Source organism: Enterobacter sp. I4, from assembly GCF_022669095.1.
Lineage (GTDB): Bacteria > Pseudomonadota > Gammaproteobacteria > Enterobacterales > Enterobacteriaceae > Enterobacter > Enterobacter pasteurii.
The window spans coordinates 744,075-855,574 of the sequence record NZ_JALBUO010000002.1; the positions used below are offsets into that span (position 1 = coordinate 744,075).

Consider the following 111,500-nt stretch of genomic DNA (forward strand, 5'->3'; position numbering starts at 1 on the left):
CGGCGAGAGCAGCGAAGGCAATACAGACCTTCCGTTCTCAGCGCTTTGGGCCTTACTGATTGGCATTGGCATCGCCTTTACCCCCTGCGTGCTGCCGATGTACCCGCTTATCTCTGGCATCGTGCTGGGCGGCAAACAACGTCTTTCCACCGCCCGCGCGCTGCTTTTGGCCTTTATCTACGTGCAGGGCATGGCATTAACCTATACGGCGCTTGGCCTGGTGGTCGCCGCTGCCGGGTTGCAGTTCCAGGCTGCGCTTCAGCATCCTTATGTGCTTATTGGGCTGTCAGCGGTATTTGTCCTGCTGGCGCTGTCGATGTTTGGTCTGTTCACCCTGCAGCTGCCCTCTTCCCTGCAAACCCGCCTGACGCTGATGAGCAATCGCCAGCAGGGCGGCTCTGCGGGCGGGGTATTCGCCATGGGGGCTATCGCAGGGCTGATTTGCTCTCCCTGCACCACCGCGCCGCTGAGCGCCATCCTGCTGTACATTGCGCAGAGCGGCAACATGTGGCTCGGCGGCGGAACGCTGTACCTCTACGCGCTGGGCATGGGCCTGCCGCTGATTCTGGTGACGGTGTTTGGCAATCGCCTGCTGCCGAAGAGCGGCCCGTGGATGGAGACGGTGAAAACTGCATTCGGTTTTGTCATTCTGGCGCTGCCGGTGTTCCTGCTGGAGCGTATCATCGGTGACGCCTGGGGCATTCGCCTGTGGGCGATGCTTGGCGTGGCCTTCTTCAACTGGGCGTTCATCGTCAGCCTGGGGGCGAAAAAACCGTGGATGCGTCTGGTGCAAATTCTTCTGCTGGCCGCCGCGCTGGTGAGCGTTCGTCCTTTGCAGGACTGGGCGTTCGGCACCCCGAGTGCCCAGGCGCAGGCGCATCTGAATTTCACCCCGGTTAAAAACGTGGATGACCTCAACCACGCACTGGCACAGGCGAAAGGTAAACCGGTCATGCTCGACCTCTATGCCGACTGGTGCGTGGCCTGCAAGGAGTTTGAAAAATACACCTTCAGCGATCCGCAGGTACAACGCGCCCTGAACGACACCGTTCTGCTTCAGGCAAACGTAACCGCCAACAGCGCGCAGGATAAAGCCCTGCTGAAGCAGCTTAACGTGCTCGGCCTGCCTACCATCCTTTTCTTCGATGAAGAGGGGAATGAGCAGCCAGCGCAGCGCATAACCGGGTTTATGGACGCAACGGCTTTCAGCGCGCATTTGCGCAATCGCCAACCGTAAACAACACTTTAGACGGGACAAACCGTTGGGAATAGCGGAGGAGATAACCGTGCAACGCGAAGACGTACTGGGACAAGCCCTGCAATTACTTGAGATTCAAGGGATCGCCAGCACCACGCTTGAGATGGTCGCCGACCGTATCGATTACCCTCTGGATGAACTTAAGCGCTTCTGGCCGGATAAAGAGGCGCTGCTTTACGATGCCCTGCGCTATCTCAGCCAGCAGGTAGATATCTGGCGCAGGCAGCTATTGTTGAATGAAGAGCTGAGCACAGAGCAAAAGCTGCTGGCGCGCTATACCGCGCTGACGGAGTGTGTAAGCAACAACCGCTATCCCGGCTGCCTGTTTATCGCCGCCTGCACCTACTTTCCCGCTCCTGGACACCCTGTTCATCAGCTGGCCGATCGGCAAAAACGGGCAGCGTACGAATTCACGCACGAGCTGCTGACCACGCTTGAAGTGGATGACCCGGCAATGGTGGCGAAGCAGATGGAGCTGGTCCTGGAAGGTTGCCTGAGCCGTATGCTGGTGAACCGTAGTCAGGCGGACGTGGATACGGCGCACCGTCTGGCGGAAGATATCCTGCGGTTTGCTCAGTGTCGTGCGGGTGGGGCGTTAACGTAAGCGTAGTTTGGCTTTTTTGCACCAAAAGCCAGCACATTGCCGTAAAGTTGAGCAGTTGAACCGCTTTTCCCGAAATAGTGTTGACGATCTCACGTGATTGCGGTTTAATGCGCTCCGTTGCCCGGATAGCTCAGTCGGTAGAGCAGGGGATTGAAAATCCCCGTGTCCTTGGTTCGATTCCGAGTCCGGGCACCACTATTCTAAGAACCCAGCCTATGGCTGGGTTTTTGCTTTTCTGCATATACTCCGCATTAAGTTCCTGTCCTGCCAGGCCGGTTTGAATTTTATCTACCCGCTTCTACCCGCCATTATCAGGCCGATATCTTTATCCTCTTCTTCTTCTCGTGCATGAGCGCACAGGCTTTACGAGAGGCGCTACGACGCGGTAAGTTCTTAAGCATAGACGTGGGGAGGGATCGTTCGATCGACATTGCCGGGTGGCGTTTTCACCTTTCCCGGCCTGCCATACGCACAGCACTTTTTTGCGTTTAAAACGCACAAAGCAAAAAACCCCGCACCTTACGGTACGGGGTTCTTCTTGATTGATGCCTGGCAGTTCCCTACTCTCACATGGGGAGACCCCACACTACCATCGGCGCTACGGCGTTTCACTTCTGAGTTCGGCATGGGGTCAGGTGGGACCACCGCGCTAAAGCCGCCAGGCAAATTCTGTTAATCTGTATCAGGCTGAAAATCTGTCTCTTCGCCAAAACATCTTCGGCGTTGTAAGGTTAAGCCTCACGGTTCATTAGTATCGGTTAGCTCAACGCATCGCTGCGCTTACACACCCGACCTATCAACGTCGTCGTCTTCAACGTTCCTTCAGGACTCTCAAGGAGTCAGGGAGAACTCATCTCGGGGCAAGTTTCGTGCTTAGATGCTTTCAGCACTTATCTCTTCCGCATTTAGCTACCGGGCAGTGCCATTGGCATGACAACCCGAACACCAGTGATGCGTCCACTCCGGTCCTCTCGTACTAGGAGCAGCCCCCCTCAATTCTCCAGCGCCCACGGCAGATAGGGACCGAACTGTCTCACGACGTTCTAAACCCAGCTCGCGTACCACTTTAAATGGCGAACAGCCATACCCTTGGGACCTACTTCAGCCCCAGGATGTGATGAGCCGACATCGAGGTGCCAAACACCGCCGTCGATATGAACTCTTGGGCGGTATCAGCCTGTTATCCCCGGAGTACCTTTTATCCGTTGAGCGATGGCCCTTCCATTCAGAACCACCGGATCACTATGACCTGCTTTCGCACCTGCTCGCGCCGTCACGCTCGCAGTCAAGCTGGCTTATGCCATTGCACTAACCTCCTGATGTCCGACCAGGATTAGCCAACCTTCGTGCTCCTCCGTTACTCTTTGGGAGGAGACCGCCCCAGTCAAACTACCCACCAGACACTGTCCGCAACCCGGATTACGGGTCTACGTTAGAACACCAGCCATTAAAGGGTGGTATTTCAAGGGCGGCTCCACGCAGACTGGCGTCCACGCTTCAAAGCCTCCCACCTATCCTACACATCAAGGACCAGTGTTCAGTGTCAAGCTATAGTAAAGGTTCACGGGGTCTTTCCGTCTTGCCGCGGGTACACTGCATCTTCACAGCGAGTTCAATTTCACTGAGTCTCGGGTGGAGACAGCCTGGCCATCATTACGCCATTCGTGCAGGTCGGAACTTACCCGACAAGGAATTTCGCTACCTTAGGACCGTTATAGTTACGGCCGCCGTTTACCGGGGCTTCGATCAAGAGCTTCGCGTTGCCGCTAACCCCATCAATTAACCTTCCGGCACCGGGCAGGCGTCACACCGTATACGTCCACTTTCGTGTTTGCACAGTGCTGTGTTTTTAATAAACAGTTGCAGCCAGCTGGTATCTTCGACTGATTTCAGCTCCACCCGCAGGGGCTTCACCTACATATCAGCGTGCCTTCTCCCGAAGTTACGGCACCATTTTGCCTAGTTCCTTCACCCGAGTTCTCTCAAGCGCCTTGGTATTCTCTACCTGACCACCTGTGTCGGTTTGGGGTACGATTTCGTGTTACCTGATGCTTAGAGGCTTTTCCTGGAAGCAGGGCATTTGTTACTTCAGCACCGTAGTGCCTCGTCATCACACCTCAGCGTTAAAAAGGTACCGGATTTACCTGGAACCTCCGCCTACATGCTTAAACCGGGACAACCGTCGCCCGGCTAACATAGCCTTCTCCGTCCCCCCTTCGCAGTAACACCAAGTACAGGAATATTAACCTGTTTCCCATCGACTACGCCTTTCGGCCTCGCCTTAGGGGTCGACTCACCCTGCCCCGATTAACGTTGGACAGGAACCCTTGGTCTTCCGGCGAGCGGGCTTTTCACCCGCTTTATCGTTACTTATGTCAGCATTCGCACTTCTGATACCTCCAGCACCCCTCACAGGACACCTTCAACGGCTTACAGAACGCTCCCCTACCCAACAACGCCTAAGCGTCGCTGCCGCAGCTTCGGTGCATGGTTTAGCCCCGTTACATCTTCCGCGCAGGCCGACTCGACCAGTGAGCTATTACGCTTTCTTTAAATGATGGCTGCTTCTAAGCCAACATCCTGGCTGTCTGTGCCTTCCCACATCGTTTCCCACTTAACCATGACTTTGGGACCTTAGCTGGCGGTCTGGGTTGTTTCCCTCTTCACGACGGACGTTAGCACCCGCCGTGTGTCTCCCGTGATAACATTCTTCGGTATTCGTAGTTTGCATCGGGTTGGTAAGCCGGGATGGCCCCCTAGCCGAAACAGTGCTCTACCCCCGAAGATGAGTTCACGAGGCGCTACCTAAATAGCTTTCGGGGAGAACCAGCTATCTCCCGGTTTGATTGGCCTTTCACCCCCAGCCACAGGTCATCCGCTAATTTTTCAACATTAGTCGGTTCGGTCCTCCAGTTAGTGTTACCCAACCTTCAACCTGCCCATGGCTAGATCACCGGGTTTCGGGTCTATACCCTGCAACTTAACGCCCAGTTAAGACTCGGTTTCCCTTCGGCTCCCCTATACGGTTAACCTTGCTACAGAATATAAGTCGCTGACCCATTATACAAAAGGTACGCAGTCACCCCATAAAGAGGCTCCCACTGCTTGTACGTACACGGTTTCAGGTTCTTTTTCACTCCCCTCGCCGGGGTTCTTTTCGCCTTTCCCTCACGGTACTGGTTCACTATCGGTCAGTCAGGAGTATTTAGCCTTGGAGGATGGTCCCCCCATATTCAGACAGGATACCACGTGTCCCGCCCTACTCTTCGAGTTCACAGCATGTGTGCTTTCGTGTACGGGACTATCACCCTGTACCGTCGGACTTTCCAGACCGTTCCACTAACACACAAGCTGATTCAGACTCCGGGCTGCTCCCCGTTCGCTCGCCGCTACTGGGGGAATCTCGGTTGATTTCTTTTCCTCGGGGTACTTAGATGTTTCAGTTCCCCCGGTTCGCCTCGTTAGCCTATGTATTCAGCTAACGATAGTGCAACGAATTGCACTGGGTTTCCCCATTCGGACATCGCCGGGTCAAGGGTTCATATCACCTCGCCGGCGCTTTTCGCAGATTAGCACGTCCTTCATCGCCTCTGACTGCCAGGGCATCCACCGTGTACGCTTAGTCGCTTAACCTCACAACCCGAAGATGTTTCACTTCTGATTGCGAAAATTTGAGAGACTCGAACACACATGAGCTGTGTGTCGTTTCAATTTTCAGCTTGATCCAGATTTTTAAAGAGCAAATATCTCAAACGTCACCCGAAGATGAGTTTTGAGATATTAAGGCAGGTGACTTTCACTCACGAACCAGCAAGTGGCGTCCCCTAGGGGATTCGAACCCCTGTTACCGCCGTGAAAGGGCGGTGTCCTGGGCCTCTAGACGAAGGGGACACTGAAGTCTCAATCGCAAGACGCCTTGCTGTTTACTTTTCATCAGACAATCTGTGTGAGCACTGCAAAGGCAGGTTCTTTAAGGTAAGGAGGTGATCCAACCGCAGGTTCCCCTACGGTTACCTTGTTACGACTTCACCCCAGTCATGAATCACAAAGTGGTAAGCGCCCTCCCGAAGGTTAAGCTACCTACTTCTTTTGCAACCCACTCCCATGGTGTGACGGGCGGTGTGTACAAGGCCCGGGAACGTATTCACCGTAGCATTCTGATCTACGATTACTAGCGATTCCGACTTCATGGAGTCGAGTTGCAGACTCCAATCCGGACTACGACGCACTTTATGAGGTCCGCTTGCTCTCGCGAGGTCGCTTCTCTTTGTATGCGCCATTGTAGCACGTGTGTAGCCCTACTCGTAAGGGCCATGATGACTTGACGTCATCCCCACCTTCCTCCAGTTTATCACTGGCAGTCTCCTTTGAGTTCCCGGCCGGACCGCTGGCAACAAAGGATAAGGGTTGCGCTCGTTGCGGGACTTAACCCAACATTTCACAACACGAGCTGACGACAGCCATGCAGCACCTGTCTCAGAGTTCCCGAAGGCACCAATCCATCTCTGGAAAGTTCTCTGGATGTCAAGAGTAGGTAAGGTTCTTCGCGTTGCATCGAATTAAACCACATGCTCCACCGCTTGTGCGGGCCCCCGTCAATTCATTTGAGTTTTAACCTTGCGGCCGTACTCCCCAGGCGGTCGACTTAACGCGTTAGCTCCGGAAGCCACGCCTCAAGGGCACAACCTCCAAGTCGACATCGTTTACGGCGTGGACTACCAGGGTATCTAATCCTGTTTGCTCCCCACGCTTTCGCACCTGAGCGTCAGTCTTTGTCCAGGGGGCCGCCTTCGCCACCGGTATTCCTCCAGATCTCTACGCATTTCACCGCTACACCTGGAATTCTACCCCCCTCTACAAGACTCTAGCCTGCCAGTTTCGAATGCAGTTCCCAGGTTGAGCCCGGGGATTTCACATCCGACTTGACAGACCGCCTGCGTGCGCTTTACGCCCAGTAATTCCGATTAACGCTTGCACCCTCCGTATTACCGCGGCTGCTGGCACGGAGTTAGCCGGTGCTTCTTCTGCGGGTAACGTCAATCGGCAAGGTTATTAACCTTACCGCCTTCCTCCCCGCTGAAAGTGCTTTACAACCCGAAGGCCTTCTTCACACACGCGGCATGGCTGCATCAGGCTTGCGCCCATTGTGCAATATTCCCCACTGCTGCCTCCCGTAGGAGTCTGGACCGTGTCTCAGTTCCAGTGTGGCTGGTCATCCTCTCAGACCAGCTAGGGATCGTCGCCTAGGTGAGCCGTTACCCCACCTACTAGCTAATCCCATCTGGGCACATCCGATGGCAAGAGGCCCGAAGGTCCCCCTCTTTGGTCTTGCGACGTTATGCGGTATTAGCTACCGTTTCCAGTAGTTATCCCCCTCCATCAGGCAGTTTCCCAGACATTACTCACCCGTCCGCCACTCGTCAGCAAAGCAGCAAGCTGCTTCCTGTTACCGTTCGACTTGCATGTGTTAGGCCTGCCGCCAGCGTTCAATCTGAGCCATGATCAAACTCTTCAATTTAAGTTTGATGCTCGTGAATTAAACTTCGTAATGAATTACGTATGTTCACTCAGAGACTTGGTATTCATTTTTCGTCTTGCGACGTTAAGAATCCATGTCACTTTGAGTGCCCACACAGATTGTCTGATAAATTGTTAAAGAGCAGTGCAACGCGGCTTTCGCTCACCGTTGCGAGGTGGCGTATATTACGCTTTCCTCTTTCAGAGTCAACCCGTTATTTCAGGATTTTTTCTCTTCAGCCGACCGGGCTGTCTGTGAAGTGATTCACAACCGCCGTGTCGATGGAGGCGCATTATAGGGATCCCAGTTTTTAGCACAAGTACTTTTTAGATCTTTTTTTCCAACTGATGATTTTCCGTGCTTTTCGCTGAAATCCCGCCCGATCCGCTTAAAAATTGACGCATTTTGCCTTGCCTCGATCCACGAATACGATCAAAGTCTTCTTTATAGCGTTCATCTGTATCGAGGTAGATATGTCTTCAGTATTACGTCCCTATAAAGATCTGTTCCCACAGAAAGGCGATCGCGTGATGATCGATGCCAGCAGCGTGGTCATTGGTGATGTTCGCATGGCCGATGATGTCAGCATTTGGCCGCTCGTGGCGATCCGCGGCGATGTTAACTATGTAGCTATCGGTGCACGCACCAATATTCAGGACGGCAGCGTACTGCACGTAACGCATAAATCGTCCTACAACCCGGAAGGCAATCCACTCATCATCGGGGAAGACGTCACCGTCGGCCATAAAGTGATGCTCCACGGCTGCACGATCGGTAACAGAGTTCTCGTTGGGATGGGATCTATTTTGCTGGATGGCGTGACGGTAGAAGATGACGTCATGATTGGTGCTGGAAGCCTTGTTCCGCAAAACAAACGCCTGGAAAGTGGCTATCTCTATTTAGGCAGCCCGGTAAAACAGATCCGCCCCTTAAAAGAGGCGGAAATCGAAGGATTGAAATATTCAGCGAACAATTACGTAAAATGGAAGAATGACTATCTGGATCAGGATAACCAGACCCAGCCCTGATCGTCTTCCTGCCCATCGCGGATTAAATCGCTGGCTTCCTCTTCAAGATCCCAGCGATTTTCGCAAAACACCGCCAACGGATCTGAACCATCAAAGCGCTGGAGCAGCGTGTCCCTTTTAATTGCACAGGTCAGCTGCATTCCATGCACCAGCACCGGGAAGCAGACCGCTTGCCTGCTCTCATCCCAGATTTCTCTGTCGGGAAAATGAATCGCCTGATTCACGCTGTCAGTTCCTGTTTCAGCTTTTCGATAACCGGTTCTACGGCAGGTAACACACCGTGCCACAGCAGCACCGCATGTGCCGCCTGCCCCACCAGCATACCGAGGCCATCAGCCAGATGTTTTGCACCCTGTTGCTCACACCAGGTCAGAAAAGGCGTCTTTCCTGATTGATAAAACATGTCATAGGCGTAGATATGGGAATGTATCAGGCTCGCGGGAATTGCCGGGATCTCTCCATTTATACCGCTGGAAGTGGCATTGATGACCAAATCGAATTCGTGCCCCGCGAGATCATCCAGCGCTACCGCGGTTACGCTGCCCGTATGTTCGAACAATGCCGCCAGCGCTTCTGCTCTGGAGAAGGTACGGTTGGTTATTGTTACCGCGCAGTCCAGTGAAAGGAGAGGAAGCAATACGCCGCGCGACGCTCCCCCCGCGCCGATCAGCAGGATCCGAAAGCCTGGTTTGATAAACGACAGTCTTTGCAGATCGCTAAGTAAACCTATGCCATCGGTGTTATCACCCAGAAGGCGACCATCTTCAAGCCGCTTAAGCGTATTGACGGCGCCTGCGAGGGACGCTCGCTCGGTCAGTTCATCCGCACGCCCGAAAGCCTCTTCTTTAAAAGGCACCGTAATGTTCGCACCTTTACCGCCAGCATCAAAAAAAGCGTTCAGCGTCGGTATAAATGCATCAACGGGTGCAAGGACCCTGCCATACGGGTGATCTATCTGCAACTGCCCGGCGAACAGCTGATGAATCAGAGGCGACTTGCTGTGTGCAATCGGATTACCAAAAACAGCATAGGTTTCCATCATATTACCCCTGGCGAAAACGTTCGCCGGTTAAGGCGTCGCGAATTTCCGACGGGTTAAGACGACCACCGGTTTCACCCACGGCGACCGGGAAATCATTCCCGAACTGCGCCAGAACGTCTTCCGTAGTACGGCAAGGAGGGAGACCGGTCAGGTTGGCACTGGTTGAAACCAACGGTTTGCCAAACGCCTGGCATAACTCCACCACCAGCGGATGGTCGGTTACACGCACCGCGAGCGAATCGAAACGGCCCGTTAACCAGCGCGGCGTAGTCGGTTGCGCAGGAAAAACAAACGTCACGGGACCAGGCCACGCAGAGAAAATGGTTTCCCGCTGTGCAGGCGTCAGCATGGAATCATCAATATAAGGCTTAAGCTGCTCGTAATTCGCAGCGATCAAAATCAATCCTTTTTCCACAGGACGCTGTTTAAGCGCCAGCAACCGGCTAACGGCGACTTCGCTGTCAGGATCGCACCCGACCCCAAAAACGGCTTCTGTTGGATAGGCGATGACTTCTTCTTTTTTCAGGACTTCCACCGCCTGCGCGATGGAGCCTGATGGCAGGTTATTATTCACTGATTTGATCCGCCGAAACCGGCTTTCCACATTGTTTACTGGCGCAAAAGCGTTTCATGCCTTGCGCCGTTTTCTTCTCTATAAGTAACGGATAATCGCAATGAGCGCAGACACCCGCTACTGGTTTGAAATTGATAACGAACTGGCATTCAGGATAGCGATCGCATGAATGGAAGGTCTTACCATAACGGGAGCGGCGCTGCACCAGTTGCCCACGCTGGCACTGAGGGCAGGCAATTGCCGTCTCATCTGGCTTATCAATTTGTTCCGTATGTTCACATTCCGGGTAACGACAGCATCCGATAAACATCCCGAAACGTCCCTGCCGCAGCGCAAGTACACCCCCACAGAGCGGACAGAGCTGACCCTCCAGAATTTTAACAATATGTCCGTCCGCCTGGCTTTTCAGGGGACGAACATAATCACATTCCGGATAGTGTGAACAACCGAGAAACGGACCGTGTTTCCCGGACCGAATAACAAGTTCAGCCCCACACTGTGGGCAGGGCTCGTTTTTATGCACCGTGAAGAGTGCTGATTTGGCCATAACAACTCTTGTTGCTGCACATTGAATTAATGCAGCATACCTTCATTCACTTCAAAGAGTAATTCTTCCATTTGCTGATAGGCGTTTTCACAGCCTGGAATGTTGAACAGAACCATCAGGATCACCCATTTCAGATCTTCCAGTTCAAATTCTGCTGTATCCAGCGCCATAACGCGCTCTATCACCATTTCTCTCGTTTCGAGGTTTAGCACCTGAATCTGCTCAAGGAATAAAATAAATCCCCGGCAGCTGGCATCCAGCCTTTCACACTCTTCAGCTGTATAGATGCGCACAGACAATGGGTCAGAAGCAAGCTGCATCGGTTCGGCGAGGCCGTCCTGATAATCAGCCAGCTTATCCAGCCACATCAACGCATTATAAATATCTTCCCGCTCAAAACCTGCGTCGGTCAGATCCCGTGTTAATTTGTCCTGATCCACGTGCATTTCTGCTTCGTTGTGGATGTAAGTCTCAAACAAATACATCAGTACGTCGAACATGGCATGCCCTCCTTAATCGGACATAGCCGCCGGGTACAGCTGCGATCCACCCTGCTAACTCCAGTTCGAGTAGCTGTGCTACCGTTACTGGCACAGGTTGGCCGGCACGTTCAGCGACAACGTCAACAGGTGTTACCTCATCTCCTACGTTAGCCAGGAGCTTGGGAAATGGCAATGCTACTGCCTCCTGATCTGATGAAATATGTCGCTTTTGAGGTTCATCCTGCAGCCAATGCAATCCGTACTGCAAATTTTCCAGGATATCCTCTTTACAGGTAACCAGCGTCGCCCCCTGCTTTATCAGCCAGTGCGGGCCTTCGCAGCCGGGGTTGCCAATCGGGCCGGGTAACGCAAAGACCTCCCGCCCCTGCTCCAGCGCGCACCTTGCGGTAACCAGCGATCCGCTGCGAATCGCGGCCTCTACCACCAGCACGCCCAGGCTTAACCCACTGATGATCCGGTTACGCCGGGGAAAGTTGCCCGGCCTGGGAGAGGTTGAGAGCGAAAATTCAGAGACGATTGCCCCCTCTGCGGCAATAAGTTGCTCAGCCAGCATTTGATGGCGATGCGGGTAGAGACTGAACAGACCATTTCCCAGCACGGCAATACTTCGCCCTTTTGCCGACAGCGCCGCGTGATGCGCCACGCCATCGATGCCGCAAGCCAGGCCGCTGGTGATGGTAAATCCACATTGAGCGAGTTGTTCACTGAGAATTTTCCCCCACCGCTCGCCGTACCACGAGGGCGCACGGCTGCCCACAACCGCAAGCTGCACGCTATTGAGCGCGTCGACGCTGCCTCGCACAAATAGCGCCCCCGGAAAGTCGGGGATAGTTCGCAACAAAGGCGGAAAGCGAGGATCATCAGCCGTCAGCAGGTGATTCTCCGCCTGGTCCAGCCATTTCAGGCTACGTTCAAGTTCACCCTCACTAAATGAAAAAAACCTTCCGGCCTGTTTGGCCGACAGCCCTGCGTCTCTGACAGCGTCGGCATCAACACACGTCTGGCGAAGCAGCCGCTGGGCGGTTTCCAGCATCGCATCACCACATAACGATCCGATGTTTATAAGCCTTAACCATATCTCTGTGGGCGTCATCCTTTTCCCTGCCATAAGCAGCCTCAGCAATCTTTGCGATTGGTCACTGATGCTGTCAATCGACCGGGGATTTGTCTAGAATAGAAGTAATATTCTTATCAACTCCTGAACACGACTCTGGAAATTTATGGCAGTTTTGCAAGTGTTACATATTCCTGACGAGCGCCTTCGCATCGTCGCGGAACCGGTTAAAGAAGTGAATGCAGAAATTCAGCGTATCGTCGATGATATGTTCGATACCATGTACGCTGAAGAAGGCATTGGCCTTGCGGCGACCCAGGTAGACATTCACAAGCGTATTATCGTGATCGACGTTTCTGAAAACCGCGATGAGCGTCTGGTGCTGATCAACCCTGAGCTGCTCGAAAAAAGCGGCGAAACGGGCATTGAGGAAGGCTGCCTGTCTATTCCTGAACAACGCGCTTTAGTGCCGCGTGCCGAAAAAGTGAAAATCCGCGCACTGGACCGCGACGGCAACCCCTTTGAACTGGAAGCCGACGATCTGCTGGCGATTTGCATTCAGCATGAGATGGACCACCTGGTCGGTAAGCTGTTTATCGATTACCTCTCGCCACTGAAGCAACAGCGCATTCGTCAGAAAGTAGAGAAACTGGACCGTTTGCGCTCTCGCGCATGACGTCCCCCCGGATACAAGGAATAACGTGTCTACATCACTACGTATAATCTTCGCGGGTACTCCTGATTTTGCAGCGCGTCATCTTGACGCGCTGTTATCGTCTGGACACCAGATTGTTGGCGTATTTACGCAACCAGACCGTCCGGCTGGCCGCGGTAAGAAGCTGATGCCAGGTCCGGTAAAAGTCCTGGCAGAGGCGCATGGATTACCGGTGTTTCAGCCAGCCTCATTACGTCCTCAGGAAAACCAGCAGCTGGTGGCTGACCTGAATGCAGATGTGATGGTGGTTGTGGCTTACGGCCTCATTCTGCCAAAAGCGGTACTTGTTATGCCGCGCCTGGGCTGCATTAACGTCCATGGTTCCCTGCTACCGCGCTGGCGCGGCGCGGCGCCAATTCAACGCTCTCTGTGGGCGGGTGATGCTGAAACTGGCGTCACCATTATGAAGATGGACGTAGGTTTAGACACTGGCGACATGCTGCTTAAACTGGCGTGTCCAATTACTACCGAAGATACCAGCGCCACGCTGTATGACAAGCTGGCGGATCTCGGCCCACAGGGGCTGATTGAGACGTTACAGCAGCTTGCTGACAATACGGCTAAGCCTGAAGTTCAGGACGACGCGCTGGTGACCTATGCTGAAAAGCTGAGTAAAGAAGAAGCCCGGATCGACTGGTCCCTGTCAGCGGCCCAGCTTGAACGCTGCATCCGCGCCTTCAATCCATGGCCGATGAGCTGGATGATGATTGATGAGCAGCCGGTGAAAATCTGGAAGGCTTCAGTGATAAGCGGCAATACGGCGGCCGAACCCGGTACGATTATCGATGCCAGCAAGAACGGTATTCAGGTTGCAACCGCGGAAGGGATTTTGAATCTGGAATCGCTACAGCCGGCCGGTAAAAAGGCAATGAGCGCTCAGGATCTCTTAAACTCTCGTCGTGAATGGTTTATTCCTGGCAATCGCCTTGCCTGAACAACTTTCTTCTTAAGGCCCGGTGTTTCCGGGCATTTTTATTTTTACGGTTATGAAAAGACAAAATCTACGCACTATGGCGGCTCAGGCCGTTGAGCAGGTTATCGAGCAGGGCCAGTCATTGAGTAATGTTCTGCCGCCACTGCAACAGAAAGTCTCCGATAAAGACAAAGCCCTGCTTCAGGAGCTTTGCTTTGGCGTTTTGCGCACCCTCTCTCAGCTTGAGTGGTTAATCAATAAGCTGATGTCACGCCCGATGAGCGGCAAGCAACGAACCGTACATTATTTAATCATGGTCGGTTTCTATCAGCTTCTTCACACCCGCATTCCACCTCATGCTGCGCTGGCTGAGACAGTGGAAGGCGCCGTTGCGATTAAGCGTCCCCAGCTCAAAGGACTGATCAACGGCGTGCTGCGTCAGTTCCAGCGTCAGCAGGACGAACTGCTGGCAGAGTTTGCCCAAAGTGAAGCGCGTTTCCTGCATCCGGAATGGCTGCTGAAGCGCCTTAAAAAGGCCTATCCGCAGAAGTGGCAAGAGATTGCTGAAGCCAATAATCAACGTCCGCCGATGTGGTTGCGCGTCAATCGTAACCATCATACTCGCGACGCGTGGCTGGCCCTGCTGGAGGAAGCAGGAATGAGCGGCTTCACCCACGATGCTTATCCTGATGCGGTACGTTTAGCCTCTCCTGCACCAGTACATGCTTTACCCGGTTTTGAAGAGGGCTGGGTAACGGTACAGGACGCTTCCGCACAGGGCTGCATGACCTGGCTTGAACCGAAGGATGGAGAACAGATCCTCGACCTGTGCGCTGCGCCAGGCGGTAAAACAACGCATATCCTCGAAGTGGCGCCACAGGCCAGCGTAATGGCCGTGGACGTTGATGAGCAGCGCCTTTCACGCGTCTACGACAACCTTAAGCGTCTGGGGATGAAGGCGCAGGTTAAGCAAGGCGATGGGCGCAAACCCGCAGAGTGGTGTGGTGAAAGCCGGTTCGATCGCATTTTGCTGGACGCCCCCTGCTCTGCAACCGGCGTCATCCGTCGTCATCCGGATATCAAGTGGCTGCGTCGCGATGGCGATATTAACGAACTGGCACAGCTGCAATCCGATATCCTGGATGCCATCTGGCCACATCTCAAATCCGGCGGAACGCTGGTGTATGCAACCTGCTCTGTACTCCCTGAGGAGAACAGCCAGCAAATTGCAGCCTTCCTGAAACGTACACCTGACGCTGCCCTGCACGATACGGGCACGCCTGAACGTCCGGGCCTGCAAAACCTGCCGGGTGCAGAAGAGGGTGATGGCTTCTTTTACGCTAAGCTAATCAAAGAGTGATGTTGAGAACAGGTCACGAAAGATGAAAATTATCATTCTGGGCGCGGGTCAGGTTGGTGGAACGCTGGCCGAAAACCTCGTTGGTGAAAACAACGATATCACCATTGTGGATACCAACGGCGATCGGCTGCGCGTTTTGCAGGACAAGTTTGACCTTCGCGTTGTGCAAGGGCACGGTTCCCATCCGCGCGTCCTTCGCGAAGCGGGTGCGGACGATGCCGATATGCTGGTAGCAGTAACCAGTTCTGATGAAACCAATATGGTTGCGTGTCAGGTGGCCTACTCCCTTTTCAACACTCCGAACCGTATCGCTCGTATTCGCTCCCCGGACTATGTCCGCGATGCGGAAAAGCTGTTTAACTCAGAAGCGGTACCTATCGATCATCTTATTGCGCCAGAACAGCTGGTTATCGACAGCATTTATCGTCTGATTGAATACCCGGGTGCACTGCAGGTGGTGAACTTTGCTGAAGGGAAAGTGAGCCTGGCGGTCGTGAAGGCATATTATGGCGGCCCGCTGATTGGTAATGCCCTGTCCACCATGCGCGAGCATATGCCCCATATCGATACGCGCGTTGCGGCCATATTCCGTCATGACCGACCCATTCGTCCGCAGGGTTCCACCATTGTTGAAGCCGGCGATGAGGTCTTCTTTATTGCGGCTTCCCAGCACATCCGCGCGGTGATGAGTGAACTACAGCGTCTCGAAAAACCGTATAAGCGTATTATGCTGGTAGGCGGCGGTAATATTGGCGCAGGCCTGGCGAGACGGCTGGAAAAAGACTACAGCGTGAAGCTTATCGAGCGAGATCAGCAGCGTGCGGCGGAGCTGGCTGAAAAGCTTCAAAATACGATCGTGTTTTATGGCGATGCCTCGGATCAGGAGCTGCTGGCCGAGGAGCATATCGATCAGGTCGATCTTTTTATTGCCGTCACCAACGACGACGAAGCGAATATTATGTCCGCGATGCTCGCTAAACGCATGGGGGCAAAAAAAGTGATGGTGCTTATCCAGCGTAAGGCTTATGTCGACCTGGTACAGGGAAGCGTGATTGATATTGCCATATCACCGCAGCAGGCCACCATCTCCGCCCTGCTAAGCCACGTTCGTAAAGCAGATATTGTTGGCGTTTCGTCACTTCGTCGCGGCGTAGCGGAGGCCATTGAAGCCGTCGCCCACGGGGATGAAACGACGTCGCGGGTCGTTGGTCGCGCTATCGACGAAATTAAACTGCCGCCAGGCACTATTATTGGTGCCGTAGTCCGCGGTAATGATGTCATGATCGCCAATGATAATTTACGTATCGAACAGGGCGATCACGTAATTATGTTCCTTACGGATAAAAAGTTTATTACCGACGTAGAGCGTTTATTCCAGCCAAGCCCATTCTTCCTGTAATGAATCGGGTGCTCGGACGAGAGCACCCTTTTATTAACCTTTTAATTCCCATGCCTTTTATTTTTCGTGACGATTATTATCCCCAATGGCATTTGGCTAATCATTTGTTAAACTTATAGGCGTCAGCTGGCACAAGGAGAACATAATGAGTTTTATTAAAGAATTTCGCGAATTTGCGATGCGCGGGAATGTGGTGGATTTGGCAGTGGGTGTCATTATTGGTGCAGCGTTCGGTAAGATCGTTTCATCCTTAGTAGCAGATATTATTATGCCGCCGCTGGGACTGTTGATTGGAGGTATTGATTTTAAACAATTTGCCTTCACGCTTCGGGAAGCTCAGGGCGATATTCCTGCGGTTGTAATGCACTATGGCGTATTCATTCAGAACGTATTTGATTTCGTTATCGTAGCGTTTGCCATTTTCATGGCCATCAAACTCATCAACAGACTCAACCGTAAAAAAGAAGAACCGGCTGCTGCTCCGCCAGCACCATCTAAAGAAGAAGTCTTGCTGACTGAAATTCGCGATCTGTTAAAAGAGCAGAACAACCGCGTTTAATCAGAAGACCGAAACAGGAAGGCCAGTGGTAAAAAAGCGATTCGCTTGCTTGCCACTGGCCTCCCAGTTACCCCGTTGTGCATGTTTTCCCTTACGCAGATAACTTCCTTTTCCTTTTTTATTCTTTTCAACACGTTGTCTGAAGAGCGGGTCGTGAAGCAGTGCCTCTATGGCGTTATCCTTAATTTGTCCCTTAGTGTGCTGATAGCGGCTCATAATTTCTCCTGAGCAAGTTAATGACGGCGGGAGTCTAGACCCTGGCTGCTAAAAAATCAACAACCCTGAGTTTCACTACTGGCACCCTGTTCAAGCGCTTCCAGTATAGAGCAATAAACGCTGCTGTGGGCGGTGCCGCAGCACGCATCATTTAATCTTTGCAGAGAACGCTGCATGCTTTGCAATTCCTGAATACGAGCTTCAACTTCTTCCAGGCGTGCCTGAACGATGCTTTTGGATTCCTGACAGGTATGATGTTCAGGATCGATACGGATCGACAGCAGCTCGCGGATCGATTCCAGCGTGAAGCCGAGCTGACGCGCATAGCGAATAAAACGAAGGCGCTGGAGATCGTGATCCGTATAAAGGCGAAACCCACCTTCTGTTCTGATCTCATGGTCAATCATCTGCTGCTTCTCGTAATAGCGGATGGTATCCGGCGTTACGTTAGCGAGTTTCGCGAGTTCACCTATGCGGTACATCATCACTCCTCATTCATTTTCTGCATCAATCTTTCACTATACTCACCGTGTAAGAAGTCAGTATTCATGCCCGCCTGGCGAAGCTTTAGCTCAATGAGCGCCAGCCGGCGGCTGAGTTCTGCATATCGTGGGTCGTTCTTATGAATGCCTTTAAGCAAATCTGAAAGCTCAACGGCTTCATTACGTTGCTGAAGTTCAGGCGGTAAGCAGCCGGCATTCTTCAGCAAGCGATAACCGGCCCGCAATTCGGGCGCAATGTGCGAATCATCATCCAGTACTAAGGGCTCCCCACAGCCTGGGAGATTATCGAATTCGCCTTTGTGTTGGGCATCGCGAATATGGCGTTCTGCCCACTGATCAAGCAACCACATTATGAGCTCCAGGGGATGAACAAAATTGATACAGGTATTGTAGATAAGTGGGTATTAGGCAGATATAAAAAAACCCGCCGGAGCGGGTTTTTTTACGTTACTGCAGATTACTCTGCAGCAGCTTCTGCTTTCTCTGAACGATCAACCAGCTCGATGTAAGCCATCGGCGCGTTGTCGCCTGCACGGAAGCCACACTTCAGAATGCGAGTGTAACCACCGGCACGGCTCGCGAAACGCGGGCCCAGTTCGTTAAACAGTTTTGCCACGATCTCGTTATCACGAGTACGGGCGAATGCCAGACGACGATTAGCAACGCTGTCAGTCTTGGCAAGAGTAATCAGCGGCTCAACTACGCGACGCAGCTCTTTCGCTTTAGGCAGGGTCGTCTTGATGATTTCATGACGAACCAGTGAACCTGCCATGTTGCGGAACATAGCCTGGCGATGGCTGCTGTTGCGGTTCAGTTGACGACCACTCTTACGATGGCGCATGACCTTATCCTTCTCAGTAAAACCTTAACCTGTGATCCGGTTACTCGTCAGCAATGCTTGCTGGTGGCCAGTTTTCCAGGCGCATGCCCAGAGACAAACCACGTGAAGCCAGCACGTCTTTAATCTCGGTAAGAGATTTTTTACCTAGGTTCGGCGTTTTCAGCAACTCAACCTCGGTACGCTGTACCAGATCACCGATATAGTGGATAGCTTCTGCCTTGAGGCAGTTAGCAGAGCGGACAGTCAATTCCAGATCGTCAACAGGGCGCAGCAGGATCGGATCGAATTCTGGTTTCTCTTCTTTCACTTCCGGCTGACGTACATCACGTAAGTCAACGAAAGCTTCCAGTTGTTCTGCCAGGATGGTTGCCGCACGACGAATCGCCTCTTCAGGATCGATTGTGCCATTGGTTTCCATTTCGATGACCAGCTTGTCCAGGTCGGTACGCTGTTCTACACGCGCTGCTTCAACATTGTAGGCAATACGCTCTACAGGGCTGTAGCATGCGTCGACCAGCAGACGGCCGATTGGGCGCTCATCTTCTTCCGAATGAATTCGGGCAGAAGCCGGCACATAACCACGACCGCGCTGAACTTTGATACGCATGCTAATAGCTGCGTTCTCATCGGTCAGGTGGCAGATCACGTGCTGCGGCTTGACGATTTCAACATCACCGTCGTGGGTGATGTCGGCTGCAGTCACAGGGCCAATGCCAGATTTATTCAGAGTAAGAATAACTTCATCTTTACCCTGAACTCTCACCGCCAGCCCTTTCAGGTTGAGCAGGATTTCAAGGATATCTTCCTGAACGCCTTCTTTGGTGCTGTACTCATGAAGTACACCATCAATCTCAACCTCGGTCACCGCGCAACCCGGCATCGATGAGAGCAGAATACGGCGCAGTGCGTTACCCAGAGTATGGCCAAAGCCACGCTCTAAAGGCTCAAGGGTCACCTTGGCGTGCGTCGAACTCACTTGCTCGATATCTACCAGGCGCGGTTTTAGAAACTCTGTCACAGAACCCTGCATTGTGTCCTCTCTTTGGTACTAAGCTTTACTTGGAGTAAAGCTCGACGATCAGGTGTTCGTTAATGTCCGCAGACAGATCAGAACGTTCTGGCTGACGCTTGAACGTACCTTCCATCTTGCCAGCATCAACTTCCAGCCAGGTTGGCTTTTCACGCTGCTCAGCCAGCTCCAGAGCGGCTTTCACGCGAGATTGCTTTTTCGCTTTCTCACGAATGCTAACAACGTCATTCGCTTTAACCTGATAAGAAGCGATGTTAACAACACGACCGTTTACCATGATTGCTTTATGGCTAACCAGCTGGCGTGATTCAGCACGAGTCGCGCCGAAGCCCATACGGTATACAACGTTGTCCAGACGACCTTCCAGCAGAGCCAGCAGGTTTTCACCTGTGTTGCCTTTCAGACGTGCTGCTTCTTTATAGTAGTTACGGAACTGACGCTCCAGCACACCGTAGATACGGCGAACTTTTTGCTTTTCACGCAACTGCACACCATAGTCAGACAGACGCGGTTTACGCGCACCGTGCTGGCCAGGAGCTTGTTCAATTTTACACTTGGTATCGATCGCGCGAACGCCAGACTTAAGGAATAAGTCGGTGCCCTCACGACGGCTCAGCTTGAGCTTAGGACCCAAATATCTTGCCATTTTCTATCTCCAACTAACCTAAAAAACGAGCGTTATACACGACGTTTTTTCGGCGGACGACAACCGTTATGAGGGATCGGAGTCACATCAGTAATATTAGTGATGCGGAAACCAGCGGCGTTCAGAGCGCGAACAGTAGATTCACGACCCGGACCCGGACCTTTAACCATAACTTCCAGATTCTTGATGCCGTATTCTTTTACGGCTTCAGCGCAACGCTCTGCTGCAACCTGAGCTGCGAACGGAGTGGATTTGCGAGAACCACGGAAACCGGAACCACCGGCTGTTGCCCAACCCAATGCGTTACCCTGACGATCAGTAATAGTAACGATGGTGTTGTTGAAAGAAGCATGGATATGAGCCACGCCGTCAGAGACTTGTTTTCTTACACGTTTACGTGCACGAACTGGTGCCTTTGCCATTATTCAATCACCCCGATTATTTCTTGATCGGTTTGCGCGGACCCTTACGGGTACGTGCGTTGGTCTTAGTACGCTGACCGCGCACTGGCAGACCACGACGATGACGCAAACCGCGATAGCAACCAAGATCCATCAGGCGCTTGATGCTCATGCTGATTTCACGGCGCAGATCACCTTCAACGACAAATTTGGCAACTTCGTCACGCAGCGTGTCGATTTGTTCTTCAGACAGCTCACTGATCTTAACATCTTCAGCGATACCCGCTGCAGCCAGAATGGCTTTGGAACGGGTCTTGCCGACGCCGTAGATCGAAGTTAATGCGATCACAGCATGTTTCTGATCAGGAATGTTAATGCCTGCTATACGGGCCACTATGCACTCCTACTATTTAATATGTACGCACCATGCTGAAAAGCCCGTTTTCAGGATACTCAAATGGAAACGTACAGACATACAAAAGATTGGCTGGCTAATCTAGCCAGCTCAACCCAACTTTGCAAGAAAAATATGCGAAATAATCAGCCTTGGCGCTGTTTATGCTTCGGCTCGGCACTGCAAATCACACGGATGACACCATCACGCTTAACGATTTTGCAGTTACGGCATAATTTCTTGACGGAAGCACGAACTTTCATTTTTACTCTCCGTAACTTCTCAGGCGACCAGTTAGCGGCCGTAGCCTTTCAGGTTCGCCTTCTTCAATGCAGACTCATACTGACTGGACATCATCAGAGTTTGCACTTGAGCCATAAAGTCCATAATCACGACCACAACGATAAGCAGTGAGGTCCCACCGAAGTAGAACGGTACTTTCATTGCATCACGCATGAACTCCGGGATCAGGCAGATAAAAGTAATATAAAGCGCACCAACCAAAGTCAGGCGAGTCATTACTTTATCGATATACTTCGCCGTTTGCTCTCCCGGACGAATTCCTGGTACAAATGCACCGGACTTCTTCAGGTTATCTGCTGTTTCACGCGGGTTGAAGACCAACGCCGTGTAGAAGAAACAGAAGAAGATGATCGCAGACGCATAGAGTAACACATAAAGTGGTTGCCCAGGCTGCAAATACAGCGAAATTGTTGTCAGCCAGTTCCAACCAGTACCGCCCCCGAACCATGACGCGATGGTTGCAGGGAACAGAATAATACTGGAAGCGAAGATAGCCGGGATAACCCCCGCCATATTCACTTTCAGCGGTAAATGTGTGCTCTGTGCAGCATAGACACGACGACCTTGCTGACGCTTAGCGTAGTTCACCACAATGCGGCGTTGACCACGTTCAACGAAGACAACAAAGAACGTCACTGCAAATACTAATACTGCAACCAACAGCAACAGGAGGAAGTGCAGGTCGCCTTGACGCGCTTGCTCGATAGTATGGGCGATGGCCGGCGGGAGACCCGCAACGATACCGGCGAAGATAATGATTGAGATTCCGTTACCGATACCACGCTCAGTAATCTGTTCGCCGAGCCACATCAGGAACATAGTCCCTGTGACCAGACTTACAACAGCGGTGAAGTAGAATGCAAAGCCTGGGTTTAACACCAGGCCCTGCATACCAGGCATATTCGGTAAACCGGTAGCAATACCGATTGACTGGAATATTGCCAGCACCAGAGTGCCGTAACGGGTGTACTGGCTAATCTTACGACGTCCAGACTCCCCTTCTTTCTTCAGTTCTGCGAGGGCCGGATGAACGACCGTCAGCAACTGGATAATAATCGATGCCGAAATGTACGGCATGATACCCAATGCGAAGATAGAAGCACGGCTGAGAGCACCACCAGAGAACATGTTAAACATTTCAATGATGGTGCCTCGCTGTTGCTCAAGCAGTTTGGCAAGTACAGCGGCATCAATACCAGGGATCGGAATAAAAGAGCCAATACGGAACACAATCAGCGCGCCGATTACAAACAGCAGTCTGCGTTTCAGCTCGCCAAATCCACCTTTGGCACTTTGAAAATCTAATCCCGGTTGCTTAGCCATCTGCTACTTATTCCTCAATTTTACCGCCAGCAGCTTCGATAGCAGCACGAGCACCTTTAGTAACACGCAGGCCACGAACAGTTACCGGAGTAGAAACTTCACCAGCCAGGATCACTTTCGCGAACTCGATCTGGATACCGATAATGTTTGCTGCTTTCAGCGTGTTCAGGTCTACAACGCCGCCTTCAACTTTCGCCAGGTCAGACAGACGGATTTCCGCTGTGATCGCTGCTTTGCGAGAGGTGAAGCCGAACTTCGGCAGACGACGGTACAGTGGCATCTGGCCACCCTCGAAACCGCGACGCACGCCACCGCCAGAACGAGAGTTCTGACCTTTGTGACCACGACCACCGGTTTTGCCGAGGCCAGAACCGATACCACGACCCAGGCGTTTACCCGCCTTTTTAGAGCCTTCGGCCGGAGACAGAGTATTTAAACGCATCTCTTACTCCTCAACTTTAACCATGAAGTAAACCGCGTTGACCATACCACGAACAGCAGGAGTATCCTCGCGCTCAACGGTATGACCAATACGACGCAGACCCAGGCCAAGCAGCGTTGCCTTGTGTTTCGGCAGACGACCGATTGCACTGCGGGTTTGAGTGATTTTAATAGTCTTTGCCATGGTCAATTACCCCAGAATTTCTTCAACGGATTTACCACGCTTGGCAGCGACCATTTCTGGAGAATTCATATTTTCCAGGCCATCAATAGTTGCACGAACCACGTTGATCGGGTTGGTGGAACCATATGCTTTAGCCAGAACGTTATGAACTCCAGCAACTTCCAGAACGGCGCGCATTGCACCACCGGCGATGATACCGGTACCTTCGGAAGCTGGCTGCATGAATACACGAGAACCCGTGTGAACACCCTTAACTGGGTGCTGCAGGGTACCGTTGTTCAGCGCGACGTTAATCATATTGCGACGGGCTTTTTCCATCGCTTTCTGGATCGCTGCTGGAACTTCACGCGCTTTACCGTAACCAAAACCAACGCGACCGTTACCATCGCCAACTACAGTCAGAGCTGTGAAGGAGAAAATACGACCACCTTTAACGGTTTTAGATACGCGGTTTACCGCGATCAGCTTTTCCTGCAGTTCGCCAGCCTGTTTTTCGATGTGAGCCATCTTACACCTCTACCTTAGAACTGAAGGCCAGCTTCACGGGCAGCATCTGCCAGTGCCTGGACACGACCATGATATTGGAACCCGGAACGGTCAAAGGAAACATTGCTGATGCCTTTTTCCAGAGCGCGTTCAGCAACAGCTTTACCTACAGCTGCAGCGGCGTCTTTGTTACCGGTATACTTCAATTGTTCTGAGATAGCTTTTTCTACAGTAGAAGCAGCTACCAGAACTTCAGAACCGTTCGGTGCAATTACCTGTGCGTAAATATGACGCGGGGTACGATGTACCACCAGGCGAGTTGCACCCAGCTCTTTGAGCTTGCGGCGTGCGCGGGTCGCACGACGGATACGAGCAGATTTCTTATCCATAGTGTTACCTTACTTCTTCTTAGCCTCTTTGGTACGCACGACTTCGTCGGCGTAACGAACACCCTTGCCTTTGTAAGGCTCAGGACGACGGTAGGCGCGCAGATCTGCTGCAACCTGACCGATCAGCTGCTTATCAGCGCCTTTCAGCACGATTTCAGTTTGAGTCGGACATTCTGCAGTGATACCGGCCGGCAGCGGATGCTCAACAGGGTGTGAGAAGCCCAGAGACAGGCCTACTGCATTCCCTTTGATAGCTGCACGATAACCTACACCAACCAGCTGAAGCTTTTTAGTGAAGCCTTCGGTAACACCAACAACCATTGAGTTCAGCAGGGCACGCGCGGTACCAGCCTGAGCCCATCCATCCACGAAACCATCACGTGGACCGAAGGTCAGAGCGTTATCTGCATGTTTAACTTCAACAGCTTTGTTGAGGGTACGAGTCAGCTCGCCGTTTTTACCTTTGATCGTAATAACCTGACCGTCGATTTTTACATCAACGCCGGCAGGAATAACGACCGGTGCTTTAGCAACACGAGACATTCTTTCCTCCGATTAGGCTACGTAGCAGATAATTTCGCCACCAAGACCAGCCTGGCGCGCTGCACGATCAGTCATAACACCTTTAGAGGTAGAAACAACTGCGATACCAAGACCAGCCATAACTTTTGGCAGCTCATCTTTTTTCTTATAGATGCGCAGGCCTGGGCGGCTGACACGCTGAATGCTTTCTACAACAGCTTTACCCTGGAAATACTTGAGAGTAAGTTCCAGTTCCGGCTTGGTGTCGCCTTCAACTTTAAAATCTTCGATAAAACCTTCTTCCTTCAGCACGTTGGCAATTGCCACTTTCAGCTTGGCGGAAGGCATGGTGACCGCAACTTTGTTCGCGGCCTGACCGTTACGGATACGGGTCAGCATATCCGCGATCGGATCTTGCATGCTCATCTGTCTTTACTCCCGTGATTCAATTGGTAATTACCAGCTAGCCTTTTTCAAGCCTGGTACTTCACCGCGCATGGCGGCTTCACGCAGTTTGATACGGCTCAACCCAAACTTGCCCACATAACCATGTGGACGACCTGTTTGACGACAGCGGTTACGCTGACGAGACGGGCTGGAATCACGCGGCAGAGACTGCAGCTTGAGAACCGCATTCCAACGATCTTCGTCGGAAGCGTTCACATCAGAAATGATCGCTTTCAGTTCAGCGCGTTTAGCGAAGAATTTATCAGCTAAAGCTACGCGCTTTACTTCGCGTGCTTTCATTGATTGCTTAGCCATTCAGTAACCCTACCTTACTTGCGGAACGGGAAGTCAAAGGCAGCCAGCAGAGCACGGCCTTCTTCATCAGATTTCGCAGTAGTGGTAATGGTAATATCCAAACCACGCACGCGGTCGACTTTATCGTAGTCGATTTCTGGGAAGATGATCTGCTCACGGACACCCATGCTGTAGTTACCACGACCGTCGAAAGACTTAGCGGACAAGCCACGGAAGTCACGGATACGTGGAACAGCAATAGTGATCAGGCGCTCAAGGAACTCCCACATGCGTTCGCCACGCAGAGTTACTTTACAGCCGATCGGATAGCCCTGACGGATTTTGAAGCCTGCAACAGATTTGCGTGCTTTGGTGATCAGCGGTTTTTGACCGGAGATTGCTGTCAGGTCAGCTGCTGCGTTATCCAGCAGTTTCTTGTCAGCGATCGCTTCACCAACACCCATGTTCAGGGTGATCTTCTCGACCCGAGGGACTTGCATGACAGAATTGTAGTTAAACTCAGTCATGAGTTTGTTAACTACTTCGTCTTTGTAGTAATCATGCAGTTTCGCCATCGTACTACTCCAAATTACTTGATAGTTTCGCTGTTAGACTTGAAGAAACGGACTTTTTTACCGTCTTCGAATCTAAAGCCTACACGGTCAGCCTTACCGGTAGCCGCATTGAAGATTGCAACGTTAGAAACCTGAATAGCAGCTTCTTTTTCAACGATGCCGCCTGGTTGGTTCAGGGCCGGAACCGGCTTCTGATGTTTCTTAACCAGGTTGATACCTTCAACGACGAGTTTGCCGGAAGACAGAACATTTTTTACTTTACCGCGTTTACCTTTATCTTTACCGGTTAACACGATAACTTCGTCATCACGACGGATTTTCGCTGCCATGATTCGCTCCTTAGAGTACTTCTGGTGCCAGAGAGATAATTTTCATGAACTTCTCAGTACGAAGTTCACGAGTTACCGGCCCAAAGATACGCGTGCCGATAGGCTGCTCGCTGTTATTGTTTAAAATAACGCATGCATTACCATCGAAGCGAATGACAGAACCGTCAGGGCGACGAACACCCTTCTTGGTGCGCACCACTACCGCCTTCAGCACATCACCTTTTTTGACCTTACCACGTGGAATTGCTTCCTTGATGGTGATCTTGATGATGTCGCCTACGCCTGCGTAGCGACGGTGCGAGCCACCCAGAACCTTGATACACATTACGCGACGTGCACCGGAGTTGTCGGCGACGTTCAGCATAGTCTGTTCTTGGATCATTTTAGTGCTCCGCTAATGTCAACTACTACCTGAGACTCTAAAATCAGAGCCGTTAAAAAGCCCCATATCGAGGGCGCGGCATTATAACACCGCTTCTGCAATATGGGTAGAAAAAATAAACGGCTCATCGCTGAGCCGTTTATTCGTATTGAGAATGCGTACTCTATTACAGAACCGCTTTCTCTACAACGCGAACCAGCGTCCAGGACTTAGTCTTGGACAGTGGACGGCATTCACGGATTTCAACCTTGTCGCCGATACCACATTCGTTGTTCTCGTCATGTACGTGCAGTTTGGTCGTACGCTTGATGAATTTACCGTAGATCGGGTGTTTCACAAAACGTTCGATAGCTACAACAATGGATTTCTCCATTTTATCGCTAACAACACGACCTTGCAGAGTACGGATTTTATCGGTCATTACGCACCCGCCTTCTGAGTCAGTAAAGTCTTAACGCGCGCAACATTGCGACGCACTTGCTTCAGCAGGTGAGTCTGTTGCAGCTGGCCACTTGCAGCCTGCATACGCAGGTTGAACTGCTCACGCAGCAGGTTCAGCAGCTCAGCGTTCAGCTCTTCAACGCTTTTTTCACGCAGCTCTTTTGCTTTCATTACATCACCGTCTTAGTTACAAAGGTGGTTTTGATAGGCAGTTTCGCTGCTGCCAGGCCGAAGGCTTCACGGGCCAGCTCTTCCGGAACACCGTCCATTTCATAAAGGACTTTGCCCGGTTGGATCAAGGCAACCCAGTACTCCACGTTACCTTTACCTTTACCCATACGAACTTCCAGTGGCTTCTCGGTGATCGGTTTGTCCGGGAATACACGGATCCAGATCTTACCTTGACGCTTAACTGCACGGGTCATTGCACGACGTGCTGCTTCGATCTGACGTGCAGTCAGACGACCACGGCCAACAGCTTTCAGACCGAAAGTGCCGAAGCTAACATCCGTACCCTGCGCCAGACCACGGTTGCGGCCTTTGTGCACTTTACGGAATTTTGTACGCTTTGGTTGTAACATCAGCGACGCTCCTTATTTACGGCCTTTACGCTGCTGCTTTTTAGGTTGAGCAGCCGGTTTTTCCGGTTGTTCAACAGCAGCCATACCACCCAGGATCTCACCTTTGAAGATCCATACCTTAACGCCGATTACACCGTAAGTGGTGTGCGCTTCAGAGGTGTTGTAGTCGATGTCAGCACGCAGAGTGTGCAGCGGTACGCGACCTTCGCGGTACCATTCGGTACGTGCGATTTCCGCGCCGCCCAGACGGCCGCTAACTTCAACTTTGATACCTTTAGCGCCCAGACGCATTGCGTTCTGTACAGCACGCTTCATAGCACGACGGAACATAACACGACGTTCCAGCTGAGAAGTGATGCTGTCAGCAACCAATTTAGCGTCCAGTTCAGGCTTACGAACTTCAGCGATATTGATCTGTGCAGGAACGCCAGCGATATCCGCTACGACCTTGCGCAGTTTTTCTACGTCTTCGCCTTTCTTACCGATAACGATGCCAGGGCGAGCAGTGTGAATAGTCACACGGATGCTCTTAGCTGGACGCTCGATAACGATACGAGATACAGACGCTTTAGCCAGTTCCTTAGTCAGGTACTGACGTACTTTAAAATCGCTGTCCAGGTTGTCAGCGAATTCTTTGGTGTTCGCAAACCAGGTAGAGTTCCATGGTTTTACAATACCCAGGCGAATACCATTAGGATGTACTTTCTGACCCATTGCTAGTCTCCAGAGTCTCAGCGATCGGACACAACCACAGTAATGTGGCTGGTGCGCTTCAGGATGCGATCTGCACGACCTTTCGCACGCGGCATAATGCGCTTCATGCTTGGGCCTTCATCTACGAAAATTTTCGCGACTTTCAGATCGTCGATGTCAGCGCCATCGTTGTGTTCAGCGTTAGCAATGGCAGATTCCAGTACTTTCTTGACCAATACCGCAGCTTTCTTGTTGGTATAGGTCAGGATGTCCAGGGCCTGCGACACTTTCTTACCGCGAATCAGGTCAGCAACAAGGCGAACCTTCTGTGCAGAAGAACGAGCATGGCGATGTTGAGCTAAAGTTTCCATCTCTTCCTCCTACCTTATTTCTTCTTCGCTTTTTTATCAGCAGCGTGGCCGCGATAAGTACGAGTCGGTGCGAATTCACCCAGTTTGTGACCAACCATTTCGTCGGTAACAAAGACTGGAACGTGCTGACGACCATTATGGACAGCGATGGTCAAACCGATCATGTTAGGAAAGATCGTTGAACGACGGGACCAAGTGCGCAGGGGCTTCTTGTCTCCGCTTTCCACCGCTTTCTCTACCTTCTTCAGCAAGTGCAGGTCAATAAAAGGACCTTTCTTGAGAGAACGTGGCATGGCTTATCCTCTAAAATTATTTGCTACGGCGACGTACGATAAATTTATCAGTACGCTTGTTGCTGCGGGTCTTCTTACCTTTGGTCTGAACGCCCCACGGAGTTACCGGGTGCTTACCAAAGTTACGACCTTCACCACCACCATGTGGGTGATCGACTGGGTTCATCGCAGTACCGCGAACGGTAGGACGAACACCACGCCAGCGTGCAGCACCAGCTTTACCCAGAACGCGCAGCATATGCTCAGCATTGCCAACTTCGCCCAGAGTAGCGCGGCAGTCTGCTTCGACTTTACGCATTTCACCAGAACGCAGACGCAGGGTGACATAAGCACCATCACGCGCAACGATCTGAACGTAAGTACCAGCGGAACGCGCCAGCTGACCGCCTTTACCTGGTTTCATTTCTACGTTATGAACGGTAGAACCAACCGGGATATTGCGCATCGGCAGGGTGTTGCCTGCTTTGATTGCAGCATCAACGCCAGACTGAATCTGGTCGCCAGCTTTCAGGCCTTTAGGGGCCAGGATGTAACGGCGTTCGCCATCTTTGTACAGAACCAGCGCGATGTTCGCGGAACGGTTCGGATCGTACTCAAGACGCTCAACAACTGCTGGGATACCGTCTTTGTTGCGTTTGAAGTCAACAATACGATAAGCCTGCTTGTGGCCACCACCGATGTGACGAGTGGTGATACGGCCATTGTTGTTACGACCACCGGATTTGCTGTTTTTTTCCAGCAACGGAGCAAAAGGTTTGCCCTTGTGCAGCTCAGGGTTAACCACTTTAACTACGTGGCGACGACCCGGAGATGTCGGTTTACATTTAACAACTGCCATTGTATTACTCCTCCGACTTACTCAGCGCCGCCAACGAAGTCCAGGTTCTGGCCTTCTTTCAGGGTGACGTAAGCTTTTTTCCAGTCGCTACGACGACCGATACGCTGTCCGTGACGTTTAACTTTCCCTTTAACTACCAGGGTGTTAACGACTTCGACTTCGACTTCAAACAGTTTCTGCACAGCAGCTTTGATCTCTGCTTTGGTCGCGTCTTTAGCAACTTTGAGAACGATGGTGTTTGTTTTTTCCATCGCAGTAGACGCTTTTTCAGAAACGTGCGGTGCGCGCAGCACCTTCAGCAGACGTTCTTCACGAATCATGCCAGCATCTCCTCAACTTGCTTAACAGCATCAGCAGTCATTACGACTTTGTCGAAGGCGATCAGGCTAACCGGGTCGATACCAGTCGCGTCGCGTACGTCAACCTTGTGCAGGTTACGCGCGGCCAGGAACAGGTTCTCGTCCAGCTCACCGGTGATGATCAGCACATCTTCCAGAGCCATGTCTTTCAGTTTCTGTGCCAGCAGCTTAGTTTTAGGCGCTTCAACAGAGAACTTCTCGACAACGATCAGACGATCCTGACGTACCAGTTCGGACAGAATGCTTTTCAGCGCGCCGCGGTACATCTTTTTGTTAACTTTTTGACTGTGGTCCTGTGGACGCGCAGCGAAGGTCACGCCACCTGAACGCCAGATCGGGCTCTTGATAGAACCTGAACGCGCACGGCCGGTACCTTTCTGGCGCCATGGCTTTTTGCCAGAACCAGTTACTTCAGCACGAGTCTTCTGAGCACGAGTACCCTGACGAGCACCAGCTGCATAAGCAACAACAACCTGGTGAACCAGCGCTTCGTTGAAATCACGACCGAAGGTAGTTTCGGAAACAGTCAGCGCGCTCTGCGCGTCTTTCAATACTAATTCCATTGCTATCCCCTTACGCCTTCACAGCTGGTTTAACGATCAGGTCGCTACCGGTTGCACCCGGGACCGCACCTTTAACCAGCAGCAGGTTGCGCTCAGCGTCAACACGTACTACGTCCAGGCTCTGAACGGTTACACGTTCGTTACCCAGCTGACCTGCCATTTTCTTGCCTTTGAACACTTTGCCCGGAGTCTGGTTCTGACCGATAGAACCCGGAACACGGTGAGACAAGGAGTTACCGTGGGTAGCGTCCTGGGTACGGAAGTTCCAGCGCTTAACGGTACCAGCAAAACCTTTACCTTTAGAGGTACCGGTTACGTCAACTTTTTTAACGTCAGCAAACAGCTCAACGCTAATGTCCTGACCTACGGTGAACTCTTCGCCTTCAGCAAGACGGAATTCCCACAGACCACGGCCAGCTTCAACGCCAGCTTTAGCGAAGTGACCCGCTTCTGGTTTGGTTACACGGTTAGCTTTTTTAGCACCAGTGGTAACCTGAATAGCGCGGTAGCCATCGTTAGCCAGATCTTTAACCTGAGTAACGCGGTTTGCTTCAACTTCGATTACGGTTACTGGGATAGAAACGCCATCTTCAGTGAAGATGCGGGTCATACCCACTTTTTTACCGACTAAACCAATCATTGTTTCAACCTCTCAATCGCTCGATGACCTGATTAACCCAGGCTGATCTGCACGTCTACACCGGCAGCCAGATCCAGACGCATCAGAGCATCAACGGTTTTCTCAGTTGGCTCAACGATGTCAACCAGACGCTTGTGAGTGCGGATTTCGTACTGATCACGCGCATCTTTGTTAACGTGCGGAGAGATCAGAACGGTAAAGCGCTCTTTGCGGGTCGGCAGCGGGATCGGACCACGGACTTGCGCACCAGTGCGCTTAGCAGTCTCGACGATTTCCGCGGTTGATTGATCGATCAGACGATGATCAAACGCTTTAAGGCGGATACGGATTCTTTGGTTCTGCATGAGACCAGAGCTCCAATTATTTTATAAACGAAAATGATTACTCCTCAAACCCATTACGATTGATGGGAGAGTGTAACCGTTCTTACGTAGCTCCCCAATTGGGAGCATTGTTGAGTAACAAAGTGAGCTACTCTGGTTCAGATTGAACCCGCCGTCAATTACGACAAGCCCGCGCATTATACGTAAATCTGGACAAGACGCAAGTGCCGTTTAGAAATTAAGCGCTAAAGACGCACGATGCGTAAGGTCACGCACTTTTTTATGTAATCAATCCCTTCTCAAGGCTTTATCGGAAGCCGCTACGCAATTGCGGTTTTTGTAAATTGTCGGACATGCAGATTATGGCGAGTATGCGTGCAAACCCTTTTGAGGCCTTTTCCATGGTTATGACCCTCCCCTTTCTCCTGATCTATTTTTCACTAACGGCTTTCCTTATACGTGCAGACATTCGCACCGGGCTTCTTCCTGATAAATTTCTCTGCCCGCTGCTTTGGACGGGCCTGCTCTATCAGCTCTGTCTCCACCCTGATTTTCTGCCGAGTGCAGTGGTGGGTGCGATGGCGGGATATGCCGGGTTTGCCGCTGTCTATTGGGGCTATCGGCTACTCTGCCGGCGTGAAGGGATGGGCTACGGCGATATTAAATATCTGGCGGCGCTCGGCGCGTGGCATGGCTGGTGCGTACTGCCGATGCTGGCATTGGTAGCGGCACTGTTAGCGCTACTTTCCTTTCTGTGTCTCTCGTTGCTTACCCCTGACAAGCAGACATTAAAAAACCCGCTGCCTTTTGGGCCATTTCTGGCGACAGCGGGTTTATGCGTCGGTTGGGAAAACCTGATTAATTTTCCACTTTGATCTGAGACTGAAGATAGTTCTGTAGGCCAATTTTGCTGATGAGATCCAGTTCTGTTTCAAGCCAGTCGATGTGACCTTCTTCATCGGCCAGGATCTGGATCATCATGTCGCGGCTGACATAGTCATGTACGCTGTCCGCATAGGCGATAGCTTCACGCAGATCTTTCGCGCCCTCCAGTTCAAGCCGGAGATCAGAACGCAGCATCTCTTCGACATCTTCTCCAATGCCCAGCTTTCCGAGATCCTGCAGGTTAGGAATGCCTTCAAGGAAGAGAATACGCTCGATGTATTTATCGGCGTGTTTCATCTCATCAATGGACTCATGGTATTCAACATCGTTGAGGCGAGTCAGTCCCCAGTTTTTGAACATTCTTGCATGGAGAAAATACTGGTTGATTGCGACAAGCTCATTTCCCAATAATTTATTGAGATAACTTATGATTTTAACATCACCTTTCATTATATAGTCCCTCCGCTTCCACTCATTGAAGCGTAGAACGGGCTACAGGGATGTCAAAAAAAAGATGGTAGCTTACGCGATCTCTTTGAATTCCGGGATCTGCATCAATTCGTCCTGCATAATCTCACGCGCCGCGCGCACGCATTTACCGCATTGATTTCCCACCGGAACAAACTTGCGAAGCTGCTGAAAAGACTGTGGCTGAAACTGGCGAACGGCCTGACGAATTTTTTTGTCGCTTACACCATTACATAAACAAACGTACATAAAGACTCCCGTTCAAAATATGCGCAAAGTGTAAGTGAGAATGCTTATGATTACAATAGCACATACGCCTGTATGCGGCGCGGGAGGAGACAAAAAATGCGACATGCTGTGACAAGAAAAAGGGCACAAAAAAAAGGACGCCGAAGCGTCCTTTTTATTTCAGGGATAATTAATTAGCCCAGAACTTTAGCAACAACGCCCGCGCCAACGGTACGGCCGCCTTCACGGATTGCGAAACGCAGACCGTCGTCCATCGCGATTGGGTGGATCAGAGTCACAACCATCTTGATGTTGTCGCCTGGCATTACCATCTCTACGCCTTCTGGCAGTTCGATGGTACCGGTCACGTCAGTTGTACGGAAGTAGAACTGTGGACGGTAGCCTTTGAAGAACGGAGTATGACGGCCGCCTTCGTCTTTGGACAGAATGTACACTTCAGATTCGAACTTGGTGTGTGGCTTGATTGAGCCTGGCTTCGCCAGTACCTGACCACGTTCGATTTCTTCACGTTTGATACCACGCAGCAGAACACCTACGTTCTCACCAGCACGGCCTTCGTCCAGCAGTTTGCGGAACATTTCAACGCCAGTACAGGTAGACTTCGCAGTCTCTTTGATACCAACGATTTCAACTTCTTCACCAACTTTGATGATACCGCGCTCTACACGACCGGTAACAACGGTACCACGACCGGAGATGGAGAATACGTCTTCGATTGGCAGCAGGAATGGCTTGTCAATCGCACGCTCTGGTTCTGGGATGTAAGAATCCAGGTAGCCAGCCAGTTCGATGATTTTCTCTTCCCACTCTGCTTCGCCTTCCAGCGCTTTCAGCGCGGAACCACGAACGATTGGGGTATCGTCGCCTGGGAAATCGTACTGAGACAGCAGTTCACGAACTTCCATCTCTACCAGTTCCAGCAGCTCTTCGTCATCAACCATGTCGCATTTGTTCAGGAACACGATGATGTAAGGAACGCCTACCTGACGACCCAGCAGGATGTGCTCACGGGTCTGAGGCATTGGGCCGTCAGTCGCAGCAACAACCAGGATCGCGCCGTCCATCTGCGCAGCACCGGTGATCATGTTTTTAACATAGTCGGCGTGGCCTGGGCAGTCTACGTGAGCGTAGTGGCGAGTCGGGGTGTCATACTCAACGTGAGAGGTGTTGATGGTGATACCACGAGCTTTTTCTTCTGGTGCGTTATCGATCTGGTCGAAAGCACGAGCAGCACCGCCGTAGGTTTTAGCCAGTACGGTAGTGATTGCAGCAGTCAGGGTAGTTTTACCATGGTCAACGTGGCCGATAGTACCAACGTTGACGTGCGGTTTTGTACGTTCAAATTTTTCTTTAGACACGGCTATATTCCTTACTATAGTGCTCTCCCCTTCGGAGAGAGCACGGGACTTAGGTTTTAATCCTGTGGATTACTTACCACGGGCTTCGATAACGGCCTGAGCAACGTTGTTCGGCGCATCATCATACTTCAGGAATTCCATAGTGTATGATGCACGACCTTTGGTCAGAGAACGCAGCTGAGTTGCATATCCGAACATTTCAGACAGCGGAACTTCAGCGTGGATCTTAACGCCAGTTACTTCGGATTCCTGACCACGCAGCATACCGCGACGACGGCTCAAGTCACCGATAACGTCACCGGTGTTCTCTTCAGGAGTTTCTACTTCAACCTTCATGATTGGCTCAAGCAGAACTGGTTTTGCTTTCTTAAAGCCTTCTTTAAAGGCAATAGACGCAGCCAGTTTAAACGCCAGTTCAGAGGAGTCAACGTCGTGGTAAGAACCGAAGTGCAGACGAACACCCATGTCTACAACCGGGTAACCAGCCAGAGGACCAGCTTTCAGCTGCTCCTGGATACCTTTATCAACGGCAGGGATGTATTCGCCAGGAATTACACCACCTTTGATGTCGTTGATGAACTCGTAACCTTTAGGGTTAGAGCCCGGCTCCAGTGGGTACATGTCGATCACAACGTGACCGTACTGACCGCGACCACCAGACTGCTTAGCGTGTTTACCTTCAACATCGGTAACTTTCGCGCGAATCGCTTCGCGGTAAGCAACCTGAGGTTTACCCACGTTCGCTTCAACGTTGAATTCACGCTTCATACGGTCAACGATGATGTCCAGGTGCAGTTCACCCATACCGGCGATGATGGTCTGGTTAGATTCTTCATCAGTCCATACGCGGAATGATGGGTCTTCTTTCGCCAGACGGCCCAGAGCCAGACCCATTTTTTCCTGGTCAGCTTTGGTTTTTGGTTCAACCGCGATGGAGATTACCGGCTCAGGGAATTCCATACGCTCCAGAATGATCGGGTGATCCGGGTCACACAGGGTGTCACCAGTGGTCACGTCTTTCAGACCGATAGCTGCAGCGATGTCGCCCGCACGAACTTCTTTGATCTCTTCACGTTTGTTAGCGTGCATCTGTACGATACGGCCAAAACGTTCACGCGCCGCTTTCACGGAGTTCAGGATGGTGTCACCGGAGTTAACCACACCAGAGTAAACGCGGAAGAAGGTCAGGTTACCCACGAATGGGTCGGTAGCAATTTTGAACGCCAGTGCAGAGAATGGCTCGTCGTCGCTTGCGTGACGCTCAGCCGGAGTATCTTTACCGTCGTCCAGGATGCCGTTGATCGCAGGAACGTCAACCGGGGATGGCAGGTAGTCAACTACCGCATCCAGCATCGCCTGAACACCTTTGTTCTTGAACGCAGAACCACAGGTTACCAGGATGATTTCGTTGTTCAGAACGCGCTGACGCAGAGCAGATTTGATCTCTTGCTCAGACAGTTCTTCACCACCCAGGTATTTTTCCATCAGCTCTTCAGATGCTTCAGCCGCGGATTCGATCAGGTTCTGGTGCCATTCGTCAGCCAGGTCCTGCATCTCAGCCGGGATATCTTCGTATTCGAAGGTAACGCCTGCATCTGCTTCGTTCCAGTTGATGGCTTTCATTTTCACCAGGTCGATAACGCCGGTGAAGCCTTCTTCAGCACCAATTGCCAGCTGCAGCGGAACAGGGTTCGCGCCCAGACGGGTTTTGATCTGACCAACAACTTTCAGGAAGTTAGCACCCATACGGTCCATTTTGTTAACGAACGCGATGCGTGGAACTTTATATTTGTTTGCCTGACGCCATACGGTTTCAGACTGTGGCTGAACACCACCAACTGCGCAATAAACCATTACCGCGCCGTCAAGAACACGCATGGAACGTTCTACTTCGATGGTGAAGTCAACGTGCCCTGGGGTGTCGATGATGTTTACGCGATGCGGTTCGTACTGCTTAGCCATACCTGACCAGAATGCAGTAGTCGCTGCGGAGGTGATAGTAATACCACGCTCCTGCTCCTGTTCCATCCAGTCCATGGTGGCTGCGCCGTCATGAACTTCACCGATTTTATGGTTTACACCGGTGTAGAACAGAATACGTTCGGTAGTAGTGGTTTTACCGGCGTCGATGTGCGCACTGATACCGATGTTACGGTAGCGTGCGATGGGTGTTGTACGAGCCATTTGATTCCTCGTTTATATCTTTAGGCGTTCAGTTAAGTTACCCAGAGCGGGCGGCTTCTCTGAAGCGCCCGCCTGGTGACTACGACTCCGAAGGGATTACCAACGGTAGTGTGCGAACGCCTTGTTGGCTTCTGCCATACGGTGAACGTCTTCACGTTTCTTAACTGCAGTACCTTTGTTTTCTGCAGCATCAGAAAGTTCGTTCGCCAGACGCAGAGCCATGGATTTATCACCGCGTTTACGAGCAGCTTCAACGATCCAACGCATTGCCAGAGCATTACGACGAACCGGACGAACTTCAACTGGAACCTGATAAGTAGAACCACCAACGCGGCGAGACTTAACTTCTACAGTCGGGCGCACGTTGTCGAGAGCGACTTCGAAAGCTTCCAGTTCATTTTTACCAGAACGCTGAGCCAGGGTCTCCAGCGCGCTGTATACGATTGCTTCTGCAGTAGATTTTTTACCATCTACCATCAGGATATTTACAAATTTTGCCAGCAGTTCTGATCCGAATTTCGGATCTGGAAGAATTTTACGCTGACCAATGACGCGACGACGTGGCATGGGATTACTCCGTTGTTAATTCAGGATTGTCCAAAACTCTACGAGTTTAGTTTGACATTAAGATAAATCAGTTTGGCCTTACTTAACGGAGAACCATTAAGCCTTAGGACGCTTCACGCCGTACTTGGAGCGAGCCTGCTTACGGTCTTTAACACCTGAGCAGTCCAGCGCACCACGAACGGTGTGGTAACGAACACCCGGAAGGTCTTTAACACGACCGCCACGGATCAGGATCACGGAGTGCTCCTGCAGGTTGTGACCTTCACCACCGATGTAGGAAGTCACTTCGAAACCGTTAGTCAAACGCACACGGCATACTTTACGCAGTGCGGAGTTTGGTTTTTTAGGAGTGGTGGTATATACACGAGTACATACACCACGTTTCTGCGGGCAGGCTTCCAGCGCAGGCACGTTGCTTTTTGCAACTTTGCGTGCACGTGGTTTGCGTACCAGCTGGTTAACTGTTGCCATTAAATAGCTCCTGGTTTTAGCTTTTGCTTCGTAAACACGTAATAAAACGACCTCATACAATATGAGGACGCGAAATTTTAGGGCTACGTCGAAAAGGTGTCAAGAAATATACAGCGATCTCAAATCACCAGTTCATTTGACTGGCGTGCGTCACAGTAAGATTGACGAAATCAGTATAGCCAACCACGTCAATTTTGGCTGAAATTTGACCAGAAAGACCCCGCGCATCCAGATCGTCCTTCAGCGCAGAGACTGTTATGGGGGCATTACTGAGGATTTCAACAAAACGGCTGCCCTCAAGCGCCGCCAGCACGCCGTCCTGAATCAGCAGCAGATTGTCGCCTTCGCACAGCATGCTCAGTAAGGTGTCGATATCGCATTGCCACGGTGAACGGCTCAGGGTATGGAGCATGACAGCCTCAGAAAGTCAGAACGGTATCGTAGTGAGAGAGATGTTCGCGCAGGGTGCCGGATGCAAGGATCGTCACGTCCAGCACGAATGCCGTTTTCTCGTTTAACCCCCGCGCCGCCAGCGAGTCGGCGCACACGTAGAAGGTTTCAATGTCATAGAGCGGCAGCACTTTAAACGTCGCGATGTAATCGCGCGCAAGAATAGCCTGCGGTTGTTGACCCGCCAGAAGCTGGAATACGCCATCGCCCAAAAAGAACACGCCGATGTCTTCCGTCAATGCCGACGTCGCGAGCAATGCATCCAGCCCTTCCCGACCTGACGCGCTGCCATGCGGCGCAGAAATAAAAACAAACGCTACGCGCTTCATCAGAATTGTACCACCCTATCGCAGGTCAGCGCAGCCTGCGCTAAGGCGCCTAAGCCGCTGAGCGAAAAGCCCGGCTGCAGGTTAGCCCCCGACAGACCGAGGCGTCCGGCTTCGGCCGCATCCGCTACGCCGCGCCGCAGTGCCGCCGCCACGCAGATGTGCAGCTCAACGCCCTGCGTCTCGTTTAATTTTTGCCAGGCGCGCACAAGGTCAAACTCATCGCTCGCCGGAGACGTAAACTGGTTCGCGTTATAGACCCCTTCACGATAGAAAAAGACGCTTGCCAGTTCATGACCGGCCTCAAGCAGGGCATGGGCAAACTGGAGCGCGCTGCTGGCCTGCTGGGTGCCGTACGCCGGGCCCGTCACCATTAACGCAAAACGCATTACTTCTCTTGCCCCAGGAAGTCGCCGCTTTTGAACTGGCGAATATAGAGGTAAACCGTGTGCTTAGAGATGTTAAGACGATCGGCCACCTGGTTGATGGCATCTTTGATATCAAAAATCCCTTTCTCATAGAGGTTCAGCACGATCTGACGATTCTTGGCGTTGTTGGATACGTTGCGATCGGCATTCACCTCTTCGATGGTGAACTCCAGCGTCTGGGTCACAAGGTCTTCAACAGAAGAAGCAAAGTTCACCGACGAGCCTACGTCCGGCGTTTCTGGCGGAACGAAGGTACTCATGATTTGGGAGAATGGCACATCAAGGTTCATGTTGATGCACAGCAGGCCGATAACCCGCTGATCGCGGTTACGGATTGCGATAGTTTCAGACTTCATCAGCACGCCGCTTTTGGCGCGGGTGAAATAGCATTTTGAGACGCTGCTGTCCGCGCCGGTCATGTCATGCAACATACGCAATGCAAGGTCGGTGATTGGCGAACCAATTTTACGGCCAGTGTGCTCACCATTCGCAATGCGGATAGCGGAACACTTAAGATCTTGCAGGGAATGCAATACGATTTCGCAGTGGGAACCAATGAGCATCGCTAACCCGTCCACTACCGCTTCGTAGGATTTCAGAATATCGAAGTCGGTCTGGTCAAATGGACGTTGATCCAGCAAATCAAGTTCACTGGTTTCGTTGGTTAAAAGCGACCTGGACATGAAAAAAACACTCCTTTTCAGGAGCCTGTCGTTAGGTTTTCAGGGCAGGCTCATTATCTACACGGACAACTAAATTAATACAGCGCGTATAACGCTTTCCAGTGTTAATTATATCTGCCCCACAATAAAAAAAACCGCCGCCTGAAAGGCGGCGGTTTTTTTCAGCATTACTTCTTCGCTGCTGCGGCTTTGTCGTCAGCCGGTGCGTCTGTTTTCGCATCCGCTTTCGGTGCCGGTTTGATGTCCAGCAGTTCTACATCAAATACCAGCGTGGAGTTAGCCGGGATCCCCGGAACGCCCGTTTTGCCGTAAGCCAGATCCGGTGGGATAACCAGCTTGATTTTACCGCCTTTCTTGATGTTCTTCAGGCCTTCAGTCCAGCCCGGGATCACACCGTCCAGACGGAAGGAGAGAGGCTCACCGCGCGTGTAGGAGTTGTCGAACTCCTTACCGTCGATCAGCGTACCTTTGTAGTTAACGACAACGGTGTCGCTGTCTTTAGGCGCGCTACCGGTACCTTCTTTCTCAACTTTATAGATCAGGCCAGTAGAGGAGGTTTTAACGCCTTTCTCTTTAGCAAACGTATCGCGGTAGGCTTTGCCTTTCGCTTCATTTTCTTTAGCGTCAGCTTCCATCTTGGTCTGAGCGGCGCCTTTCACGCGCGCTTCAAACGCCTGCAGAGTCTGCTCGATTTCCTGGTCAGACAGTTTGCTCTTGTCTGCGAACGCATCCTGAACACCTGCGATCAGCTGGTTTTTATCCAGTTTGATGCCCAGCTTCTCTTGTTCTTTCAGAGAGTTTTCCATGTAGCGACCCAGAGACGCGCCCAGTGCGTAGGCGGATTTCTGGTCGTCATTTTTGAATGCCGCTTTGCTGTCTGTAGTCGCAGCAGGCTTCGCAGCAGTATCAGCAGCGAAAGACAGCGGCGCGTTGAGCGCTACAGCCATGGTGGTCGCCAGCAGCGTAACTTTAAACAGTGATTTCATCCATATCTCCAGGACCTGAGGTCTCTCACCCCAGTGTTAAACGTAAATGAGTGACGTACTATAAAACGTTGTGGAAGAAATCTACAGACAGACTCCCCCGAATGTCTCTTCTTTTCAGACTATTTTTGTTTAAATAAGTTTCTTGTCAGGGAGATGGATACTGTACTTAAGGGAAAAGTCAGCTAAACTTCGCCGCCGCAGGCCCCCTGATGGCCCATGAGAGATGAACGAGGTGAATGATGAAGGATACAATGATGGAAGCGAGACTGGCTGAGCTGGAAAGCCGCCTGGCTTTTCAGGACATCACCATCGAAGAGCTAAACCAGACCGTGACGGCACATGAGCTTGAAATGGCAAAACTGCGGGATCATATGCGCCTGCTGACGGAAAAGCTGAAGGCGACGCAGCCGTCGAACATTGCCTCACAGTCTGAAGAGACGCCACCACCTCACTATTGAGGCGTAAAAAAAGCGGGATTATCCCGCTTTTTTATTTTCCGTCTTACGGAATTAGTGGCAACCGCAGCCGCCGTTACCGCAACCACCTTTACCGTGGTCGTGACCATGGTCGTGGCCGTGACCACCGCAGCAGCCATCGTGGCCGTGTTCGTGATCGTGGTCGTGACCGTGCGCACCGTGAACGTGGCCGTGAGCCAGCTCTTCTTCGGTTGCTTCGCGGATGGCAACAACTTCTACGTTGAACTTCAGGTTCTGGCCAGCCAGCATGTGGTTGCCGTCAACCACAACGTGGTCGTCTTCAACTTCAGTGATTTCAACCGGAACCGGCCCCTGGTCGGTTTCAGCCAGGAAGCGCATGCCAACCTGCAGCTCGTCAACGCCCATAAACACGTCTTTAGGAACGCGCTGAACCAGGTTGTCATCATACTGGCCGTAAGCGTCGTTCGCGCCCACAGCTACGTCAAATTTGTCGCCAACTTCATGACCTTCCAGCGCAGTTTCCAGGCCGGAAATCAGGGAACCGTGACCATGCAGGTAGTCCAGCGGCGCACTCACCGGAGACTCATCAACCAACACACCGTCTTCTGTACGTACCTGATAGGCCAGGCTGACCACCAGGTCTTTTGCTACTTTCATGATATCTCCTGAGCGTGGGAAAATTGCTGGCGCAGATTGTAGCGGAAATCTGCACCCGTGTACCCTTAAGCTTAAAAAAACTCAGAGCATATCGCTAGTCTGGATGAAAAATGCCGATCACTTGCTCTTCTTTGCGAACGTGATCGCGGGCTTCTTTGTCGGCCTCACGCATCTGGTGTCCGCACTTAACGCATTCAACTATATCGATATTATTTTCGCGCCACATGGCCAGCGTATCCTGTGCCTGGCAGGACGGACATTTTGCGCCCGCGATAAAGCGTTTACGTACAGCCATCTTTCGTTACCCTTTATTCAAATTCATCCCAGCCGTCGAGCTGGCGTCGTTCCTGCTGCATCTCGCGCTGGAAGATCTCCTCCAGTTCGCGGCGCGCTTCCCGCACGCGGGAGATCTGCGCCGTATCGCTGTGCACAGGCATCAGTTCACGCAGCATTCGCATATCCAGCCGGCGGAAATGCATCTGGGCGCGTTGCGCCTGGTGAGGATGCATCCCTAGCGAGATAAGCGCCTTACGACCCAGCTCCAGCGCGCTGGAGAAGGTTTCACGGGAGAAGTGTTTCACACCTGCCTGTAAAAGTTCGTGAGCTTCAACACGTCCGCGGGCCCGCGCCAGAATATGCAGATGCGGGAAATGCTGCTGGCACAGCTCCACCAGCTTCATCGTGTCTTCCGGGTCGTTACAGGTGATGACGATAGACTCCGCGGCCTCCGCGCCCGCCGAGCGCAGCAGTTCAAGCTGGGTCGCGTCGCCGTAATACACCTTATAGCCATATTTGCGCATCAGGTTGACCGCGCTGATATCGCGCTCCAGCACCGTGATGCGCATTTTGTTCGCCATCAGCAGTCGCCCGATCACCTGACCGAAGCGGCCAAAGCCCACGACGATCACCTGCGGTTTATCGTCTTCTACCCACGGCGCTTCGTCTTCATCGTCTGCCGGGTTCAGGCGGCGCGACAGCAGTTTGTCCACCAGCTTCATCAACAGCGGCGTGGTCATCATCGACAGGGTCACCGTCACCAGCAGCAGCGCCATCTGGTCATCCTTGAACAGCTTTTGTGACGACGCGGTAGAAAAGAGCACGAACGCAAACTCTCCGCCCTGGCTTAACACGCTGGCAAACTGCATTCTTTCCGAACTGCGCAGGCCATAAATCCTCGCCAGGACATACAGCACCAGCGCTTTCACCGCCACCAGCACCGCCACGCTCATCACTACCCACAGAAGATGGGTATAGAGCACGCCAAGGTTGAGCGCCATGCCCACCGAAATAAAGAACAGCCCTAACAGCAGCCCCTTGAACGGATCGATGGCCGTCTCCAGCTCGTGCCGGTACTCGCTTTCCGCAAGCAACACCCCGGCGATAAACGTACCGAGCGCCATCGACAGGCCCAGCGCATCCATAAACAGCGCCGAGCCGAGCACCAGCAGCAGCGTTGCGGCGGTAAATACCTCGCGCACGCCGGATGCGGCAATAAAGCGGAACACCGGACGCAGTAAAAACCGTCCGCCGATCAGCATGCCCGCGAAGGCCAGCACCTTCATGGAGATTTTCATCCAGTCGAAATGATCGTCCCCGGAGCCTGCCAGCAGCGGCACCAGCGCCAGCGCCGGGATCACCGCTAAATCCTGAAACAGCAGCACCGAAAAGCCCAGCTGCCCCGCCTCGTTGCGGTTCATTCCCTTATCGCGCATCAGCTGTAGCGCCATCGCCGTCGACGACATCGCAAGCCCTATCCCGCCAATCGCCGCGGCCTGCCAGGAAAACTGCGTCAGCATCAGCAGGCCCGCGAGAATGGCGGCGCTGAACAATACCTGCGCCGCCCCGACGCCAAAAATGGATTGCCGCAGCTGCCACAGCTTAGCGGGGTTCAGCTCAAGCCCGATGATGAACATCAGGAATACCACGCCCAGTTCGGAGAAGTGGAGTATTTCATCCACATCGCTGATAAACCCAAGCCCCCAGGGGCCTATGGCAATCCCCGCCAGCAGGTAGCCCAGCACCGCGCCAATGCCAAGCCGTGCGGCAAGCGGTACCGCGACAACCGCGGCAAATAAAAACAGCACGCCGGCAAGGAGTAAATTCGAACCGTCCATTAACGTCCTCCCGCCGGAATCGGTGATGCCAGCCATTCGCCATAGGCTCTGGCGTGGCTCGCCAGCGCCTTCGGATCCTGCCGCCGCGCCCAGTAGACGATAATCGGGCTCATCCAGTGCATGCGGCACATCGCTGCCGTCAGCTCGAACGGCCGCAGGATATCGCTCATGGGATAACGGTTCAGCCCGTCATGGCGGTAAGCGCTCTCCGGCTCACCGGTGGTAATGACGCTCCGCCAGTACTTTCCCGCCAGCTGGTTGCCTCCCACCCCGCTGGAAAAGCCCCGGCTCAGCACGCGGTCCAGCCACTCTTTCATCAGCGCCGGACAGCTATAGGTATAAAGCGGATGCTGGAACACGATGACGTCATGCTGACGCAGCAGCTCCTGCTCGTAAGGAATGTCGATAAAGAAATCTGGATAGTGCGCGTAGAGATCGTGCACCGTTACGTTGCTGAGCTGTGTGGCCGGCTTAAGCAGTACCCGGTTCGCCACCGAGTCCTGTGATTCCGGATGGGCATACAGCAGCAGCACTTTCGCTGTCTGAGACATCACTCCCCTCCCGGTTCTGTTTTTGTGTATTGTTGTCGTTTTGGGCTACCATGGCGGCCCGGTGGGGAAAATGGCCCACACCTTACATTATCATAATGACAAATTAACATAGTCGGAACATACGGCGCTTCTATGATTGTTTTCTCCTCGTTACAAATTCGTCGCGGCGTGCGCGTCCTGCTGGATAACGCGACTGCTACCATCAACCCGGGCCAGAAAGTTGGGCTGGTCGGCAAAAACGGCTGCGGTAAATCCACCCTGCTGGCGCTGCTGAAAAACGAGATAAGCGCGGATGGCGGGAACTTTACCTTCCCGGGCAACTGGCAGCTCGCCTGGGTGAACCAGGAGACGCCCGCGCTGAGCGAGCCCGCGCTCGACTATGTTATCGACGGCGACCGCGAATACCGCAGGCTGGAGGCGGAGCTCAACGCCGCCAACGAGCGCAACGACGGTCACGCCATCGCGACCGTCCACGGCAAGCTCGACGCCATCGACGCCTGGACCATTCGCTCCCGCGCCTCCAGCCTGCTGCACGGTCTGGGCTTCAGCAACGAACAGCTAGAACGCCCGGTCAGCGACTTCTCGGGCGGCTGGCGTATGCGCCTTAACCTGGCGCAGGCGCTGATCTGCCGCTCTGACCTGCTGCTGCTCGATGAACCGACCAACCACCTCGATCTCGATGCGGTTATTTGGCTGGAGAAGTGGCTTAAGAGCTATCAGGGCACTCTGATTCTGATCTCCCACGACCGCGACTTCCTCGACCCGGTGGTGGATAAAATCATTCATATCGAACAGCAAAGCATGTTCGAGTACACCGGTAATTACAGCTCGTTCGAGCGCCAGCGCGCGACGCGCCTCGCCCAGCAGCAGGCGATGTATGAAAGCCAGCAGCAGCGCGTGGCGCACCTGCAGAGCTTTGTGGATCGTTTCAAGGCCAAAGCCTCTAAAGCCAAGCAGGCCCAGAGCCGCATCAAGATGCTGGAACGCATGGAGATGATCGCTCCGGCGCACGTGGATAACCCGTTCCACTTCAGCTTCCGCGAGCCGGAGAGCCTGCCGAACCCGCTGCTGAAGATGGAAAAAGTGAGCGCGGGCTATGGCGATCGCATTATTCTCGACTCCATCAAGCTGAACCTGGTACCGGGCTCGCGTATCGGCCTGCTGGGGCGCAACGGCGCCGGTAAATCAACGCTCATCAAACTGCTGGCGGGCGAGCTTAACCCGGTCAGCGGCGAAATCGGGCTGGCGAAGGGCATCAAGCTTGGCTACTTCGCCCAGCATCAGCTGGAATTTTTACGCGCCGATGAATCTCCCATTCAGCACCTGGCGCGCCTGGCGCCGCAGGAGATGGAGCAAAAGCTGCGCGACTACCTTGGCGGCTTCGGCTTCCAGGGGGATAAGGTCACCGAAAATACCGCGCGTTTCTCCGGCGGTGAAAAAGCCCGCCTGGTGCTGGCGCTGATCGTCTGGCAGCGTCCGAACCTGCTGCTGCTCGATGAACCTACAAACCACCTGGATCTCGACATGCGTCAGGCGCTGACCGAAGCGCTGATTGAGTTCGAAGGCGCGCTGGTTGTCGTTTCGCACGATCGCCACCTGATCCGCTCCACCACCGACGATCTCTATCTGGTGCACGGCGGCAAGGTGGAGCCGTTTGACGGCGATCTGGAGGATTACCAGCAGTGGCTGACGGACGTGCAGAAGCAGGAAAACCAGCCGGAAGAAGCGGCGAAAGACAACGCCAACAGCGCCCAGGCGCGTAAAGACCAGAAGCGCCGCGAGGCCGAGCTGCGCACCCAGACTCAGCCGCTGCGTAAAGAGATTGCCCGTCTTGAAAAAGAGATGGAAAAGCTCAACGCCACGCTTGCCGCCGTCGAGGAGAAGCTGGGCGACAGCGAACTGTATGACCAGAGCCGTAAAGCCGAGCTGACCGACTGTCTGCAAACCCAGGCGAAAGCCAAATCCAGCCTCGAAGCGTGTGAGATGGCGTGGCTGGACGCGCAGGAACAGCTGGAAGCCATGCTGCAGGCCGACTAACACGCCGGGAGGGTTATGCGTTTCGATACCACGAGCGAGATTACATTCCGCAAGCTCAGCATCTTCATGACGTTTATGGAGAAGGGCAATATCGCGCGTACCGCCGAAACGCTGGGCCTGAGCGGCGTCAGCGTACACCGGGCGCTGCATACCCTGGAAGAGAATGTCCGCTGCCCCCTCTTTACCCACAAAGGGCGTAACCTGATTGCCCTTCCCTCGGCGTGGACGCTGCTGGAGTATTGCCAGGAAGTAATGCAGGTGATGGAGCGCGGGCTGGAAGAGTCGCGCAAGGTCGCCGGCATCGGTCAGGGCCGGTTACGCGTCGGCACGCTCTACTCGCTGACGCTGGAAACCGTACCGCGCCTGATAATGGGCATGAAGCTGCGCCGTCCGGATCTGGAAATGGATCTGACCATGGGCTCCAACGAAACGTTGCTGCACATGCTGGACGACGGCACGCTGGACGCCATTTTAATCTCCATCTCCGAGAGCGATATCGACCGCAACAGCCTCGAAGTGCTGCCCCTGTTCCACGACGATATTTTCCTTGCCGCGCCTGCCTCTGCCACGCTCGATACCAGCGGCCCCGCCGATCTGCGCGACTATAAAGACCGCAAGTTTGTTGCCCTCGCGGAAGGGTTTGCCACGTATGCGGGGTTTCAGGAGGCGTTTCATATCGCCGGATTCGAACCGGAGATTGTGACGCGCGTGAACGACATCTTTTCGATGCTAAGCCTGGTGCAGGCGGGGGTTGGCTTTACGCTGATGCCGGGCAGGATGAAGAAGGTGTACGAAAATTCGGTGCAGCTGCTGAAGCTGGCGCAGCCGTACCAGATGCAGCAGCTGATTGCGATCGTCTTTGCCCGCAACCGCGAGCAGGATCCGAGCCTGCGGGCATTAGCCGCCGAGGGGCGGATGTATGCGCGCAGCCTGCAGGAGGATGCGTGACGTATTGCCCGGCCGCGCTTTGCCGGGCAAAAACTTACCGCTGAAGCCGTCCCGCCAGATGCACCGCCACGTCCACGCCGCTGCGCTCCAGCGAAATTGACTCCCCTTCCCACGAAGCCTGTCGCGTCAGGCAGGTCAGCACGCCGCCGGGAGGCATTTCAATCGCCAGCCTTGCATCACGCTCGTTAGCCGAAATCACCGCTTCCTGCCAGCGCACGGTGCGCGCCATGTTCATCGCCAGATCGTCGGCAATGCTTTCCGGCTGCCAGAGCACGCGCCCGGTGCTGCCGCTCAGGTACGCGCAGCGCGGGCGTGAAAGCGTGACCGAGCTAAACGCCGCCACCAGCTTCTGCGCCGGCTCCGCCAGCAGCTCGCAGTGCGACGGCACGCTAACGGCCAGCCGCTTCGCTTTGCTCGCGCCTTTTTCCAGGGCGCGTTTTGCCACCTGCGCCATCCCTTCATCGGATCCGGCAATGACGATCTGCGTTTCGGCATTCAGGTTGGCAATGTACGTTCCGCTACCCTCGATAAGCTGTTCCACCTGCGGCAGGGTTAAGCCCATGATTGCCGTCAGGCCGTAGCCGTGCGGCCAGGCCTGTTCCATCAGATCGCCGCGCAGCGCCACCAGCTTCAGCGCGTCCGTAAATTCCAGCGCGCCCGCCACCACCGCCGCGGGATAAGCGCCAATCGATAAACCGCTAACGATGTCAGGCGACACGCCGCGTCGCTCCAGCTCGCGCGCCCACGACACGCCGGCAATTAACAGCGAAAGCTGCACCGCGCGGGTGTGGGTTAACGAGGCTGCGCTGTCCAGCGTATCGACTTCCGCACCCAGCACGTCACGAGCCTGTTCCAGCTCCGTACCCGGCAGGTTTTGCAGCATACCTTCATGCTGCGTGCCCTGGCCCGGAAAAGTAAACAGTATTTTCATCACTCCTCCCTGCGCCATGGATCTGCCACCAGGCGTGGCCCACGGCGGGTTTTCAGCAGCGTTTTACCGTCGCGCAGCCACTCCGCCAGCGCGAATCCGCCTTCCGGCGTATCCACCTGCGTATCCGCCCGGCACAGCGCGCGCCCGAGCTGAAGCTGCCAGCCAGCAAAAGCGTCAGGGGAAACGGCGTGCGGAGCGCGGATCAGCAGGTCGAGATCGCTGTCGGCATGGATCACCGGAATACCGGTCGCCAGCGCGTAGCCGGTGCTGCCGGTAATGCCCCACGTCCACGGCCACGACTGCTGAGCAAGCTGAAGCGCCACCTGTACCGGCGGCTGGGTTACAAACGGCGAACGCAGCAGATCGGCGGTGACGCACAGGTCTTCAGGTGAAACCACGCGCAGCACGTTCCCGGGCTTCACCCATCCGGCCGCCCGCTGGTCGCGGCGCAGTCCGCGCACGCCAACGGGAATACGGCCGTCGTTATCAACATCACGCCGTACCACCACCGGCAGGCCGGCATGCCAGGCAGATTCAACCCAGGATTCGGTAATACCTTCCAGCGCGTCGCGCGAGGTAAGCCAGATGAGGTCGTGGGGGCGTAATGTTGTGGTCATAATTACATTCCTGAAGTCAGCGAGATAAACAGCGGCAGCGACAGGATACACAGTACGGAGCTTAACAGCAGCACGGCTTCTGCATCCGGCGACTGCACGCCAAAGCGGTTACCGAACACCACGCCGAAGAAGCCCGCGGACAGCGCAATCATCAGGATGGCGGTGATCGCCACGGAGCCGTGCAGACCGAAGATTAAAACGATACCCCAGGCAATCGCCGGCTGGATCAGCAGCTTGGCGATGGTGGAGGTGATCACCATAGTGTTGATCTGGAGCTTACGGGCAGAGAGGATCACGCCGGTCAGGAACAGCGCCGCCGCGGTCGCGGACAGCCCCAGCGGTTTAATTGCTGCCAGCACCAGTTCCGGCATTTTGATGCCGATAGCGGACAGGATCACACCCAGCAGCGGGCCCATCACGATCGGTTTTTTTATGGAGCGCCACATCAGCACCGGCAGCATGGAGAGCGTTGAGCCGGAGCTATTGCCCTCGGCGCGCGCTTTTTCACGCTCCAGAATAAGCAGGCAGAACGGGGTCATCAGCACGGAACCGCAGGCGATAGAGACCGCAACGGACAGTGAGGTGGAAGAACTTTCGCCCAGCACGCTGCCCAGAATCGGCAGGCCAAGCGCCGCATAGTTTGGCAGCGCGACGGTGAGCGTCAGCACGGCCGCATCCTGCGGGGATTTTTTAAATACTTTAGTCGCGAGGAAGTAGATAGCCGCATAGGTGATCCACATCGCCAGCGTCAGCACCAGGATCAGCGGCGACTGCGCCACGATGCCGGTCCACGGGGTTTGCACGGTGGCGCTAAACAGCGCGGCCGGAAGCGCAAAATCCATGACGAAAATATTCAGCAGGGAAACATTTTTGTTATCGACCATCTTTGCCTTACCGGCCCAGAATCCCAGCAGCATGATGACGAAAATCGGTGCAAGAGCATGAACAATTACGTAAGTCATAAATCACCTGTAGTAAAAAAGTTTAAGCACTGACGCGATGTTTATTATTTTCAGGATGCAGACACCCACGCGGGCGCAGCGTGCGTGCCCACGGGGTGTTGCATCTGGCAGGTCTCTTTTTACTTACCAGCTGGCTCGCATACGTTCGCGTACGAGCGCCGAGCTGCGGCGGTTGTCAGCACCCAGACGGCTTTTCAGCGTGGTGTCCTGACGAGCGTCACTGATGGCCTGTTGCAGGGTGGTTTTCACCAGCGTCAGATCGTTATCGGATGGGGCATCCGGGTTGCTGATATCCAGCAGGTCGGAAAGCAGCCCCAGCGTGGCGTAGTTGCTGATGTCGTACGCCATTGGCGGAATGGTTGCCGCCAGTTTTTCCAGCGCGTCGACGGTACGCAGCGTAATGCGCGCCGCAGACTCTTTGCCCATCGCGTGGATCAGCACGCCCTTATCGTTAAAGGCAATCAGACGGTTAGCCTGGTAGCCGTGCGCCAGAAACGCGCCGGACATTGCCTTACCGACGATAAGACCAATCACCGGATGACCCGCCAGACGCGCGTTGGCGTAGGCGGCCGCGGCTCCCGCGAGCGCCTGGTGGATACCAAACGCCTCTTCGCGACGGCCATAGGCCTGGCTTGGGACGTCGATCACCGCCACAATCGGGCGCTTAACGGCTTTATCAGCATCTGCCGCTACGGTTTCGCTGACCACTTTTGCCAGCGTCCAGCCTTCCAGCAGACCTACTTCCCCTTTCGCCGCGCGCGGGAAGTGGTTGTTGGCATCCGGCACCACGGCGACAAAACGCACCGTTTCACCGTTCAGCTCGCCGTCTGCCGCCTGCACGGACGGGCACAGCCCCTCAATACGTTTGGCGTTCGGGGCGAGCGTTTCCAGCCAGCGTTCGCCACGGCTTATTGCGTTATTCATCATTTCACCTCCCGGGCAAAAAGCGCTTTAATCTGTTCGGCATCGGCCTGTTTGCGGGTGTCGAAATTCGTCAGACGGTTCAGGTAATCGTCATAGTTATCGGTGCGATGCTTCGCCGGTACGCCTTTCGCGATGGCCTCGTTCATCGCGGCTTTCACCGCGTTCACGCCGTCGCCTACCAGCGCGTCCACCAGCCCGCTTTCATAGCGCACTTCGCCGCCGGTCATGCTCCAGATAAACGGACGGTCGCGGGAGTCGTACTCTTCAATGCCCGCTTCCTGCTCGATAACCTGCGGGCCGTTGAGGCCGAGACGCGCTTCGCGGGTCACAATCAGGTAGCTGCACAGCGCCGCGGCGATAGACATCCCGCCGAAGCAGCCCACGGTTCCGGCCACAATCCCGACGACCGGGGTATAACGACGCAGGTCAACGATCGCGGCGTGGATATCGGCAATCGCCGCCAGGCCAAGGTTCGCTTCCTGCAGGCGTACGCCGCCGGTTTCGAGGCACAGTACCGCCTGCGTTGGAATGCCGTTGCGGTTATCTTCCGCCGCCAGCTCCAGCGCCGCCGCCATTTTGGCGCCGGAGACTTCGCCCATGCTGCCGCCCTGGAAGGTACCTTCAATCGCCACGACTACCGCTGGCTGGCCGTTTATGGTCCCTTTCGCGACCACCATGCCGTCATCGGCCTGCGGAACAATCCCCTGTGGCCCAAGCCACGGAGAGATAATGCCTTCAAACGGATCCAGCAGTTCGCGGTAGCTGCCCTCGTCGAGCAGCGCCTGCGCACGCTGGCGCGCTTTTAATTCGATAAAGCTGCTGTCATCACGCATGGCTCACCCCTTCAAACACCTGTTCAATACGAATGCGCGCCACGCCCGGCGTCGCGCCGAAGTCGTGGATGGTCAGTTTGCCTGCGGGCAGGCTGCTGACGGTTTCCAGGCGGCTGAACAACGCCTCCCAGCGTCCGCGGCTGTTGTCGACGGAGGTGGTGATATCAACGGTCAAGGTCTGGCCAGGTTCGGCGGTGAAGAGCACCTCCATATCCCCGGAGCCGACGACGCCTGCCAGCGCCCTGCCGCTTACTTCGCGGCGGGCGGGCACGGTCAATGTAATTTTTTCCATAACATCCTCTTAATGCTTTGAATATGGCGTTTCGACGCGATCGAGAAACAGCGTGGCCGCAAGCAGGTCTGCGGCGCCGCCCGGTGAGGCGTTGAGCGTCAGCATCTGGCGGTCTAACTGCGCAAGCGCCTGCTGCCCCGCGAGCGTTGCGCATCCACCGGCGTTCAGCACCGCCCGGGCGCCGTTCTGCATGGCGTCCAGCCCCTCCATTCCGGCGCGCGACAGCACGCAGGTATCGGTGAGCGAGGTCATGATTGCCATCAGCGCGTCGAGTCTGGCGTTTGTTTCGCTACTGCCGTTAAGGCGGCTCAGGCGAAGCTGCGGCAGCGCGCGCTGCATGATGTGCGGAAACGCCTGCTGCGCCTCTTCACGCGCGCCGGGCACGCGGTAGCGGTGCGTGGCGCGTAACCCCTTGCTGAACACCTTCGGTGCCGCGTCGTCCGGGAGTTTTGCCAGCCGGGCGGCGGTGTTAGCGACGGCCTGCGCGCTGGCATCACCGCCCAGCATCGCCACCGCGCTCACCAGCAGCCCCAGCGCCCAGATCGCGCCACGGTGGGTGTTTACGCCGTCGGTAGCGGCCATCATCTGCCGCTCGCCGTCGCGCCCCAGGCGACCAACGGTTTGCCGGAGGGCAATATCCGCCGGACGCTGCCAGCTTTGCTGCGCCAGCGCCTGAAACGTGGGAGTCAGGCTGTGCGCGGAGCGCTCCATCAGCGCAAGCGATAAATCGTGGTGCGCGCCGTTCCCCCGACTGTCCACCAGACCGGGTTTCGGGCTTAAACGTGCTTCGTCAATCAGACACTGCGTGGCGGTTCGCGCCAGCCATTCGGCACCGCCTTCAACCTGGATCCGGGGCAGAAGTTTCATTACCAGCTCCGGAATTTCGCAGGTGGGTTGTACAGGCCGCCGGACCACTCAACGAGGTCGGCCACGCTGCCCGCCGCCAGCAGAGAGCGGGTGGCATCGGTGCGGCGAATACCCATATCTTCCGGATAGACCACTTTGCCGCTCTGGCGCAGTTCCGCCACGCGTTTGGCATCCACGCCCAGACCGATATCGGTGATGCCCGCCACGGCGGCGACCATGGCGCGACGCTCTTCCAGATCTTTCGCCCGGTAGAGGTAAGCAATCCCCTCTTCCGTCAGCACGTGGGTAACGTCATCGCCGTAAATCATGACCGGCGCCAGCGGCATGCCGGAGGCTTTCGCGACGTCAACGGCGTCCAGTTTTTCCACGAAGGTTGGCTTCACGCCTGCCTGGAAGGTTTCCACCATCTGCACGACCAGTTTTTTACCGCGCTGCATTGGGTCAGGCTCGGTGATCATGTTCAGCCAGGCCGGCGTGGCGTGGCGGCGACCGTGCGGATCGTGGCCCATGTTTGGCGCGCCGCCGAAGCCGGAGAGGCGACCGCGGGTGACGGTTGAGGAGTTAGCGTAGCCATCAACCTGCAGCGTAGAGCCGATAAACATATCTACCGCGTACTGGCCTGCCAGCTGGCAGAAGGCGCGGTTGGAACGCATGGAGCCATCGGCACCGGTAAAGAACACGTCCGGACGGGCGCGAATGTACTCTTCCATCCCCAGCTCGCCGCCGAAGCAGTGCACGCTTTCCACCCAGCCGCTTTCGATTGCCGGGATCAGCGTCGGATGCGGGTTCAGCGTCCAGTGTTTACAGATTTTGCCCTTCAGGCCGAGCTGTTCGCCGTAGGTGGGCAGCAGCAGCTCAATCGCCGCGGTGTTAAAGCCAATCCCGTGGTTGAGGGACTGCACCTGGTGTTCAGCGTAGATGCCTTTAATCGCCATCATCGCCATCAGGATGTGTTCCTGTTTAATCAGGCGCGGGTCGCGGGTGAAGAGCGGCTCAATGAAGAACGGCTTGTCCGCCACCACCACGTAATCGATCCACGAGCCCGGAATATCGACGCGCGGCAGGTCGCACTCGTCGTCCACCAGCTCGTTCACCTGTGCGATGACGATGCCGTCGTGGAACGCGGCGGCTTCCACCAGCGCCGGGGTATCTTCGGTACTCGCCCCGGTGTAGAGGTTACCTTTACGGTCCGCTTTAAACCCGGCAATCAGCGCCACGTTTGGCGAAAGGTCGACGTAGAGGCGTGAGTAAAGTTCGATGTAGGTGTGAATCGCACCGATTTCGAGCTGGCCATCTTCCAGCAGCTGCGAAATGCGCAGGCTTTGCGTACCGGAGAAGGAAAAGTCCAGCTTGCGGGCGATGCCTTTCTCAAAGATATCCAGATGTTCGCTGCGCCCGACGCTCGGCATGATCATATGCAGGTCGTGAACAATTTGCGGGTTCACTTCAGCCAGTGAACGGGAAAGAAAATCCGCCTGCTTCTGGTTATTGCCTTCCAGAACGACTTTGTCGCCTGGTGCGATCAGTTTTTCCAGCATGGCGACAAGATCGCCGGTTGGCAGTACCTTGCCCTGCACCGGTACGGATGCCAGACGACGCGCTTTCTCGCTGCGTCGGGTGTTCCATTGCCGGGTGGGTGTTTGCCCAGATAACATTATTAACCTCCTGATTCAGCACATCATTCTGATTTGCTTAACGTTGAGTAAAGTGTGCGCTCTGGTGATAAAGGCATCAATTAAGCGTAGGAGTGAATCATTAGCTTGAGAGTAATAAACAAGGTAAGGAAATGTGATCGGGATCAGTTCATGTTTCGGAAAAACGGGCTAAACGGGGTACAATTCGGAAGGTATAGTTAATTTCTGACAAGAATCAGCATCGCCCTTATGACCCAAATCATTCCCTCAGACTTCGACATTGCAGCCGAAGAGAGCGCCGAGTTCGTGCCCATGCGCGGTGTGGCTAACCCCCACCTGCAAACCATGCTCCCGCGCCTGATCCGCCGCAAGGTGCAGTTCAACCCCCACTGGCAGCGCATTGACCTGCCGGACGGTGACTTTTTGGATCTCGCCTGGAGCGAAGCGCCAGAGCAGGCCAGGCATAAACCCCGTCTCGTGGTGTTTCACGGTCTGGAGGGCAGCCTGCACAGCCCTTACGCGCACGGCCTCATCGAGGCGGCAAAGGCCCGCGGCTGGCTTGGGGTGGTGATGCACTTTCGCGGATGCAGCGGCGAGCCAAATCGGCAAAAACGCATTTATCACTCGGGTGAAACCGAGGACGGCACCTGGTTCCTGCACTGGCTGAGAGACCATTTTGGCGCGGCGCCTACGGCGGCGGTGGGGTATTCGCTGGGGGGTAATATGCTGGCCTGCCTGCTGGCGAAGGAGAGCGACGCGGTGCCGCTGGACGCGGCGGTTATTGTCTCCGCGCCGTTTATGCTGGAGCAGTGCAGCTATCATATGGAAAAGGGGTTTTCGCGGGTTTATCAGCGGTATCTGCTCAACCTGCTGAAGGCTAACGCCGCGCGCAAGCTGAAGGCCTATCCGGACACGCTGCCCGTCACGCTGCAACAGCTCAAACGCGTGAAGCGCCTGCGCGAGTTTGATGATTTGATCACCTCAAAGATCCACGGGTTTGCCGATGCAATTGACTATTACCGTCAGTGCAGCGCCATGCCTTTGCTGAATCAAATCACGAAACCCACGCTGATTATCCACGCCAAAGATGACCCGTTTATGGATCATCACTCGATCCCCGCCCCTGACTATCTGCCGGATAACGTGGAGTATCAGCTCACCGAGTTTGGCGGCCACGTGGGCTTTGTTGGCGGCACGCTGCGTCGGCCAAAAATGTGGCTTGAGACGCGTATACCCGACTGGTTAACGGCCTATCTGGACGGTAAAAAATGATTATTCCCTGGCAGGATCTCTCTCCCGAAACGCTCGATAACCTGATTGAAAGCTTTGTCTTGCGCGAAGGCACCGATTATGGTGAACATGAACGTTCGCTTGAACAAAAGGTCAACGATGTTAAGCGCCAGCTTAAGAGCGGCGACGTGGTGCTGGTATGGTCCGAACTGCATGAGACGGTCAATATTATGCCCCGCAACGCGTTTCATGGCTGATCTTTAAACCTTTCCAGTCAGGGAGTTGCTATGTCTGCCAGACATCCGGTTATTGCCGTTACGGGTTCGAGCGGGGCGGGAACCACCACCACCAGCCTCGCCTTTCGCAAGATCTTCGCACAGCTGAATTTACGGGCGGCAGAGGTGGAAGGCGACAGCTTTCACCGCTACACGCGCCCGGAGATGGACATGGCCATCCGCAAGGCGCGCGATCTGGGTAAACACATTAGCTACTTCGGACCGGAGGCCAATGACTTCGGCCTGCTGGAGCAAACCTTCCGTGAATACGGGCAGAGCGGTACCGGACAGTCCCGCAAGTATCTGCACACCTACGATGAAGCCGTGCCCTGGAATCAGGTGCCGGGCACGTTCACGCCCTGGCAGCCCCTCCCGGAACCGACTGACGTGCTGTTTTATGAAGGATTGCACGGCGGCGTGGTCACGCCACAGCACGACGTGGCGCGCCATGTGGATTTGCTGGTGGGCGTGGTGCCGATTGTTAACCTTGAATGGATCCAGAAGCTGACGCGTGACATCAGCGAGCGCGGGCACTCTCGCGAGGCGGTGATGGACTCGGTGGTACGTTCCATGGAGGATTACATCAACTTCCTGACGCCACAGTTTTCCCGAACCCATATTAACTTCCAGCGCGTCCCTACCGTAGACACCTCAAACCCGTTCGCCGCAAAAAGCATTCCCTCGCTGGACGAGAGCTTCGTGGTGATCCACTTCCGCAATCTGGAAGGCATCGACTACCCGTGGCTGCTGGCGATGCTGCAGGGTTCATTTATTTCGCATATGAATACGTTAGTGGTGCCGGGCGGAAAAATGGGGCTGGCGATGGAGCTGATCATGACGCCGCTGGTACAGCGGTTGATGGAAGGGAAGCAGATCGCATAATCATATCCCCTCTCCTGCGGGAGAGGGTTAGGGTGAGGGCATCAACACGCAGATGCCCCCTCAATCACGCCTCGATCACTTCATACGAATGCGTGATGTTCACCGCTTTCTCCAGCATTAACGCCACCGAGCAGTACTTCTCCGCGGAGAGATCCACCGCGCGGGACACCGCCGCGTCCTTCAGCGCTTTACCGGTGACCACAAAGTGCAGATTGATGTGCGTAAACAGGCGTGGCGCCTCTTCACGACGTTCTGACGTCAGCTTCACTTCACAATCGGTCACGTCATGGCGGCCTTTTTGCAGGATCGACACCACGTCGATAGCGCTGCATCCACCCGCGGCCATCAGCACCATTTCCATAGGGCTTGGGGCTTTATCGCCGGAGTTGCCATCCATCAAAATCTGATGCCCGGAAGCGGACTCGCCCAGGAACGTTAACCCTTCAACCCATTTCACGCGCGCTTGCATATTCACTCACTCCAACGTTGCATTTTTTATGACAGATTACGTGTACGTTACATTTCTCGCAACGGAAGGCGACCTGCGTCATGCTGAAGCGAGACACCAGGAGACACGCGGCGAAAGCTATGCTAAAACACTCTGGATGCTACAGTAATACATTGACGTTACACATGTATGCAGAGGACATCAAACTTTACTGGCTGCGAAACGTTACGACAGCCGACTTCCCAGGTATGGGTAAGAATTCGATTGCAACCCCAGAGTCCGGATGCATCTTATGACTCTGGTGACAGCTTATAACAGAGGATAACAGCGCATGGTGCTTGGCAAACCGCAAACAGACCCGACTCTCGAATGGTTCTTGTCTCATTGCCACATTCATAAGTACCCATCAAAGAGCACGCTGATTCACCAGGGTGAAAAAGCGGAAACGTTGTATTACATCGTTAAAGGCTCGGTGGCCGTGCTGATCAAAGATGAAGAAGGGAAAGAGATGATCCTTTCTTATCTGAACCAGGGCGATTTTATCGGTGAACTGGGCCTGTTTGAAGAAGGCCAGGAACGTAGCGCCTGGGTTCGTGCAAAAACAGCATGTGAAGTGGCTGAAATTTCTTACAAGAAATTCCGTCAGCTGATTCAGGTTAACCCTGACATCCTGATGCGTCTTTCTTCCCAGATGGCGCGCCGTCTGCAGGTGACCTCTGAGAAGGTAGGCAACCTGGCCTTCCTGGACGTGACCGGCCGTATCGCGCAGACCCTGCTGAACCTGGCGAAACAGCCAGACGCCATGACCCACCCTGACGGCATGCAAATTAAAATTACCCGTCAGGAAATTGGTCAGATCGTCGGTTGTTCCCGTGAAACAGTGGGCCGTATCCTGAAGATGCTGGAAGATCAGAACCTGATCTCTGCCCACGGTAAAACTATCGTGGTCTACGGAACCCGTTAATTCCGGCCAAACGGCGTGCCGCCGCAGGGTGGCACGCCGTTTTTGTCTCTACTCCTCATGTGGCGCAGGCTGATCTATCACCCGGAAGTTAACTACGCACTGCGACAAACGCTGGTGCTGTGTCTTCCCGTGGCCGTGGGCCTGATCCTCGGACACCTGCAGCAAGGCCTGCTGTTTTCCCTCGTTCCCGCCTGCTGCAACATTGCCGGTCTGGACACGCCGCATAAACGCTTTTTCAAACGCCTGATCGTCGGCGGCTGCCTGTTTGCCGGCTGTAGCCTTGCCGTCCAGCTCCTGCTGGCCCGGGACATTCCCCTGCCGCTGATCCTGACCGTGCTGGCGATGACACTCGGCGTGACCGCCGAAATCAGCTCGCTGCACGCCCGCCTCCTTCCCGCGTCGCTGATCGCCGCCATCTTCACCTTAAGCCTGGCGGGCAATATGCCGGTGTGGGAGCCGTTGCTGATCTACGCCCTCGGCACGCTATGGTACGGGCTGTTTAACTGGTTCTGGTTCTGGCTGTGGCGGGAACAGCCGATGCGCGAATCCCTCAGCCTGCTCTACCGTCAGCTGGCGGAGTATTGCGAAGCGAAATATACCCTGCTGACGCAGCACACCGATCCGGAAAAATCGCTGCCGCCGCTGCTGGAGCGCCAGCAAAAGGTGGTGGATCTGATAAGCCAGTGCTACCAGCAGCTGCACATGCTCGCCGCCAGCCAAAACCAGGAATACAAGCGGCTGCTGCGTATCTTCCAGGTCGGGCTGGATTTGCAGGAGCATATCTCCGTCAGCCTTCACCACCCGGAAGAGGTGCAAAAGCTGGTGGAGCGCAGCCACGCGGAGGCGGTGATCCGCTGGAACGCGCAGACCGTTGCGGCGCGCCTGCGGGTGCTGGCGGACGATATTCTCTATCACCGCTACCCGACGCGCTTTACCATGGACAAACAGCTCGGCGCGCTGGAGAAGATAGCGCGTCAGCACCCGGATAACCCGGTCGGCCAGTTTGCCGCCTGGCATTTCAGCCGTATCGCCCGGGTGCTGCGCACCCAGCGCCCGCTGTACGCCCGTGACCTGATGGCGGATAAGCAAAAGCGGCTCCCGCTGCTGCCTGCCCTGAAAAGCTATCTGTCGCTGAAGTCAGCCGCCCTGCGTAACGCCGCCCGGATAAGCGTGATGCTGAGCGTCGCCAGCCTGATGGGCATGGCACTGCACCTGCCGAAACCCTACTGGATCTTAATGACCGTGCTGTTTGTCACCCAGAACGGCTACGGCGCCACGCGGGTACGTATTCTGCACCGGGCGGGAGGCACCATGGCGGGGCTGATTATCGCGGGCGTGACGCTGCACTTCCACGTGCCGGAGGGCTACACGCTGGCCGGCATGCTGGCCATTACCCTGGTGAGCTACCTGATTATCCGCAAAAACTACGGCTGGGCGATGGTGGGCTTTACGGTGACGGCGGTATATACCCTGCAGCTGCTCACGCTAAACGGGGAACAGTTTATTATCGCCCGGCTGGTCGATACGCTGATTGGCTGCCTGATCGCCTTTGGCGGCATGGTCTGGCTGTGGCCGCAGTGGCAGAGCGGGCTGCTGAGGCAGAACGCCCACGACGCGCTGGAGGCCGACCAGCGTGCGATTCGCCTGATCCTGAGCGACGATCCGCAGCCTTCCCCGCTGGCCTACGAGCGGATGAAGGTCAACCAGGCGCATAACGCCCTGTTCAACTCCCTCAACCAGGCCATGCAGGAGCCGGGCTTTAACGCGCACTATCTGGCGGACATGAAGCTGTGGGTAACGCACAGCCAGTTCATCGTCGAGCATATAAACGCCATGACCACGCTGGCGCGCGAGCACACGATGCTGACGCCGGATCTGGCGCAGCGCTATTTGCAGTCGTGTGAAATTGCGCTGCAGCGCTGCCAGCAGCGTCTGGAGTATGACGCGCCGGGCGAGTCGGGAGAAACGAATATACTGGAAGCGCCGGAGACGCTGACCCACGGGCCGATGAGCACCCTGGAGCAGCATTTGCAGCGCGTGCTGGGGCATCTGAACACCATGCACACCATTTCGTCGGTGGCATGGCGCCAGCGTCCGCATCACGGGATTTGGTTAACCCGCAGGCTGAAGCGGACGGCGTATTAACCTTTTACAATCTTCGCGACCGCCGCTGCAAAACGGCTTAACCCGTCTTCAATATCTTTCTCTTCCACCACCAGCGACGGCGCAAAGCGCATGACGTCCGGCCCCGCGTTGAGCACCATAACGCCTTCATGCGCGGCAGCGTGCAGGAAATCGCGCGCGCGGCCTTTGTACTGCGGCTTTAGCTCCGCGCCAATCAGCAGCCCCATCCCGCGGATCTCGCTGAAGACGTCATACTGGTCGTCAATCTGCTGAAGGTGCTTCACAAACCGTTCGCGCTTCGCGTTCACGCCGTTCAGAACGTCCGGCGTATTAATGATGTCGAATGCCGCGCCCGCCACGGCGCACGCCAGCGGATTACCGCCGTAGGTAGAGCCGTGCGAGCCGACGTGGAACGCGGAAGCGATATCCTGGGTGGTGAGCACCGCGCTGACCGGGAAACCGCCGCCGAGCGCTTTGGCGCTGGTCAGAATATCCGGCGTTACGCCGTAGTGCATATAGGCGAACAGATCCCCGGTACGCCCCATCCCGCACTGGACTTCATCAAACACCAGCAGCGCCTGGTGCGCATCGCACAGCTCGCGCAGCCCTTTCAGGAATTCCGGCGTGGCCGCCGTCACGCCGCCTTCGCCCTGGATTGGCTCAACCACCACCGCGCAGGTATGGTCGTCCATCACCGCTTTCACCGCGTGCAGATCGTTAAACGGCACGTGGATGATATCCGCAGGTTTCGGACCGAAGCCGTCGGAATACTTCGGCTGACCGCCTACAGAAACGGTGAAGAAGGAACGGCCGTGGAAGGCGTTATGAAACGCGATGATTTTGGTTTTGTACGGGCTGTGGCGCGTAGTGGCGTAATAGCGCGCCAGCTTGAAGGCCGTTTCGTTGGCTTCGGTGCCGGAGTTCATAAACAGCACGCGCTCGGCAAAGGTCGCATCGATGATTTTACGCCCCAGACGCAGCGCCGGTTCGTTGGTGAAAACGTTGCTGGTGTGCCACAGGGTTTCGCCCTGCGTTTTCAGCGCCTCCACCAGCGCAGGATGGCAATGGCCCAGCGCCGTCACCGCAATGCCGCCCGCGAAATCAACGTACTCGTTACCCTGCTGATCCCAGACGCGGCTGCCTTTCCCTTTCACCGGGATAAACTCAGCCGGTGCATAAATCGGCAGGATCACTTCATCGAATGTCGCGCGGGTAATTGCTGGTTGTTCAGTTGCCATGTCATGACCATCCATTTTTATGTCACAGTGATTGTGAAAATATAATCACAAAATATGCATAAAAAATCACAGCAAGGCAACTGATATTCAGCGATTGAGGAAATTAGCCAGCAGCGCGTGCCCCTGCTCGCTGAGAATGCTTTCCGGGTGGAACTGCACGCCTTCGAGATCCCATTCCCGGTGGCGGATGCCCATGATCTCCTGCGTCTCGCTCCAGGCGGTAACCTCAAAACAGGCGGGTAGCGTTGGCGGGTCGATGACCAGAGAGTGGTAGCGCGTGACGGTTAACGGGTTATTTAACCCCGCGAATACGCCCGCGCCGGTGTGGAAGACCGGCGAGGTTTTGCCGTGCATCACCTTCGCGGCGCGGACGATGGTTGCGCCAAACGCCTGCGCAATGGCCTGATGCCCCAGGCATACGCCCAGAATCGGCAGCCTGCCCGCGTAGTGGCGGATAGCGTCCAGCGAGATACCGGACTCCGACGGGGTGCACGGCCCCGGCGATATCACGATTTTTCGCGGAGCCAGCGTTTCAATGTCAGCCAGCGCGATGTCGTCGTTGCGGCGGACAACCACCTCTGCACCCAGCTCACAAAAATACTGGTAAAGGTTCCAGGTGAAGGAATCGTAGTTATCAATCAGCAAAATCATGGCGGCTCCCGAAAAAAATGCCGCCCTATTCTACTCAGATTCCCGCGCTTCGCTCACTACTTTGGCAAAGATGGCTTTCAGGTCGGTCAAATCCCCGGTTGCGCCGCTCTGGTTTGCCGCCACCCACTGCTCAGGATCGATATCGCGCCAGTCCAGGATGTAGCCGGCATGGATTGCCAGCTGTTCAAAGAATACGCGCTGCGCAATGCCGTTCCCGCTAGCGAACGGATGTAGCATATTGATTTCACAATAGTAATGACTTATGCGTTCGATAAACGCCTCTTTCTGAAGGCCAACCAGATACCTGTCGCTTTCCAGCGCCGCCATCAGTTCATTTCCCATCGTCTCGATGTATTCGAAATGGCAGAAAGGGATCTCACCTTTAAAAATATCGTCGGTACGGAACTCGCCTGCCCGCTTCATCTCGCTGCGATACAGATGGCGGTGAATGTGGCACAGATGGGGCAAACCGGGTGCTGAAGGCCCAAGCTCCAGCGTATCAATGTGGGGTTCAGCAGGGCCATGACCTTTTTCAAGGAGGCTGCTCGCCTGTAGATTGGTATTGCGCTGTCGCTCCCAGAGACGGGATTTTTGCTTGTCGGTGAGTTTTTTCACTAAACGCCTCCCTGAATAGTCCGTTTGCCACAAGTATAAGCAGCAAAACGCGCTTTCGCAGGGAGGGCAGTTTCACACGGGCAGGATCCGCCCGCGTGTGAAGGGTTACGGCAGCACTTTCGCGGAGAGGATCACCACCGGTTTTGACGGCACATTCTGATAAGGACCAACATCGTGGGTCTGCACCTGAGAGATCTTGTCCGCAACGTCCATGCCTTTCACCACCTTGCCGAACACCGCATAGCCGAAGTCGCGCTGGCCGTGGTCCAGGAAGGCGTTGTCCGCCACGTTGAGGAAGAACTGGCTGGTGGCGCTGTCTTTGTCCGCCGTACGCGCCATGGAGATGGTGCCGCGCTTGTTCAGCAGGCCGTTGTCTGCTTCATTTTTAATTGGCGGGTTAGGCTGTTTCTGCTGCATCTGCTCGTTAAAACCGCCGCCCTGAATCATAAAGCCCGGGATGACGCGGTGGAACGTGGTGTTGTTGTAGAAACCACTGTTCACATAGTCGAGGAAGTTTTTCACAGAAACAGGGGCTTTCTGGCTATCCAGCTCCAGCTCAATATTCCCCGCAGAGGTTGTCAGCAGGACGTGGGGGTCTCCTTTTGCTGCCAGCGCAGCAGGGGAAACGGCAGAAAGAGCAAACACAGCTGCGACAGCCGCCAGTGTTGATTTGAGCATGAGAATTCCTTAACAAAGCGCAGTATAAAAAGCGAATGGCTTGATTCTAAAGAGCAGTATGAACCCAGACCAGTCTTTTACCTAATTTTACGAAATTGAAACAATTATTACCGCGCAAACGATTGTCCATCACGCGATTTAATGTGATCTTTATCACGATAAAGCCTGCAATTGTGCTCAAAATTTTCTGAAAAGATTTAATTAGATCACTTTCGAGACTAAAATCTGCCCGCTCAAACGCACTCACTGCGTTTTTCTTTACTTTTAACAGGCCAGACATGACTAACAGCAACCGCATCAAGCTCACATGGATCAGCTTCTTCTCTTACGCCCTGACCGGCGCGCTGGTGATCGTCACCGGAATGGTGATGGGAAATATCGCAGACTACTTCCAGCTGCCCGTTTCCAGCATGAGTAACACCTTTACCTTCCTGAACGCGGGGATCCTGATCTCTATTTTCCTTAATGCCTGGCTGATGGAAATCGTGCCGCTGAAAACGCAGCTGCGTTTCGGCTTTGTGCTGATGGTTGCCGCCGTGGCGGGCCTGATGCTGAGCCACAGCATCGCCCTGTTCTCTGCCGCCATGTTCGTGCTGGGCCTCGTGAGCGGTATCACCATGTCGATCGGTACGTTCCTGATCACCCATATGTATGAAGGCCGCCAGCGCGGCGCGCGTCTGCTGTTTACCGACTCCTTCTTCAGCATGGCCGGGATGATTTTCCCGATGGTCGCCGCGTATCTTCTCGCGCGCAGCATCGAATGGTACTGGGTGTACGCCTGCATTGGTCTGGTCTATGTTGCTATCTTCATTCTGACCTTCGGCTGTGACTTCCCGGTGCTGGGCAAAAAAGCGCAGGCTACCTCAGAGCCGGTTGCGAAGGAAAAATGGGGTATCGGCGTGCTGTTCCTCTCCATCGCCGCCCTGTGCTACATCCTGGGCCAGCTGGGCTTTATCTCGTGGGTACCGGAATACGCGAAAGGTCTGGGCATGAGCCTGAACGACGCGGGCAAACTGGTGAGCGATTTCTGGATGTCTTACATGTTCGGCATGTGGGCGTTTAGCTTTATCCTGCGCTTCTTCGACCTGCAACGTATTCTGACCGTGCTGGCGGGTCTGGCGACCGTGCTGATGTATCTGTTCATCAACGGCTCTCCGGAGCATATGCCATGGTTCATCCTGACCCTGGGCTTCTTCTCCAGCGCGATTTATACCTCGATCATCACCCTTGGCTCGCTCCAGACCAAAGTGGCCTCACCGAAGCTGGTGAACTTCGTGCTGACCTGCGGCACCATCGGCACCATGCTGACCTTCGTGGTTACTGGCCCGATCGTAGCGCACAGCGGCCCGCTGGCGGCGCTGCATACCGCTAACGGTCTGTACGCGGTGGTATTTATCATGTGCTTCGTGCTCGGCTTCGTGACACGCCATCGCCAGCACAATACGGCAACCGCTACCCATTAATCGCCATCACCCCTTTGCGCCTGCAAAGGGGTGATTCCCCGCCTCGCCCGCCCTGCCCGCCGCGTTCTCAAAACCCCCACAAATTTGTGCAAAAAACCAGCAAGCACAAAAATCGAACAATATCCGCCACTTATAAAAATCCCGACAAATCATACATATACCCCCTAAGGGGTAGTTGAAGGCGTATTTGATTTGCATCAATAAGTGCCCCTGCTGAATCGTTAAGGTAGGCAGTAATAGAAAAGAAATCGAGGCAAAAATGAGCAAAGTCAGACTCGCTATCATCGGTAACGGCATGGTCGGCCACCGCTTTATTGAGGATCTTCTTGATAAAGCCGATGCTGACCAGTTCGATATTACCGTGTTCTGTGAAGAACCCCGCAAGGCGTACGACCGTGTGCACCTGTCTTCCTACTTCTCCCACCATACCGCCGAAGAGCTATCCCTGGTGCGCGAAGGATTCTACGAGAAGCATGGCGTAAAAGTGCTGGTGGGCGAACGCGCTATCACCATCAACCGTCAGGAGAAAGTGATCCACTCCAGCGCCGGGCGTACGGTTTTTTACGATAAGCTGATTATGGCGACTGGCTCGTATCCGTGGATCCCGCCAATTAAAGGTTCGGACACCCAGGATTGCTTCGTTTACCGCACCATTGAAGATCTCAACGCCATTGAATCCTGCGCACGCCGCAGCAAACGCGGTGCGGTTGTCGGCGGTGGTCTGCTGGGCCTGGAAGCAGCGGGCGCGCTGAAAAACCTCGGCATTGAAACCCACGTCATCGAATTTGCCCCGATGCTGATGGCCGAACAGCTGGACCACATGGGTGGCGATCAGCTGCGCCGTAAGATTGAAAGCATGGGCGTGAAGGTTCACACCAGCAAAAACACCAAAGAGATCGTTCAGGAAGGCACCGAAGCGCGTAAAACCATGCGCTTTGCCGACGGCAGCGAGCTGGAAGTGGACTTTATCGTTTTCTCTACCGGTATTCGCCCGCGCGATAAGCTGGCCACTCAGTGCGGCCTGGCCGTTGCACAGCGCGGCGGGATCATGATCAACGATACCTGCCAGACCTCCGATCCGGATATTTACGCCATCGGCGAGTGCGCCAGCTGGAATAACCGCGTGTATGGTCTGGTAGCGCCAGGGTACAAAATGGCGCAGGTCGCCGTTGACCATATCCTCGGCAGCGAAAACGCCTTCACCGGCGCAGACATGAGCGCCAAGCTGAAGCTGCTGGGCGTGGACGTGGGCGGTATTGGCGATGCGCACGGCCGCACCCCGAACTCCCGCAGCTACGTCTATCTGGACGAAAGCAAAGAAGTCTACAAACGTCTCATCGTCAGCCAGGACAACAAAACCCTGCTCGGTGCGGTGCTGGTGGGCGATACCAGCGACTTCGGCAACCTGCTCCAGCTGGTGCTGAACGCCATTGAGCTGCCGGAAAACCCGGACGCGCTGATCCTTCCGGCCCACGCGTCCAGCGGCAAACCGTCTATCGGCGTGGATAAACTGCCGGACAGCGCGCAGATTTGCTCCTGCTTCGACGTGACCAAAGGCATGCTGATCTCCGCCATCAACAAAGGCTGCCACACCGTTGCGGCGCTGAAGGCCGAAACCAAAGCCGGTACCGGCTGCGGCGGCTGTATTCCGCTGGTAACGCAGGTGCTGAACGCTGAGCTGGCAAAACAGGGCATCGAAGTAAACAACAACCTGTGCGAGCACTTTGCCTACTCTCGCCAGGAGCTGTACCACCTGATCCGCGTGGAAGGCATTAAGTCCTTCGACGAACTGCTGGAGAAACACGGCCAGGGCTACGGCTGTGAAGTGTGTAAGCCTACCGTCGGTTCCCTGCTGGCGTCCTGCTGGAACGAATATGTGCTTAAACCGGAGCACACGCCGCTGCAGGACACCAACGATAACTTCCTGGCGAATATCCAGAAAGACGGTACTTACTCGGTGATTCCGCGTTCTGCCGGTGGGGAAATTACCCCGGAAGGCCTGGTCGCCGTGGGCCGAATCGCCCGCGAGTTTAACCTGTACACCAAAATTACCGGTTCCCAGCGTATCGGCCTGTTCGGCGCGCAAAAAGATGACCTGCCGGAAATCTGGCGTCAGCTGATTGAAGCAGGGTTCGAAACGGGCCACGCGTACGCCAAGGCGCTGCGCATGGCGAAAACCTGCGTGGGCAGCACCTGGTGCCGCTACGGCGTGGGCGACAGCGTGGGCTTCGGCGTAGAGCTGGAAAACCGCTACAAGGGCATCCGTACGCCGCACAAAATGAAGTTCGGCGTCTCCGGCTGTACCCGTGAATGTGCGGAAGCGCAGGGTAAAGACGTGGGTATTATCGCCACCGAGAAAGGCTGGAACCTGTACGTATGCGGTAACGGCGGGATGAAGCCACGCCACGCCGACCTGCTGGCTGCGGACCTCGATCGCGATACGCTGATCAAGTATCTCGACCGCTTTATGATGTTCTACATTCGCACCGCCGATAAGCTGACCCGTACCGCGTCCTGGCTGGATAACCTGGAAGGCGGCATCGACTACCTGAAATCGGTCATCATCGACGACAAGCTGGGCCTGAATGAACAGCTGGAGTCCGAGATGGCTCGCCTGCGCGAGGCGGTGATCTGCGAGTGGACCGAAACCGTAAACACGCCAGCGGCGCAGAATCGCTTCAAACACTTTATCAACAGCACCCAGCGCGACCCGAACGTGCAGGTGGTGCCAGAGCGCGAACAGCATCGTCCTGCAACACCGTATGAACGCATTCCGGTGATGCTGGTGGAGGAAAACGCATGAGCCAGTGGGTAAACATCTGCAACATTAACGACATTCTGCCAGCGACCGGCGTTTGCGCGCTGCTGGGTAACGATCAGGTCGCGATTTTCCGTCCTCGCCACGACGAACAGGTCTTTGCCATCAGCAATATCGACCCGTTCTTCGAGGCCAGCGTGCTCTCCCGCGGACTGATTGCGGAGCACCAGGGCGAACTGTGGGTCGCCAGCCCGCTGAAAAAGCAGCGTTTCCGCTTAACCGACGGCTACTGCATGGAAGATGAACGCTTCTCGGTCAAGCACTACGACGTCCGCGTGAAGGACGGCGAGGTGCAGCTGAAAGCGTAACGCCCCGCCTTTTCAATAGGAAAGGCTTATGACCCCTTATGGGTAACGGCAGGAAAAACCGTATGTTCTGTACGATTCCTGCTGTTATCCTGACGTCAATTCTTCCCCCGCCACCCATGCTGTGAGGTAACGTCGTGGATCACCTGCCGATTTTTTGTCAATTACGCAACCGCGACTGCCTGCTCGTGGGCGGCGGCGATGTGGCTGAACGCAAGGCGCGCCTGCTGCTTGAGGCTGGCGCCCGACTGACCGTCAACGCCCTCACCTTTGCCCCGCAGTTTCACGTCTGGGCGCAGGAAGGGATGCTCGCGCTGGTACAGGGTGAGTTTGACGAATCCCTGCTGGAAACCTGCTGGCTGACGATTGCCGCCACGGACGACGACGGGGTGAACCAGCGCGTCAGCGACGCCTGCGAAGCGCGCCGGATCTTCTGTAACGTGGTGGATGCGCCGAAAGAGGCCAGCTTTATCATGCCGTCGATTATCGACCGCTCACCGCTGATGATTGCGGTGTCGTCCGGCGGCCGCTCGCCCGTTCTGGCCCGCCTGCTGCGGGAAAAGCTGGAAGCCGTGTTGCCGCAGCATCTTGGCCAGATCGCCCACTATGCAGGTCAACTGCGTTCACGCGTGAAGCAAACCTTCGCCACCGTTGGCGAGCGCCGCCGCTTCTGGGAGAAATTCTTCGTCAACGACAGGCTGGCACAGTCGCTGGCAAATCAGGACGCGAAGGCCGTTGAAGAGACGACCGAGCAGCTGCTCTCTGAGCCGCTGGATCATCGTGGCGAAGTGGTGCTGGTAGGCGCAGGCCCCGGCGATGCGGGTCTGCTGACGCTGAAAGGCCTGCAGCAGATCCAGCAGGCCGACATCGTGGTGTATGACCGCCTGGTCTCCGATGACATCATGAACCTGGTGCGCCGCGACGCTGACCGGGTTTTCGTCGGCAAACGGGCGGGTTACCACTGCGTGCCGCAGGAGGAGATTAACCAGATCCTGCTGCGGGAAGCGCAGAAAGGTAAGCGCGTGGTGCGCCTGAAGGGCGGCGATCCGTTTATCTTTGGCCGCGGCGGCGAGGAGCTGGAAACCCTGTGCAACGCGGGCATTCCGTTCTCCGTGGTGCCGGGCATTACGGCGGCATCCGGCTGCTCTGCCTATTCCGGCATACCGTTAACCCATCGCGACTATGCCCAGAGCGTGCGCCTGGTGACGGGCCACCTGAAAACCGGCAGCGAGCTGGACTGGCATAATCTGGCCGCTGAAAAGCAGACGCTGGTGTTCTACATGGGGCTTAATCAGGCTGCGACCATTCAGGCCAAGCTGCTGGAGCACGGCATGGAGGCAGATATGCCGGTCGCGCTGGTGGAAAACGGTACCGCTATCACCCAGCGCGTGGTCGATGGCGTGCTGACGCAGCTGGGCGAGCTGGCGCAGCAGGTTGAAAGCCCGGCGCTGATCGTCGTTGGCCGCGTGGTTGAGCTTCGCGAAAAGCTGAACTGGTTCTCGAATCACTAACGCATATTCTCTTGTCCGGGAGTAGTCTTTAAGCGGACTACTCCCTTCTTACCTCAGTCGATAACATACCGTCCGCATAGTGGAACTTTTCCATTTATTCCCTCGTGTTACATCCATTTTTCGATATTTAGACAAGGAATGCGTATGTTCAAACTGGCAAAAGCCGCCGTTCTGGTTGGCCTGTTATCGACTCTGACTGCCTGCACCGGTCACGTTCAAAACACCAAAAATAACTGCAGCTATGATTACCTGCTGCACCCGGCGATCTCCATTTCGAAGATCATTGGTGGCTGCGGCCCGGCAGCACAGCAGTAAGCGTTTTTCAGGCGTAAAAAAACCGGGGGTTTCCCGGTTTTTAGTTTGGGTGGTGCGGCCTGATGCCTCACCCTGGCCCTCTCCCACGGGGAGAGGGAATAAACTCTAAAAACGGTAACGTGGTTACCGTTTTGCTTTTACCTATGGCTTAGCGACAAACCCGATTGCTTCGTATACCGCTTTAAGCGTTTCGGACGCGCGCGCGCTGGCTTTTTCCGCACCGTCTTTCATCACTTTTTGCAGGAAGGCTTCGTCGTTGCGGAAGCGGTTATAGCGCTCCTGCAGCTCGGTCAGCATTCCTGAAACCGCTTCTGCCACTTCGCCTTTCAGGTGGCCGTACATCTTGCCCTCGAAGTGTTTTTCCAGCTCAGGGATGCTCTGTCCGGTTACGCCGGAGAGGATATCCAGCAGGTTGGAAACGCCGGCTTTGTTCTGCACGTCGTAGCGCACAACAGGCGGCTCGTCGGAGTCGGTCACCGCACGCTTCAGCTTTTTCACCACCGATTTCGGATCTTCCAGCAGGCCGATAACGTTGTTGCGGTTATCGTCGGACTTGGACATTTTCTTGGTCGGCTCCAGCAGCGACATCACGCGCGCGCCGGATTTCGGAATAAACGGCTCAGGCACTTTGAATACGTCACCGTACAGGGCGTTAAAGCGCTGGGCGATATCGCGGCTCAGCTCCAGATGCTGCTTCTGGTCTTCACCCACCGGCACCTGGTTGGTCTGGTACAGCAGAATGTCTGCCGCCATCAGCACCGGATAGTCAAACAGGCCGGCGTTGATGTTTTCAGAGTAGCGGGCAGACTTATCCTTAAACTGGGTCATGCGGCTCAGCTCACCAAAGTAGGTGTAGCAGTTCAGCGCCCAGCCCAGCTGCGCGTGCTCCGGCACGTGAGACTGAACGAAGATGGTGCTTTTCTCAGGATCGATGCCGCACGCCAGGTACAGCGCCAGCGTATCCAGCGTCGCTTTACGCAGCTTCTCGGGATCCTGGCGGGCGGTGATGGCATGCAAATCCACGATGCAATAGATGCAATGGTAGTCATCCTGCATGCTCACCCACTGACGTAACGCACCCATGTAGTTACCAATGGTCAGTTCACCTGAAGGCTGTGCGCCACTAAAAACGATGGGCTTAGTCATTATTCAATTCCTGATGTTCACTGTGCGAGAGCCCGAGTGCGGGCAACAAATCTTTGAAGTGGTCGAACACGACGTCCGGCTCACTCAGCGTGATGGCCTCACCGTAGTTGTAGCCATAGGTCAACCCAACAGAGGGGCAACCTGCCGCTCTGGCGGCCAGAATATCATTGCGTGAATCGCCGACAAAGAGCAGCTCCGCAGGCGATAAGGATAATTTTCCTGCCACAAGCAGCAGCGGCTCGGGATGCGGCTTTTTGTTCTGCACGTCATCGCCGCCCACAATCACGGAGAAGTATTTCGCGATATCCAGCGCGTCCAGCAGGGGCGCAACAAACGGCGTCGGCTTGTTGGTAACCAGCCCCAGCGGAATACCTTTCGCGTGCAGCGCACTCAGGGTTTCAGCCACGTCCGGGAACAGGAAACTGCCCTCTTCAACGGTCTCTTCGTAGAAGCGGTCGAACAGCTTGCGCAGAATACGCTGCTGCTCGTCCTGGGGAATATCCGCGTGGTCAACGCCCGGCTTTCCCTGCGCGGAACGCTGAGAGGCGCGCTCCTGACGAGCCCAGGTCAGCGCGCGTTCCATCAGCACGTCCGCACCGTTACCAATCCACGTCACGACGCGCTCTTCGCCCGCAACGGGTAGTTCAAGCGCATACAGCGCACGATCGACGGCGCTGGTTAATCCTGGCGCGCTGTCGACCAGCGTGCCGTCGAGGTCAAATGCTACACCCCGAATAGCCTGCAATTTATCCATGACTTACCTTCGCCAGTTCACGGCGCATTTCATCAATGACGGTTTTGTAATCCGGTTGGTCGAAGATGGCGGAGCCTGCAACGAACATATCTGCCCCCGCAGCCGCAATCTCACCGATGTTATTGACCTTTACGCCGCCGTCCACTTCCAGGCGAATATCATAGCCAGACTCGTCAATACGGCGGCGCACTTCACGCAGCTTGTCGAGGGTCTGAGGGATAAACGACTGGCCGCCAAAGCCCGGGTTGACGGACATCAGCAGGATCACGTCCAGCTTGTCCATCACGTAATCGAGATAGCTCAGCGGCGTCGCCGGGTTAAACACCAGCCCCGCCTTACAGCCGTTCTCTTTGATAAGCTGCAGGGTGCGGTCGACGTGCTCGGAGGCTTCCGGATGGAACGTGATGATGCTGGCACCCGCCGCGGCAAAATCAGGCACGATGCGGTCAACCGGCTTCACCATCAGGTGCACGTCAATGGGCGCGGTGATGCCGTAGTTACGCAGCGCTTTAAGCACCATCGGGCCGATGGTCAGGTTGGGAACGTAGTGGTTATCCATAACGTCGAAATGGACGACGTCCGCGCCAGCCGCGAGAGCTTTGGCAGTGTCTTCACCCAGGCGGGCAAAATCGGCCGACAGAATTGAGGGAGCAATCAAAAACTGTTTCATCCGCATCTCCTTGAAATGTGTTTACCGGCGGGCAAAGGCTCAGGGTCGATAAAGTGCCAGAAGTTCGTCCACCTTTTTACGTGTGCCGCCGTTGCTGCTAATGCTACGCCGCACTTTTACCTGAAAATGCTTCGCGGCTTTGTACCATTCGCGCGTATCAGGCGTGTCGTGATTCGAAATTAACACCGGAATTCTTTTGCTGACCAGCTTTTCCGCCATCTCTGCCAGACGGGCCTGCTCGGCCGGGCTAAAGCTGTTGGTGTGGTAGGCGGTAAAATTTGCCGTGGCCGAGAGCGGCGCGTAAGGCGGATCGCAGTAGACCACCGAGTTTACGCCAGCCAGCTCCATGCACGCTTCATACGAAAGGCAGTAGAACTCGGCATTCTGCGCTTTTTCAGCAAAGTGATACAGCTCGGCCTGCGGGAAATAGGGGCGCTTATAGCGGCCAAACGGCACGTTAAATTCGCCACGCAGGTTATACCGGCACAGGCCGTTATAGCCATGACGGTTGAGATAGAGGAACAACAGCGCGCGGCGGAACGGATCCTGGCTCTGGTTAAACTCAGCGCGGAACTGATAGTAAACGTCCGGGCTGTTGTTCTCTGGCGTAAACAGCTTGCGCGCCTCTTCCACATACTCGTCGGTACGCAGCTTAACAATGTTATAGAGGCTGATGAGGTCGCTGTTGATATCCGCCAGGATATAACGAGAAAAATCGGTATTCAGAAACACCGATCCCGCGCCCACGAAGGGCTCAATAAGACACTCGCCTTTCGGCAGGTGCTTTTTAATATCGTCGAGCAGGGGGTATTTCCCCCCTGCCCATTTCAGAAAAGCGCGATTTTTTTTCATGCTGACTAACTGATTACACCTTCTCCGGCTGTGGAGAAAGCTCCGACAGCATCCTGCGCTTTAAACATTACTTCAGATCGGCCTGCACCTGATGGATCGGCTTCGCCCACGGGTTCTTCGCCTGTACGTCCGCTGGCAGTGACGCCACGGCGCGTTTTGCTTCATCTTTAGAAGCATAAACGCCGCTTACCAGCACGTACCACGGCTGTCCGTTACGGGTCGTCTGATAAACCACATAGTTTTTCAGATTCGTTTTCTTCGCCCAGGCGTTGAGGTTGTCGTAGTTAGACGAACTGCTCAGCTGCAACGTGTAGTTGCTGGATGACGCCGACTTCAGAGAACCTACGTTGCCCGTCGTTTTACCTGCCGAGGTGCTGGATGCGCTAGCGGTTGGCGTTGCAGCCGGTGCCGCTGTCGCAGCAGGCGCCGCTGTGGTCGCCGTCGCTTTCGGAGCAGCGGTTGCTGCTGGCGCTGGCGCTTTAACCGGCTGGCTCACCGCAGGTTTTGTCTGCGCTGGCGCTTTCGCTTCAGGCGCTTTTACTACGGCCTGCGGTTTAGCCTCACGCTTCGGCTCAATCACGGCCTGCTTACGTTCCTGACGCGGTGCAGTCTGCGTCTGACGCGGTTTGGTTTCCGTTGCCGCAGCCTGCTGTTGGGCAGTACTGCCATGAACTGGCGCAACGGTGGCAGGTTCAGTTGGCAGCGTGGAGTTCACCACGGCATTGTTAACCTGCTCCTGATTTTGCGGCTGCATCAGCGCGTTGTTCAGATCGCCCTGGACTTCGACACGCTGCTGGCCTTCAGGCGCAGCAGGGGTCTGGCCCTGAGTCGGGGTAGCAGAAACAGGCGGCAGAGAGATATCCTGACCGGCGCTGTTGTTGCCGGCAGTCTGCTCTGCAGAAGTCATGCCCGGCGCAGGCTGTGCGCCGTTCGCCTGATTGCTCGCATCGTTACCAGACAGGTCGATGCTCTTTTCAGCAGACGCGGTCTGCTCGCCAGAATTTGTAGAAGGTGCTTTCAGCGCGGAACCGATGCCGACAATCAGCAATATCAGTACCAGAACGCCAAGACCCATCATGATGTACTGTCGGGAAGCCGGTTTTGCCGCTACCGCTTTTTTACGCTTGCGCGGTCGGCGTTCGACGGGCTGTTCATCCATTAACGCTTCTTCGGATTCGTACTCCTCATCTTCACGCTCATTTCGCGCATTGCGGCTGCGCGAAGGACGACGATCGTCTGCATCCAGATCGACATCGTCAAAATTGATCTGCGGCTCGTTATCACGTTCTGAAGATTGACGAGAACGACCAGTACGACGATCGCTGGGATCGGGTTTCAGCTCGTCTTCTGGTTTGAATTCATCCATTTAACACCCCACTCAAAGGCTTATGCCAACGACTCTGCATTTACCTGAAGCTAAACGACCACCCGTTAGAGCGGTCTGACCTTTCTAGTTGTTACGCCTGCTGACAATCAGCAATAGCGCCAAGTACGACGTCGTGCGGCACTCCGCCGCGCACTTCACTTTTCCCTATTGCAAGCGGGAGCACCAGACGCATCTCGCCTGCCAATACTTTTTTATCGCGCATCATGTGGGGAAGGTACGCCTGCGCAGCCATTTCCTGCGGTCCGCTCACCGGCAACCCCGCACGTTTAAGCAACGCGATGATACGCGCGGTCTCTTCCGGCCTGAACTGACCCAGACGTTCAGAGGCACGCGCTGCCATGACCATCCCGGCAGCGACGGCTTCACCGTGAAGCCAGTTACCGTAGCCCATTTCGGCTTCGATCGCATGGCCAAACGTATGCCCCAGATTCAGTAAAGCACGTAAGCCGGTTTCACGCTCATCTGCGGCAACGACTTCTGCTTTCAGCTCACAGCAACGGCGAATACAGTAGGCCATTGCCTGCCCATCGAGGCGCAGCAGCGCATCCATATTCTCTTCGAGCCAGTTAAAAAACTCGCCGTCAAGAATAATGCCGTATTTGATCACTTCTGCAAGGCCAGAAGCCAGCTCGCGCGCTGGCAAGGTTTTCAGACAGTCGAGATCCACCACCACCGATGCAGGCTGGTAGAACGCGCCAATCATGTTTTTGCCAAGCGGATGGTTCACCGCCGTTTTACCGCCTACAGACGAATCGACCTGTGACAGCAACGTGGTTGGAATTTGAATAAAGCGCACGCCGCGCTGGTAGCTGGCGGCTGCAAAACCGGTCAGATCGCCTACAACACCGCCGCCCAGGGCAAGCAGCGTTGTATCACGACCGTGCGGTTTTTGCAGAAGTGCGGTAAAGACGGTATCAAGCACCGTCAGGCTTTTATACTGCTCGCCGTCGGGCAGAATCACACTGTCGACCTTTACGCCCGCCTGCTCAAGCAGGTGACGTACGCGGTCGAGATAAAGCGGAGCCAGCGTCTCGTTGGTGACCAGCATCGCCTGATCACCCGCTTTCAGTGGTAAGAAGGAAGCTGGGTCGTTAAACAAACCAGCCGCGATGGTGATAGGGTAACTACGTTCCCCGAGAGTAACTGTAATCCTCTCCATGACGCGACATCCACCTTAAATGCTTATTACCCGCAGGCGAGTGTATATAAAGCCAGAATCAGTTGCTTTCCAGCATATGAATAATCTGGTTTGCAACCACTTTAGCGCTCTGATCGTCAGTACGAATGGTCACATCTGCAATCTCTTCGTACAGAGGATTGCGTTCATCGGCCAACGCTTCCAGAACTTCACGTGGCGGCGTTTCAACCTGCAGCAACGGGCGCTTTTTATCACGCTGCGTGCGTGCCAGCTGTTTTTCGATGGTCGTCTCAAGATAGACCACTACACCACGGGCGGAGAGACGGTTGCGGGTTTCGCGAGATTTTACAGAGCCGCCGCCTGTTGCCAGCACAATGCCCTGTTTTTCCGTGAGTTCGTTGATCACTTTTTCTTCTCGGTCACGGAAACCTTCTTCGCCTTCTACATCGAAGACCCAGCCCACATCCGCTCCGGTTCGTTTCTCAATCTCTTGATCAGAATCGTAAAATTCCATATTGAGTTGTTGAGCTAACTGACGCCCAATAGTGCTTTTGCCGGCACCCATAGGCCCAACCAGAAAGATATTGCGTTTCTCTGCCATTTTTTCGGTACTACTAAGACTATTCGTTAATGGTAATCCCCGCTGCGCAGACACCTGGCGTAGCAGGACATGAACTGAAACCTCATATGCAATAGAGCGAGAGTCAGACGAAAAATTATCTCAATACTCCGGCTTGTTTGGCAACTGATTAAATCACCGTACCCGGTGCACTGGGAAATAAGACGTAAGTCCAACTCAAATCGGTACTCCTTGTATGCTAATTCATGCCCCACGTCAAACATCTGCAACAAACTGAATGCAAAATCATTGCGGGGATCGTTACCCATTAATCAATACTGACCAGACGTGGCGTGATAAACACCACCAGCTCGCGTCGTTCATTATCTTTTCCGTCATGGCGAAACAGCTGGCCCAGCAGCGGGATGTTTCCCAGCACGGGCACGCTATCGCGTCCGGTTTTATTCTTTTGCGAAAAAATGCCGCCCAGCGCGAGCGTTTCTCCACTTTTTACCTCAACCTGCGTTTCAATCTCCTGCTTATCAATTGCCAGCGTTTCGCCGTCTGCCTGTTGCAGCACCTGGCCTGGCATATTTTCACTGATATGCAGCTTAAGGCGAACGCGGCCTCCCGGCAGCACCACCGGCGTGACCTCCATCCCCAATACCGCCTCTTTAAACTCAACCGAGGTTGCCCCGCTCTCGCCGCTCGAGACCTGATACGGAATTTCGCTGCCCTGTTTGATGCTTGCTGGCTGCATGTGGGACGCCAGCAGCCGCGGGCTGGCGATGATATCCACCTGCTGCTTTTGCTCAAGCGCCGACAGTTCCAGATCCAGCATCCTGCCGTTGATGCGCCCGATGTTAAAGCCAACGTGGGCGGTTGCGCCCGCCGCCGCCAGGTCTGCGCCAAGCGTCGTGACCTGTCCGATTTTTTCCGTCCCGGTCGCCCCCGCAAGGCTCCACTTCACGCCCAGCTCGCGCAGGCTTTTTTCACTGATTGTTACGATTTGCGCCGCCAGCTCCACCTGCTCCACGGGCAGATCCATCTGTGCCGCCCAGCGCTGCAGCACGTCCACCACCGTCTGGTTATCCCTTACCAGAAGACGGTTGGTGCGCCTGTCGACGGATAAGCTGCCCTTCGGGCTTAAGAGCTTTTCCGCCGCTTTTTGCAATTCGCCGGCGTCTGCGTAGGAAAATGGAATGCTGTGAGCGATCAACGGGGCGTTGAGCTGACGCTGGGCCCGCTCCTGCTCCTTAAGCGCCTGTTGCTCCCGCTGCCAGGCCGCCGTTTGCACATAAAAAATGCCAGCCTCTTCCCGCAGTACCAGCCCGGCGCTGTTGACTACCGTCTGAAGCGCCTGCAGCCACGGCACCCGCGTTAAATTCAGCGAAAGCGAGCCGCTAACGTCCGGCGATACCACCAGGTTGCGGTCCTCCAGCGCGACCAGCGCCTGTAGCACCTGAACCACCGGCACCTCATCCACCAGCAGGCTGACCGGCTTTGGCGCGGCGGCCAACAGGGGCTGGCTGAGCGCCATCAGCAACAGCAATATCCTTATCTTCACTTTTTTTCGTTCCTTCTCGTTGCCATGTCCATTGCTGCGGCTCGCACCTCTCGCCAACGTCAACGGTCAGTTGTTGTTTATCTATCGCGCTTACCCGCCACCCTGGCGTTAACCGCATCTGCCGCTTAACCCGGTGCCAGCGTTTCTGCCCGTCCTGCATAAGGCCGATATCGCTGCTGCCGCTGATAACTCCCCGATACCGCCACTGGCCGAGCTGACCTGCGGCACAAAGGTCTTCCGGCGCGGAGAAGGGGTCCCGCATCCCCGTCAGGAAAAGCAAAGAAAGCAGGATCAGTACGCGTGCTTTACCGGGCATGGTCGGTCTCCAGCTGGAGGCTGAGGCGAAGCTGCGTGCCCTGAGGGGCGATGTCAAACGCGCTTACCCGCACGTCCTTACGCGCCAGACGGGAAAAAAGCGCCGGGACCGCCTGCCATGAAGCGTCAAGCGCCAGCTCTCCCCCGCTCTGCCGCGGTTTCCAGTGCACCAGCCTGGCGCCCTCTCCCTGAAGCGCCAGCGGGGAAAAGGGTTCAGCCGAATGCGCGCCTCTCACCTGCGTTACCACCGGCTGCCGCAGAGCTCGTGGCCACAGCGTCGCGTTGATGCGCCCGGCACTGACGGCTTGCGTCTGAATGCGGGCGAAGTGGATATAAGCGGGTCTCAGCAGCAGCCCCCAGATCGCAAGCGCAACAATAGCCGAGGCGATCGACCAGCAAAGCACGCGCCGGGAAGGAGGCGCGTCGGCCCAGCGTTGATACCACATATTCATCACCTACCTCCGGCTATGAAGCTGAAACGTAAACATCCACCGCCCCCGGCTATCCTGCTGCAATGCGCCTGCCGGACCGGGGATAAAACCGGTTACCCGCTTCAGCGCATCGGTCATGGCGGTAAGTTCCGTGAAAGAGGTGGCGTAGCCGCTCAGGATCAGTGAGGGGGGCTGATAACGTAACGTCGTCAGCCAGGCCTGCTGCGGCATTGCGCTGGCAAGGGATTCCAGCACGGGTTGCCATGCTACCGGCTCCGGCGGCTGCGAAGGGGAGCTCGCTTTCGCAGGCTGCGGCTGCCGCGCTTTTAATACCTTCTGAACCGCACGCGTTCCCGCCAGATCGCTCTGCAACGCCTGTGACGCGAGGCTCTGCGCCACACGCAGGCTGACGCCTCCCGCCAGCATCAACAGCAGCGAGGCGGCGTACAGCAGGCCCCAGAACCGCAGCTGCTGAATGCGCCGCTCCCGACGCCACGGTAAGAGATTCGGCATGCTCATTAAGGCGCCTCGCTCATGGCCAGCGCCAGGGCGACGGTGAAATCGGCGCCGCATTCTGGCAGCGGCGGCTGGCATAGCGACACCGTTTCCCAGGGATCTTGTTCAGCATCAAAAACGGCAATATCGGAAGGAGAAAGCGCAAGCAGCGCCGCCAGCGCATTCGCATCTGCCGCTTCCGTGACGTAGCGTCGCCCCCACTGGTGCCGCATCGCCCACAGCCACTGCTCTTTATCCCTCCAGGCTACGCACCGGGCGGGCGCTACCGCGGAGAGAAGGTTTGCCAGCGCGCCGGCATCCGGAGCGATTGCCGCCAGGCGCAAACGCAGCGCTTTCGCCAGCGACAGCAGGGTATCGACCTCCCTGTTCTGCGCCGCGGTGACGTGAAATGTGTTGCTGAACGTGTCCTGCGCGTAGTCAAAACACAGCGTATCGGCAGGCATCTCCAGCTCGCGTGATAATGCGGACCCTAGCCAGGTGAGCTGTTCGCTATCACGCAGGGCAACGGAGGGTCGGGGCAAAGCGCGTTGCAGAACGCGCGCCGCCGGAAATGAGAGAAATACCCGATGCGAGTGCGGCAGCATCTTACGCCAGGCGCGCAGCGCATTAACCAGCTGTTCTGGCTGATGAATCTTCCCGTCCCGGATAATACCGTCCGCAACCGGCACGGCCCACCAGCGCCGTAAACGCCAGCCCGCCCGCTCTCTGGTTAGCGCAACCGCAACCACCTTATCCTGTTGAATATGAACGCCCGTTTGCCACGTTTTAAAAGCCATGCTTCACGATCTCCTTATCGCCCGTCGGAGTGACGGCTATATCAATGAATCAGGCTTGCCTTTATACTACCGCGCGATTGTTTAGAAACTGCCCAGGCTAAACCAAATGGGAAATCTCCGGTGAAGTTCGTAAAGTATTTATTGATCCTTGCAGTCTGTTTCATTCTGCTGGGAGCAGGCTCGATTATTGGTTTGTACAAATATGTCGAGCCACAGCTACCTGATGTCGCCACGCTTCGTGATGTGCGGCTCCAGATCCCTATGCAGGTCTATAGCGCCGATGGTGAACTGATGGCGCAATACGGCGAAAAACGTCGTATCCCTCTGACCTTAAACCAAATTCCACCCGTAATGGTGAAGGCCTTTATCGCCACCGAGGACAGCCGTTTTTACGAGCACCACGGTGTGGATCCGGTCGGTATTTTCCGTGCGGCAAGCGTGGCGCTGTTCTCCGGTCATGCCTCTCAGGGGGCAAGTACCATTACCCAGCAGCTGGCGCGTAACTTCTTCCTCAGCCCGGAAAAGACGCTGATACGTAAGATCAAAGAGGTATTCCTCGCGATCCGCATTGAGCAGCTGCTGAGCAAAGACGAGATCCTTGAGCTTTACCTCAACAAGATCTATCTCGGCTACCGCGCCTATGGCGTCGGGGCTGCGGCACAGGTCTATTTTGGCAAGCCGGTCGAACAGCTCACGCTGAGCGAAATGGCGACCATTGCCGGCCTGCCAAAAGCGCCATCCACCTTTAACCCGCTCTATTCGCTGGACCGCGCCACCGCGCGTCGTAACGTGGTGCTGTCGCGCATGTTGAGCGAAGGCTACATCAGCCAGGCTGACTACGATCGGGCGCGCAGCGAGGCTATCGACGCCAATTATCACGCGCCGGAAATCGCCTTCTCGTCGCCGTATCTCACTGAAATGGTTCGCCAGGAGATGGTGAGTCGCTACGGTGATAAAGCGTATGAAGATGGCTATCGCGTCTATACCACCGTGACCCGCAAGGTGCAGCAGGCTGCCCAGCAGGCGGTGCGTAACAACGTCATGAATTACGATATGCGTCACGGCTACCGCGGCCCGTCCAACGTGCTGTGGAGAGTGGGCGAAGGCGCATGGGACAGCAAAAAGATCGTTGATTCCCTGAAGGCGCTCCCGACCTACGGCCCGCTGCGACCGGCGGTGGTAACCCAGGCCGATCCGCAGGAAGCGGTGGCGATGATGGCCGATGGCACATCCGTATCGCTGCGCATGGACGGCATGCGCTGGGCGCGTCCGTACCGTTCCGACACCCTTCAGGGGCCTACGCCGCGTAAAGTGACCGACGTTGTACAAACCGGACAGCAAATCTGGGTGCGTCAGGTAGATGATGCCTGGTGGCTGGCCCAGGTGCCGGACGTGAACTCCGCGCTGGTTTCCATCAATCCGCAAAACGGTGCCGTCATGGCGCTGGTCGGCGGGTTCGATTTCAACCAGAGCAAATTTAACCGCGCAACCCAGGCGCTGCGGCAGGTGGGTTCCAACATCAAGCCGTTCCTCTACACCGCAGCGATGGATAAAGGATTGACGCTCGCCAGCATTCTCAACGACGTGCCAATCTCCCGCTGGGATGCCGGTGCCGGTTCCGACTGGCAGCCGAAGAACTCTCCGGCGCAATATGCTGGCCCTATTCGTCTACGTCAGGGTCTTGGCCAGTCGAAAAACGTGGTTATGGTGCGTGCGATGCGGGCGATGGGCGTAGATTATGCGGCAGAATATCTGCAACGCTTCGGCTTCCCGGCGCAGAATATCGTTCATACCGAATCGCTGGCGCTGGGCTCCGCGTCCTTTACGCCGCTCCAGGTGGCCCGTGGATACTCGGTGATGGCGAACGGCGGCTTCCTGGTCGACCCGTACTTCATCAGCAAAATCGAGAACGATCAGGGCGGCGTGCTGTTTGAAGCGAAACCGAAAATTGCCTGCCCTGAATGCGATCTTCCGGTGATTTACGGCGATACGCCAAAATCAAACGTTCTTGAAAACAAGGATATGGAAGACGTTGCCATCTCACAGGAGCGTCGGAACCTGGCGGTACCTCAGCCTCAGCTGGAGCAGGCCAATCAGGCGCTGGTCGCCCAGAGCGGCGCTCAGGAGTATGCCCCGCACGTGATCGGCACCCCGCTGTCGTTCCTGATCAAGAGCGCCCTGAACACCAATATCTTTGGCGAACCGGGCTGGCAGGGTACCGGCTGGCGCGCGGGCCGCGATTTGCAGCGCCGCGACATCGGCGGCAAAACCGGCACGACCAACAGCTCAAAAGATGCATGGTTCTCAGGCTACGGCCCGGGCGTAGTCACCTCCGTCTGGATTGGCTTTGACGATCACCGCCGCACGCTGGGGCGCACAACCGCTTCTGGCGCGATTAAAGATCAGATCTCCGGCTATGAAGGCGGGGCGAAGAGTGCGCAACCGGCCTGGGATGCTTTCATGAAAGCCGCTCTCGAAGGCGTGCCGGAGGAGCCGTTAACGCCTCCTCCGGGCATTGTTACGGTCAATATTGACCGCAGCACCGGGCAGCTCGCTAACGGCGGCAACAGCCGCGCAGAGTATTTCATCGAGGGCACGCAGCCAACCACGCAGGCGGTGCATGAGGTGGGTACAGAGATAATTGATAACGGCGAGACGCACGAGCTGTTCTAAAATCGAAACGGCAACCTCGGGTTGCCGTTTTTACGTTTGCACCCTCTCTCACACGAGAGGGATTCAGGCCGCTACAGGCGCCCCTGCCCCTTCAGCCACTCCCGCACCAGGAACAGTGCGCTCACGTTGCGCGCCTCGTTAAAGTCGGGGTCTTCCAGCAAATCCATCAGGTGGGCCAGCGGCCAGCGAACCTGCGGAAGCGGTTCCGGCTCGTCTCCTTCCAGCGACTCAGGATAGAGATCTTCCGCCACCACGATATTCATTTTGCTGGAGAAGTAGGACGGCGCCATGCTCAGCTTTTTCAGGAACGTAAGCTCCTTCGCGCCAAAACCGACCTCTTCTTTCAGCTCGCGGTTTGCCGCTTCAAAAACCGTTTCGCCCGGATCGATTAGCCCTTTTGAGAAGCCCAGCTCGTAAGATTCGGTCCCCACGGCGTATTCACGTATGAGGATCAGATGCTCGTCGACGACGGGCACAATCATCACCGCTTCGCGCGAGGAGGGGCGCATACGTTCATAAACACGACGCACGCCGTTGCTGAACTCCAGATCCACACTTTCAACATTAAACAGACGCGATTTTGCGACGGTTTCAACATTCAGAATGGTGGGCTTTTGTAAGGGTTTGGTCATCTTGACGGGTCTATGCTGGGGGAACTGGCTTTATTGTGCGATACGCCGCACGGTTTCGGCAATGTCAATTGCTCTTTATTTACATTTATGCAACGTAACTGAGGTTGATTCGCATTTCAAATCAAATGTCAAGAGGTTGAAATGTTTCCAGGAATTTGCTGATATCGCGCCGGTACAGGCTTTGATATCATTATTGGTCACTGGGATACGCGTCAACATGCTCAAGTTAGACTCCATACTTGCCGATAGCCGACCACAGATCTCATTCATTGTACAAAAGGTGCGACCGACAACACCTGTAAGAAGATAAGTAAGATGGGGAAAGCATGAGCACCATTTTGATTTTTCTCGCTGCTGTGCTGGCCTGCGCGTCGATTGCGGTGTGGGTATTCAGGCGCCGCGTACATCGCCGTTACCGGTTGCCCTTTTTAAACGCGTTCGCCGGGGCAAGCACGCGCAAGCTGTCGCCTGAAGAACGCAGCACCGTTGAGCAGTATCTCGACACGCTGAACCGATCCCGGCTCTCGCCTGGACCTACCGGTGCCAGCACCGCCCCCGTATCGCTCAACCTGAATGCACAAAGCGACACCGTTCTGTGCGTGACGCGCTCGATTACCCGCTACGGCATCACGACCGACGATCCCAACAAATGGCGCTATTATCTCGATTCGGTTGAAGTCCACCTGCCTCCCTTCTGGGAGCAGTACATTAACGATGAGAACAGCGTTGAGCTGATCCATACCGACACGCTGCCGCTGGTTATTTCCCTTAATGGTCATACCCTGAGCGAATATGTTCAGGAAGCGCCACGCTTTGCGCTGGAACGCGCGAGCGGAACGCAGGCCTCTATTCGCGGTGAAGAAACGGAGCAAATAGAACTGCTTAACATCCGTCAGGAGACGCATGAAGAGTATGTCCTGAGCCGCCCCGATGGTATTCGCGAAGCGGTGCTGATTGTCGCCTCGTTCCTGCTCTTTTTCATCTGCCTGCTTACGCCGGACGTGTTTGTACCGTGGCTTGCTGGCGGCGCGGTGCTGCTGCTGGCCGCCGGGCTGTGGGGCATATTTGCCCCGCCGGCTAAAACCTCACTACGTGAAATTCACTGCCTGCGCGGCACGCCAAAACGCTGGGGCCTGTTCGGGGAGAACGATCAGGAGCATATCAACAATATCTCGCTCGGGATTATCGACCTCATTTATCCGCGCCACTGGCAGCCGTGGATCGCCCAGGATTTGGGCCACAAAACGGATATTGATATCTACCTCGATCGCCACGTTGTCCGCCAGGGGCGTTATTTATCCCTGCACGATGAGGTGAAAAACTTCCCGCTTCAGCACTGGCTGCGCAGCGCGGTAATTGCCGGTGGCGCCGCGTTGGTCTTCATCATGCTGCTGCTTTTCGTGCCGCTGGATATGCCGATCAAATTTACCCTGTCGTGGATAAAAGGGGCGCAAACCGTAGAAGCCACCAGCGTGAAGCAGCTTGAAGAAGCGGGCGTCCGCGTGGGGGATACGCTGCGTCTGAAAGGCACCGGCATGTGTAATATCCACGCGCCGGGAGCCTGGAACACGCGCCAGAACTCGCCGTTCTCGCCGTTCGATTGCTCACAGATCATCTGGAACGACGCCTCGCCGCTGCCGCTGCCGGAATCAGATGTGGTCAATAAAGCTACCGCGCTTACCCAGACGATAAACCGCCAGCTCCATCCGAAACCGGACGATGATTCTCGCGTAAGCCCTGCCCTGCGCTCGGCTATTCAGAAATCGGGCATGGTGCTGCTGGATGACTTTGGCGAAATCGTTCTGAAAACAGAAGACCTCTGTTCAGCGCAGGACGACTGCGTTCGCCTTAAGAACGCGCTGGTGAACCTCGGCAACAGTAAAGACTGGGAAGCGCTGGTGAAGCGCGCCGAAGCGGGACGCCTGGACGGGGTGAACGTGCTTCTGCGTCCGGTCAGCGCCGAGTCGCTGGATAACCTGGTGGCGACCTCTACCGCCCCCTTCGTGATGCGTGAAACCACCCGTGCGGCCCAGGCGCTTAACAGCCCGGCGCCGGGCGGTTTTGTGATTGCCAGCGATGAAGGCAGTGACCTGGTAGATCAACCCTACCCGCAGGTTTCGCTTTACGACTATCCGGCTCAGGAACAGTGGAGCGAGTTTCAGCGCCTGGCGCAGATGCTGATGCAGACGCCGTTCAGCGCGGAAGGGATCGTCACCAGCATCGTTACCGACGCCAACGGCACGCGCCATATTGGGCTGCACCGGATGCCGGATAGCGCTGGCCTGTGGCGCTACGTGGGAACGTCCCTGCTTCTGATGGCGATGCTGGCCTGCATCGTCTGGAACGGTTATCAGGCCGTACGCCGCTACCAGCGGTCCCGTACGCGACTGGCAGAAATCCAGGCCTACTACGAAAACTGCCTCAATCCGAATCTGATCTCCACCCCTTAGCGCCTGATCGGATAACGTCCCCGCGCGACAAGTTGTGATAACCTGTCGCGCACGTTTCTTCTGGCTGGAGTTCCCCCTTATGCATCTTGACATCGACTGGCAGGCGGTCGATACCGTCCTGCTTGATATGGACGGCACGCTGCTCGATCTCGCCTTTGATAACTATTTCTGGCAAAAGCTGGTCCCGGAAACGTACGGTGAACAGCAGGGGATCTCCCCGGCAGAAGCGCAGGAATTCATTCGTTCGCAGTATAGTGCGGTGCAGCATACGCTAAACTGGTACTGTCTTGACTACTGGAGCGAGCGACTCGGTCTGGATATTTGCGCCATGACCACCGCCCAGGGCGCGCGCGCCGTGCTGCGCGACGATACGGTCCCGTTCCTGGACGCGCTGAAAGCCTGCGGCAAGCGCCGTATTCTGCTGACGAACGCGCATCCCCATAACCTGGCCGTGAAGCTGGAACATACCGGTCTTGCTTCACACCTTGATTTATTACTTTCCACCCACACATTTGGTTATCCGAAAGAGGATCAGCGGCTGTGGCATGCGGTGGTGGAAGAGACCGGTTTACAGCCGGAAAGGACGCTGTTCATTGACGACAGCGAGCCGATTCTGGATTCTGCGGCAGCGTTTGGCATTCGCTATTGCCTTGGCGTGACCAATCCTGATTCCGGCCTGGCTGAAAAAAGCTATCTGCGACATCCGGGGCTGAACGACTATCGCCGGATGATCCCCTCACTCACCGTGAAGGAGACGCCATGAAAGAAAAACCCTCTGATGGGGTAAGACTGGATAAATGGCTGTGGGCCGCCCGTTTTTACAAAACGCGCGCCCTTGCCCGTGAAATGGTTGACGGCGGTAAGGTGCATTACAACGGCCAGCGCAGCAAACCGAGCAAGCTGGTTGAGCTGAATGCCACGCTGACGCTTCGCCAGGGCAACGATGAGAAAACGGTTGTGGTGAAAGCCATTACCGAACAGCGGCGGCCCGCCCCGGAAGCCGTTTTGCTTTATGAAGAGACGGCGGAAAGCATAGCGAAGCGCGAGAAAACCGCGCTGGCGCGCAAAATGAATGCGCTGACCATGCCTCACCCGGACCGGCGACCGGATAAAAAAGAGCGCCGCGATCTGATGAAATTTAAACACGGTGAGAACGAGTAACCCTCACCTGCACGAGAGATGAAAATGGCCCAACACGACCAATTACACCGCTATCTGTTTGAACAATTCGCCGTGCGCGGCGAGCTGGTCACCGTATCCGAAACCTGGAAACAGATTCTGGAAAACCACAACTACCCGCTGCCGGTGAAAACCCTGTTGGGCGAACTGCTGGTTGCCACCAGCCTGCTGACCGCCACGCTGAAGTTCGCGGGCGATATTACCGTTCAGCTTCAGGGCGATGGCCCGATGTCGCTGGCGGTGATCAACGGCAACAACCAGCAGCAGATGCGCGGCGTGGCGCGCGTTCAGGGCGATGTGCCTGAAAATGCCGATCTGAAAACGCTGGTCGGCAACGGCTACCTGGTGATCACCATCTCCCCTGAAGAGGGCGAGCGCTATCAGGGCGTTGTCGGGCTGGAAGGCGATACGCTTGCCGCCTGCCTGGAAGATTACTTCATGCGTTCCGAACAGCTGCCAACCCGCCTGTTCATCCGTACCGGTGAAGTGGATGGCCAGCCGGCAGCCGGCGGCATGCTGTTGCAGGTTCTGCCAGCGCAGGATGCGCAGACCAATGATTTCGAGCACCTGGCAACCCTGACGGAAACCATCAAAGCGGAAGAGCTGTTCACCCTGTCGGCGACCGACGTGCTGTGGCGTCTGTACCACGAAGAAGAGGTGACAGTCTACGATCCGCAGGCGGTAGAATTTAAGTGCACCTGCTCCCGCGAGCGTTGTGCTGGCGCCCTGAAAACGCTGCCGGACGAAGAGATCGACAGCATCATGGCGGAAGACGGTGAAATCGATATGCACTGTGACTACTGCGGTACGCACTACGTGTTCAATTCGATGGATATCGCGGAGATCCGCAATAACGCCTCTCCGGCGGACCCGCAGGTTCACTAAGCATGGCAAAACGGCTCCTTACGGAGCCGTTATTCGTTATGGGCGCCGTAAGCTAGCGCCACTGCCGTAAAGCATATCTACGCGTTCCCCGAAAATTTCAATATCTGCCCAGGGCTTCACGACCGGCTTAACCTTCCCCTGCTGTAAGGCACGGTCCAGCTCCTCGCGCGTCAGTCCTTCCGGCATTGTCCAACCATCCCCCACGTGCTGCCAGCCCGTACCGGTATGCGTATAGGCCATGATGGCGCGATCGGTAAACTGGTACAGCACGGCCTCAGGGTTACCGTCAGCATTCAGATCCAGCGGCATGAGCAAACAGTTTCTCTGCGCCCTGCTGCAGGATTCAAACCGGTACTGCTCCTTGAGCATCGCTTGCCATAGCGCGCTATCGGGACGCGGCATGCCGGGCGCAAGCTGGATCGCTTTCTCCAGCATGGCGGCCGTCATTTGTCCCGCTCCCCGGGGGCTGCCGGCGAGCAACCCTTTCACATCACGCGCGCGTTTCGGGTCGGACATAAACTGCGGATCGTTTTGCAGCGTCAGCAACGCCTCACGCCCCTTGCGCCCGGCGTGGCTGAGCATGTGGAGGCTTACCCGATCCGCGGTAATTTTTCCGGTCTGATAGCGGGCCATGTGGCTTGCGACGCTTATTCGCCACGGATCCAGCAGGGGGGTATGGATCAACATCAGGAAGACGAGGGAAAGCAGCCCGGTCGCCGGGATGACGTACGTATGGATCTGCTGCGGCTCACGACGCTGTATCAGGACGCTGGCACAAAATCCGACCGCCCAGACCAGCGCCACGATGGTTATCAACACGCCGTAAAGACGCTCGGGTGACCAGCCGTATTGCGAAATGCGTAGCCAAAGCGCCCACCCCGCCAGAACCGGATATGCGGGTACGATAGCCACGGCAAGGCGAATCATCCCTCGCAGCGGGGCATAGTAAGGCAGCGTTTGACGCTGTGGATGCCACACTATCGTCACCAGGAATAGCAGCAGCAGCGCCAGGGTGGTGAGCAAGCCCGCGGCGGAGATCCTGGCTGAAATGGTTTCGAAGCCGACGAAAGGCAGCGCGCCAATAAAGAGCAGGGCCAGCGCCGCCATCAGGGGAAGCAGACCGGTGGCGATCAGGGTGAGCAGGTTTTGCAGGGCAAGGAGTAACCGTACCTGCACGCGCGTGAGCACGGCCGCACTGGCTGAAACTACGCCAGTCGCCACTGAAATAAACCCGTCAGAATGGAAGAAAAGCCGATCAAAAAAGCGTATGCCGATAAGTTCGAAAAGCTCGGCCCAGAGGAAAAGCACCAGCCAGAAGAGGCCATTTGAAACAAAAATAACGAGCAGCGTCAGCGCGTTATGCCAGTTTCGTTGATAAAAGTCGCTGTAAAAGGACGTAGTCGGGACGGGATCCAGACGCCGCTGAAGCCATGGCAGTATGAACAGCGTCATCAGCAGCAGGTGAAAGCCGAAAACGAGCATCTCATCCCTGATGCTCCAGCTTTCGAGCCCCGCTACGCTCCACTTAAGCCAGCCGCCCATGGCCGCAACGGCCGCGCCGGTCATCCCCAGCGCCAGCCACAAAAAAGGCTTTCGGAACGATGTCACAGCAAGCGACATCGTGGTTGTCATTACCACGGTGGCAGGAATAACGCACATCAACCACAGCGTATCGGTCGGCAATTTCGCATACCCGATGTACCAGGTAATGGCATAGCAGAGCACTCCCTGTAAGGCACCCGCCAGCACGACGGCCAGGCGCGTTGAAGGGGATAACGTTTCACTGTTGTCCATCTTTTATCCCTTGTTTACGAAAAGCATAGAGTCCCATTAAAGCGATAACAGGGCGTCAACGGCAATATCTGAAATCATAGCTGCGGGAGACATGAATCGTTTTCTCAATGTAACCCTTACGTAATTTTCCTACATGTATGCGATTACATTCACATTCTTCCGGTTAAATTCACCATCAATTAACCTTTTAAGAACATTTTCCCCAACCAAAAAGCGATTCCTGCGATAATCTGCCCGCCCTGTGGCTGGAGTCGCAGGGTTTTCCGTTAGTAAGGGTTTTGACCAGATACGTAAATCTATGAGCCCCGTCGCGGTTAACATCCCCAGAAAAACCCTACAATTTCAGGCAGTACATATTGGCTAAGGAGCAGTGATATGCGTGTTAATGGTTTAACCCCGCAAGATCTCAAGGCTTATGGTATTCACGACGTCCAGGAAGTGGTCTACAACCCCGATTACGATACGCTGTATCAGGAAGAGCTCAATCCAGCGCTGGAAGGATACGAGCGAGGTGTGTTGACGAACCTTGGAGCTATCGCCGTCGATACCGGTATCTTTACCGGCCGTTCGCCGAAAGATAAGTATATTGTCCGAGACGATACCACCCGCGATACGCTGTGGTGGGCTGATAAAGGCAAAGGGAAGAACGATAACAAACCGCTCTCTCCCGAAACCTGGCAGCATCTGAAAGGGCTCGTCACCCATCAACTTTCCGGAAAGCGTCTGTTTATCGTCGATGCTTTCTGCGGCGCTAACGCCGACACCCGCCTCTCCGTACGCTTTATCACCGAAGTGGCCTGGCAGGCGCATTTCGTGAAGAACATGTTCATTCGTCCGACCGACGAAGAGCTGCAGGACTTTACCCCGGATTTCATCGTCATGAACGGGGCGAAATGCACTAACCCGCAGTGGAAAGAGCAGGGTCTGAACTCCGAAAACTTCATCGCCTTCAACCTGACCGAGCGCATCCAGCTGATTGGCGGAACCTGGTACGGCGGCGAAATGAAGAAAGGGATGTTCTCCGTCATGAACTACCTGCTGCCGCTGCGCGGTATCGCCTCCATGCACTGCTCGGCCAACGTCGGTGAAAAAGGCGACGTGGCGGTATTCTTCGGCCTTTCCGGCACCGGTAAAACGACGCTGTCCACCGATCCAAAACGCCGTCTGATTGGCGACGACGAGCACGGCTGGGACGACGACGGCGTGTTTAACTTTGAAGGCGGCTGCTACGCGAAGACTATTCGCCTGTCTGAAGAGGCAGAGCCGGATATCTTCCACGCCATTCGCCGCGATGCGCTGCTGGAAAACGTCACCGTGCGTGCCGATGGTTCTGTCGACTTCGACGATGCGTCCAAAACGGAAAACACCCGCGTCTCTTACCCGATCTACCACATCGACAACATCGTGAAGCCGGTGTCGAAGGCGGGCCACGCCACGAAGGTGATCTTCCTGACCGCGGATGCCTTCGGCGTCCTGCCGCCGGTTTCTCGCCTGACGGCCAGCCAGACGCAGTACCATTTCCTCTCCGGCTTTACCGCCAAGCTGGCGGGCACCGAGCGCGGCGTGACGGAGCCAACGCCAACCTTCTCCGCCTGCTTCGGCGCGGCATTTCTGTCGCTGCACCCGACGCAGTACGCGGAAGTGCTGGTGAAGCGCATGCAGGCATCCGGCGCGCAGGCCTACCTGGTGAACACCGGCTGGAACGGTACGGGCAAACGTATCTCCATCAAAGATACGCGCGCCATCATTGACGCCATTCTGGACGGTTCGCTGGATAACGCCGAGACCTTTACGCTGCCGATGTTCGACCTGGCGATCCCAACGGCGCTGCCGGGCGTGGATACCCGTATCCTTGATCCGCGCAACACCTACGGTTCACCGGAACAGTGGCGCGAGAAGGCGGAATCGCTGGCGAAGCTGTTTATTGAGAACTTTGAGAAGTATACCGACACCCCGGCGGGTGCTGCGCTGGTGAGTGCGGGACCGAAGCTGTAGGTAAAATCAAAAAGGCAACGAAAGTTGCCTTTTTTACTTTTTTCTCCCTCTCCCCGTGGGAGAGGGCCGGGGTGAGGGCATCAGACCGCACCCTTTTTTAACCCTCTTTAACCTGCCCCCGCATCACCGGCACCGGTAACCACGCGCGAATACTCAAACCACCCCGCTCGCTGGTGCCAATTTCCAGCAGTCCGTTATGGTTATCAACAATACGCTGCACAATCGCCAGGCCTAAGCCGGTGCCGCTGGTGCTGCGCGCGCTGTCGCCGCGCACGAACGGCTGGAACAGGTGCTTACGCTGTTCGGGCTTGATGCCCGGGCCATCGTCTTCCACCTGGAACCACGCGCGGTTAAGTTCCGTACCGCTGCTGACTTTAATCCAGCCGTTGCCGTAGCGCGCCGCGTTGACCACCATATTCGCGACCGCGCGTTTGATGGAGAGCGGGTGCATACGTACCTGAATCTCACCCGCCTGAAGGTCGGTGGCAATTTCACGTTCGTAGCCGCTTTCGGCGGCGACCACTTCCCCCAGCACCGCGTTCAGATCCGCCATCTCCATTGGCATCTCCTGCCCGGTGCGCAGGTAGTCGATAAACTGCTCGATGATGGCGTTACACTCTTCGATATCCTTGTTGATGGACTCGGCAAGATAGCCATCCTGCTCGCCCATCATCTCCGTCGCCAGGCGGATACGCGTCAGCGGCGTGCGCAAATCATGGCTGACGCCCGCCATCAGCAGCGTACGATCGTCCGCCAGCTGTTTGACGCCTGCGGCCATATGGTTGAACGCACGCGTTACCGAGCGCACTTCCGACGCGCCGTATTCACGCAGCGGCGGAGGAATAATGCCTTTACCGACCTGTAGAGCCGCATGCTCCAGGTCGACCAGCGGTCGGTTCTGGATACGGATAAACAGCCACGCGCCGCCGATGGCCAGCAGCATAATCGCCAGGGTGTAGCGGAACAGCGGCGAGAAGTCGCCCTGATGGATTTCGGTCAGCGGAACGCGCACCCAGATGTTGGGTGACAGCCAGGTTTTCAGCCAGACAACCGGCGAGCTTTTGTTGACCTCAACGCGTACTTCCGTCGGACCGCCAAGCTGCTGAGCCATCTGCTGACTGAGAAATTCATAGTGCTGCGCCCAGCGCAGGCCCGCGTCTTCCGCCGCTTCGTTCGAATACAGTGAAATGCCCAGCTCGCGGTAGATTTCCCGACGGAACGCCGGGGGAACGACCAGCTGCGTGCCGTCCTCCAGCTGCAGCTTATCGGTCATCAGCATACGCACTTCGTATGCCAGCACCTTATTAAACTGCTGAAGGCTCGGCAGGATCGCAAAGTTCAGCACCACCAGGTAGGTCGTCACCAGGCTGACGAACAGCAGGGTGACGATCAGTAACAGCGTGCGGGCAAACGAGCTTCGCGGCGAGAAGCGCATTCGCCTCATGCTTTAGAGCCGTCCGGGACGAATACGTAGCCCAGACCCCATACGGTCTGAATATAGCGAGGGTGCGCCGGATCTTCTTCCACCATGCGGCGCAGACGGGAAATCTGTACGTCGATAGAGCGCTCCATCGCGGAATATTCACGACCGCGCGCGAGGTTCATCAGCTTGTCACGGGAGAGCGGTTCGCGCGGGTGGCTGACCAGCGCTTTCAGTACCGCGAACTCGCCGCTGGTGAGCGGCATTGGCTCATCTTCACGGAACATCTCACGGGTGCCGAGGTTCAGCTTGAACTTACCGAATGCAATCACCGCCTCTTCCTGAGACGGCGCGCCAGGCAGCTCGTTCGCCTGACGACGCAGCACGGCGCGAATACGCGCCAGCAGCTCACGCGGGTTAAACGGTTTTGGAATGTAATCGTCAGCGCCGATTTCAAGGCCGACAATGCGGTCAACTTCTTCACCCTTCGCCGTCACCATGATGATCGGCATCGGGTTACTCTGGCTGCGCAGGCGGCGGCAGATAGAGAGCCCGTCTTCGCCCGGCAGCATGAGATCTAACACCATCAGGTGGAAGGATTCACGCGTCAGCAGACGATCCATCTGTTCCGCGTTCGCGACGCTACGAACCTGGAAGCCCTGCTCTGTCAGATAACGTTCCAGCAGCGCACGCAGGCGCATGTCGTCATCTACGACCAGAATTTTGTAGTTCTCTTGCATTGTGTGTACTCCCAAAGGTTCGGATAGGCCTGGAACAGCGTATTCTAAAAAAGTGCACGTGTTCGACCAGCAAATTCTGGTATAAATTCTAGACGAAATTGTTACAAAGCATATTTAACAGCAGCTTATCTGTTCATTTCATCACATAAATCATTATTAATCTTGTCTGTTACACTGTGCGCTACGTATTGTGCGCAAAGACAGTTAACCGGCATTAAGGCTGCACCATGAAAACGCCCCTGATCACCCGTGAAGGGTATGAGAAACTCAAAAAAGAGATGGATTACCTGTGGCGCGAAGAGCGTCCTGAAGTGACCAAAAAAGTCACCTGGGCGGCAAGCCTGGGCGATCGCAGCGAGAACGCGGACTACCAGTACAATAAAAAGCGCCTGCGCGAAATCGATCGCCGGGTGCGCTACCTGACGAAATGCCTCGAAAATCTCAAAATCGTCGATTACTCCCCGCAGCAGGAAGGCAAAGTGTTCTTCGGCGCCTGGGTGGAGATCGAAAATGATGACGGCAATACCCTGCGTTTTCGCATCGTCGGTTACGATGAAATTTTTGGTCGTAAGGATTACATTTCTATCGATTCGCCGATGGCCCGCGCCCTGCTGAAAAAAGAGGTGGGTGATTTAGCCATCGTCCAGACGCCCGCGGGTGAAGCAAGCTGGTACGTCAACGAAATCGAGTATGTTAAATAGTCCGAGAGCGCCCTCCCCGGCTGGCATTTTTCGGTGTCAGCCCGTATAACTATCCCCCTGATTTTCGATCCACAAGATGAACTGACCATGATGAAAGAGTCGCTCTGCCGCATTATTGCGGGTGATATTCAGGCCAGAGCCGAACAGGTAGAAGCTGCCGTTCGCCTGCTTGATGAAGGGAACACCGTGCCGTTTATTGCACGTTATCGTAAGGAAGTCACCGGCGGTCTGGATGACACGCAGCTGCGTAACCTGGAGACGCGTCTGGGCTATCTCCGCGAACTGGAAGACCGACGTCAGGCGATCCTCAAATCTATCGGCGAGCAGGGCAAGCTGACCAGTGAACTGGAACAAGCCATTAACGGCACCCTGAGCAAAACCGAACTCGAAGATCTCTATCTGCCGTACAAACCGAAGCGCCGCACGCGCGGGCAGATTGCGATTGAAGCAGGCCTTGAGCCGCTGGCCGACCTGCTGTGGAACGATCCGTCTCACGACCCGGAAACCGAAGCCGCCAGATTTATCGATGCCGACAAAGGCGTGGCGGACACCAAAGCCGCGCTGGACGGTGCACGTTACATCCTGATGGAGCGCTTCGCCGAAGACGCCGCGCTGCTGGCCAAAGTGCGTGACTATCTGTGGAAGAACGCGCATATCGTCGCCACCGTGGTGGCCGGCAAAGAGGAAGAAGGCGCGAAATTCCGCGACTACTTCGATCATCACGAACCCATTTCAACCGTACCGTCTCACCGCGCGCTGGCGATGTTCCGCGGCCGTAACGAGGGCGTACTGCAACTCTCCCTGAATGCCGATCCGCAGTTTGACGAGCCGCCAAAAGAGAGCCACTGCGAGCAGATCATTATCGATCACCTCGGCCTGCGCCTGAACAACGCTCCGGCGGACAGCTGGCGCAAAGGCGTGGTGAGCTGGACCTGGCGCATCAAGGTGCTGATGCATCTCGAAACCGAGCTGATGGGCACCGTGCGCGAGCGCGCCGAAGACGAAGCAATCAACGTCTTCGCCCGTAACCTGCACGACCTGCTGATGGCCGCCCCCGCTGGCCTGCGCGCCACCATGGGTCTCGATCCGGGTCTGCGTACCGGCGTGAAGGTGGCCGTGGTTGACGGTACCGGCAAGCTGGTTGCCACCGACACCATTTACCCGCACACGGGCCAGGCAGCGAAGGCGGCGACGGTCGTGGCTGCGCTGTGTGAAAAATATAACGTTGAGCTGGTCGCCATCGGTAACGGTACGGCCTCCCGCGAAACCGAGCGTTTCTACCTCGACGTGCAGAAGCAGTTCCCGAAGGTAACGGCGCAGAAAGTGATCGTCAGCGAAGCGGGAGCGTCGGTCTATTCCGCCTCCGAGCTGGCGGCACAGGAGTTCCCGGACCTGGACGTTTCCCTGCGCGGTGCGGTCTCTATCGCCCGTCGTTTGCAGGATCCGCTGGCGGAGCTGGTGAAGATCGACCCGAAATCCATCGGCGTGGGCCAGTATCAGCACGACGTGAGCCAGACGCAGCTTGCGCGTAAGCTGGACGCGGTGGTGGAAGACTGCGTAAACGCCGTCGGCGTGGACCTGAACACCGCGTCCGTCCCCCTGCTGACCCGTGTAGCCGGTTTAACCCGCATGATGGCGCAGAACATCGTCGCCTGGCGTGATGAGAACGGTCAGTTCCAGAACCGCCAGCAGTTACTGAAGGTTAGCCGCCTGGGGCCAAAAGCGTTTGAGCAGTGCGCGGGCTTCCTGCGCATTAACCACGGCGATAACCCGCTGGATGCCTCTACCGTTCACCCGGAAGCGTACCCGGTTGTGGAGCGTATTCTGGCCGCCACCCAGCAGGCGCTGAAAGATCTGATGGGCGATAGCAGCGCGCTGCGTAACCTTAAAGCCGTGGATTTCACCGACGAACAGTTCGGCGTGCCGACGGTCACCGACATCATCAAAGAGCTGGAAAAGCCGGGCCGCGATCCGCGTCCCGAGTTTAAAACCGCGACCTTTGCTGACGGCGTGGAAACCATGAACGACCTGCTGCCGGGCATGGTGCTGGAAGGCGCAGTTACGAACGTCACCAACTTTGGCGCGTTTGTGGATATCGGCGTGCATCAGGATGGTCTGGTGCATATCTCATCCCTCGCCGACAGGTTCGTGGAAGATCCACATACCGTGGTCAAAGCGGGCGACATCGTGAAGGTGAAGGTGCTGGAAGTGGATCTCCAGCGCAAGCGTATCGCCCTGACCATGCGTCTGGACGAGCAGCCGGGTGAAACCAACGCGCGCCGAGGCGGTAACGGCGGTGGCCGCGAACAGCAGCGTCCGGCAGCGAAGGCCGCGAAGCCGCGTGGACGTGACGCTCAGCCGGCCGGTAACAGCGCCATGATGGATGCGCTGGCGGCGGCAATGGGTAAGAAACGCTGACCTCTCCCCTCACCCCGGCCCTCTCCCCTCTGGGGAGAGGGTTAGGGTGAGGGGAATAAATCATCTCGTAATATATGAAACCGATTGCATATCCATATTTAAACCACTAGTTATCACTCCGTTAACAAATAAATTTATTATCCCCTTCCGCGTAATTCCGTAAATATTGAGCAAGGTCAATCTGACCGCAAATTAATACGTTTAACAACATCCCGTCACATTTTTATTATTGCTGATAAAAACTATTCTCATTATCATCGCAGTGTAGATTATTTAACCTCTCGTGGAATCAGGCGCTATGCAATTCACTCCAGACAGTGCGTGGAAAATTATCGGTTTTACCCGTGAGATAAGCCCGGCCTACCGGCAGAAGCTGCTGTCACTGGGCATGCTGCCCGGCTCATCGTTCCAGGTGGTGCGCGTGGCGCCGTTGGGCGATCCTGTTCATATCGAAACCCGACGCGTAAATCTGGTTCTGCGTAAAAAAGACCTCGCATTAATTGAAGTTGAATCTCTATCCCGTTAACAAGCCAGCGGTTTTGGTGGGTCTAATACAATGAAAAAATTAACTATTGGCTTAATTGGCAATCCTAATTCCGGCAAGACAACATTATTCAATCAATTAACCGGCGCGCGCCAGCGAGTGGGAAACTGGGCAGGCGTAACGGTTGAACGTAAAGAAGGCCAGTTCACGACGACAGACAATCAGGTCACGCTGGTTGATTTGCCGGGAACCTATTCACTCACCACCATTTCTTCCCAGACCTCACTCGATGAGCAGATCGCCTGCCACTATATTCTGAGCGGCGACGCGGATCTGCTAATCAACGTGGTAGATGCCTCCAATCTCGAGCGAAATCTCTATCTCACGCTACAGCTGCTGGAGCTGGGTATTCCCTGCATCGTGGCGCTTAACATGCTCGACATCGCAGAGAAGCAAAAGCTGCGCATCGACGTCGATGCCCTCTCCGCTCGTCTGGGCTGCCCGGTGGTTCCGCTGGTTTCTACCCGCGCGCGCGGCATTGACGCCCTGAAGCTGGCAATTGACCGCCACACGGGCAACGCCGACGTTGAGCTGGTGCACTACGCGCAGCCGCTGCTGCGCGAAGCCGGCCAGCTGGCGCAGGCGATGGACAACGCCATGCCTGCCAGACAGCGCCTGTGGCTTGGCCTGCAAATGCTGGAAGGGGATATCTACAGCCGCGCCTACGCAGGCGATGCGGCGGATAAGCTGGACGTTGCGCTGGCTCGCCTGAGCGACGAGCTGGACGATCCCGCTCTGCATATTGCGGATGCCCGCTATCAGGCCATCGCCGCGATCTGCGACGTGGTCAGCAACGCGTTAACCGCGGAGCCCAGCCGCTTTACCGCCGCAGTGGATAAAATCGTGCTCAACCGGTTCCTCGGTTTGCCGGTCTTTTTACTGGTGATGTACGTGATGTTCCTGCTCGCCATTAACATCGGCGGTGCACTGCAGCCGATCTTTGATGGCGGCTCTGTCGCTATTTTCGTGCACGGCATTCAGTGGCTGGGCTACACCCTCCACTTCCCGGAATGGCTGACCATTTTCCTTGCCCAGGGGATCGGCGGCGGTATCAACACCGTCCTGCCGCTGGTGCCGCAAATCGGCATGATGTACCTGTTCCTCTCCTTCCTTGAGGATTCCGGCTACATGGCGCGCGCGGCCTTCGTAATGGATCGCCTGATGCAGGCGCTGGGGCTGCCGGGCAAATCCTTCGTGCCGCTGATTGTCGGCTTTGGCTGTAACGTGCCGTCGGTAATGGGCGCCCGTACGCTGGATGCACCGCGTGAACGCCTGATGACCATCATGATGGCACCGTTCATGTCCTGCGGCGCGCGTCTGGCAATCTTCGCGGTCTTTGCCGCGGCGTTCTTTGGTCAGGAAGGGGCGCTGGCCGTCTTCTCCCTGTATGTGCTGGGTATCGTGATGGCTATCCTCACCGGCCTGATGCTGAAGCACACCATCATGCGCGGCGAAGCGTCGCCGTTCGTGATGGAGCTGCCGGTTTACCACGTTCCGCATCTGAAGAGCCTGGTAATACAGACATGGCAGCGCCTGAAAGGCTTTGTGCTGCGCGCCGGTAAGGTGATTGTGGTGGTCAGCATTTTCCTGAGCGCCCTTAACAGCTTCACCCTGAGCGGCCAGGCGGCAGATAACATTAATGATTCTGCGCTTGCCTCCGTCAGCCGGATTATCACCCCGGTCTTCAAACCGATTGGCGTTCAGGAAGACAACTGGCAGGCAACCGTGGGCCTGTTCACCGGCGCGATGGCAAAAGAAGTGGTGGTCGGCACCCTGAACACGCTCTACACCGCTGAGAATATTCAGGACGAGGAGTTTAATCCGGCAGCGTTCCACCTCGGTGATGAACTGCTCGGCGCGGCGGAAGAGACCTGGCAGAGCCTGAAAGACACCTTCAGCCTGAGCGTGCTGGCGAACCCGATTGAAGCCAGCAAGGGCGACGGCGAAATGGCGACCGGAGCAATGGGCGTGATGGGCCAGAAATTCGGCAGCGCGTCGGCGGCCTACAGCTACCTGATCTTCGTCCTGCTCTATATTCCGTGCATCTCGGTGATGGGGGCCATCGCCCGCGAGTCCAGCCGCGGCTGGATGGGCTTCTCCATTCTGTGGGGGCTGAACATTGCCTACTCGCTGGCGACCGTGTTTTACCAGGCCGTTAACTACGGGCAGCATCCGCGCTACAGCCTGGTCTGTATCCTGGCGGTGATCCTGTTTAACGTGATGGTGATTGGCCTGCTGCGCCGGGCGCGTAGCCGCGTTGACGTCAACCTGCTGGCGACGCGCAAAACCCCAACCACCTGCTGCTGCAGCCCTGCGGGCGACTGTCACTAAGGGGCAAACGGATGGCAACGTTGATTCAGGTACGTGACCTGCTGGCGTTACAGGGACGAATGGAGGCGAAGCAGCTCAGCCTCAGCCTGCATACGCCGCAGCCGATGATCGATGCCATGCTGGAAAGGCTGGAGGCGATGGGAAAAGCCGTGCGCATTCAGGAAGAGCCGGACGGTTGTCTGTCCGGCAGTTGTAAAAGTTGTCCGGAAGGTAAAGCCTGCCTCAGGGAGTGGTGGACGCTTCGCCAGTAAAGGCGGACAGCGCCGAACAAAACTCAGCAGGATGAGAGATGAACGGCGCGTGTGCCGCTTTGGCAACCACCAGCGACTGGCTCTCCGGCCACAGCGCGTCCAGCAGCGGAACCACCTTGCGCGGCACCAGCCCATCCAGATAGCCATAAATACGCAGATGCGGTACCGCCAGCGACGCCAGCGGCTCGCGCAGATCGACCGTCTTCAGGATCTCCAGCCCACCGTTCAGCACGTCAACTTCCGGCATCGGCAGGGAAAGCACCGTCTGTTTCAGCGCCCGCGCGTCCTGCCGGGCGGTCTCCGTCCCCATAGTTTGTAGCGCCAGAAAACGCTCCACCGTCCGCTGGAAATCTTCGCTCAGCTGGTGCTGGAATCCGGCCAGCACCTCAGGCTTGATGCCCGGCCACGCCTCGCGGGCGCTGAAGCACGGTGATGAGGCCACCGTCACCAGCGCCTGAACCCGCTCAGGATGGTTCAGCGCAATCTGGCTTGCCACCAGCCCGCCCAGGCTCCAGCCGAGCCAGACGGCTTTTTGCGGCGCGGCATCCAGAACCTGCTCCGCCATCTCGTCGAGCGTCATCGCGCCGTAGCCGTGGCTACGGCCATACCCCGGCAGATCGACCAGATGTACCGTGAACTGCGAGGCCAGTTCCTCACTTATGCAACGCCACACTTCGGCGTTCAGTCCCCATCCGTGCAGCAGCACAAGATGACAATTTCCCGTCCCTACGGTCTGCCACCACAGCGTCTTCATCAGTTAACGTTCTCTTTTTTCACATGGAGGTTACGTATGCTAACAGTGCCCGGCTTGTGCTGGCTATGCCGAATGCCGCTTGCGCTAAGCGCGTGGGGCGTCTGTTCCGTCTGCACGCGAGCTGTGGGCTGCCTGAAGGGCTGCCCGCAGTGCGGCTTGCCTGCCGTCAGCCAGACGCTCCCCTGTGGACGATGCCTTAAAAAAGCGCCGCCGTGGAGCGCGCTGGTGGCGGTGGATGATTACGTTTTACCGCTGAGCCGTCTGATTCATCAGTTCAAGTTTTCCAGCCAGAGCGCGCTGGCGCAGCCGCTGGCACGCCTGCTGTTACTGGCGGTACTTCAGGCGCGGCGAACGCGCGGACTGCCGCAGGTCGACGCGATCGTGAACGTGCCGCTCTTTCAGCGTCGCCACTGGCGGCGCGGCTACAATCAAAGCGACCTGCTGTGCCGTCCGCTCTCCCGCTGGCTGGGATGCCGCTACCCAGCCTCTGCGCTGACGCGCGTCCACGCCACCGCCCTTCAGCACCGGCTCAACGCCCGGTCGCGCAAAAGGAACCTGAAAAACGCCTTTCGCCTTGAATTGCCGGTTAGCGGCCTCCATATCGCGATTGTGGATGATGTCGTCACGACGGGCAGTACCGTTGCTGAACTTTCCCGACTGCTTTTGCAAAGCGGCGCCGCGTCAGTTCAGGTATGGTGTCTGTGCCGTACCTTGTAGCCCTTCTTCAATGGGCGTATGATTATACCCAGGTAATTTAGTCAACTATTAGGCCAAAGCTATGATCCGTATTTCCGATTCTGCACAAGCGCACTTTGCCAAACTGCTGGCAAATCAGGAAGAAGGGACGCAGATCCGCGTGTTTGTGATCAATCCAGGCACTCCGAATGCAGAATGTGGTGTCTCGTATTGTCCTCCGGACGCTGTGGAAGCAACCGACACTGCCCTTAAATTTGAGCAGCTCACCGCTTACGTCGATGAACTGAGCGCGCCGTATCTTGAAGATGCGGAAATCGACTTTGTCACCGACCAGCTGGGTTCTCAGCTGACCCTGAAGGCACCGAACGCGAAAATGCGTAAAGTGTCTGACGATGCGCCGCTGATGGAGCGCGTGGAGTATCTGCTGCAGTCCCAGATCAACCCGCAGCTGGCGGGCCACGGCGGTCGCGTTTCCCTGATGGAAATCACCGAAGACGGTCTGGCTATCCTGCAGTTCGGCGGCGGCTGTAACGGCTGCTCCATGGTCGATGTCACCCTGAAAGAAGGGATCGAGAAGCAGCTGCTGAACGAATTCCCTGAGCTGAAGGGCGTACGCGATCTGACCGAACACCAGCGTGGCGAGCACTCTTACTACTGATTTAGTGCCCGTTCGTATTGCCCGGTGGCGCAACGCTTACCGGGCCGCCCTCCTCGTGCCTCCCGCCTCTATATGTTGACCTGCGTCGCATAATTTAAATTTTGCCATCCTGGGTGATTCTCAACCGCTCTATGTTACCCGTATCATTCCCATGGGCACTCAACACCCTTATAACAGCCGACTAAACTTAACGGTTTCGCAGGCATCAGTATGAGTGCCGTTATCGCTCTGTTCCCAGTTGGGACAACCGGAATTTGTCGTTGAAACAATGACGTTACCCATAACAATTCAAAGGCCAGGTCAATCATGCCATTAGTCATCGTCGCTATCGGTGTTGTGTTATTACTGCTCTTGATGATCCGCTTCAAAATGAACGGATTTATCGCTCTGGTTCTGGTGGCACTTGCAGTCGGTCTGATGCAGGGAATGCCGCTGGTTAAGGTTATCAGCTCCATTAAAGCCGGCGTCGGCGGTACGCTCGGCAGCCTGGCGCTGATCATGGGCTTCGGCGCCATGCTCGGTAAAATGCTGGCGGACTGCGGGGGCGCACAGCGTATCGCCACCACGCTGATTGAGAAATTTGGTAAGCAGCACATTCAGTGGGCGGTGGTGTTAACCGGCTTTACCGTCGGCTTCGCGCTGTTCTATGAGGTGGGCTTCGTGCTGATGCTGCCGCTGGTGTTTACCATCGCCGCCGCCGCCAACATCCCGCTGCTGTTCGTGGGTGTACCAATGGCAGCAGCGCTGTCCGTGACCCACGGCTTCCTGCCGCCGCACCCGGGCCCAACCGCTATCGCCACCATTTTCCATGCCGATATGGGTAAAACCCTGCTGTTCGGTACGATTCTGGCGATCCCAACGGTTATCCTGGCCGGCCCCGTTTATGCCCGCTTCCTGAAAGGCATTGATAAGCCGATTCCTGAAGGGCTGTACAGCGCCAAAACCTTCACCGAAGAAGAGATGCCTGGCTTTGGCGTCAGCGTCTGGACCTCGCTGGTGCCGGTGATCCTGATGGCGATGCGTGCCGTAGCGGAGATGGTTCTGCCAAAAGGCCACGCGTTCCTGGCCGTTGCCGAGTTCCTGGGCGACCCGGTGATGGCAACGCTGATTGCGGTGCTGATCGCCATGTTCACCTTCGGGCTTAACCGCGGTCGCTCCATGGATCAGATCAACGACACGCTGACCTCATCCATCAAAATCATTGCCATGATGCTGCTGATTATCGGCGGTGGCGGTGCGTTCAAGCAGGTGCTGGTCGACAGCGGCGTGGATAAATACATCGCGGCCATGATGCATGAAACCAACGTGTCGCCGCTCCTGATGGCCTGGTCTATCGCCGCGGTTCTGCGTATCGCGCTGGGCTCTGCAACCGTTGCGGCAATCACCGCAGGCGGTATCGTTGCGCCGCTGATCGCCACAACGGGCGTCAGCCCTGAGCTGATGGTTATCGCGGTAGGTTCCGGTAGCGTGATTTTCTCCCACGTGAACGATCCGGGCTTCTGGCTGTTCAAAGAGTACTTCAACCTGACTATCGGTGAAACCATCAAGTCCTGGTCAATGCTGGAAACCATTATTTCGGTGTGTGGTCTGGTCGGGGTGCTGCTGCTGAATATGGTGGTCTGATGTAAAAAAGCCGGGTGGCGCTGACGCTTACCCGGCTTGATTTTTAGTCATTATCTTTACCCATGCTTTTTCAGAATTTGACTCCTGTTTCAGCCATTTACAGCACTGTCACTCCATGCAACCATCCTGATTTAACCACTCTTTGAATCAGGTTTTTGTTATGGATAACCGGCTGACGCTTTTCGACGGACAGACCCGCTCTACCCTGGAGATAAACAACTCCCCCGTCACGCCCGACGTGCTGATGAAATACGCCACCCTGCGGCAAACGAAGCGGACAATGGCGGCGGCTCCGGTCAACATGCCATTACCCATTCCATTACTTTCCGGTCAGTATCCACCGCTTAACGAAACGTTCTGCATTGAGTACCTCCTCAATACTATCAAAACCAATGATGCTATCGTGCAAGGAGCATAACTATGGATACGACTGCAATATTTCAGGCATTGCCCGATGATAAGAATGTGCATATTTATTTGCTGTTTGAAGCAGGGGGGCAGCCACTTGACGAGTTTCAGATATTTCGCTCGGAACATGCTGCTTCAATGTATTCTCTGTATCTCCACCCACAACTGAAAGAACTCCAGGAATACGGCCCATGGCTGCTGGAGGTGGATGATCGAACTCATTTGTCCGGTTATCTGGATGTACTTCCGGGAATTGTGGGCATTATTGTTGCTCACCGGCACCTCTCTTCCATCGCGATTCAGCTTTCCAGAGGCTGCACTGTTGTGAAGCCGGATAATCACACTTCACTGTTGCGTTTTTATGCACAGCATGTTCTCAGCATTCTGGCTTTATCAGCAGATAGCGAGTGGCACGCGTTTTTATTTCGGGATATCAGGCAGTGGTGGATACCAGGGAAAGAGGCATGGAAACCACTCACCATTCCTGCCTCTGTTGCTTTAAACCCCAAGGATAATATTGTTCGCCTGGATAAGAAGTCCTGGCAACAGATAGCGGATAAACCGGAAGTCAGCAGCGTATTAGCACAATGGCAAAAGATGCCTTCAGGCCAGCATTTACCTCCCTGCGTTCAGCGTGACATGGTGATTAAGGCACTTGGAAAAGCGAAGGTAGCCGGTTTAACCGAGGGGGCAGAATGCAAAATTTACGCACTTTATTACCTTAATGGCGGAAAAAAAGTCCTTGAATCAGAAGAGATGCAGGTTTCATTACGTAACGTGAGTGATGGAAAAATATCGCTTAAACAAGTACTAACTAATTTACCGCCTGAAGATGGTACTGAAGGAAAATAAAAAATGGGATTTTTTAAAACTTTCGAAAATATTGATAAGGCCGTAAACCGGGGCTATGCCCGCTGGGGAAAATGGATTTGGGGAACGCTGCTGGCAGTCGTGCTGGCATATGGTGGCTGGTTAATCTGGGCATCTATCTGGGGACCGCCCACCGGAGGCGTGACGTTAATTATTCACAGCGAAATAGACAGACCCATTCTGGGGTTTAGCGTGCATGGTGTGGGGGGTTCGAACGCGTTTGCCCATGGTGGTGGTGGTGCTACCTGTTGCGGCAATATCAGCGGGAAAACGGCGGAAGTTATATGGACATTAAGCACAACCCGCGATCAGTACGATGCAGGTCTTCGTAAAGAAAAACGTCGTGTTGTGATGCCATTGCCGGAAAGGAAGTGGGGAGAGAATGACTTGCATGTCCATTTTTTACCTGGTGATAAAGTATTACTGGGCTGGAGTGATAACGCCTGGTCACCTTATGAAAAACGTCCTGATATATCTGGTAAGACCGCAACGCAGGAGCATAACTGATGGATATCGAAACTATTATTGCTGCCGCCAGCCGCGCACAACAGGCAGATGATGCCGGGTTGGGGAATTGCTCCCGCATCTGGCATGTGGGTTTCTTTTTTGATGGCATTCATCGCAATATTGATCAGGATGCACCAGAGCACCGCCTTAGTAATGTGGCTCGTTTATTCAGGTCCTTTCCTGATCAAAAACAAGAGACCTCCCTAGCTAGTTATTCTAAGTATTATATTTCGGGTCTCGGCACACCATTTAATGAGGAATTAGCTGAGAAACTTCATACCATAATGGATAGCGCACAAACCTCTGTGCAGGGTGATTTGAAAGAACAACCGAAAGAGATGGCGAAAGATGCGGGTCTTGATCTTTTGAAAGGTGGCGACTGGTGGGAAATTCTAAAAGACTCAGGGAAAAAACTGATAAACCCCAGTGAGTGGAAAAAACTGGCGGTTGATACCGCGAAAAGCACAGCAAAAAAAGTCAGTATCGAGGCAACGCCCTGGCTACGTGATAACCCCACTATTGCAGATATGTTAGTCACGGGCGTCGATACCCGAATAAATTCGGCTAAATTACGTTTTGAACGTTTCTTTGAACAAAAGAAAAGAAATAGCCCGGTTCCCGTCAAACTGATCTCTATTTCGCTATTTGGCTTCGATCTTGGTGCGACGCTCGCCCGTAAATTTATTGATATGCTACTTAGCGATATTTGCCAGAAACAGGGTGATAAATATACCTATCAGGGGATCCCCGTAGATATTATTTTTACCGGCTTATTTGATTGCGCCCGCCATACACCCGCCAGTAATAATAATAGCGTGGACTGGTTTGTTTCTGCATTGGGTGGCCCCGTAAAAGGCGTGAGCGTTCTGCTGGGCGATAAATCTATTGATCAGCAGTCGGCATTGCCTGATATGGTTAAAAACGCGCTACATCTGGTGGCGGCTCATGAAAACCGACCATGGCGTAGCCTCTATTGCCTGGGCGGGAACAATAATAATCATCAGGAAGAGCTGTTACCCGGCTGCGCAGAAGATGTAGGGGGTGGCCTGAAACCAAATGAGCAAAAATCGAGTACAGAACTTTGCCGGGTAGCGCTTCACAAAATGTATCGTACGGCGACGATGGCAGGCGTTCCTTTCCTGGATTTACAGACACTTGATCAAACAGATACCGATGTTGCCACCTACTTCGTCATGCAGGATAACGTTAAGAATAAATCCGTCGCACAGTGGACAAAGATTTACCAGCGAGCCGTACCTTTTAAAACCGTCAGTACTGGTGCGCAAAACCAACATCTGGACAGTTATATCGAGTGGCTGGGACGGCAATATTATCAATACCGCAGCGAATGTATTAAATATGAAAAGCAGCGCGGGGATATTTTAGCGTCCGCCGGTGCATCTGCCGGTATGCTGGGAATATCACCACAGGCCAATGGAACGGCGAGCCAGTTTCAAGATGAAATTGATGTATTAAAGAAAAACTGGGGCTGGCTGGAAGATGTCCATGCCGCCGCAATAAGAATGAAAAACAACATGGAAAACAATCCGTCAGACAAGCGCCTCCAGATTGTGCCTGCGGTATACGGTCCAGCTTTAAGAAGAGCAAAAAGATTTCTCGACTATGCGCAGGCTGCCTGGCGTAGCTTGCCACTACCATTACCACTGGATACAGCCCCGCCAGAGATGTATGCCTGGTTTATTCACGATCGGCAAAGTATGGAGAAATGCGGGGGAATATCGCAGGACTTCCTGGTTATTCGTTCTATGGAAAATCCTGAAGCCTAATCCCTGCACCACAGGGCCGGTTAACGGCGCTGTGGTGCTCGTCAAAAAGGATTCACCGCTTCTTGCCCACCGCCCTTCTGCGCTTATCCAGATCCTTAATCAGCCTGTTTACCCCGTCATCGGCAAACATCTTCTCAAGCGTTGTGGACAGCTTGCGGCGCCAGTTCTTGTACTGATAGCTGGTTCCCGGAATGTTCACCGGCTCCGCCATATCAATCCAGTCTTCCGGCTGCAGGCCGAGTAAGGCGCTGTTGCTGTCGGCAATGTAGCGCTGTAAGCCACGGTTAAGCGTTGGGGTCATCGACATCAGCGACGCCTTATGCCCGGCGCGCTTCGGCAGACAGCCATGCTTGTGCAGCGCGTCCAGCAGCCCCTGCTTCGCCAGCTCGCGATCCTGATACAGGCCGCGAAGGACCTCTTCATCAGGATAAAGGCCCAGCGTTTTGCCAAGGGTCAGGTCACCGCTTTCCCAATAGCCACGAAGCGTAGGAAGGTCATGCGTCGTCGCGACTGCCATTGACTGCTCAGGGTACGCTTTCGGCGCGCGGAAGGTTTTCTCATGGTCGTTTTCAAAATAGAGCACTTTGTAGGAGTAGACGCCGCTGTCGCGGAGCTTGCTGACAATCTCCACCGGCACGGTACCGAGATCTTCACCGATCACCATGCACTGGTGACGTTTGCTCTCCAGCGCGAGGATCGACAGGAGATCGTCAACCGGATACTGCACGTACGCCCCGTGGTCTGCCGTTTCGCCGTACGGGATCCACCACAGACGCAGCACGGACATCACGTGGTCGATACGCAGCGCGCCGCAGTTCTGCATGTTAGCGCGCAGCAGGTCAATAAACGGCTCGTAGGCGCGCGCCGCCATGACGTGCGGATCCATCGGCGGCAGGCCCCAGTTCTGACCGAGCGGGCCAAGGATATCCGGCGGCGCACCGACGGAGGCCTTCAGGCAGTAAAGCTCACGATCGCACCAGGTTTCCGCGCCGCCTTCCGCCACGCCCACGGCCAGATCGCGATACAGCCCGATCGGCATCTTATAGCCCTGGCTCACCTGCCAGCAGGCGGCAAACTGGCTGTACGCCAGCCACTGCAGCCAGAGATAGAAATCCACCTCGTCGGCGTGCGTTTCACAGAACGCCTTCACTTCCGGGGTATCAACGGACTGATACGCTTTCGGCCATACCGGCCAGCCCCAGCGCATCTCGTCCTCCTGCACCTGATAAGCGTGCAGCGCATCAAACGCCGCCTGCCAGTAAAGGCTCTCGCCTTCCTGCATCACAAACTGGCGGAAGGCTGCCATCTGCTCGTCGTCACGCTTCGCAAAGCCCTTCCACGCCAGACGCAGGGCCGCCATTTTCAGGGCGGTAACGGTGGCGTAATCAACCCAGTCCGCGTCGCGAGCCTGTTTCAGCATGTGCTGCGTGGTCTCAAGCTTCCACCAGGCCTGCGCCTCTTTGCTGTTTTTAAAATCCTCTAACGCGTTAACGTCGATGTAAATGACGTTCAGCCAGCGACGGGAAGAGGGGCTGTACGGGCTGGCGCTTTCCGGGTTGGCCGGATAGAGCGCGTGGATCGGGTTAAGGCCGATAAATGCCCCGCCGCGCTCGCCAACGTCCACCAGCATCTTTTTCAGATCGCCGAAATCGCCGATGCCCCAGTTGCTGTCCGAGCGCAGGGTGTAGAGCTGCACGCAGGCCCCCCACAGCTTTTTGCCTTCGAGCAGCGCCTGCGGCTCATAGCAGCGCTTTGGCGCCACGATCACCCGGCAGTGAAAACGCTGGTCGTCCCGGGTGAGCGTTAAGGTGTGGTAGCCCTCCGGCAGCTTCGCCGGAAGGTTAAGCGTTTTGCCGCCGGTGGCCTGGCCTTTGTGCTGATGCCCCTCTTCGGTAGTGAGCAGCCAGCTGAACTCGCCGCGCCCTTCCACCGCCAGCGGCATCTTTTTGCCTGCGGTAAAGACCTTCACGTTCGGCACCGGCGCAGCCGACGCTTTCGCGTCGGTTTTGTGCATGGCATCCAGCAAACGTCGTTTGGTATCCGCACCAATTGACTGCGGTTTGCCGTGCGCGTTGATGTAACTGAGGCTAATTCCCGCCGCCTGCGCGGCACTGTCCAGACGTTTACTCTCCATCGCGCTTCCTTAGCGTTTTGCCTGCCAGATACGGGCCTGATAATCACGGATTGAGCGGTCAGAGCTGAACATGCCGCAGCGCGCGGTGTTCAGGATGCACGCGCGGGTCCACGCTTCCTGGTCGCGATAGAGCACGTCGACCTGCTTCTGCGCTTCAAGGTAAGCCGTGAAGTCAGCCATGACCAGGTACGGGTCGCCGCCCTGTTTGTCCATGCTGTGCAGCATCTGGTCAAACGCGTGCCTGTCGCCATCGCTGTACTTACCGCTTTCCAGCTCTTTCAGCACCGCATCCAGCACTTTGTCTTTTTTACGCCATTTCACCGGGTCGTAACCTTTGGCTTTGATGGCTTTCACTTCTTCAACAGTATGGCCGAAGATAAAGATGTTCTCTTCACCGACCTTCTCCGCGATTTCAACGTTCGCGCCGTCCAGCGTGCCGACGGTCAGGGCGCCGTTCAGCGCCAGCTTCATGTTGCCGGTACCGGACGCTTCTTTACCGGCGGTCGAAATCTGCTCAGAGATATCCGCCGCCGGGATCAGCATCTCAGCCGCAGAGACGCAGTAGTCCGGCAGGAACACCACCTTCAGCTTGTCGCCCACCTTCGGGTCGTTGTTGATCGCCGCCGCCACTTTATTAATGGCGAGGATAATGTTTTTCGCCAGGTAATAGCCCGGCGCCGCTTTCGCACCGAACAGGAACACGCGCGGCACGCGGTCGGCCTGCGGGTTCTCACGGATCTCTTTATACAGCGCGAGGATGTGCAGCAGGTTCAGGTGCTGGCGTTTGTACTCGTGCAGGCGCTTGATCTGGATGTCGAAAATCGCATTCGGGTTGATGACAATCCCGGTACGCATTTTCACAAACTCCGCGAGACGAACCTTGTTCTCCCGCTTGATGGCGCGGTACTCTTCGCGGAACGCTGCGTCGTCAGCGTATTTTTCCAGGTTAATCAGCTGGTCCAGATCGTTGGCCCACTCTTTCTTGAGGGTTTTATCCAGCAGACCGGCCAGCAGCGGGTTGCACTGCTTGATCCAGCGACGCGGCGTAATGCCGTTGGTCACGTTGTGGAATTTGGTCGGCCACAGCTGGTGATATTCCGGGAACAGATCCTTCACCACCAGATCCGAGTGCAGCGCGGCCACGCCGTTTACCGCAAACCCGCTCACCACGCACATGTTCGCCATGCGTACCTGCTTGTCGTACACCACGGCCAGCTTCGCCCAGACGGCCTTATCGCCCGGCCAGGTTTTCTCCACCAGCGTTTTGAACCGATCGTTAATCTTATTGATGATCTGCATATGGCGCGGCAGCAGCGTTTTCACCAGCTTCTCATCCCAGCACTCCAGCGCTTCCGGCATCAGGGTGTGGTTGGTGTAGGCGAAGGTGCGGCTGGTGATTGCCCAGGCGTCGTCCCAGCTCAGCTGATGCTCGTCGATCAGCACGCGCAGCAGTTCCGGAATGGCGATGGTTGGGTGGGTGTCGTTCAGCTGGATGACCTCGAAGTCAGGCAGCTGCGCCAGCGTGCGGCCCGCCAGGTGGTGGCGGCGCAGAATGTCCGCCACGGAGCAGGCGCACTGGAAGTACTGCTGCATCAGACGCAGCTTTTTGCCCGCCAGATGGTTGTCGTTCGGGTAGAGCACTTTGGTCAGCTTCTCGGCGTCGATACCCTGCTGCTCGGCG

124 protein-coding genes, 2 tRNA genes and 3 rRNA genes (2 of these 129 cut by a window edge) are annotated in these 111,500 nt (G+C 55.4%); 41 read left to right on the plus strand and 88 right to left on the minus strand.

What is annotated here, in order from left to right:
• The 3 genes from MOQ06_RS15865 to MOQ06_RS15875 all read left to right on the plus strand — a co-directional run.
• Positions 1–1,237 carry the 3' portion of a protein-disulfide reductase DsbD gene (locus MOQ06_RS15865; protein ID WP_242173909.1) on the plus strand. Its footprint begins 455 nt before the window's first position, so only the last 1,237 of its 1,692 coding nucleotides appear in the window; its start codon lies beyond the left edge, outside the window; the stop codon is at positions 1,235–1,237.
• Positions 1,238–1,286: 49 nt separating this feature from the next.
• Positions 1,287–1,862 (plus strand): transcriptional regulator, encoded by a 576-nt coding sequence (locus MOQ06_RS15870; protein ID WP_242173913.1) that lies wholly within the window; start codon positions 1,287–1,289, stop codon positions 1,860–1,862.
• 119 nt (positions 1,863–1,981) lie between these two features.
• Positions 1,982–2,057 (plus strand) — tRNA-Phe (locus tag MOQ06_RS15875).
• 352 nt (positions 2,058–2,409) lie between these two features.
• Here the strand turns inward: MOQ06_RS15875 and rrf are convergent.
• The 4 genes from rrf to MOQ06_RS15895 form a co-directional block, all read right to left on the minus strand.
• Positions 2,410–2,525: ribosomal RNA gene (rrf, locus tag MOQ06_RS15880) — 5S ribosomal RNA — on the minus strand.
• Between the two features lie 64 nt (positions 2,526–2,589).
• Positions 2,590–5,495 (minus strand): 23S ribosomal RNA (locus tag MOQ06_RS15885).
• A gap of 182 nt (positions 5,496–5,677) precedes the next feature.
• Positions 5,678–5,753, minus strand: a tRNA-Glu gene (locus MOQ06_RS15890).
• 85 nt (positions 5,754–5,838) lie between these two features.
• Positions 5,839–7,380: ribosomal RNA gene (locus MOQ06_RS15895) — 16S ribosomal RNA — on the minus strand.
• Together the 16S, 23S and 5S rRNA genes with 1 tRNA gene alongside form the textbook arrangement of a ribosomal RNA operon.
• 473 nt (positions 7,381–7,853) lie before the next feature.
• Here MOQ06_RS15895 and MOQ06_RS15900 point away from each other — a divergent pair.
• Positions 7,854–8,408, plus strand: coding sequence for a gamma carbonic anhydrase family protein (locus tag MOQ06_RS15900; protein WP_176609351.1), 555 nt, complete (start codon positions 7,854–7,856; stop codon positions 8,406–8,408).
• On the opposite strand, the gene MOQ06_RS15905 is transcribed toward MOQ06_RS15900, so the two are convergent.
• From MOQ06_RS15905 to dprA, 6 genes are read right to left on the minus strand one after another with little or no spacing between them, the layout of a single operon-like run.
• Positions 8,384–8,632, minus strand: coding sequence for a DUF1488 domain-containing protein (locus MOQ06_RS15905; RefSeq protein ID WP_148422731.1), 249 nt, complete (start codon positions 8,630–8,632; stop codon positions 8,384–8,386). The two genes, MOQ06_RS15900 and MOQ06_RS15905, sit on opposite strands and share 25 nt — an antisense overlap.
• On the minus strand, positions 8,629–9,447 hold the full coding sequence (gene aroE / locus MOQ06_RS15910) for a shikimate dehydrogenase (RefSeq protein ID WP_242174441.1): 819 nt from the start codon (positions 9,445–9,447) through the stop codon (positions 8,629–8,631). The genes MOQ06_RS15905 and aroE overlap by 4 nt, the downstream gene beginning before the upstream one ends.
• Before the next feature lie 4 nt (positions 9,448–9,451).
• Positions 9,452–10,024 carry an L-threonylcarbamoyladenylate synthase type 1 TsaC gene (gene tsaC / locus MOQ06_RS15915; RefSeq protein ID WP_148422732.1) on the minus strand — a complete coding sequence of 191 codons (573 nt, stop codon included), beginning with the start codon at positions 10,022–10,024 and terminating at the stop codon, positions 9,452–9,454.
• Positions 10,017–10,571, minus strand: a complete 555-nt coding sequence (locus tag MOQ06_RS15920) for a topoisomerase DNA-binding C4 zinc finger domain-containing protein (protein ID WP_242173916.1) — start codon at positions 10,569–10,571, stop codon at positions 10,017–10,019. Before MOQ06_RS15920 ends, tsaC begins: the two co-directional genes overlap by 8 nt.
• A gap of 26 nt (positions 10,572–10,597) precedes the next feature.
• Positions 10,598–11,071 (minus strand): DUF494 family protein Smg, encoded by a 474-nt coding sequence (gene smg, locus MOQ06_RS15925; RefSeq protein WP_148422734.1) that lies wholly within the window; start codon positions 11,069–11,071, stop codon positions 10,598–10,600.
• Positions 11,043–12,167: a DNA-protecting protein DprA gene (gene dprA, locus MOQ06_RS15930; protein ID WP_242173918.1), complete on the minus strand. Its 1,125-nt coding sequence runs from the start codon at positions 12,165–12,167 to the stop codon at positions 11,043–11,045. Before dprA ends, smg begins: the two co-directional genes overlap by 29 nt.
• Positions 12,168–12,294: 127 nt before the next feature.
• Between dprA and def the strand changes: the two genes are divergently transcribed.
• The 5 genes from def to mscL all read left to right on the plus strand — a co-directional run bounded on the left by def (position 12,295) and on the right by mscL (position 17,074).
• A complete protein-coding gene (def, locus tag MOQ06_RS15935) occupies positions 12,295–12,804 on the plus strand; it encodes a peptide deformylase (RefSeq protein ID WP_006812188.1) in 510 nt (169 codons plus the stop codon).
• A gap of 25 nt (positions 12,805–12,829) precedes the next feature.
• Positions 12,830–13,777, plus strand: coding sequence for a methionyl-tRNA formyltransferase (gene fmt / locus MOQ06_RS15940; RefSeq protein ID WP_242173921.1), 948 nt, complete (start codon positions 12,830–12,832; stop codon positions 13,775–13,777).
• Positions 13,778–13,829: 52 nt separating this feature from the next.
• A complete protein-coding gene (rsmB, locus tag MOQ06_RS15945) occupies positions 13,830–15,116 on the plus strand; it encodes a 16S rRNA (cytosine(967)-C(5))-methyltransferase RsmB (RefSeq protein WP_242173924.1) in 1,287 nt (428 codons plus the stop codon).
• Between the two features lie 22 nt (positions 15,117–15,138).
• Positions 15,139–16,515: a Trk system potassium transporter TrkA gene (gene trkA / locus MOQ06_RS15950; protein WP_148422738.1), complete on the plus strand. Its 1,377-nt coding sequence runs from the start codon at positions 15,139–15,141 to the stop codon at positions 16,513–16,515.
• A gap of 145 nt (positions 16,516–16,660) precedes the next feature.
• Positions 16,661–17,074: a large-conductance mechanosensitive channel protein MscL gene (mscL, locus tag MOQ06_RS15955; RefSeq protein WP_148422739.1), complete on the plus strand. Its 414-nt coding sequence runs from the start codon at positions 16,661–16,663 to the stop codon at positions 17,072–17,074.
• On the opposite strand, the gene MOQ06_RS15960 is transcribed toward mscL, so the two are convergent.
• From MOQ06_RS15960 to rpsJ, 31 genes are all read right to left on the minus strand, one after another.
• Entirely contained in the window at positions 17,075–17,290 is a 216-nt protein-coding gene (locus MOQ06_RS15960; RefSeq protein ID WP_148422740.1) for an alternative ribosome-rescue factor A, read from the minus strand.
• Positions 17,291–17,346: 56 nt separating this feature from the next.
• Entirely contained in the window at positions 17,347–17,772 is a 426-nt protein-coding gene (gene zntR, locus MOQ06_RS15965) for a Zn(2+)-responsive transcriptional regulator (RefSeq protein ID WP_242174442.1), read from the minus strand.
• Positions 17,773–17,774: 2 nt separating this feature from the next.
• Positions 17,775–18,143, minus strand: coding sequence for a DUF1992 domain-containing protein (locus MOQ06_RS15970; RefSeq protein ID WP_148422741.1), 369 nt, complete (start codon positions 18,141–18,143; stop codon positions 17,775–17,777).
• A 107-nt stretch (positions 18,144–18,250) separates the two neighbouring features.
• Positions 18,251–18,634, minus strand: coding sequence for a 50S ribosomal protein L17 (rplQ, locus tag MOQ06_RS15975; RefSeq protein ID WP_001216368.1), 384 nt, complete (start codon positions 18,632–18,634; stop codon positions 18,251–18,253).
• Between the two features lie 40 nt (positions 18,635–18,674).
• Positions 18,675–19,664: a DNA-directed RNA polymerase subunit alpha gene (gene rpoA, locus MOQ06_RS15980; RefSeq protein ID WP_002919219.1), complete on the minus strand. Its 990-nt coding sequence runs from the start codon at positions 19,662–19,664 to the stop codon at positions 18,675–18,677.
• A gap of 25 nt (positions 19,665–19,689) precedes the next feature.
• Positions 19,690–20,310, minus strand: coding sequence for a 30S ribosomal protein S4 (rpsD, locus tag MOQ06_RS15985; RefSeq protein WP_003863314.1), 621 nt, complete (start codon positions 20,308–20,310; stop codon positions 19,690–19,692).
• A gap of 32 nt (positions 20,311–20,342) precedes the next feature.
• Entirely contained in the window at positions 20,343–20,732 is a 390-nt protein-coding gene (gene rpsK, locus MOQ06_RS15990; RefSeq protein ID WP_003863312.1) for a 30S ribosomal protein S11, read from the minus strand.
• A 16-nt stretch (positions 20,733–20,748) separates the two neighbouring features.
• Positions 20,749–21,105 (minus strand): 30S ribosomal protein S13, encoded by a 357-nt coding sequence (gene rpsM, locus MOQ06_RS15995; protein ID WP_003863308.1) that lies wholly within the window; start codon positions 21,103–21,105, stop codon positions 20,749–20,751.
• A gap of 146 nt (positions 21,106–21,251) precedes the next feature.
• The gene (rpmJ, locus tag MOQ06_RS16000; RefSeq protein WP_000868187.1) at positions 21,252–21,368 is read right to left on the minus strand and encodes a 50S ribosomal protein L36; all 117 of its coding nucleotides are present in this window, start codon (positions 21,366–21,368) and stop codon (positions 21,252–21,254) included.
• Between the two features lie 31 nt (positions 21,369–21,399).
• A complete protein-coding gene (secY, locus tag MOQ06_RS16005; protein ID WP_003863305.1) occupies positions 21,400–22,731 on the minus strand; it encodes a preprotein translocase subunit SecY in 1,332 nt (443 codons plus the stop codon).
• A 7-nt stretch (positions 22,732–22,738) separates the two neighbouring features.
• Entirely contained in the window at positions 22,739–23,173 is a 435-nt protein-coding gene (rplO, locus tag MOQ06_RS16010; RefSeq protein WP_003863304.1) for a 50S ribosomal protein L15, read from the minus strand.
• Between the two features lie 3 nt (positions 23,174–23,176).
• Positions 23,177–23,356, minus strand: a complete 180-nt coding sequence (gene rpmD / locus MOQ06_RS16015) for a 50S ribosomal protein L30 (RefSeq protein ID WP_003863301.1) — start codon at positions 23,354–23,356, stop codon at positions 23,177–23,179.
• A gap of 6 nt (positions 23,357–23,362) precedes the next feature.
• Complete coding sequence (gene rpsE, locus MOQ06_RS16020; protein ID WP_003863299.1) at positions 23,363–23,863, minus strand: 30S ribosomal protein S5; 501 nt, start codon at positions 23,861–23,863, stop codon at positions 23,363–23,365.
• A gap of 14 nt (positions 23,864–23,877) precedes the next feature.
• Positions 23,878–24,231 (minus strand): 50S ribosomal protein L18, encoded by a 354-nt coding sequence (rplR, locus tag MOQ06_RS16025; RefSeq protein WP_003863297.1) that lies wholly within the window; start codon positions 24,229–24,231, stop codon positions 23,878–23,880.
• Between the two features lie 9 nt (positions 24,232–24,240).
• Entirely contained in the window at positions 24,241–24,774 is a 534-nt protein-coding gene (gene rplF / locus MOQ06_RS16030) for a 50S ribosomal protein L6 (RefSeq protein ID WP_003863296.1), read from the minus strand.
• Between the two features lie 12 nt (positions 24,775–24,786).
• Positions 24,787–25,179, minus strand: a complete 393-nt coding sequence (gene rpsH / locus MOQ06_RS16035) for a 30S ribosomal protein S8 (RefSeq protein ID WP_006178918.1) — start codon at positions 25,177–25,179, stop codon at positions 24,787–24,789.
• A 30-nt stretch (positions 25,180–25,209) separates the two neighbouring features.
• On the minus strand, positions 25,210–25,515 hold the full coding sequence (rpsN, locus tag MOQ06_RS16040) for a 30S ribosomal protein S14 (RefSeq protein ID WP_003863291.1): 306 nt from the start codon (positions 25,513–25,515) through the stop codon (positions 25,210–25,212).
• 14 nt (positions 25,516–25,529) lie between these two features.
• Positions 25,530–26,069, minus strand: coding sequence for a 50S ribosomal protein L5 (gene rplE / locus MOQ06_RS16045; protein WP_003863290.1), 540 nt, complete (start codon positions 26,067–26,069; stop codon positions 25,530–25,532).
• A gap of 14 nt (positions 26,070–26,083) precedes the next feature.
• Positions 26,084–26,398 (minus strand): 50S ribosomal protein L24, encoded by a 315-nt coding sequence (gene rplX, locus MOQ06_RS16050; protein WP_003863287.1) that lies wholly within the window; start codon positions 26,396–26,398, stop codon positions 26,084–26,086.
• 10 nt (positions 26,399–26,408) lie between these two features.
• A complete protein-coding gene (rplN, locus tag MOQ06_RS16055; RefSeq protein ID WP_002919748.1) occupies positions 26,409–26,780 on the minus strand; it encodes a 50S ribosomal protein L14 in 372 nt (123 codons plus the stop codon).
• Between the two features lie 166 nt (positions 26,781–26,946).
• Entirely contained in the window at positions 26,947–27,201 is a 255-nt protein-coding gene (rpsQ, locus tag MOQ06_RS16060) for a 30S ribosomal protein S17 (protein WP_002438707.1), read from the minus strand.
• On the minus strand, positions 27,201–27,392 hold the full coding sequence (gene rpmC, locus MOQ06_RS16065; protein WP_003863282.1) for a 50S ribosomal protein L29: 192 nt from the start codon (positions 27,390–27,392) through the stop codon (positions 27,201–27,203). The genes rpsQ and rpmC overlap by 1 nt, the downstream gene beginning before the upstream one ends.
• Positions 27,392–27,802, minus strand: coding sequence for a 50S ribosomal protein L16 (gene rplP / locus MOQ06_RS16070; RefSeq protein WP_002919759.1), 411 nt, complete (start codon positions 27,800–27,802; stop codon positions 27,392–27,394). Before rplP ends, rpmC begins: the two co-directional genes overlap by 1 nt.
• Before the next feature lie 12 nt (positions 27,803–27,814).
• Positions 27,815–28,516 carry a 30S ribosomal protein S3 gene (gene rpsC, locus MOQ06_RS16075; RefSeq protein ID WP_000529945.1) on the minus strand — a complete coding sequence of 234 codons (702 nt, stop codon included), beginning with the start codon at positions 28,514–28,516 and terminating at the stop codon, positions 27,815–27,817.
• A 17-nt stretch (positions 28,517–28,533) separates the two neighbouring features.
• Positions 28,534–28,866: a 50S ribosomal protein L22 gene (gene rplV / locus MOQ06_RS16080; protein WP_002919773.1), complete on the minus strand. Its 333-nt coding sequence runs from the start codon at positions 28,864–28,866 to the stop codon at positions 28,534–28,536.
• 14 nt (positions 28,867–28,880) lie between these two features.
• Entirely contained in the window at positions 28,881–29,159 is a 279-nt protein-coding gene (gene rpsS, locus MOQ06_RS16085; protein ID WP_001138117.1) for a 30S ribosomal protein S19, read from the minus strand.
• A 16-nt stretch (positions 29,160–29,175) separates the two neighbouring features.
• Entirely contained in the window at positions 29,176–29,997 is an 822-nt protein-coding gene (gene rplB, locus MOQ06_RS16090) for a 50S ribosomal protein L2 (RefSeq protein WP_000301859.1), read from the minus strand.
• A 17-nt stretch (positions 29,998–30,014) separates the two neighbouring features.
• The gene (gene rplW / locus MOQ06_RS16095) at positions 30,015–30,317 is read right to left on the minus strand and encodes a 50S ribosomal protein L23 (RefSeq protein WP_000617546.1); all 303 of its coding nucleotides are present in this window, start codon (positions 30,315–30,317) and stop codon (positions 30,015–30,017) included.
• Positions 30,314–30,919: a 50S ribosomal protein L4 gene (gene rplD / locus MOQ06_RS16100; protein ID WP_000424395.1), complete on the minus strand. Its 606-nt coding sequence runs from the start codon at positions 30,917–30,919 to the stop codon at positions 30,314–30,316. The genes rplW and rplD overlap by 4 nt, the downstream gene beginning before the upstream one ends.
• A gap of 10 nt (positions 30,920–30,929) precedes the next feature.
• Entirely contained in the window at positions 30,930–31,559 is a 630-nt protein-coding gene (rplC, locus tag MOQ06_RS16105) for a 50S ribosomal protein L3 (RefSeq protein ID WP_003863274.1), read from the minus strand.
• Positions 31,560–31,591: 32 nt separating this feature from the next.
• Positions 31,592–31,903: a 30S ribosomal protein S10 gene (gene rpsJ, locus MOQ06_RS16110; protein WP_001181005.1), complete on the minus strand. Its 312-nt coding sequence runs from the start codon at positions 31,901–31,903 to the stop codon at positions 31,592–31,594.
• A 380-nt stretch (positions 31,904–32,283) separates the two neighbouring features.
• Between rpsJ and MOQ06_RS16115 the strand changes: the two genes are divergently transcribed.
• Positions 32,284–32,757 carry an A24 family peptidase gene (locus MOQ06_RS16115; RefSeq protein WP_242174443.1) on the plus strand — a complete coding sequence of 158 codons (474 nt, stop codon included), beginning with the start codon at positions 32,284–32,286 and terminating at the stop codon, positions 32,755–32,757.
• Here the strand turns inward: MOQ06_RS16115 and bfr are convergent.
• The 11 genes from bfr to fkpA all read right to left on the minus strand — a co-directional run bounded on the left by bfr (position 32,741) and on the right by fkpA (position 40,937).
• Positions 32,741–33,217, minus strand: a complete 477-nt coding sequence (gene bfr, locus MOQ06_RS16120) for a bacterioferritin (protein WP_028014636.1) — start codon at positions 33,215–33,217, stop codon at positions 32,741–32,743. The genes MOQ06_RS16115 and bfr overlap by 17 nt on opposite strands.
• 72 nt (positions 33,218–33,289) lie before the next feature.
• Positions 33,290–33,484 carry a bacterioferritin-associated ferredoxin gene (gene bfd, locus MOQ06_RS16125; RefSeq protein ID WP_003863268.1) on the minus strand — a complete coding sequence of 65 codons (195 nt, stop codon included), beginning with the start codon at positions 33,482–33,484 and terminating at the stop codon, positions 33,290–33,292.
• Positions 33,485–33,657: 173 nt separating this feature from the next.
• Positions 33,658–34,842, minus strand: a complete 1,185-nt coding sequence (gene tuf / locus MOQ06_RS16130; protein ID WP_022651945.1) for an elongation factor Tu — start codon at positions 34,840–34,842, stop codon at positions 33,658–33,660.
• A 69-nt stretch (positions 34,843–34,911) separates the two neighbouring features.
• Complete coding sequence (gene fusA / locus MOQ06_RS16135; RefSeq protein WP_006812195.1) at positions 34,912–37,026, minus strand: elongation factor G; 2,115 nt, start codon at positions 37,024–37,026, stop codon at positions 34,912–34,914.
• Positions 37,027–37,122: 96 nt separating this feature from the next.
• Positions 37,123–37,593: a 30S ribosomal protein S7 gene (rpsG, locus tag MOQ06_RS16140; RefSeq protein ID WP_003861706.1), complete on the minus strand. Its 471-nt coding sequence runs from the start codon at positions 37,591–37,593 to the stop codon at positions 37,123–37,125.
• 96 nt (positions 37,594–37,689) lie between these two features.
• Positions 37,690–38,064 (minus strand): 30S ribosomal protein S12, encoded by a 375-nt coding sequence (rpsL, locus tag MOQ06_RS16145; protein ID WP_000246815.1) that lies wholly within the window; start codon positions 38,062–38,064, stop codon positions 37,690–37,692.
• Positions 38,065–38,188: 124 nt separating this feature from the next.
• A complete protein-coding gene (gene tusB, locus MOQ06_RS16150) occupies positions 38,189–38,476 on the minus strand; it encodes a sulfurtransferase complex subunit TusB (protein WP_242173927.1) in 288 nt (95 codons plus the stop codon).
• A gap of 7 nt (positions 38,477–38,483) precedes the next feature.
• The gene (gene tusC / locus MOQ06_RS16155) at positions 38,484–38,843 is read right to left on the minus strand and encodes a sulfurtransferase complex subunit TusC (RefSeq protein WP_242173930.1); all 360 of its coding nucleotides are present in this window, start codon (positions 38,841–38,843) and stop codon (positions 38,484–38,486) included.
• Positions 38,843–39,229: a sulfurtransferase complex subunit TusD gene (tusD, locus tag MOQ06_RS16160; RefSeq protein ID WP_242173933.1), complete on the minus strand. Its 387-nt coding sequence runs from the start codon at positions 39,227–39,229 to the stop codon at positions 38,843–38,845. Before tusD ends, tusC begins: the two co-directional genes overlap by 1 nt.
• Complete coding sequence (locus MOQ06_RS16165; RefSeq protein ID WP_148422604.1) at positions 39,229–39,951, minus strand: transcriptional regulator; 723 nt, start codon at positions 39,949–39,951, stop codon at positions 39,229–39,231. Before MOQ06_RS16165 ends, tusD begins: the two co-directional genes overlap by 1 nt.
• A gap of 167 nt (positions 39,952–40,118) precedes the next feature.
• On the minus strand, positions 40,119–40,937 hold the full coding sequence (gene fkpA, locus MOQ06_RS16170) for an FKBP-type peptidyl-prolyl cis-trans isomerase (RefSeq protein WP_148422603.1): 819 nt from the start codon (positions 40,935–40,937) through the stop codon (positions 40,119–40,121).
• 239 nt (positions 40,938–41,176) lie between these two features.
• Between fkpA and MOQ06_RS16175 the strand changes: the two genes are divergently transcribed.
• Positions 41,177–41,395 carry a protein SlyX gene (locus MOQ06_RS16175; RefSeq protein ID WP_148422610.1) on the plus strand — a complete coding sequence of 73 codons (219 nt, stop codon included), beginning with the start codon at positions 41,177–41,179 and terminating at the stop codon, positions 41,393–41,395.
• Between the two features lie 51 nt (positions 41,396–41,446).
• Here MOQ06_RS16175 and slyD read toward each other — a convergent pair whose 3' ends face one another.
• The 4 genes from slyD to kefG all read right to left on the minus strand — a co-directional run bounded on the left by slyD (position 41,447) and on the right by kefG (position 44,696).
• On the minus strand, positions 41,447–42,031 hold the full coding sequence (slyD, locus tag MOQ06_RS16180) for a peptidylprolyl isomerase (RefSeq protein ID WP_148422602.1): 585 nt from the start codon (positions 42,029–42,031) through the stop codon (positions 41,447–41,449).
• A gap of 94 nt (positions 42,032–42,125) precedes the next feature.
• Positions 42,126–42,326 (minus strand): YheV family putative zinc ribbon protein, encoded by a 201-nt coding sequence (locus tag MOQ06_RS16185; protein WP_003861689.1) that lies wholly within the window; start codon positions 42,324–42,326, stop codon positions 42,126–42,128.
• A 13-nt stretch (positions 42,327–42,339) separates the two neighbouring features.
• Positions 42,340–44,145 (minus strand): glutathione-regulated potassium-efflux system protein KefB, encoded by a 1,806-nt coding sequence (gene kefB / locus MOQ06_RS16190; RefSeq protein WP_242173935.1) that lies wholly within the window; start codon positions 44,143–44,145, stop codon positions 42,340–42,342.
• The gene (gene kefG, locus MOQ06_RS16195) at positions 44,145–44,696 is read right to left on the minus strand and encodes a glutathione-regulated potassium-efflux system ancillary protein KefG (protein ID WP_176609337.1); all 552 of its coding nucleotides are present in this window, start codon (positions 44,694–44,696) and stop codon (positions 44,145–44,147) included. Before kefG ends, kefB begins: the two co-directional genes overlap by 1 nt.
• 132 nt (positions 44,697–44,828) lie before the next feature.
• Between kefG and MOQ06_RS16200 the strand changes: the two genes are divergently transcribed.
• Both MOQ06_RS16200 and MOQ06_RS16205 read left to right on the plus strand, forming a co-directional pair.
• Positions 44,829–46,733: an ABC transporter ATP-binding protein gene (locus MOQ06_RS16200; protein WP_242173937.1), complete on the plus strand. Its 1,905-nt coding sequence runs from the start codon at positions 44,829–44,831 to the stop codon at positions 46,731–46,733.
• A gap of 15 nt (positions 46,734–46,748) precedes the next feature.
• On the plus strand, positions 46,749–47,681 hold the full coding sequence (locus MOQ06_RS16205) for a LysR substrate-binding domain-containing protein (RefSeq protein WP_242173938.1): 933 nt from the start codon (positions 46,749–46,751) through the stop codon (positions 47,679–47,681).
• A 34-nt stretch (positions 47,682–47,715) separates the two neighbouring features.
• Here MOQ06_RS16205 and mdcH read toward each other — a convergent pair whose 3' ends face one another.
• The 8 genes from mdcH to mdcA form a co-directional block, all read right to left on the minus strand.
• Positions 47,716–48,612, minus strand: coding sequence for a malonate decarboxylase subunit epsilon (gene mdcH, locus MOQ06_RS16210; protein WP_193356519.1), 897 nt, complete (start codon positions 48,610–48,612; stop codon positions 47,716–47,718).
• Positions 48,612–49,229 (minus strand): malonate decarboxylase holo-ACP synthase, encoded by a 618-nt coding sequence (locus tag MOQ06_RS16215; RefSeq protein WP_242173941.1) that lies wholly within the window; start codon positions 49,227–49,229, stop codon positions 48,612–48,614. Before MOQ06_RS16215 ends, mdcH begins: the two co-directional genes overlap by 1 nt.
• 2 nt (positions 49,230–49,231) lie before the next feature.
• Entirely contained in the window at positions 49,232–50,191 is a 960-nt protein-coding gene (locus tag MOQ06_RS16220; RefSeq protein WP_242173944.1) for an AEC family transporter, read from the minus strand.
• A gap of 123 nt (positions 50,192–50,314) precedes the next feature.
• On the minus strand, positions 50,315–51,115 hold the full coding sequence (mdcE, locus tag MOQ06_RS16225; RefSeq protein WP_200035631.1) for a biotin-independent malonate decarboxylase subunit gamma: 801 nt from the start codon (positions 51,113–51,115) through the stop codon (positions 50,315–50,317).
• Complete coding sequence (locus tag MOQ06_RS16230; protein WP_148422594.1) at positions 51,115–51,948, minus strand: biotin-independent malonate decarboxylase subunit beta; 834 nt, start codon at positions 51,946–51,948, stop codon at positions 51,115–51,117. The genes mdcE and MOQ06_RS16230 overlap by 1 nt, the downstream gene beginning before the upstream one ends.
• Positions 51,941–52,240, minus strand: a complete 300-nt coding sequence (mdcC, locus tag MOQ06_RS16235) for a malonate decarboxylase acyl carrier protein (RefSeq protein WP_042286285.1) — start codon at positions 52,238–52,240, stop codon at positions 51,941–51,943. The genes MOQ06_RS16230 and mdcC overlap by 8 nt, the downstream gene beginning before the upstream one ends.
• A gap of 9 nt (positions 52,241–52,249) precedes the next feature.
• The gene (locus MOQ06_RS16240) at positions 52,250–53,107 is read right to left on the minus strand and encodes a triphosphoribosyl-dephospho-CoA synthase (RefSeq protein ID WP_148422593.1); all 858 of its coding nucleotides are present in this window, start codon (positions 53,105–53,107) and stop codon (positions 52,250–52,252) included.
• Positions 53,107–54,762: a malonate decarboxylase subunit alpha gene (gene mdcA, locus MOQ06_RS16245; protein ID WP_023298766.1), complete on the minus strand. Its 1,656-nt coding sequence runs from the start codon at positions 54,760–54,762 to the stop codon at positions 53,107–53,109. Before mdcA ends, MOQ06_RS16240 begins: the two co-directional genes overlap by 1 nt.
• Positions 54,763–54,990: 228 nt before the next feature.
• Between mdcA and MOQ06_RS16250 the strand changes: the two genes are divergently transcribed.
• From MOQ06_RS16250 to MOQ06_RS16260, 3 genes are read left to right on the plus strand one after another with little or no spacing between them, the layout of a single operon-like run.
• Complete coding sequence (locus MOQ06_RS16250; RefSeq protein WP_242173945.1) at positions 54,991–56,013, plus strand: hydrolase; 1,023 nt, start codon at positions 54,991–54,993, stop codon at positions 56,011–56,013.
• On the plus strand, positions 56,010–56,228 hold the full coding sequence (locus tag MOQ06_RS16255; protein ID WP_003861664.1) for a YheU family protein: 219 nt from the start codon (positions 56,010–56,012) through the stop codon (positions 56,226–56,228). Before MOQ06_RS16250 ends, MOQ06_RS16255 begins: the two co-directional genes overlap by 4 nt.
• A gap of 30 nt (positions 56,229–56,258) precedes the next feature.
• Complete coding sequence (locus tag MOQ06_RS16260; protein WP_063449489.1) at positions 56,259–57,128, plus strand: phosphoribulokinase; 870 nt, start codon at positions 56,259–56,261, stop codon at positions 57,126–57,128.
• A 64-nt stretch (positions 57,129–57,192) separates the two neighbouring features.
• Here the strand turns inward: MOQ06_RS16260 and MOQ06_RS16265 are convergent, their stop codons facing one another.
• Positions 57,193–57,597: an OsmC family protein gene (locus MOQ06_RS16265; RefSeq protein ID WP_032644551.1), complete on the minus strand. Its 405-nt coding sequence runs from the start codon at positions 57,595–57,597 to the stop codon at positions 57,193–57,195.
• A gap of 310 nt (positions 57,598–57,907) precedes the next feature.
• Between MOQ06_RS16265 and crp the strand changes: the two genes are divergently transcribed.
• Positions 57,908–58,540, plus strand: a complete 633-nt coding sequence (gene crp / locus MOQ06_RS16270) for a cAMP-activated global transcriptional regulator CRP (protein ID WP_000242758.1) — start codon at positions 57,908–57,910, stop codon at positions 58,538–58,540.
• 57 nt (positions 58,541–58,597) lie between these two features.
• Positions 58,598–60,685: a YccS/YhfK family putative transporter gene (locus tag MOQ06_RS16275; RefSeq protein ID WP_148422608.1), complete on the plus strand. Its 2,088-nt coding sequence runs from the start codon at positions 58,598–58,600 to the stop codon at positions 60,683–60,685.
• On the opposite strand, the gene MOQ06_RS16280 is transcribed toward MOQ06_RS16275, so the two are convergent.
• The 4 genes from MOQ06_RS16280 to ppiA all read right to left on the minus strand — a co-directional run bounded on the left by MOQ06_RS16280 (position 60,682) and on the right by ppiA (position 63,846).
• Complete coding sequence (locus MOQ06_RS16280) at positions 60,682–61,902, minus strand: aspartate aminotransferase family protein (RefSeq protein WP_176609329.1); 1,221 nt, start codon at positions 61,900–61,902, stop codon at positions 60,682–60,684. The genes MOQ06_RS16275 and MOQ06_RS16280 overlap by 4 nt on opposite strands.
• 87 nt (positions 61,903–61,989) lie before the next feature.
• Positions 61,990–62,553 (minus strand): aminodeoxychorismate synthase component 2, encoded by a 564-nt coding sequence (gene pabA, locus MOQ06_RS16285; protein ID WP_242173948.1) that lies wholly within the window; start codon positions 62,551–62,553, stop codon positions 61,990–61,992.
• Positions 62,554–62,583: 30 nt separating this feature from the next.
• Positions 62,584–63,168, minus strand: a complete 585-nt coding sequence (locus MOQ06_RS16290; RefSeq protein WP_242173950.1) for a putative adenosine monophosphate-protein transferase Fic — start codon at positions 63,166–63,168, stop codon at positions 62,584–62,586.
• A gap of 105 nt (positions 63,169–63,273) precedes the next feature.
• Complete coding sequence (ppiA, locus tag MOQ06_RS16295) at positions 63,274–63,846, minus strand: peptidylprolyl isomerase A (RefSeq protein WP_000920483.1); 573 nt, start codon at positions 63,844–63,846, stop codon at positions 63,274–63,276.
• Between the two features lie 278 nt (positions 63,847–64,124).
• Here ppiA and tsgA point away from each other — a divergent pair, with 278 nt between their 5' ends.
• From tsgA to MOQ06_RS16320, 5 genes are all read left to right on the plus strand, one after another.
• The gene (gene tsgA / locus MOQ06_RS16300; RefSeq protein ID WP_242173952.1) at positions 64,125–65,309 is read left to right on the plus strand and encodes an MFS transporter TsgA; all 1,185 of its coding nucleotides are present in this window, start codon (positions 64,125–64,127) and stop codon (positions 65,307–65,309) included.
• A gap of 259 nt (positions 65,310–65,568) precedes the next feature.
• Positions 65,569–68,112, plus strand: coding sequence for a nitrite reductase large subunit NirB (nirB, locus tag MOQ06_RS16305; protein WP_242173954.1), 2,544 nt, complete (start codon positions 65,569–65,571; stop codon positions 68,110–68,112).
• Complete coding sequence (gene nirD, locus MOQ06_RS16310; protein ID WP_242173956.1) at positions 68,109–68,435, plus strand: nitrite reductase small subunit NirD; 327 nt, start codon at positions 68,109–68,111, stop codon at positions 68,433–68,435. The genes nirB and nirD overlap by 4 nt, the downstream gene beginning before the upstream one ends.
• A gap of 134 nt (positions 68,436–68,569) precedes the next feature.
• Positions 68,570–69,943: a siroheme synthase CysG gene (cysG, locus tag MOQ06_RS16315; protein ID WP_242173958.1), complete on the plus strand. Its 1,374-nt coding sequence runs from the start codon at positions 68,570–68,572 to the stop codon at positions 69,941–69,943.
• Between the two features lie 144 nt (positions 69,944–70,087).
• Positions 70,088–70,258: a YhfL family protein gene (locus MOQ06_RS16320; protein WP_008503029.1), complete on the plus strand. Its 171-nt coding sequence runs from the start codon at positions 70,088–70,090 to the stop codon at positions 70,256–70,258.
• Positions 70,259–70,399: 141 nt separating this feature from the next.
• On the opposite strand, the gene trpS is transcribed toward MOQ06_RS16320, so the two are convergent.
• The 12 genes from trpS to pilM form a co-directional block, all read right to left on the minus strand.
• A complete protein-coding gene (trpS, locus tag MOQ06_RS16325; protein WP_176609323.1) occupies positions 70,400–71,404 on the minus strand; it encodes a tryptophan--tRNA ligase in 1,005 nt (334 codons plus the stop codon).
• Positions 71,397–72,158 (minus strand): phosphoglycolate phosphatase, encoded by a 762-nt coding sequence (gene gph / locus MOQ06_RS16330; protein WP_176609322.1) that lies wholly within the window; start codon positions 72,156–72,158, stop codon positions 71,397–71,399. Before gph ends, trpS begins: the two co-directional genes overlap by 8 nt.
• Positions 72,151–72,828 (minus strand): ribulose-phosphate 3-epimerase, encoded by a 678-nt coding sequence (gene rpe, locus MOQ06_RS16335; RefSeq protein ID WP_148420599.1) that lies wholly within the window; start codon positions 72,826–72,828, stop codon positions 72,151–72,153. Before rpe ends, gph begins: the two co-directional genes overlap by 8 nt.
• A gap of 39 nt (positions 72,829–72,867) precedes the next feature.
• The gene (gene dam / locus MOQ06_RS16340) at positions 72,868–73,680 is read right to left on the minus strand and encodes an adenine-specific DNA-methyltransferase (RefSeq protein ID WP_148420598.1); all 813 of its coding nucleotides are present in this window, start codon (positions 73,678–73,680) and stop codon (positions 72,868–72,870) included.
• 67 nt (positions 73,681–73,747) lie between these two features.
• Positions 73,748–75,046 carry a cell division protein DamX gene (gene damX, locus MOQ06_RS16345; RefSeq protein ID WP_242173960.1) on the minus strand — a complete coding sequence of 433 codons (1,299 nt, stop codon included), beginning with the start codon at positions 75,044–75,046 and terminating at the stop codon, positions 73,748–73,750.
• Between the two features lie 91 nt (positions 75,047–75,137).
• Complete coding sequence (gene aroB, locus MOQ06_RS16350) at positions 75,138–76,226, minus strand: 3-dehydroquinate synthase (RefSeq protein WP_148420596.1); 1,089 nt, start codon at positions 76,224–76,226, stop codon at positions 75,138–75,140.
• Between the two features lie 58 nt (positions 76,227–76,284).
• Complete coding sequence (gene aroK, locus MOQ06_RS16355) at positions 76,285–76,806, minus strand: shikimate kinase AroK (RefSeq protein WP_003861630.1); 522 nt, start codon at positions 76,804–76,806, stop codon at positions 76,285–76,287.
• 286 nt (positions 76,807–77,092) lie between these two features.
• A complete protein-coding gene (hofQ, locus tag MOQ06_RS16360; RefSeq protein WP_242174444.1) occupies positions 77,093–78,304 on the minus strand; it encodes a DNA uptake porin HofQ in 1,212 nt (403 codons plus the stop codon).
• Complete coding sequence (locus MOQ06_RS16365; RefSeq protein ID WP_242173963.1) at positions 78,243–78,647, minus strand: HofP DNA utilization family protein; 405 nt, start codon at positions 78,645–78,647, stop codon at positions 78,243–78,245. Before MOQ06_RS16365 ends, hofQ begins: the two co-directional genes overlap by 62 nt.
• Positions 78,637–79,098, minus strand: coding sequence for a DNA utilization protein HofO (locus MOQ06_RS16370; RefSeq protein ID WP_242173965.1), 462 nt, complete (start codon positions 79,096–79,098; stop codon positions 78,637–78,639). Before MOQ06_RS16370 ends, MOQ06_RS16365 begins: the two co-directional genes overlap by 11 nt.
• 3 nt (positions 79,099–79,101) lie before the next feature.
• Complete coding sequence (locus MOQ06_RS16375; protein WP_242173968.1) at positions 79,102–79,596, minus strand: PilN domain-containing protein; 495 nt, start codon at positions 79,594–79,596, stop codon at positions 79,102–79,104.
• A complete protein-coding gene (pilM, locus tag MOQ06_RS16380; protein ID WP_242173970.1) occupies positions 79,596–80,369 on the minus strand; it encodes a pilus assembly protein PilM in 774 nt (257 codons plus the stop codon). Before pilM ends, MOQ06_RS16375 begins: the two co-directional genes overlap by 1 nt.
• 120 nt (positions 80,370–80,489) lie before the next feature.
• On the opposite strand from pilM, the gene mrcA reads away from it, so the two are divergent.
• Complete coding sequence (mrcA, locus tag MOQ06_RS16385) at positions 80,490–83,042, plus strand: peptidoglycan glycosyltransferase/peptidoglycan DD-transpeptidase MrcA (RefSeq protein WP_148420590.1); 2,553 nt, start codon at positions 80,490–80,492, stop codon at positions 83,040–83,042.
• A 71-nt stretch (positions 83,043–83,113) separates the two neighbouring features.
• Here mrcA and nudE read toward each other — a convergent pair whose 3' ends face one another.
• Positions 83,114–83,674, minus strand: coding sequence for an ADP compounds hydrolase NudE (gene nudE / locus MOQ06_RS16390; RefSeq protein ID WP_148420589.1), 561 nt, complete (start codon positions 83,672–83,674; stop codon positions 83,114–83,116).
• 326 nt (positions 83,675–84,000) lie between these two features.
• Between nudE and MOQ06_RS16395 the strand changes: the two genes are divergently transcribed.
• The 4 genes from MOQ06_RS16395 (at position 84,001) to hslO (ending at position 88,188) form a co-directional block, all read left to right on the plus strand.
• Positions 84,001–86,124 carry an intracellular growth attenuator family protein gene (locus tag MOQ06_RS16395; RefSeq protein ID WP_176609314.1) on the plus strand — a complete coding sequence of 708 codons (2,124 nt, stop codon included), beginning with the start codon at positions 84,001–84,003 and terminating at the stop codon, positions 86,122–86,124.
• A 79-nt stretch (positions 86,125–86,203) separates the two neighbouring features.
• A complete protein-coding gene (yrfG, locus tag MOQ06_RS16400) occupies positions 86,204–86,887 on the plus strand; it encodes a GMP/IMP nucleotidase (protein ID WP_006812237.1) in 684 nt (227 codons plus the stop codon).
• Positions 86,884–87,285, plus strand: coding sequence for a ribosome-associated heat shock protein Hsp15 (hslR, locus tag MOQ06_RS16405; RefSeq protein WP_148420588.1), 402 nt, complete (start codon positions 86,884–86,886; stop codon positions 87,283–87,285). Before yrfG ends, hslR begins: the two co-directional genes overlap by 4 nt.
• 18 nt (positions 87,286–87,303) lie before the next feature.
• Positions 87,304–88,188 carry an Hsp33 family molecular chaperone HslO gene (gene hslO, locus MOQ06_RS16410; protein ID WP_176678675.1) on the plus strand — a complete coding sequence of 295 codons (885 nt, stop codon included), beginning with the start codon at positions 87,304–87,306 and terminating at the stop codon, positions 88,186–88,188.
• Positions 88,189–88,224: 36 nt separating this feature from the next.
• On the opposite strand, the gene MOQ06_RS16415 is transcribed toward hslO, so the two are convergent.
• Positions 88,225–89,982 (minus strand): DUF4153 domain-containing protein, encoded by a 1,758-nt coding sequence (locus MOQ06_RS16415; RefSeq protein ID WP_242173972.1) that lies wholly within the window; start codon positions 89,980–89,982, stop codon positions 88,225–88,227.
• A 375-nt stretch (positions 89,983–90,357) separates the two neighbouring features.
• Here MOQ06_RS16415 and pckA point away from each other — a divergent pair, with 375 nt between their 5' ends.
• On the plus strand, positions 90,358–91,977 hold the full coding sequence (pckA, locus tag MOQ06_RS16420) for a phosphoenolpyruvate carboxykinase (ATP) (RefSeq protein ID WP_148420585.1): 1,620 nt from the start codon (positions 90,358–90,360) through the stop codon (positions 91,975–91,977).
• 97 nt (positions 91,978–92,074) lie between these two features.
• Here the strand turns inward: pckA and envZ are convergent, their stop codons facing one another.
• On the minus strand, positions 92,075–93,421 hold the full coding sequence (gene envZ / locus MOQ06_RS16425) for a two-component system sensor histidine kinase EnvZ (protein WP_148420584.1): 1,347 nt from the start codon (positions 93,419–93,421) through the stop codon (positions 92,075–92,077).
• Complete coding sequence (gene ompR / locus MOQ06_RS16430; protein ID WP_001157751.1) at positions 93,418–94,137, minus strand: two-component system response regulator OmpR; 720 nt, start codon at positions 94,135–94,137, stop codon at positions 93,418–93,420. The genes envZ and ompR overlap by 4 nt, the downstream gene beginning before the upstream one ends.
• Positions 94,138–94,364: 227 nt before the next feature.
• Here ompR and greB point away from each other — a divergent pair, with 227 nt between their 5' ends.
• The 5 genes from greB to feoC all read left to right on the plus strand — a co-directional run bounded on the left by greB (position 94,365) and on the right by feoC (position 100,382).
• Positions 94,365–94,838, plus strand: coding sequence for a transcription elongation factor GreB (gene greB, locus MOQ06_RS16435; protein ID WP_148420583.1), 474 nt, complete (start codon positions 94,365–94,367; stop codon positions 94,836–94,838).
• Positions 94,839–94,925: 87 nt separating this feature from the next.
• Positions 94,926–97,256 (plus strand): Tex family protein, encoded by a 2,331-nt coding sequence (locus tag MOQ06_RS16440; protein ID WP_176611162.1) that lies wholly within the window; start codon positions 94,926–94,928, stop codon positions 97,254–97,256.
• 298 nt (positions 97,257–97,554) lie between these two features.
• Positions 97,555–97,782, plus strand: coding sequence for a ferrous iron transporter A (feoA, locus tag MOQ06_RS16445; protein ID WP_003861611.1), 228 nt, complete (start codon positions 97,555–97,557; stop codon positions 97,780–97,782).
• A 30-nt stretch (positions 97,783–97,812) separates the two neighbouring features.
• The gene (gene feoB, locus MOQ06_RS16450; RefSeq protein ID WP_242173973.1) at positions 97,813–100,131 is read left to right on the plus strand and encodes a Fe(2+) transporter permease subunit FeoB; all 2,319 of its coding nucleotides are present in this window, start codon (positions 97,813–97,815) and stop codon (positions 100,129–100,131) included.
• An 11-nt stretch (positions 100,132–100,142) separates the two neighbouring features.
• Positions 100,143–100,382 carry a [Fe-S]-dependent transcriptional repressor FeoC gene (gene feoC / locus MOQ06_RS16455; protein WP_148420581.1) on the plus strand — a complete coding sequence of 80 codons (240 nt, stop codon included), beginning with the start codon at positions 100,143–100,145 and terminating at the stop codon, positions 100,380–100,382.
• Here the strand turns inward: feoC and bioH are convergent.
• The gene (gene bioH, locus MOQ06_RS16460) at positions 100,354–101,136 is read right to left on the minus strand and encodes a pimeloyl-ACP methyl ester esterase BioH (RefSeq protein ID WP_242173975.1); all 783 of its coding nucleotides are present in this window, start codon (positions 101,134–101,136) and stop codon (positions 100,354–100,356) included. The two genes, feoC and bioH, sit on opposite strands and share 29 nt — an antisense overlap.
• A gap of 36 nt (positions 101,137–101,172) precedes the next feature.
• On the opposite strand from bioH, the gene gntX reads away from it, so the two are divergent.
• The 7 genes from gntX to MOQ06_RS16495 all read left to right on the plus strand — a co-directional run bounded on the left by gntX (position 101,173) and on the right by MOQ06_RS16495 (position 107,685).
• Positions 101,173–101,853: a DNA utilization protein GntX gene (gntX, locus tag MOQ06_RS16465; RefSeq protein WP_242173977.1), complete on the plus strand. Its 681-nt coding sequence runs from the start codon at positions 101,173–101,175 to the stop codon at positions 101,851–101,853.
• 61 nt (positions 101,854–101,914) lie between these two features.
• Positions 101,915–102,490 (plus strand): Fe-S biogenesis protein NfuA, encoded by a 576-nt coding sequence (nfuA, locus tag MOQ06_RS16470; RefSeq protein WP_003861601.1) that lies wholly within the window; start codon positions 101,915–101,917, stop codon positions 102,488–102,490.
• Between the two features lie 306 nt (positions 102,491–102,796).
• Positions 102,797–104,113: a gluconate transporter gene (gntT, locus tag MOQ06_RS16475; RefSeq protein WP_193356538.1), complete on the plus strand. Its 1,317-nt coding sequence runs from the start codon at positions 102,797–102,799 to the stop codon at positions 104,111–104,113.
• A gap of 160 nt (positions 104,114–104,273) precedes the next feature.
• Positions 104,274–104,531, plus strand: coding sequence for a hypothetical protein (locus tag MOQ06_RS16480; protein WP_242173979.1), 258 nt, complete (start codon positions 104,274–104,276; stop codon positions 104,529–104,531).
• A gap of 2 nt (positions 104,532–104,533) precedes the next feature.
• Positions 104,534–105,373: a DUF4123 domain-containing protein gene (locus tag MOQ06_RS16485; RefSeq protein ID WP_242173981.1), complete on the plus strand. Its 840-nt coding sequence runs from the start codon at positions 104,534–104,536 to the stop codon at positions 105,371–105,373.
• Positions 105,374–105,376: 3 nt separating this feature from the next.
• The gene (locus MOQ06_RS16490) at positions 105,377–105,898 is read left to right on the plus strand and encodes a DUF3304 domain-containing protein (protein WP_242173984.1); all 522 of its coding nucleotides are present in this window, start codon (positions 105,377–105,379) and stop codon (positions 105,896–105,898) included.
• The gene (locus MOQ06_RS16495) at positions 105,898–107,685 is read left to right on the plus strand and encodes a DUF2235 domain-containing protein (protein ID WP_242173986.1); all 1,788 of its coding nucleotides are present in this window, start codon (positions 105,898–105,900) and stop codon (positions 107,683–107,685) included. The genes MOQ06_RS16490 and MOQ06_RS16495 overlap by 1 nt, the downstream gene beginning before the upstream one ends.
• A gap of 52 nt (positions 107,686–107,737) precedes the next feature.
• On the opposite strand, the gene malQ is transcribed toward MOQ06_RS16495, so the two are convergent.
• Both malQ and malP read right to left on the minus strand, forming a co-directional pair.
• Entirely contained in the window at positions 107,738–109,819 is a 2,082-nt protein-coding gene (gene malQ, locus MOQ06_RS16500) for a 4-alpha-glucanotransferase (protein WP_148420577.1), read from the minus strand.
• Positions 109,820–109,828: 9 nt separating this feature from the next.
• Positions 109,829–111,500 carry the 3' portion of a maltodextrin phosphorylase gene (gene malP / locus MOQ06_RS16505; RefSeq protein WP_242173988.1) on the minus strand. It continues 722 nt past the right edge of the window, so the window shows 1,672 of its 2,394 coding nt (coding positions 723–2,394); its start codon lies beyond the right edge, outside the window — the gene reads right to left on this strand; it ends in the stop codon at positions 109,829–109,831.

Coding starts and splice junctions, on each gene's coding strand:
- MOQ06_RS16115 (WP_242174443.1), top strand. CDS start 32,284: ATGGTTATGACCCTCCCCTTTCTCCTGATCTATTTTTCACTAACGGCT.
- rpsE (WP_003863299.1), bottom strand. CDS start 23,863: ATGGCTCACATCGAAAAACAGGCTGGCGAACTGCAGGAAAAGCTGATC.
- trkA (WP_148422738.1), top strand. CDS start 15,139: ATGAAAATTATCATTCTGGGCGCGGGTCAGGTTGGTGGAACGCTGGCC.
- MOQ06_RS16280 (WP_176609329.1), bottom strand. CDS start 61,902: ATGGCAACTGAACAACCAGCAATTACCCGCGCGACATTCGATGAAGTG.
- ompR (WP_001157751.1), bottom strand. CDS start 94,137: ATGCAAGAGAACTACAAAATTCTGGTCGTAGATGACGACATGCGCCTG.
- gph (WP_176609322.1), bottom strand. CDS start 72,158: ATGGATAAATTGCAGGCTATTCGGGGTGTAGCATTTGACCTCGACGGC.
- MOQ06_RS16215 (WP_242173941.1), bottom strand. CDS start 49,229: ATGACCACAACATTACGCCCCCACGACCTCATCTGGCTTACCTCGCGC.
- kefG (WP_176609337.1), bottom strand. CDS start 44,696: ATGTCTCAGACAGCGAAAGTGCTGCTGCTGTATGCCCATCCGGAATCA.
- rplO (WP_003863304.1), bottom strand. CDS start 23,173: ATGCGTTTAAATACTCTGTCTCCGGCCGAAGGCTCTAAAAAGGCGGGT.
- MOQ06_RS16275 (WP_148422608.1), top strand. CDS start 58,598: ATGTGGCGCAGGCTGATCTATCACCCGGAAGTTAACTACGCACTGCGA.
- rpsQ (WP_002438707.1), bottom strand. CDS start 27,201: ATGACCGATAAAATCCGTACTCTGCAAGGTCGTGTTGTTAGCGATAAA.
- mdcH (WP_193356519.1), bottom strand. CDS start 48,612: ATGAAAATACTGTTTACTTTTCCGGGCCAGGGCACGCAGCATGAAGGT.
- rpoA (WP_002919219.1), bottom strand. CDS start 19,664: ATGCAGGGTTCTGTGACAGAGTTTCTAAAACCGCGCCTGGTAGATATC.
- mdcC (WP_042286285.1), bottom strand. CDS start 52,240: ATGGAAAAAATTACATTGACCGTGCCCGCCCGCCGCGAAGTAAGCGGC.
- rpsK (WP_003863312.1), bottom strand. CDS start 20,732: ATGGCAAAGGCACCAGTTCGTGCACGTAAACGTGTAAGAAAACAAGTC.
- MOQ06_RS16485 (WP_242173981.1), top strand. CDS start 104,534: ATGGATACGACTGCAATATTTCAGGCATTGCCCGATGATAAGAATGTG.
- MOQ06_RS16490 (WP_242173984.1), top strand. CDS start 105,377: ATGGGATTTTTTAAAACTTTCGAAAATATTGATAAGGCCGTAAACCGG.
- rpe (WP_148420599.1), bottom strand. CDS start 72,828: ATGAAACAGTTTTTGATTGCTCCCTCAATTCTGTCGGCCGATTTTGCC.
- yrfG (WP_006812237.1), top strand. CDS start 86,204: ATGCATCTTGACATCGACTGGCAGGCGGTCGATACCGTCCTGCTTGAT.
- rplQ (WP_001216368.1), bottom strand. CDS start 18,634: ATGCGCCATCGTAAGAGTGGTCGTCAACTGAACCGCAACAGCAGCCAT.
- bioH (WP_242173975.1), bottom strand. CDS start 101,136: ATGAAGACGCTGTGGTGGCAGACCGTAGGGACGGGAAATTGTCATCTT.
- rplC (WP_003863274.1), bottom strand. CDS start 31,559: ATGATTGGTTTAGTCGGTAAAAAAGTGGGTATGACCCGCATCTTCACT.
- envZ (WP_148420584.1), bottom strand. CDS start 93,421: ATGAGGCGAATGCGCTTCTCGCCGCGAAGCTCGTTTGCCCGCACGCTG.
- MOQ06_RS16370 (WP_242173965.1), bottom strand. CDS start 79,098: ATGAATATGTGGTATCAACGCTGGGCCGACGCGCCTCCTTCCCGGCGC.
- MOQ06_RS16230 (WP_148422594.1), bottom strand. CDS start 51,948: ATGCGTGATGACAGCAGCTTTATCGAATTAAAAGCGCGCCAGCGTGCG.
- aroE (WP_242174441.1), bottom strand. CDS start 9,447: ATGGAAACCTATGCTGTTTTTGGTAATCCGATTGCACACAGCAAGTCG.
- MOQ06_RS16250 (WP_242173945.1), top strand. CDS start 54,991: ATGACCCAAATCATTCCCTCAGACTTCGACATTGCAGCCGAAGAGAGC.
- dam (WP_148420598.1), bottom strand. CDS start 73,680: ATGAAAAAAAATCGCGCTTTTCTGAAATGGGCAGGGGGGAAATACCCC.
- MOQ06_RS16480 (WP_242173979.1), top strand. CDS start 104,274: ATGGATAACCGGCTGACGCTTTTCGACGGACAGACCCGCTCTACCCTG.
- kefB (WP_242173935.1), bottom strand. CDS start 44,145: ATGGACGGTTCGAATTTACTCCTTGCCGGCGTGCTGTTTTTATTTGCC.
- pilM (WP_242173970.1), bottom strand. CDS start 80,369: ATGGCTTTTAAAACGTGGCAAACGGGCGTTCATATTCAACAGGATAAG.
- MOQ06_RS16260 (WP_063449489.1), top strand. CDS start 56,259: ATGTCTGCCAGACATCCGGTTATTGCCGTTACGGGTTCGAGCGGGGCG.
- gntT (WP_193356538.1), top strand. CDS start 102,797: ATGCCATTAGTCATCGTCGCTATCGGTGTTGTGTTATTACTGCTCTTG.
- rpsC (WP_000529945.1), bottom strand. CDS start 28,516: ATGGGTCAGAAAGTACATCCTAATGGTATTCGCCTGGGTATTGTAAAA.
- fusA (WP_006812195.1), bottom strand. CDS start 37,026: ATGGCTCGTACAACACCCATCGCACGCTACCGTAACATCGGTATCAGT.
- MOQ06_RS15920 (WP_242173916.1), bottom strand. CDS start 10,571: ATGGCCAAATCAGCACTCTTCACGGTGCATAAAAACGAGCCCTGCCCA.
- pckA (WP_148420585.1), top strand. CDS start 90,358: ATGCGTGTTAATGGTTTAACCCCGCAAGATCTCAAGGCTTATGGTATT.
- aroB (WP_148420596.1), bottom strand. CDS start 76,226: ATGGAGAGGATTACAGTTACTCTCGGGGAACGTAGTTACCCTATCACC.
- rpsG (WP_003861706.1), bottom strand. CDS start 37,593: ATGCCACGTCGTCGCGTCATTGGTCAGCGTAAAATTCTTCCAGATCCG.
- dprA (WP_242173918.1), bottom strand. CDS start 12,167: ATGACGCCCACAGAGATATGGTTAAGGCTTATAAACATCGGATCGTTA.
- ppiA (WP_000920483.1), bottom strand. CDS start 63,846: ATGCTCAAATCAACACTGGCGGCTGTCGCAGCTGTGTTTGCTCTTTCT.
- aroK (WP_003861630.1), bottom strand. CDS start 76,806: ATGGCAGAGAAACGCAATATCTTTCTGGTTGGGCCTATGGGTGCCGGC.
- MOQ06_RS16255 (WP_003861664.1), top strand. CDS start 56,010: ATGATTATTCCCTGGCAGGATCTCTCTCCCGAAACGCTCGATAACCTG.
- fkpA (WP_148422603.1), bottom strand. CDS start 40,937: ATGAAATCACTGTTTAAAGTTACGCTGCTGGCGACCACCATGGCTGTA.
- rplX (WP_003863287.1), bottom strand. CDS start 26,398: ATGGCAGCGAAAATCCGTCGTGATGACGAAGTTATCGTGTTAACCGGT.
- rplP (WP_002919759.1), bottom strand. CDS start 27,802: ATGTTACAACCAAAGCGTACAAAATTCCGTAAAGTGCACAAAGGCCGC.
- rplE (WP_003863290.1), bottom strand. CDS start 26,069: ATGGCGAAACTGCATGATTACTACAAAGACGAAGTAGTTAACAAACTC.
- tusC (WP_242173930.1), bottom strand. CDS start 38,843: ATGAAGCGCGTAGCGTTTGTTTTTATTTCTGCGCCGCATGGCAGCGCG.
- rplF (WP_003863296.1), bottom strand. CDS start 24,774: ATGTCTCGTGTTGCTAAAGCACCGGTCGTTATTCCTGCCGGCGTTGAT.
- gntX (WP_242173977.1), top strand. CDS start 101,173: ATGCTAACAGTGCCCGGCTTGTGCTGGCTATGCCGAATGCCGCTTGCG.
- MOQ06_RS16495 (WP_242173986.1), top strand. CDS start 105,898: ATGGATATCGAAACTATTATTGCTGCCGCCAGCCGCGCACAACAGGCA.
- MOQ06_RS16175 (WP_148422610.1), top strand. CDS start 41,177: ATGAAGGATACAATGATGGAAGCGAGACTGGCTGAGCTGGAAAGCCGC.
- rplD (WP_000424395.1), bottom strand. CDS start 30,919: ATGGAATTAGTATTGAAAGACGCGCAGAGCGCGCTGACTGTTTCCGAA.
- MOQ06_RS16415 (WP_242173972.1), bottom strand. CDS start 89,982: ATGGACAACAGTGAAACGTTATCCCCTTCAACGCGCCTGGCCGTCGTG.
- rplN (WP_002919748.1), bottom strand. CDS start 26,780: ATGATCCAAGAACAGACTATGCTGAACGTCGCCGACAACTCCGGTGCA.
- rpsJ (WP_001181005.1), bottom strand. CDS start 31,903: ATGCAGAACCAAAGAATCCGTATCCGCCTTAAAGCGTTTGATCATCGT.
- crp (WP_000242758.1), top strand. CDS start 57,908: ATGGTGCTTGGCAAACCGCAAACAGACCCGACTCTCGAATGGTTCTTG.
- slyD (WP_148422602.1), bottom strand. CDS start 42,031: ATGAAAGTAGCAAAAGACCTGGTGGTCAGCCTGGCCTATCAGGTACGT.
- MOQ06_RS15960 (WP_148422740.1), bottom strand. CDS start 17,290: ATGAGCCGCTATCAGCACACTAAGGGACAAATTAAGGATAACGCCATA.
- tusD (WP_242173933.1), bottom strand. CDS start 39,229: ATGCGTTTTGCGTTAATGGTGACGGGCCCGGCGTACGGCACCCAGCAG.
- feoC (WP_148420581.1), top strand. CDS start 100,143: ATGGCAACGTTGATTCAGGTACGTGACCTGCTGGCGTTACAGGGACGA.
- tusB (WP_242173927.1), bottom strand. CDS start 38,476: ATGCTCCATACCCTGAGCCGTTCACCGTGGCAATGCGATATCGACACC.
- tsgA (WP_242173952.1), top strand. CDS start 64,125: ATGACTAACAGCAACCGCATCAAGCTCACATGGATCAGCTTCTTCTCT.
- hslO (WP_176678675.1), top strand. CDS start 87,304: ATGAAAATGGCCCAACACGACCAATTACACCGCTATCTGTTTGAACAA.
- bfd (WP_003863268.1), bottom strand. CDS start 33,484: ATGTACGTTTGTTTATGTAATGGTGTAAGCGACAAAAAAATTCGTCAG.
- MOQ06_RS16165 (WP_148422604.1), bottom strand. CDS start 39,951: ATGTCCAGGTCGCTTTTAACCAACGAAACCAGTGAACTTGATTTGCTG.
- rpsS (WP_001138117.1), bottom strand. CDS start 29,159: ATGCCACGTTCTCTCAAGAAAGGTCCTTTTATTGACCTGCACTTGCTG.
- secY (WP_003863305.1), bottom strand. CDS start 22,731: ATGGCTAAGCAACCGGGATTAGATTTTCAAAGTGCCAAAGGTGGATTT.
- MOQ06_RS16320 (WP_008503029.1), top strand. CDS start 70,088: ATGTTCAAACTGGCAAAAGCCGCCGTTCTGGTTGGCCTGTTATCGACT.
- MOQ06_RS16375 (WP_242173968.1), bottom strand. CDS start 79,596: ATGAGCATGCCGAATCTCTTACCGTGGCGTCGGGAGCGGCGCATTCAG.
- MOQ06_RS16205 (WP_242173938.1), top strand. CDS start 46,749: ATGCGTTTCGATACCACGAGCGAGATTACATTCCGCAAGCTCAGCATC.
- def (WP_006812188.1), top strand. CDS start 12,295: ATGGCAGTTTTGCAAGTGTTACATATTCCTGACGAGCGCCTTCGCATC.
- hofQ (WP_242174444.1), bottom strand. CDS start 78,304: ATGGCGCTCAGCCAGCCCCTGTTGGCCGCCGCGCCAAAGCCGGTCAGC.
- rplB (WP_000301859.1), bottom strand. CDS start 29,997: ATGGCAGTTGTTAAATGTAAACCGACATCTCCGGGTCGTCGCCACGTA.
- bfr (WP_028014636.1), bottom strand. CDS start 33,217: ATGAAAGGTGATGTTAAAATCATAAGTTATCTCAATAAATTATTGGGA.
- rsmB (WP_242173924.1), top strand. CDS start 13,830: ATGAAAAGACAAAATCTACGCACTATGGCGGCTCAGGCCGTTGAGCAG.
- mdcA (WP_023298766.1), bottom strand. CDS start 54,762: ATGTTATCTGGGCAAACACCCACCCGGCAATGGAACACCCGACGCAGC.
- smg (WP_148422734.1), bottom strand. CDS start 11,071: ATGTTCGACGTACTGATGTATTTGTTTGAGACTTACATCCACAACGAA.
- MOQ06_RS16265 (WP_032644551.1), bottom strand. CDS start 57,597: ATGCAAGCGCGCGTGAAATGGGTTGAAGGGTTAACGTTCCTGGGCGAG.
- nirB (WP_242173954.1), top strand. CDS start 65,569: ATGAGCAAAGTCAGACTCGCTATCATCGGTAACGGCATGGTCGGCCAC.
- rpmJ (WP_000868187.1), bottom strand. CDS start 21,368: ATGAAAGTTCGTGCTTCCGTCAAGAAATTATGCCGTAACTGCAAAATC.
- MOQ06_RS15970 (WP_148422741.1), bottom strand. CDS start 18,143: ATGTGGTTGCTTGATCAGTGGGCAGAACGCCATATTCGCGATGCCCAA.
- zntR (WP_242174442.1), bottom strand. CDS start 17,772: ATGTACCGCATAGGTGAACTCGCGAAACTCGCTAACGTAACGCCGGAT.
- greB (WP_148420583.1), top strand. CDS start 94,365: ATGAAAACGCCCCTGATCACCCGTGAAGGGTATGAGAAACTCAAAAAA.
- pabA (WP_242173948.1), bottom strand. CDS start 62,553: ATGATTTTGCTGATTGATAACTACGATTCCTTCACCTGGAACCTTTAC.
- rpsH (WP_006178918.1), bottom strand. CDS start 25,179: ATGAGCATGCAAGATCCGATCGCGGATATGCTGACCCGTATCCGTAAC.
- rpmC (WP_003863282.1), bottom strand. CDS start 27,392: ATGAAAGCAAAAGAGCTGCGTGAAAAAAGCGTTGAAGAGCTGAACGCT.
- mdcE (WP_200035631.1), bottom strand. CDS start 51,115: ATGAATAACGCAATAAGCCGTGGCGAACGCTGGCTGGAAACGCTCGCC.
- rpsD (WP_003863314.1), bottom strand. CDS start 20,310: ATGGCAAGATATTTGGGTCCTAAGCTCAAGCTGAGCCGTCGTGAGGGC.
- rplW (WP_000617546.1), bottom strand. CDS start 30,317: ATGATTCGTGAAGAACGTCTGCTGAAGGTGCTGCGCGCACCGCACGTT.
- damX (WP_242173960.1), bottom strand. CDS start 75,046: ATGGATGAATTCAAACCAGAAGACGAGCTGAAACCCGATCCCAGCGAT.
- nirD (WP_242173956.1), top strand. CDS start 68,109: ATGAGCCAGTGGGTAAACATCTGCAACATTAACGACATTCTGCCAGCG.
- rpmD (WP_003863301.1), bottom strand. CDS start 23,356: ATGGCAAAGACTATTAAAATCACTCAAACCCGCAGTGCAATCGGTCGT.
- rpsL (WP_000246815.1), bottom strand. CDS start 38,064: ATGGCAACAGTTAACCAGCTGGTACGCAAACCACGTGCACGCAAAGTT.
- MOQ06_RS16200 (WP_242173937.1), top strand. CDS start 44,829: ATGATTGTTTTCTCCTCGTTACAAATTCGTCGCGGCGTGCGCGTCCTG.
- feoB (WP_242173973.1), top strand. CDS start 97,813: ATGAAAAAATTAACTATTGGCTTAATTGGCAATCCTAATTCCGGCAAG.
- hslR (WP_148420588.1), top strand. CDS start 86,884: ATGAAAGAAAAACCCTCTGATGGGGTAAGACTGGATAAATGGCTGTGG.
- rpsN (WP_003863291.1), bottom strand. CDS start 25,515: ATGGCTAAGCAATCAATGAAAGCACGCGAAGTAAAGCGCGTAGCTTTA.
- MOQ06_RS16185 (WP_003861689.1), bottom strand. CDS start 42,326: ATGGCTGTACGTAAACGCTTTATCGCGGGCGCAAAATGTCCGTCCTGC.
- rplV (WP_002919773.1), bottom strand. CDS start 28,866: ATGGAAACTTTAGCTCAACATCGCCATGCTCGTTCTTCTGCACAGAAG.
- trpS (WP_176609323.1), bottom strand. CDS start 71,404: ATGACTAAGCCCATCGTTTTTAGTGGCGCACAGCCTTCAGGTGAACTG.
- mscL (WP_148422739.1), top strand. CDS start 16,661: ATGAGTTTTATTAAAGAATTTCGCGAATTTGCGATGCGCGGGAATGTG.
- nfuA (WP_003861601.1), top strand. CDS start 101,915: ATGATCCGTATTTCCGATTCTGCACAAGCGCACTTTGCCAAACTGCTG.
- malQ (WP_148420577.1), bottom strand. CDS start 109,819: ATGGAGAGTAAACGTCTGGACAGTGCCGCGCAGGCGGCGGGAATTAGC.
- nudE (WP_148420589.1), bottom strand. CDS start 83,674: ATGACCAAACCCTTACAAAAGCCCACCATTCTGAATGTTGAAACCGTC.
- MOQ06_RS15900 (WP_176609351.1), top strand. CDS start 7,854: ATGTCTTCAGTATTACGTCCCTATAAAGATCTGTTCCCACAGAAAGGC.
- MOQ06_RS16440 (WP_176611162.1), top strand. CDS start 94,926: ATGATGAAAGAGTCGCTCTGCCGCATTATTGCGGGTGATATTCAGGCC.
- feoA (WP_003861611.1), top strand. CDS start 97,555: ATGCAATTCACTCCAGACAGTGCGTGGAAAATTATCGGTTTTACCCGT.
- MOQ06_RS16220 (WP_242173944.1), bottom strand. CDS start 50,191: ATGACTTACGTAATTGTTCATGCTCTTGCACCGATTTTCGTCATCATG.
- MOQ06_RS16240 (WP_148422593.1), bottom strand. CDS start 53,107: ATGAAACTTCTGCCCCGGATCCAGGTTGAAGGCGGTGCCGAATGGCTG.
- MOQ06_RS16365 (WP_242173963.1), bottom strand. CDS start 78,647: ATGCCCGGTAAAGCACGCGTACTGATCCTGCTTTCTTTGCTTTTCCTG.
- rplR (WP_003863297.1), bottom strand. CDS start 24,231: ATGGATAAGAAATCTGCTCGTATCCGTCGTGCGACCCGCGCACGCCGC.
- MOQ06_RS16395 (WP_176609314.1), top strand. CDS start 84,001: ATGAGCACCATTTTGATTTTTCTCGCTGCTGTGCTGGCCTGCGCGTCG.